Origin of the sequence: Kribbella sp. NPDC005582, from assembly GCF_040605415.1 — a bacterium.
GTDB lineage: Bacteria > Actinomycetota > Actinomycetes > Propionibacteriales > Kribbellaceae > Kribbella.
Map to the genome: position 1 here is coordinate 507,184 of NZ_JBEXCU010000002.1, position 110,584 is coordinate 617,767.

At 68.6% G+C, this 110,584-nt stretch carries 111 protein-coding genes and 1 pseudogene (1 of these 112 cut by a window edge); 64 read left to right on the forward strand and 48 right to left on the reverse strand.

The window, feature by feature from the left end; translation table 11 throughout:
- Positions 1-22: 22 nt before the first annotated feature.
- From ABZS29_RS13865 to ABZS29_RS13880, 4 genes are all read right to left on the reverse strand, one after another.
- Positions 23-727, reverse strand: a complete 705-nt coding sequence (locus ABZS29_RS13865; protein WP_355461708.1) for an MBL fold metallo-hydrolase — start codon at positions 725-727, stop codon at positions 23-25.
- Positions 724-1,371, reverse strand: coding sequence for a DsbA family protein (locus tag ABZS29_RS13870; protein WP_355461710.1), 648 nt, complete (start codon positions 1,369-1,371; stop codon positions 724-726). The genes ABZS29_RS13865 and ABZS29_RS13870 overlap by 4 nt, the downstream gene beginning before the upstream one ends.
- Positions 1,368-1,850 carry a pyridoxamine 5'-phosphate oxidase family protein gene (locus ABZS29_RS13875; protein WP_355461712.1) on the reverse strand — a complete coding sequence of 161 codons (483 nt, stop codon included), beginning with the start codon at positions 1,848-1,850 and terminating at the stop codon, positions 1,368-1,370. Before ABZS29_RS13875 ends, ABZS29_RS13870 begins: the two co-directional genes overlap by 4 nt.
- A gap of 151 nt (positions 1,851-2,001) precedes the next feature.
- On the reverse strand, positions 2,002-2,910 hold the full coding sequence (locus ABZS29_RS13880; protein WP_355461714.1) for a DMT family transporter: 909 nt from the start codon (positions 2,908-2,910) through the stop codon (positions 2,002-2,004).
- 78 nt (positions 2,911-2,988) lie between these two features.
- Between ABZS29_RS13880 and ABZS29_RS13885 the strand changes: the two genes are divergently transcribed.
- Positions 2,989-3,894 carry a LysR family transcriptional regulator gene (locus ABZS29_RS13885; RefSeq protein ID WP_355461716.1) on the forward strand — a complete coding sequence of 302 codons (906 nt, stop codon included), beginning with the start codon at positions 2,989-2,991 and terminating at the stop codon, positions 3,892-3,894.
- Here ABZS29_RS13885 and ABZS29_RS13890 read toward each other — a convergent pair whose 3' ends face one another.
- The 3 genes from ABZS29_RS13890 to ABZS29_RS13900 are packed head-to-tail and all read right to left on the reverse strand — an operon-like array spanning position 3,895 to position 6,160.
- Complete coding sequence (locus ABZS29_RS13890; RefSeq protein ID WP_355461718.1) at positions 3,895-4,287, reverse strand: MAPEG family protein; 393 nt, start codon at positions 4,285-4,287, stop codon at positions 3,895-3,897. It lies immediately after the preceding gene.
- Entirely contained in the window at positions 4,284-5,243 is a 960-nt protein-coding gene (locus tag ABZS29_RS13895) for a hypothetical protein (protein ID WP_355461719.1), read from the reverse strand. The genes ABZS29_RS13890 and ABZS29_RS13895 overlap by 4 nt, the downstream gene beginning before the upstream one ends.
- Positions 5,240-6,160 carry a glutamate-cysteine ligase family protein gene (locus ABZS29_RS13900; RefSeq protein ID WP_355463178.1) on the reverse strand — a complete coding sequence of 307 codons (921 nt, stop codon included), beginning with the start codon at positions 6,158-6,160 and terminating at the stop codon, positions 5,240-5,242. Before ABZS29_RS13900 ends, ABZS29_RS13895 begins: the two co-directional genes overlap by 4 nt.
- 56 nt (positions 6,161-6,216) lie before the next feature.
- On the opposite strand from ABZS29_RS13900, the gene ABZS29_RS13905 reads away from it, so the two are divergent.
- Together ABZS29_RS13905 and ABZS29_RS13910 are read left to right on the forward strand one after the other, a co-directional pair.
- Positions 6,217-6,678, forward strand: a complete 462-nt coding sequence (locus ABZS29_RS13905) for a MarR family winged helix-turn-helix transcriptional regulator (RefSeq protein WP_355461720.1) — start codon at positions 6,217-6,219, stop codon at positions 6,676-6,678.
- A gap of 39 nt (positions 6,679-6,717) precedes the next feature.
- A complete protein-coding gene (locus ABZS29_RS13910; protein WP_355461722.1) occupies positions 6,718-7,329 on the forward strand; it encodes a hypothetical protein in 612 nt (203 codons plus the stop codon).
- On the opposite strand, the gene ABZS29_RS13915 is transcribed toward ABZS29_RS13910, so the two are convergent.
- The 3 genes from ABZS29_RS13915 to ABZS29_RS13925 are packed head-to-tail and all read right to left on the reverse strand — an operon-like array spanning position 7,286 to position 9,314.
- Positions 7,286-7,765, reverse strand: coding sequence for a hypothetical protein (locus tag ABZS29_RS13915; protein WP_355461724.1), 480 nt, complete (start codon positions 7,763-7,765; stop codon positions 7,286-7,288). The two genes, ABZS29_RS13910 and ABZS29_RS13915, sit on opposite strands and share 44 nt — an antisense overlap.
- 33 nt (positions 7,766-7,798) lie before the next feature.
- A complete protein-coding gene (locus ABZS29_RS13920) occupies positions 7,799-8,725 on the reverse strand; it encodes an aldo/keto reductase (RefSeq protein WP_355461726.1) in 927 nt (308 codons plus the stop codon).
- Between the two features lie 10 nt (positions 8,726-8,735).
- Entirely contained in the window at positions 8,736-9,314 is a 579-nt protein-coding gene (locus tag ABZS29_RS13925) for a winged helix-turn-helix domain-containing protein (protein WP_355461728.1), read from the reverse strand.
- Between the two features lie 59 nt (positions 9,315-9,373).
- Between ABZS29_RS13925 and ABZS29_RS13930 the strand changes: the two genes are divergently transcribed.
- Positions 9,374-9,949, forward strand: a complete 576-nt coding sequence (locus tag ABZS29_RS13930; RefSeq protein WP_355461730.1) for a dienelactone hydrolase family protein — start codon at positions 9,374-9,376, stop codon at positions 9,947-9,949.
- Positions 9,950-10,149: 200 nt separating this feature from the next.
- Here the strand turns inward: ABZS29_RS13930 and ABZS29_RS13935 are convergent, their stop codons facing one another.
- Positions 10,150-11,595: an MFS transporter gene (locus ABZS29_RS13935; protein WP_355461731.1), complete on the reverse strand. Its 1,446-nt coding sequence runs from the start codon at positions 11,593-11,595 to the stop codon at positions 10,150-10,152.
- A gap of 123 nt (positions 11,596-11,718) precedes the next feature.
- Here ABZS29_RS13935 and ABZS29_RS13940 point away from each other — a divergent pair, with 123 nt between their 5' ends.
- From ABZS29_RS13940 to ABZS29_RS13965, 6 genes and pseudogenes are all read left to right on the forward strand, one after another.
- On the forward strand, positions 11,719-12,912 hold the full coding sequence (locus ABZS29_RS13940; protein WP_355461733.1) for a cytochrome P450: 1,194 nt from the start codon (positions 11,719-11,721) through the stop codon (positions 12,910-12,912).
- Between the two features lie 5 nt (positions 12,913-12,917).
- Positions 12,918-13,559 carry a helix-turn-helix domain-containing protein gene (locus tag ABZS29_RS13945; RefSeq protein WP_355461735.1) on the forward strand — a complete coding sequence of 214 codons (642 nt, stop codon included), beginning with the start codon at positions 12,918-12,920 and terminating at the stop codon, positions 13,557-13,559.
- Positions 13,556-14,704 (forward strand): FAD-dependent oxidoreductase, encoded by a 1,149-nt coding sequence (locus ABZS29_RS13950; protein ID WP_355461737.1) that lies wholly within the window; start codon positions 13,556-13,558, stop codon positions 14,702-14,704. Before ABZS29_RS13945 ends, ABZS29_RS13950 begins: the two co-directional genes overlap by 4 nt.
- 35 nt (positions 14,705-14,739) lie before the next feature.
- Positions 14,740-15,951 carry a cytochrome P450 gene (locus ABZS29_RS13955; RefSeq protein ID WP_355461738.1) on the forward strand — a complete coding sequence of 404 codons (1,212 nt, stop codon included), beginning with the start codon at positions 14,740-14,742 and terminating at the stop codon, positions 15,949-15,951.
- A 31-nt stretch (positions 15,952-15,982) separates the two neighbouring features.
- The gene (locus tag ABZS29_RS13960) at positions 15,983-16,177 is read left to right on the forward strand and encodes a ferredoxin (RefSeq protein WP_355461740.1); all 195 of its coding nucleotides are present in this window, start codon (positions 15,983-15,985) and stop codon (positions 16,175-16,177) included.
- A 47-nt stretch (positions 16,178-16,224) separates the two neighbouring features.
- Positions 16,225-16,779 (forward strand): annotated as a pseudogene (locus ABZS29_RS13965) (epoxide hydrolase); the annotation flags it as partial.
- A 495-nt stretch (positions 16,780-17,274) separates the two neighbouring features.
- Here the strand turns inward: ABZS29_RS13965 and ABZS29_RS13970 are convergent.
- On the reverse strand, positions 17,275-17,778 hold the full coding sequence (locus ABZS29_RS13970; protein WP_355463180.1) for a GNAT family N-acetyltransferase: 504 nt from the start codon (positions 17,776-17,778) through the stop codon (positions 17,275-17,277).
- Between the two features lie 112 nt (positions 17,779-17,890).
- Between ABZS29_RS13970 and ABZS29_RS13975 the strand changes: the two genes are divergently transcribed.
- Positions 17,891-18,379, forward strand: coding sequence for a helix-turn-helix domain-containing protein (locus tag ABZS29_RS13975; RefSeq protein ID WP_355461741.1), 489 nt, complete (start codon positions 17,891-17,893; stop codon positions 18,377-18,379).
- A 22-nt stretch (positions 18,380-18,401) separates the two neighbouring features.
- Here ABZS29_RS13975 and ABZS29_RS13980 read toward each other — a convergent pair whose 3' ends face one another.
- A complete protein-coding gene (locus ABZS29_RS13980) occupies positions 18,402-19,229 on the reverse strand; it encodes a helix-turn-helix transcriptional regulator (RefSeq protein ID WP_355463182.1) in 828 nt (275 codons plus the stop codon).
- Positions 19,230-19,422: 193 nt separating this feature from the next.
- Here ABZS29_RS13980 and ABZS29_RS13985 point away from each other — a divergent pair, with 193 nt between their 5' ends.
- Positions 19,423-20,253: an SAM-dependent methyltransferase gene (locus ABZS29_RS13985; protein ID WP_355461742.1), complete on the forward strand. Its 831-nt coding sequence runs from the start codon at positions 19,423-19,425 to the stop codon at positions 20,251-20,253.
- An 80-nt stretch (positions 20,254-20,333) separates the two neighbouring features.
- On the opposite strand, the gene ABZS29_RS13990 is transcribed toward ABZS29_RS13985, so the two are convergent.
- Positions 20,334-20,900 (reverse strand): XRE family transcriptional regulator, encoded by a 567-nt coding sequence (locus ABZS29_RS13990; protein WP_355461744.1) that lies wholly within the window; start codon positions 20,898-20,900, stop codon positions 20,334-20,336.
- Positions 20,901-20,969: 69 nt separating this feature from the next.
- Here ABZS29_RS13990 and ABZS29_RS13995 point away from each other — a divergent pair, with 69 nt between their 5' ends.
- From ABZS29_RS13995 to ABZS29_RS14010, 4 genes are read left to right on the forward strand one after another with little or no spacing between them, the layout of a single operon-like run.
- Positions 20,970-21,653: an AzlC family ABC transporter permease gene (locus tag ABZS29_RS13995; RefSeq protein ID WP_355461746.1), complete on the forward strand. Its 684-nt coding sequence runs from the start codon at positions 20,970-20,972 to the stop codon at positions 21,651-21,653.
- Positions 21,650-21,973 (forward strand): AzlD domain-containing protein, encoded by a 324-nt coding sequence (locus ABZS29_RS14000; RefSeq protein ID WP_355461747.1) that lies wholly within the window; start codon positions 21,650-21,652, stop codon positions 21,971-21,973. Before ABZS29_RS13995 ends, ABZS29_RS14000 begins: the two co-directional genes overlap by 4 nt.
- A gap of 19 nt (positions 21,974-21,992) precedes the next feature.
- Complete coding sequence (locus tag ABZS29_RS14005) at positions 21,993-22,637, forward strand: hypothetical protein (RefSeq protein WP_355461748.1); 645 nt, start codon at positions 21,993-21,995, stop codon at positions 22,635-22,637.
- A complete protein-coding gene (locus ABZS29_RS14010; RefSeq protein WP_355461750.1) occupies positions 22,638-23,339 on the forward strand; it encodes a tyrosine-protein phosphatase in 702 nt (233 codons plus the stop codon).
- Positions 23,340-23,377: 38 nt separating this feature from the next.
- On the opposite strand, the gene ABZS29_RS14015 is transcribed toward ABZS29_RS14010, so the two are convergent.
- Positions 23,378-24,376, reverse strand: coding sequence for a glycosyltransferase family 2 protein (locus ABZS29_RS14015; protein WP_355463184.1), 999 nt, complete (start codon positions 24,374-24,376; stop codon positions 23,378-23,380).
- A 12-nt stretch (positions 24,377-24,388) separates the two neighbouring features.
- A complete protein-coding gene (locus ABZS29_RS14020; protein WP_355461752.1) occupies positions 24,389-25,855 on the reverse strand; it encodes an LCP family protein in 1,467 nt (488 codons plus the stop codon).
- Positions 25,856-26,119: 264 nt separating this feature from the next.
- Here ABZS29_RS14020 and ABZS29_RS14025 point away from each other — a divergent pair, with 264 nt between their 5' ends.
- From ABZS29_RS14025 to ABZS29_RS14050, 6 genes are all read left to right on the forward strand, one after another.
- Entirely contained in the window at positions 26,120-26,977 is an 858-nt protein-coding gene (locus ABZS29_RS14025; protein WP_355461754.1) for a serine protease, read from the forward strand.
- An 83-nt stretch (positions 26,978-27,060) separates the two neighbouring features.
- On the forward strand, positions 27,061-29,145 hold the full coding sequence (locus tag ABZS29_RS14030) for a spermidine synthase (RefSeq protein ID WP_355461756.1): 2,085 nt from the start codon (positions 27,061-27,063) through the stop codon (positions 29,143-29,145).
- On the forward strand, positions 29,145-29,771 hold the full coding sequence (locus ABZS29_RS14035) for a class I SAM-dependent methyltransferase (protein ID WP_355461757.1): 627 nt from the start codon (positions 29,145-29,147) through the stop codon (positions 29,769-29,771). Before ABZS29_RS14030 ends, ABZS29_RS14035 begins: the two co-directional genes overlap by 1 nt.
- 30 nt (positions 29,772-29,801) lie before the next feature.
- A complete protein-coding gene (galE, locus tag ABZS29_RS14040; RefSeq protein ID WP_355461759.1) occupies positions 29,802-30,758 on the forward strand; it encodes a UDP-glucose 4-epimerase GalE in 957 nt (318 codons plus the stop codon).
- 110 nt (positions 30,759-30,868) lie between these two features.
- Positions 30,869-31,288, forward strand: a complete 420-nt coding sequence (locus ABZS29_RS14045; RefSeq protein WP_355461761.1) for a cyclic nucleotide-binding domain-containing protein — start codon at positions 30,869-30,871, stop codon at positions 31,286-31,288.
- Positions 31,289-31,304: 16 nt separating this feature from the next.
- Entirely contained in the window at positions 31,305-34,436 is a 3,132-nt protein-coding gene (locus ABZS29_RS14050) for an AAA family ATPase (RefSeq protein ID WP_355461763.1), read from the forward strand.
- On the opposite strand, the gene ABZS29_RS14055 is transcribed toward ABZS29_RS14050, so the two are convergent.
- Together ABZS29_RS14055 and ABZS29_RS14060 are read right to left on the reverse strand one after the other, a co-directional pair.
- Positions 34,420-35,199, reverse strand: coding sequence for an SDR family NAD(P)-dependent oxidoreductase (locus ABZS29_RS14055; protein WP_355461765.1), 780 nt, complete (start codon positions 35,197-35,199; stop codon positions 34,420-34,422). The two genes, ABZS29_RS14050 and ABZS29_RS14055, sit on opposite strands and share 17 nt — an antisense overlap.
- A gap of 3 nt (positions 35,200-35,202) precedes the next feature.
- The gene (locus tag ABZS29_RS14060) at positions 35,203-35,883 is read right to left on the reverse strand and encodes a TIGR03089 family protein (RefSeq protein WP_355461767.1); all 681 of its coding nucleotides are present in this window, start codon (positions 35,881-35,883) and stop codon (positions 35,203-35,205) included.
- A 66-nt stretch (positions 35,884-35,949) separates the two neighbouring features.
- Here ABZS29_RS14060 and ABZS29_RS14065 point away from each other — a divergent pair, with 66 nt between their 5' ends.
- The 5 genes from ABZS29_RS14065 to ABZS29_RS14085 all read left to right on the forward strand — a co-directional run bounded on the left by ABZS29_RS14065 (position 35,950) and on the right by ABZS29_RS14085 (position 41,200).
- Complete coding sequence (locus tag ABZS29_RS14065; RefSeq protein WP_355461769.1) at positions 35,950-36,141, forward strand: twin-arginine translocase TatA/TatE family subunit; 192 nt, start codon at positions 35,950-35,952, stop codon at positions 36,139-36,141.
- A gap of 48 nt (positions 36,142-36,189) precedes the next feature.
- Positions 36,190-37,527, forward strand: coding sequence for a hemolysin family protein (locus tag ABZS29_RS14070; protein WP_355461771.1), 1,338 nt, complete (start codon positions 36,190-36,192; stop codon positions 37,525-37,527).
- The gene (locus tag ABZS29_RS14075; RefSeq protein WP_355461773.1) at positions 37,524-38,627 is read left to right on the forward strand and encodes a hemolysin family protein; all 1,104 of its coding nucleotides are present in this window, start codon (positions 37,524-37,526) and stop codon (positions 38,625-38,627) included. The genes ABZS29_RS14070 and ABZS29_RS14075 overlap by 4 nt, the downstream gene beginning before the upstream one ends.
- A 396-nt stretch (positions 38,628-39,023) precedes the next feature.
- Complete coding sequence (locus ABZS29_RS14080) at positions 39,024-40,091, forward strand: NAD(+)/NADH kinase (RefSeq protein WP_355461775.1); 1,068 nt, start codon at positions 39,024-39,026, stop codon at positions 40,089-40,091.
- A gap of 11 nt (positions 40,092-40,102) precedes the next feature.
- Positions 40,103-41,200, forward strand: a complete 1,098-nt coding sequence (locus ABZS29_RS14085; protein WP_355461777.1) for a mannose-1-phosphate guanylyltransferase — start codon at positions 40,103-40,105, stop codon at positions 41,198-41,200.
- A 512-nt stretch (positions 41,201-41,712) separates the two neighbouring features.
- On the opposite strand, the gene ABZS29_RS14090 is transcribed toward ABZS29_RS14085, so the two are convergent.
- The 3 genes from ABZS29_RS14090 to cofD form a co-directional block, all read right to left on the reverse strand.
- A complete protein-coding gene (locus tag ABZS29_RS14090; RefSeq protein ID WP_355461779.1) occupies positions 41,713-42,393 on the reverse strand; it encodes a DUF3105 domain-containing protein in 681 nt (226 codons plus the stop codon).
- A 125-nt stretch (positions 42,394-42,518) separates the two neighbouring features.
- Positions 42,519-43,490, reverse strand: a complete 972-nt coding sequence (locus ABZS29_RS14095) for a coenzyme F420-0:L-glutamate ligase (protein ID WP_355461781.1) — start codon at positions 43,488-43,490, stop codon at positions 42,519-42,521.
- The gene (gene cofD, locus ABZS29_RS14100; protein ID WP_355461783.1) at positions 43,487-44,464 is read right to left on the reverse strand and encodes a 2-phospho-L-lactate transferase; all 978 of its coding nucleotides are present in this window, start codon (positions 44,462-44,464) and stop codon (positions 43,487-43,489) included. The genes ABZS29_RS14095 and cofD overlap by 4 nt, the downstream gene beginning before the upstream one ends.
- Positions 44,465-44,579: 115 nt before the next feature.
- Between cofD and ABZS29_RS14105 the strand changes: the two genes are divergently transcribed.
- From ABZS29_RS14105 to ABZS29_RS14120, 4 genes are all read left to right on the forward strand, one after another.
- Entirely contained in the window at positions 44,580-45,806 is a 1,227-nt protein-coding gene (locus tag ABZS29_RS14105; protein WP_355461785.1) for a hypothetical protein, read from the forward strand.
- A 321-nt stretch (positions 45,807-46,127) separates the two neighbouring features.
- Positions 46,128-46,391, forward strand: a complete 264-nt coding sequence (locus ABZS29_RS14110; RefSeq protein WP_132174198.1) for a WhiB family transcriptional regulator — start codon at positions 46,128-46,130, stop codon at positions 46,389-46,391.
- Between the two features lie 201 nt (positions 46,392-46,592).
- Positions 46,593-49,505 (forward strand): glycosyltransferase family 2 protein, encoded by a 2,913-nt coding sequence (locus ABZS29_RS14115; RefSeq protein ID WP_355461787.1) that lies wholly within the window; start codon positions 46,593-46,595, stop codon positions 49,503-49,505.
- On the forward strand, positions 49,502-50,977 hold the full coding sequence (locus ABZS29_RS14120) for a DUF5719 family protein (RefSeq protein WP_355461789.1): 1,476 nt from the start codon (positions 49,502-49,504) through the stop codon (positions 50,975-50,977). The genes ABZS29_RS14115 and ABZS29_RS14120 overlap by 4 nt, the downstream gene beginning before the upstream one ends.
- Before the next feature lie 4 nt (positions 50,978-50,981).
- Here ABZS29_RS14120 and ABZS29_RS14125 read toward each other — a convergent pair whose 3' ends face one another.
- Positions 50,982-51,353 (reverse strand): DUF3499 domain-containing protein, encoded by a 372-nt coding sequence (locus ABZS29_RS14125; protein ID WP_355461791.1) that lies wholly within the window; start codon positions 51,351-51,353, stop codon positions 50,982-50,984.
- A 31-nt stretch (positions 51,354-51,384) separates the two neighbouring features.
- Between ABZS29_RS14125 and ABZS29_RS14130 the strand changes: the two genes are divergently transcribed.
- The 8 genes from ABZS29_RS14130 to ABZS29_RS14165 all read left to right on the forward strand — a co-directional run bounded on the left by ABZS29_RS14130 (position 51,385) and on the right by ABZS29_RS14165 (position 58,699).
- A complete protein-coding gene (locus ABZS29_RS14130) occupies positions 51,385-51,831 on the forward strand; it encodes a metallopeptidase family protein (RefSeq protein ID WP_355461792.1) in 447 nt (148 codons plus the stop codon).
- A gap of 195 nt (positions 51,832-52,026) precedes the next feature.
- Positions 52,027-53,115 (forward strand): Gfo/Idh/MocA family oxidoreductase, encoded by a 1,089-nt coding sequence (locus ABZS29_RS14135; protein ID WP_355461794.1) that lies wholly within the window; start codon positions 52,027-52,029, stop codon positions 53,113-53,115.
- The gene (locus tag ABZS29_RS14140) at positions 53,108-53,851 is read left to right on the forward strand and encodes a ThuA domain-containing protein (RefSeq protein ID WP_355461796.1); all 744 of its coding nucleotides are present in this window, start codon (positions 53,108-53,110) and stop codon (positions 53,849-53,851) included. The genes ABZS29_RS14135 and ABZS29_RS14140 overlap by 8 nt, the downstream gene beginning before the upstream one ends.
- 37 nt (positions 53,852-53,888) lie before the next feature.
- Entirely contained in the window at positions 53,889-55,277 is a 1,389-nt protein-coding gene (locus ABZS29_RS14145) for a phosphomannomutase/phosphoglucomutase (RefSeq protein WP_355461798.1), read from the forward strand.
- Positions 55,277-55,483, forward strand: a complete 207-nt coding sequence (locus ABZS29_RS14150; protein WP_355461799.1) for a Trm112 family protein — start codon at positions 55,277-55,279, stop codon at positions 55,481-55,483. The genes ABZS29_RS14145 and ABZS29_RS14150 overlap by 1 nt, the downstream gene beginning before the upstream one ends.
- Positions 55,480-56,556, forward strand: coding sequence for an SIS domain-containing protein (locus ABZS29_RS14155; protein WP_355461801.1), 1,077 nt, complete (start codon positions 55,480-55,482; stop codon positions 56,554-56,556). Before ABZS29_RS14150 ends, ABZS29_RS14155 begins: the two co-directional genes overlap by 4 nt.
- Positions 56,550-57,707 (forward strand): mannose-6-phosphate isomerase, class I, encoded by a 1,158-nt coding sequence (manA, locus tag ABZS29_RS14160; protein ID WP_355461803.1) that lies wholly within the window; start codon positions 56,550-56,552, stop codon positions 57,705-57,707. The genes ABZS29_RS14155 and manA overlap by 7 nt, the downstream gene beginning before the upstream one ends.
- Positions 57,708-57,739: 32 nt before the next feature.
- Entirely contained in the window at positions 57,740-58,699 is a 960-nt protein-coding gene (locus ABZS29_RS14165; protein WP_355461805.1) for a cation diffusion facilitator family transporter, read from the forward strand.
- Here ABZS29_RS14165 and ABZS29_RS14170 read toward each other — a convergent pair.
- Entirely contained in the window at positions 58,696-59,055 is a 360-nt protein-coding gene (locus ABZS29_RS14170) for a MerR family transcriptional regulator (RefSeq protein WP_355461807.1), read from the reverse strand. The genes ABZS29_RS14165 and ABZS29_RS14170 overlap by 4 nt on opposite strands.
- A 116-nt stretch (positions 59,056-59,171) precedes the next feature.
- On the opposite strand from ABZS29_RS14170, the gene ahcY reads away from it, so the two are divergent.
- Positions 59,172-60,608 carry an adenosylhomocysteinase gene (gene ahcY / locus ABZS29_RS14175; RefSeq protein WP_355461809.1) on the forward strand — a complete coding sequence of 479 codons (1,437 nt, stop codon included), beginning with the start codon at positions 59,172-59,174 and terminating at the stop codon, positions 60,606-60,608.
- 49 nt (positions 60,609-60,657) lie between these two features.
- On the opposite strand, the gene ABZS29_RS14180 is transcribed toward ahcY, so the two are convergent.
- Positions 60,658-61,623, reverse strand: a complete 966-nt coding sequence (locus tag ABZS29_RS14180) for an RDD family protein (protein ID WP_355461811.1) — start codon at positions 61,621-61,623, stop codon at positions 60,658-60,660.
- A gap of 80 nt (positions 61,624-61,703) precedes the next feature.
- Here ABZS29_RS14180 and ABZS29_RS14185 point away from each other — a divergent pair, with 80 nt between their 5' ends.
- Entirely contained in the window at positions 61,704-62,693 is a 990-nt protein-coding gene (locus tag ABZS29_RS14185) for a stage II sporulation protein M (protein ID WP_355461813.1), read from the forward strand.
- A gap of 27 nt (positions 62,694-62,720) precedes the next feature.
- The gene (locus ABZS29_RS14190) at positions 62,721-63,488 is read left to right on the forward strand and encodes a DUF1206 domain-containing protein (RefSeq protein ID WP_355461814.1); all 768 of its coding nucleotides are present in this window, start codon (positions 62,721-62,723) and stop codon (positions 63,486-63,488) included.
- Between the two features lie 114 nt (positions 63,489-63,602).
- Here the strand turns inward: ABZS29_RS14190 and ABZS29_RS14195 are convergent, their stop codons facing one another.
- From ABZS29_RS14195 to ABZS29_RS14205, 3 genes are read right to left on the reverse strand one after another with little or no spacing between them, the layout of a single operon-like run.
- On the reverse strand, positions 63,603-65,183 hold the full coding sequence (locus tag ABZS29_RS14195) for an ABC transporter permease (protein WP_355461816.1): 1,581 nt from the start codon (positions 65,181-65,183) through the stop codon (positions 63,603-63,605).
- The gene (locus ABZS29_RS14200; protein ID WP_355461817.1) at positions 65,180-66,079 is read right to left on the reverse strand and encodes an ABC transporter ATP-binding protein; all 900 of its coding nucleotides are present in this window, start codon (positions 66,077-66,079) and stop codon (positions 65,180-65,182) included. The genes ABZS29_RS14195 and ABZS29_RS14200 overlap by 4 nt, the downstream gene beginning before the upstream one ends.
- Positions 66,076-66,669: a TetR family transcriptional regulator gene (locus ABZS29_RS14205; protein ID WP_355461819.1), complete on the reverse strand. Its 594-nt coding sequence runs from the start codon at positions 66,667-66,669 to the stop codon at positions 66,076-66,078. Before ABZS29_RS14205 ends, ABZS29_RS14200 begins: the two co-directional genes overlap by 4 nt.
- A gap of 132 nt (positions 66,670-66,801) precedes the next feature.
- Between ABZS29_RS14205 and ABZS29_RS14210 the strand changes: the two genes are divergently transcribed.
- From ABZS29_RS14210 to ABZS29_RS14230, 5 genes are read left to right on the forward strand one after another with little or no spacing between them, the layout of a single operon-like run.
- Complete coding sequence (locus ABZS29_RS14210) at positions 66,802-68,598, forward strand: ABC transporter substrate-binding protein (RefSeq protein WP_355461821.1); 1,797 nt, start codon at positions 66,802-66,804, stop codon at positions 68,596-68,598.
- The gene (locus ABZS29_RS14215) at positions 68,595-69,614 is read left to right on the forward strand and encodes an ABC transporter permease (protein WP_355461823.1); all 1,020 of its coding nucleotides are present in this window, start codon (positions 68,595-68,597) and stop codon (positions 69,612-69,614) included. Before ABZS29_RS14210 ends, ABZS29_RS14215 begins: the two co-directional genes overlap by 4 nt.
- Entirely contained in the window at positions 69,611-70,495 is an 885-nt protein-coding gene (locus ABZS29_RS14220) for an ABC transporter permease (RefSeq protein ID WP_355461825.1), read from the forward strand. The genes ABZS29_RS14215 and ABZS29_RS14220 overlap by 4 nt, the downstream gene beginning before the upstream one ends.
- Before the next feature lie 26 nt (positions 70,496-70,521).
- Positions 70,522-71,448: an ABC transporter ATP-binding protein gene (locus ABZS29_RS14225; RefSeq protein ID WP_355461827.1), complete on the forward strand. Its 927-nt coding sequence runs from the start codon at positions 70,522-70,524 to the stop codon at positions 71,446-71,448.
- Positions 71,442-72,377, forward strand: a complete 936-nt coding sequence (locus tag ABZS29_RS14230) for an ABC transporter ATP-binding protein (protein WP_355461829.1) — start codon at positions 71,442-71,444, stop codon at positions 72,375-72,377. The genes ABZS29_RS14225 and ABZS29_RS14230 overlap by 7 nt, the downstream gene beginning before the upstream one ends.
- Before the next feature lie 43 nt (positions 72,378-72,420).
- Here the strand turns inward: ABZS29_RS14230 and ABZS29_RS14235 are convergent, their stop codons facing one another.
- Positions 72,421-72,672 carry an amphi-Trp domain-containing protein gene (locus ABZS29_RS14235; protein WP_355461831.1) on the reverse strand — a complete coding sequence of 84 codons (252 nt, stop codon included), beginning with the start codon at positions 72,670-72,672 and terminating at the stop codon, positions 72,421-72,423.
- Between the two features lie 73 nt (positions 72,673-72,745).
- Here ABZS29_RS14235 and ABZS29_RS14240 point away from each other — a divergent pair, with 73 nt between their 5' ends.
- The 3 genes from ABZS29_RS14240 to ABZS29_RS14250 are packed head-to-tail and all read left to right on the forward strand — an operon-like array spanning position 72,746 to position 74,541.
- On the forward strand, positions 72,746-73,072 hold the full coding sequence (locus tag ABZS29_RS14240; protein ID WP_355461832.1) for a metalloregulator ArsR/SmtB family transcription factor: 327 nt from the start codon (positions 72,746-72,748) through the stop codon (positions 73,070-73,072).
- Positions 73,069-73,869: a VOC family protein gene (locus tag ABZS29_RS14245; protein ID WP_355461834.1), complete on the forward strand. Its 801-nt coding sequence runs from the start codon at positions 73,069-73,071 to the stop codon at positions 73,867-73,869. The genes ABZS29_RS14240 and ABZS29_RS14245 overlap by 4 nt, the downstream gene beginning before the upstream one ends.
- Positions 73,870-74,541 carry a phosphotransferase gene (locus ABZS29_RS14250; RefSeq protein WP_355461836.1) on the forward strand — a complete coding sequence of 224 codons (672 nt, stop codon included), beginning with the start codon at positions 73,870-73,872 and terminating at the stop codon, positions 74,539-74,541. It abuts the gene before it with no gap.
- 315 nt (positions 74,542-74,856) lie between these two features.
- Here the strand turns inward: ABZS29_RS14250 and ABZS29_RS14255 are convergent, their stop codons facing one another.
- Genes ABZS29_RS14255 through ABZS29_RS14275 form a run of 5 tightly spaced genes read right to left on the reverse strand, consistent with a single transcriptional unit; the run spans position 74,857 to position 79,909 of the window.
- On the reverse strand, positions 74,857-76,149 hold the full coding sequence (locus ABZS29_RS14255) for a DUF58 domain-containing protein (protein ID WP_355461838.1): 1,293 nt from the start codon (positions 76,147-76,149) through the stop codon (positions 74,857-74,859).
- Entirely contained in the window at positions 76,149-77,120 is a 972-nt protein-coding gene (locus ABZS29_RS14260; protein ID WP_355461840.1) for a MoxR family ATPase, read from the reverse strand. The genes ABZS29_RS14255 and ABZS29_RS14260 overlap by 1 nt, the downstream gene beginning before the upstream one ends.
- Positions 77,107-78,264, reverse strand: coding sequence for a DUF4350 domain-containing protein (locus ABZS29_RS14265; RefSeq protein WP_355461842.1), 1,158 nt, complete (start codon positions 78,262-78,264; stop codon positions 77,107-77,109). The genes ABZS29_RS14260 and ABZS29_RS14265 overlap by 14 nt, the downstream gene beginning before the upstream one ends.
- The gene (locus ABZS29_RS14270; protein ID WP_355461844.1) at positions 78,261-78,896 is read right to left on the reverse strand and encodes a DUF4129 domain-containing protein; all 636 of its coding nucleotides are present in this window, start codon (positions 78,894-78,896) and stop codon (positions 78,261-78,263) included. Before ABZS29_RS14270 ends, ABZS29_RS14265 begins: the two co-directional genes overlap by 4 nt.
- Complete coding sequence (locus ABZS29_RS14275) at positions 78,893-79,909, reverse strand: hypothetical protein (RefSeq protein WP_355461846.1); 1,017 nt, start codon at positions 79,907-79,909, stop codon at positions 78,893-78,895. Before ABZS29_RS14275 ends, ABZS29_RS14270 begins: the two co-directional genes overlap by 4 nt.
- A gap of 213 nt (positions 79,910-80,122) precedes the next feature.
- Between ABZS29_RS14275 and mtrA the strand changes: the two genes are divergently transcribed.
- The 5 genes from mtrA to raiA all read left to right on the forward strand — a co-directional run bounded on the left by mtrA (position 80,123) and on the right by raiA (position 85,991).
- The gene (gene mtrA, locus ABZS29_RS14280) at positions 80,123-80,800 is read left to right on the forward strand and encodes an MtrAB system response regulator MtrA (protein WP_141859693.1); all 678 of its coding nucleotides are present in this window, start codon (positions 80,123-80,125) and stop codon (positions 80,798-80,800) included.
- 89 nt (positions 80,801-80,889) lie between these two features.
- Complete coding sequence (gene mtrB, locus ABZS29_RS14285) at positions 80,890-82,572, forward strand: MtrAB system histidine kinase MtrB (RefSeq protein ID WP_355461848.1); 1,683 nt, start codon at positions 80,890-80,892, stop codon at positions 82,570-82,572.
- On the forward strand, positions 82,569-84,362 hold the full coding sequence (locus tag ABZS29_RS14290) for an LpqB family beta-propeller domain-containing protein (protein WP_355461850.1): 1,794 nt from the start codon (positions 82,569-82,571) through the stop codon (positions 84,360-84,362). Before mtrB ends, ABZS29_RS14290 begins: the two co-directional genes overlap by 4 nt.
- A 70-nt stretch (positions 84,363-84,432) precedes the next feature.
- Positions 84,433-85,116: a phosphoribosyltransferase family protein gene (locus ABZS29_RS14295; protein ID WP_355461852.1), complete on the forward strand. Its 684-nt coding sequence runs from the start codon at positions 84,433-84,435 to the stop codon at positions 85,114-85,116.
- Positions 85,117-85,367: 251 nt separating this feature from the next.
- Positions 85,368-85,991 (forward strand): ribosome-associated translation inhibitor RaiA, encoded by a 624-nt coding sequence (raiA, locus tag ABZS29_RS14300; protein ID WP_355463186.1) that lies wholly within the window; start codon positions 85,368-85,370, stop codon positions 85,989-85,991.
- Between the two features lie 62 nt (positions 85,992-86,053).
- Here the strand turns inward: raiA and ABZS29_RS14305 are convergent, their stop codons facing one another.
- Positions 86,054-86,860, reverse strand: coding sequence for a serine protease (locus ABZS29_RS14305; protein WP_355461853.1), 807 nt, complete (start codon positions 86,858-86,860; stop codon positions 86,054-86,056).
- 158 nt (positions 86,861-87,018) lie between these two features.
- Here ABZS29_RS14305 and ABZS29_RS14310 point away from each other — a divergent pair, with 158 nt between their 5' ends.
- The 6 genes from ABZS29_RS14310 to ABZS29_RS14335 all read left to right on the forward strand — a co-directional run bounded on the left by ABZS29_RS14310 (position 87,019) and on the right by ABZS29_RS14335 (position 96,035).
- Positions 87,019-88,329 (forward strand): winged helix-turn-helix domain-containing protein, encoded by a 1,311-nt coding sequence (locus tag ABZS29_RS14310; protein WP_355461854.1) that lies wholly within the window; start codon positions 87,019-87,021, stop codon positions 88,327-88,329.
- Positions 88,330-88,341: 12 nt separating this feature from the next.
- A complete protein-coding gene (locus ABZS29_RS14315) occupies positions 88,342-89,124 on the forward strand; it encodes an AfsR/SARP family transcriptional regulator (RefSeq protein ID WP_355461856.1) in 783 nt (260 codons plus the stop codon).
- A gap of 52 nt (positions 89,125-89,176) precedes the next feature.
- Positions 89,177-90,373, forward strand: a complete 1,197-nt coding sequence (locus ABZS29_RS14320; RefSeq protein WP_355463188.1) for a crosslink repair DNA glycosylase YcaQ family protein — start codon at positions 89,177-89,179, stop codon at positions 90,371-90,373.
- 184 nt (positions 90,374-90,557) lie between these two features.
- Complete coding sequence (secA, locus tag ABZS29_RS14325; protein ID WP_355461858.1) at positions 90,558-93,488, forward strand: preprotein translocase subunit SecA; 2,931 nt, start codon at positions 90,558-90,560, stop codon at positions 93,486-93,488.
- A 96-nt stretch (positions 93,489-93,584) separates the two neighbouring features.
- Positions 93,585-95,027 (forward strand): amidase, encoded by a 1,443-nt coding sequence (locus tag ABZS29_RS14330; protein ID WP_355461860.1) that lies wholly within the window; start codon positions 93,585-93,587, stop codon positions 95,025-95,027.
- Between the two features lie 51 nt (positions 95,028-95,078).
- Entirely contained in the window at positions 95,079-96,035 is a 957-nt protein-coding gene (locus tag ABZS29_RS14335; protein ID WP_355461862.1) for a nitronate monooxygenase, read from the forward strand.
- On the opposite strand, the gene ABZS29_RS14340 is transcribed toward ABZS29_RS14335, so the two are convergent.
- The 13 genes from ABZS29_RS14340 to ABZS29_RS14400 all read right to left on the reverse strand — a co-directional run bounded on the left by ABZS29_RS14340 (position 95,999) and on the right by ABZS29_RS14400 (position 107,652).
- The gene (locus ABZS29_RS14340) at positions 95,999-97,294 is read right to left on the reverse strand and encodes an alpha-glucosidase/alpha-galactosidase (protein WP_355461863.1); all 1,296 of its coding nucleotides are present in this window, start codon (positions 97,292-97,294) and stop codon (positions 95,999-96,001) included. The two genes, ABZS29_RS14335 and ABZS29_RS14340, sit on opposite strands and share 37 nt — an antisense overlap.
- Positions 97,291-98,217 (reverse strand): carbohydrate kinase family protein, encoded by a 927-nt coding sequence (locus tag ABZS29_RS14345; RefSeq protein ID WP_355461865.1) that lies wholly within the window; start codon positions 98,215-98,217, stop codon positions 97,291-97,293. Before ABZS29_RS14345 ends, ABZS29_RS14340 begins: the two co-directional genes overlap by 4 nt.
- A 3-nt stretch (positions 98,218-98,220) precedes the next feature.
- Complete coding sequence (locus ABZS29_RS14350) at positions 98,221-99,033, reverse strand: carbohydrate ABC transporter permease (protein WP_355461867.1); 813 nt, start codon at positions 99,031-99,033, stop codon at positions 98,221-98,223.
- Positions 99,030-99,947 (reverse strand): sugar ABC transporter permease, encoded by a 918-nt coding sequence (locus ABZS29_RS14355; protein WP_355461869.1) that lies wholly within the window; start codon positions 99,945-99,947, stop codon positions 99,030-99,032. The genes ABZS29_RS14350 and ABZS29_RS14355 overlap by 4 nt, the downstream gene beginning before the upstream one ends.
- Entirely contained in the window at positions 99,947-101,239 is a 1,293-nt protein-coding gene (locus tag ABZS29_RS14360) for an ABC transporter substrate-binding protein (RefSeq protein ID WP_355461871.1), read from the reverse strand. The genes ABZS29_RS14355 and ABZS29_RS14360 overlap by 1 nt, the downstream gene beginning before the upstream one ends.
- 36 nt (positions 101,240-101,275) lie before the next feature.
- Positions 101,276-102,097, reverse strand: a complete 822-nt coding sequence (locus tag ABZS29_RS14365; RefSeq protein WP_355461873.1) for an endo alpha-1,4 polygalactosaminidase — start codon at positions 102,095-102,097, stop codon at positions 101,276-101,278.
- Positions 102,098-102,291: 194 nt separating this feature from the next.
- Positions 102,292-103,374 (reverse strand): aminoglycoside phosphotransferase, encoded by a 1,083-nt coding sequence (locus tag ABZS29_RS14370; protein WP_355461875.1) that lies wholly within the window; start codon positions 103,372-103,374, stop codon positions 102,292-102,294.
- The gene (locus ABZS29_RS14375) at positions 103,371-104,033 is read right to left on the reverse strand and encodes a helix-turn-helix domain-containing protein (protein ID WP_355461877.1); all 663 of its coding nucleotides are present in this window, start codon (positions 104,031-104,033) and stop codon (positions 103,371-103,373) included. Before ABZS29_RS14375 ends, ABZS29_RS14370 begins: the two co-directional genes overlap by 4 nt.
- 70 nt (positions 104,034-104,103) lie before the next feature.
- A complete protein-coding gene (locus ABZS29_RS14380; RefSeq protein ID WP_355461879.1) occupies positions 104,104-104,529 on the reverse strand; it encodes a hypothetical protein in 426 nt (141 codons plus the stop codon).
- Positions 104,530-104,618: 89 nt separating this feature from the next.
- Positions 104,619-104,963 (reverse strand): ClpX C4-type zinc finger protein, encoded by a 345-nt coding sequence (locus ABZS29_RS14385; protein ID WP_355461881.1) that lies wholly within the window; start codon positions 104,961-104,963, stop codon positions 104,619-104,621.
- 108 nt (positions 104,964-105,071) lie between these two features.
- Positions 105,072-106,055, reverse strand: coding sequence for a VanW family protein (locus tag ABZS29_RS14390; RefSeq protein ID WP_355461883.1), 984 nt, complete (start codon positions 106,053-106,055; stop codon positions 105,072-105,074).
- A 138-nt stretch (positions 106,056-106,193) separates the two neighbouring features.
- Positions 106,194-106,622: an Rv3235 family protein gene (locus ABZS29_RS14395; protein ID WP_355461885.1), complete on the reverse strand. Its 429-nt coding sequence runs from the start codon at positions 106,620-106,622 to the stop codon at positions 106,194-106,196.
- Between the two features lies 1 nt (position 106,623).
- Positions 106,624-107,652 carry a hypothetical protein gene (locus ABZS29_RS14400; protein WP_355461887.1) on the reverse strand — a complete coding sequence of 343 codons (1,029 nt, stop codon included), beginning with the start codon at positions 107,650-107,652 and terminating at the stop codon, positions 106,624-106,626.
- Between the two features lie 140 nt (positions 107,653-107,792).
- On the opposite strand from ABZS29_RS14400, the gene ABZS29_RS14405 reads away from it, so the two are divergent.
- Positions 107,793-108,338 (forward strand): hypothetical protein, encoded by a 546-nt coding sequence (locus ABZS29_RS14405; RefSeq protein WP_355461889.1) that lies wholly within the window; start codon positions 107,793-107,795, stop codon positions 108,336-108,338.
- 1 nt (position 108,339) lies between these two features.
- Here ABZS29_RS14405 and ABZS29_RS14410 read toward each other — a convergent pair whose 3' ends face one another.
- Positions 108,340-108,588 carry a helix-turn-helix domain-containing protein gene (locus tag ABZS29_RS14410; protein WP_355461891.1) on the reverse strand — a complete coding sequence of 83 codons (249 nt, stop codon included), beginning with the start codon at positions 108,586-108,588 and terminating at the stop codon, positions 108,340-108,342.
- Between the two features lie 163 nt (positions 108,589-108,751).
- Here ABZS29_RS14410 and ABZS29_RS14415 point away from each other — a divergent pair, with 163 nt between their 5' ends.
- Both ABZS29_RS14415 and ABZS29_RS14420 read left to right on the forward strand, forming a co-directional pair.
- The gene (locus tag ABZS29_RS14415; protein ID WP_355461893.1) at positions 108,752-109,411 is read left to right on the forward strand and encodes an SAF domain-containing protein; all 660 of its coding nucleotides are present in this window, start codon (positions 108,752-108,754) and stop codon (positions 109,409-109,411) included.
- Positions 109,411-110,584, forward strand: partial view of a hypothetical protein gene (locus ABZS29_RS14420; RefSeq protein WP_355461895.1) — the 5' portion only. Its footprint extends 95 nt past the window's final position; the window shows 1,174 of its 1,269 coding nt (coding positions 1-1,174); it begins with the start codon at positions 109,411-109,413; its stop codon lies beyond the right edge, outside the window. Before ABZS29_RS14415 ends, ABZS29_RS14420 begins: the two co-directional genes overlap by 1 nt.

A 110,584-nucleotide genomic window follows, 5' to 3' on the forward strand; every position in this document is an offset into this window, starting at 1 on the left:
GAGTAGTTGCTTCACACAACGATCACCAGCCGCGCGCCTGCCAGGTTTCGACGAACGGGAGTTCGGCGGCGACGGTGGTGTCGAGGCCGTGGCCCGGGTGGATCACGGTGTCGGGCGGATAGGTGAGGAGTTGGCGGACCGAGGTCATGATCGCGGTGAAGTCGGTCAGCGGGTAGTCGGGGCTGGTGAGGCCGGGGCCGCCGGGGAAGAGAGTGTCGCCGGTGAAGAGGTGGCCGGGGATGTACAGGGAGAGGCTGCCGGGGGAGTGGCCTGGGGTGGGGATGACCGCTACCTGTAGTGGGCCGAGCGAGATCGTGGTGGGTGCGGTGATCTCCTGGTCGAGGTCGCCTTTCCAGAGCGGAACGCCTGGCGTGGGGCGAGGTGCTTTGCCGGCGGCAACGAGGTCTTTGGTCGCGGTGCCGGCGTCCAGGTAGCCGTGGCGGTCGAGGTGGTCGAGCTCGGCGGCCCAGACCTCGCGCTCGGCCGGGTGGCCGATGATCGGGGCGTCGAGCGAGTCGGCGAGGGCGCTCAGCGCCAGGACGTGGTCGGCGTGGGCGTGCGTGAGCACGAGCCCGACGACGTCGTACGACGCGGCTGCCGCGGCCAGATAGTCCGGGTCGTCGCCGGGGTCGACGATCAGCGCCGGCGGTCGGCCGGGGAGGTCGGGCGCGATGATCCAGCAGTTGGTGTCGAGGTAGCCGACGACCAACCGTTCCGGGCGGATCATGCGGCCTGCTGGAGAAGTCGCTCGGCCCAGCCCGGGTCGGTGTTCTCGGCGATCGGGTAGCCCTGAGCGAACGGCCCTTCCCAGCGGACATTGATCCCGGGATTGTGCACGCTGGAACCGTCCGGCAGCACGAACTGCGGGCTGCCCTTGATCGCATCGGTGACAGCGACCGCGTGGTCGGCCATCATCGTCGCCCGCGCCCTGCCGTCGTCGAGAGCCGCGGCCAGCGCGGTGGCGTCGAGATCGATTTCCTTGGCGACGTCGAGGATCACCTGTCGGTGCGCGATCGACCGCGAGTCCAGCCAGAACGCCTTGCGCAGCGCATGATCCAGCTCCTCGGACTCCCGCAGTCCCTGCTCCTTGGCCGCATGAACAGCCTCGGCCGCGAGCAAGACCGTCGACGGATAGGTCCAATCCGGCTTCGACCACAGCCGGAATCCTGCCGCCGGCTCCAACTGCCCGAGTCCCACCGCTTCACTGTCCGTCCCGGGCCGCGGGTGTGGCCCGTCGAACAACTCAAGGGCGAACGTGTGGTGATCCAGCAGTACGTCGACCCCGAGTCGCTCCCGCGCGACCCGCAGTCGATGAATCGCCACATGAGCAAACGGACACAACAGATCCGACCAAACCTGGATCGCGTTCACTCGCCCTCCTCCTTGTGATCGGTCCCCGGCGGGTTGCTGCTGAAGTGCTCAGGCCGAACCAGAACCGCCGTACGACGGTCCTCCGCCATCGCCCGGTCGTACTCGTCCAAGTCGGAGTGCTCGCCGCCGGCTGCGTGATAGATGTCGCGCAGCAGCTGCCGCAACGCCTCCGCGTCGACTCCGGCCAGTTCGTCGTCCGGGCCGACCAGCTCAACCGGCCCGGTCACCCCGACCCAGTCCCACCCGGCCCGAAACACCAGCGTGGCCTTGGGGTTCCGCCGCAAGTTCGTCAGCTTGGTCGTCCGGCCTCGCGCCACGAACGCCACCACCGGCTCACCCGTCACCGGATGATCCAGCACCCCGGCATTCACCAGCGAAGCCGCCGGTTCCCCCGACCCGCGCTGCGTCACCAGCACCGCAAGCCACGAGTCCTGCCCACCAAGCGCCCGAACCCGCTCAAGCCCTGTCTCGATATCCATGCGAGCGACTGTAACGGACCACAGTCCGTTTAGTCCAGAGGGGATGGCGGACCGCCCCCACTCACCAACCTCCGCGAGACCTCGGCCGCCACGCTCAACCAGCCGCGGATTTCAGCGCCCGAGGGCACTTGGTGAGTGGCTCAGGTCCGCCTCACAGCGACACCGCCACCGGGGCTTCCTTGGCGACCACTTGGGTTCTGTTGGTTGTCGGCCATTGGACGATGAGTACGGCGGAGAGGACGACCGCGCCGCCGAGGCATTGCAGGGGACTGAGGTGTTCGCCGAAGACGAGGGCGGCTGAGGTGACTGTGATGACGGGTTCGAGGATCGACAGGATGGATGCGACCGAGGGGCCGACGCGGGCCAGGCCGGCGAAGAACAGCAGGATGGCGGCCACTGTGCTGACCAGCGCCAGGGCGGCCAGCCAGAGCCAGCCGCGGCCGGTGATGGCGGCGAGTTGGCTTGCGGTGCCGCGGATCAGGGTGGCGGCGAGGAAGGTGCCGAAGGCGCCGGTGCAGACGAGGGCTGCGAGCGCGAGCGGCGGTACGTCGGTCGTGGTGCGATCGCCGACGAGGATGTACGCCGTGTAGACGACGGCTGCGCCGGCCGCGAGGAGGGCGCCGGTCACGGTGAAGCGGCCGGAGGTTGCGCCGCTGAGGACGAGGACGATACCGGCCAGCGCCAGGCCGAGGGCCCAGGTGCGGCGGCGGGAAGCGCGTTCGCGGCCGAGGAGGATCGCGCCGAGCATCACCAGCATCGGATAGAGGTAAAGCAGCAAGGTCACCAGCGACGCGTCGATCCGTGCCAGTGCGGAGAAGTACAGACCGGCCTGGGCGGCGTACCCGATGATGCCCATGCCGAGGCTGACCAGCACCGCGCGTCGCGGGACGCCACGGAGGACTCCGCGAGCCATCGCGATCGGCAGCAGGACCAGGGCGGCCAGCCCGAAGCGGACCAGCAGCAGCGACTCCACCGACACCCCTTCGTCGTACGAAAGTTTGCCGAAGATGGCGATCACGCCGAACGCGGCGGCGGAGAGAAGACAGTAGAGGGCGCCCATGGGAACGATGATCAGGGCGTGCGATCGTTCACGTCCATCGCATATACCTGGAATGGATTGTGTAGCTATCCTGAACATATGCTCGATCTGCACCGGCTCCGGCTGCTCCGCGAGGTCCACGATCGCGGCACCGTGCACGGCGCCGCTCGTGCGCTCGGCTACACGCCCAGCGCGGTCTCTCAGCAGCTGTCCGTCCTCGAGCGAGAAGCCGGTACGCCGCTCCTCGAGCGAGTCGGCCGCAATGTCCGACTGACCGCAGCCGGCCACGTGCTGGTGCGGCACGCAGCCACGCTGCTGGCGGGAGTCGAGGCGGCCGAGGCCGAGCTCGCATCCGTCGCGGCCGGTCGGGTGGCCGGCGTCGTACGGATCGCGTCCTTCCAGTCGGCGTTCCTGCGGATCGTCGCTCCCGCGGTCCGGGCGCTGGCGGTCAGCCATCCGGACATCCGCGTCGAGGTGACCGAAGGTGAGGTCGAGCAGGCCGTGCCCGCACTCCGGCTGCAGCAGCTGGATGTGGTCGTCGGCGACGAGTACGACGGTCTGCCGCGACCGGTCCATGCCGATCTGCAGCGCGAACCGTTACTCCGTGAGTGCGTCAGGGTCGTGCTGCCGGAAAACCATCCGGAGGCCAAAGCCGAGCGAGTGAAGGTCTCCCGGCTGGTCGAGATCCCCTGGGCCGCCTGCCAGCCGGGCACCGGTCACCGCGAGATGCATGTCCGCGTCTGCCGCGAGTACGGCGGTTTCGAGCCGGACCTGCGCTACAGCTCCGACGACTTCCTCATCCTGCTCGAACTCGTCCGCACCACGGGCGCCGCGGCGCTGCTGCCCGATCTGGTTCTCCGCCACGGAACCCCGGGCGTCGTCGTACGCCGACCTGCCGAAGCCGACGTCGGTCGTGCCGTCTACCTGCTCACCCGCCGAGCCCGCACCCCACCAGTTGCCGCGGTAGCAGCCGCTCTCCAAGCCAGCGCCGCAACGGACAAGTAGTCAGATGCTGGCGATGGCGGTGATGCCGATCGCGATGCCGACGAGGTAGGTGCCGAGGGCACCGATGTCGCGGAGCGGGCCGTGGGTGGCCAGCGTCTTGGAAGTGAGCATGCCGATCGCGTGGGTCGTCCGAACGACGACTGTGGCGATGGCGAGGGCGTCGACCACCCAGCTGTCGGAGAGGAACGAGCAGACCAGGAGCAGTACGAGCATCGTCGGGATGTACTCGGCGGCGTTCCCATGAGCCCGTACGGCGATCAGCAGCGGGTCCGTGGGGTCGTTCGGAGCCTGGTTGCCGTTGCCCCGCATCGCGCGATGGCGGGTGACGTTGGCGCCGAGCAGGAACAGCAGAATGCCGAGCAAAGCCATGCAGACAACGGTGATGGTGGTCATGTGAGTGCTCCTTCGTGAGCGCAAGTGAGGTGCTGGACGATCGACTGACTGAGGGTGGTGCCGAGCAGGGCGTCGGTCTTGTGCATGCCGCCGGGACAGGTGACGTTGACCTCGATCAAACGCCCGCCGATCACATCGGCGCCGGCGATCGTGAGGCCGTGCTGAACAAGGATTGGGCGGAGTGCGGCGGCGATCGCCTCGTCCGCAGCATCGATCGGAGCGATCGCGACCGGTGGACCGATCCGGAAATCACTGGCGTCCGGCCGACGCAGTACCGCGCCCACGATCTCGCCGTCCAGCAGGAACAGCCGTTTGTTGCCATGTGCAACAGCTGGTAGATACTCCTGGGCGATCACCTGCCGTCGACCGCCGCGGGTCGCCGACTCCAGCAGAGAGGTCGCCGCGTGGTCGTCGCGGACCATCCAGACGTCGAGTCCGGCGAATCCGTCGACAGGCTTGACGATCGCGGTTCCGGTGCGGGCCACGAACTCGCGGAGGGCGGCGACCGACGTACCGACGTACGTCGCGGGACACAGTGAGGGGAAGCGCAGAGCGATCAGCTTCTCGTGCACGGCGCGGATGCCGTCCGGGCGGTTGACGACCCGAGTGCCGGCCAGGTCGAGCAGGTACGTCGTGTGCAGGTAGCGCTCGTCGACCGGGGGATCGATCCGGAGGTGCGCCACGGCGAAGCCGGCGACGTCGAGCAGCGCTGTGTCGAGTTCGTCGTACCAGGTGCGATCGACGATCCAGCGATGGTCGGGGCCGGGGCGGCGCGGGCGGAGGCGGATCTGGTGGGCGCGAACCTGCAGCCGACCGTCGATGACGGCGAGCTCCTCCGGCTGGCAGCACCAGACGTCGTGCCCGAAGTCCTGGCTGGCAGCCATCAGTCCGATGGTCGCGTCCACGTCGGCCAGCAGGCCGGTCAGCGGGTCGGTGACGAACAGGATGGCGTTCATGCGACTAGCTCCAGATCGAGTTGCCCGGCGGCCGCGGCTCGCCAGTGCTCGGCCAGGTGCGCCCGGCCCGCTTCGAGTCGCCGCAGCACCTTGTGGCGCTGGACGTCGTCGTACATCAGAGTGGTGAGCGCCTTCACGACGGCGTCCACGCCGGCCGGTTCCTGCGCGTCGAGGAACCGCACCTCCAGGTACGTCGAGCGCGGGCGCACCGGCGGGAACATCGTCGTCAGGTGTTCCGCCGGACCGCCGCTGGTGAAGACCGTCGCCGCGGTCGCGAATGCCGTGTACGCCGCAACCGGGTCGTCAGCCAAGAGTCGATCGTCGAAGCCCGTGCGAGCGGGGTCGGTCTCGAGCCAGGTGGTCAGCCGACCATGCGGTCCGGAGCTTCGCGCGAAGCTCGCCGCGAGGTAAGGCCCGGCGAGATTCAGGACTCGCCATTGCTCGACGCCGGCCTGTCCGGGCCACCAGTCGAGGCAGATCTGCGTGGACGCCGTACGGCGCATCATCCGCCGACCAGCAGGCCCGATCGCATCGAAGTGCCGGTGCATCGCGACGTAGCGCGGGCTGGTGAGTTGCAGCGGGACGTCGTGCTCGGGCCGCGGATCGACCGGCAGCGCGTAGGTGGTGATGTGTGCGGCGGTGAGGCGCTGGTTCGGGTCGTCGACCATCGTTCGGAGCTGGCCGACCGGATCCAGCGTGCATGGCAGGCTCAGTTCGAGCTGACCGCCCGGCTCGAATCCGACGTACGGCGCCGCGATCGCGCCGGCGGCGGCTCGCCGTACCCGCTCGATCGGTACGGCGGCGCCCGTGGTGGTGTCGGCGACCAGGAACTCCTGCTCGACAGCGACCCGGACACTCCGGCGCCGCCCCCGCGCGAACAGCTCTGCCACCAGCGGCTGCAGCTCCTTCGGTTCCATGGTCACTCCTGATACTGTAAGGATTCCTGTCGAAATAATGGAAGGAATCCTTACGAGTGTCAAGTGTTGAAATTCCTCGCCTCGGCACCAAGCCATTCATCGCCCTGGTCGACCGGGCCAACCGGGCACTCCAGGTGCACATGGTTCGCGAGATGCACAAGCGCGGCTATCCGAAGGTGAAACAGGCCCACAACGCTGTCTTCGCCACGCTGCAGTCGGAGGGTTCGCGCTCGGCCGACATGGCCCAGCGGGCCGGCATGACCCGGCAGTCGATGGGTGAGCTGGTGCGCGAAATGGTTGCCCTCGGCATCCTTGAGATGCGTCCGGATCCTCAGGATGGCCGAGCCAAGCTGGTCACCTACAGCGAGCTCGGCCGCCAGGCCGCGGCCGGGGGCTACCAGCACCTCCGTGACCTCGAACAAGCCTTCGCCGAAGAGTTCGGCCCCGAGGAGTACGCCGCCGCCCGCGACGTCCTCGACCGGGTGGTCGACGTACTGGAGCGCTGGGACGCGGAGTGACCGTCATACTTGGGTATCGACTGGAGCTGGGGGTGCTCGATGCGAGCTTATCGCGTCATAGCCGGTGTCACTGGGGTGGTTGGGGTTCTCGGGGCGGTGCTGAGTCAGCTCGGGACCGCGGAGGCGGAGCGCACGTTCGCGTCGACGTCCGGGGTTGCCCAGAGTTTGATCTCGATCGGGGTGCCGTTCATCGGTGCTGTGGCGGCGGCTCGACGAGAGCGGTCGTTCTACAAGCTCGCGCTCGGGTATGCCGTGCAATTGGCGACGGTCGGACTGGTCGCGTCGATTCTCGTTGCTCTGTTGGTGCCATCGACCGCAGACGACATGTGGCGGCATGCATCGGTGCTGATCCTCGGGGCGTTCGCGACGCAGGTCGTGGCGCAACTGGTGGGGACGGGGCTCGGGTTGCTGATCGGGCGCGGGTGGATCGCAGCGGTTCTCACGATCGTGATGCCACTCGGCCTGTACGCCGTACTCTCCGCCGCGGCGCCAGACGCTCGGCCGTGGCTGACGCCGTACGGGTCAGCTCAGTTGTGGTGGAAGGGCGAGTTCGGTGGATCGGATGTCCTGCCGTTTCTGGTGATGGTCGCGCTGTGGGGTCTCGCGCTCAACGTCGCGGGACTGTACGTCGCGCGCTCGCGACGAGCCTGACCGCGATTCCGGTCAGGAACGCCGCGGCGCCGAGGACGCCGACGATCCCGAACGCCCAGGTGCTGGCCCTGGTCGTGGCATCGCCGTGGCGGCCACCGATCTGGGCGGCGAGCTCGTTCAGCTCGAACTCGTCGATCGCGTCGAACCTGCCGGCGGCGGCCATCGCGGTGGAGGTCTTGACGATCTCGCGCCGCTCGGTCGTGGTGAAGCCGCCTTCCGGCGTACCGGCGCAGGGCAGTTCGTTACCGGTCGTGCGGTCGACGATGACCATCGTCGGCTTGCAGTCCGGCAGCTGTCCGGACGCGGCCGGCTCGGCGACCATGACCTGGTAGCTGAGCTTGGCGGCCGAGTCGGTCACCATCGCGCCCATCAGACCGATCACGGCGGCCACGGCTCCGCCGACCAGCAGTCGCTTGGCGGTACGTCGTACGGTCATCCGCCGAGGGTCTCACCCCGGACGGGATCCCTGCTAGGGCAAGGTGTTCCCGGCGGCGGTGTAGAGGCGGTACCACTCCTCGCGGCTGAGGCGGATCGCGGCGCCGGCGGCCGCGTCCTGGACCCGGCTCGGCGTCGTGGTGCCGATGACGATCTGCATGTTCGCGGGATGCCGCGCCAGCCAGGCGATCGCGATCGCGTCGGGGGAGGTGTCGTGGGCGTTCGCCAGCTCGTCGAGCGCGTCGTTCAGGTCGGGGTAGTTCTCGCGGTCCCCGATGAAGACACCGCGATTGCCGGGCGACTGCACGGAACCCCAGGTCTGGATCGTCATGTCGTGCAGGCGGCTGTAGTCGAGGATGCCGAGATCACGGTCGGCCGACTGCTCGAGACCCATGATGTTCGCGGCCAGGCCCTGCGCGACCAGCGCGGCGTTCGCGATACTGAACTGCAGCTGGTTGGCGACGAGCGGCTGGCGCACGGACTTCTTGAGTAGCTCGATCTGGCCGGGCGTGTGGTTCGAGACACCGAACGCGCGAACCTTGCCGCTGCTGTGCAGCTCGTCGAACGCGGCCGCGACCTCGTCCGGCTCGACCAGCGTGTCCGGGCGGTGGATCAGCAGTACGTCGAGGTAGTCGGTCCGCAGGGCGGTGAGTGACTGCTCGACGCTGGACAGGATGTGCTCACGTGACGAGTCGAAGAAGCCGGAGCGGATCCCGACCTTCGACTGCAACAGCACCTGGTCCCGCTCGGACTCTGGCACCGGCTGAGCGTCGCCGTACCGCTGCTCGCAGCCGTGCGGTCCGCCGTAGATGTCCGCGTGGTCGAACATCGTCACCCCGGCATCGCGCGCCGTACCGATGAGGGTGCGGATCTCCTCGTCGGACTTCTCCTTGATCCGCATCAGTCCGAGCACAACCTGCGAAGCCGGGGTCCCGCTGCCGCCCAAGTCAATTGTCGTCACAAACTCGACCTTATTCCTCGTCCTCGGTCGGCGGCAGCGTCGGGTAGTCGGTGATCGGGTAGAGCCCGACGGTGAACCCGTACGTCGTGTCGCCGGCGCGCGGGAGCTTGTCGAACTCCTGGATCAGCTCATGCACTCCGCGCCAGAACTCGGCCGCACGCTCCTCGGGGATGCGGGCGTGCCGGATGAACGAGCGCATCCGGCCCTCGTCGTACGCGGGTCGGGACTCCTCGGCGGCGACCTCGAAGTCGTTGAAATCCTCCGGGAGCTTGCCGCCCTGGCGGCCGAGGCCGACGTAGAACGAGCGCGCGGCGCGGCCGTAGAACCGCTCCTCGATCGCGCGCACCTTCCGGGTCCGGACGACGCGCAGGATGCCGGCGTCCGCGAGCACTTTGACGTGGTGGGCGACCGTGCTCTTCGGTCGTTTGACCGCGGTGGCCAGCTCGGTGACGGTCGCCGCGCGCTCGTGCAGCAGGCCGAGGATCGTCGTACGGAGTGGGTCGGCGATCGCGCGCACCTGCTCGGCGGTGGTCAGCTCGAGGGTCTCGGCCAACTCGTAGTCGGGGACCGCGGGACTGTTGCCTGTCACGGTCGAACAGACTAGCATTCCCGATTGTTCGAGATATTTGGATCATTGGAGACTGAAACATGGCCGAGGTTGTGCTGTACCACCACGCTCAGGGACTGACCGATGGCGTGCGGGCGTTCGCCGACGAGCTGCGGCGGGCCGGGCACACCGTCCACCTGCCCGACCTGTACGACGGGAACACCTTCGAGACGCTCGACGACGGCATCGCCTACGCCAAGAAGACCGGCTTCGGCGCCCTCCTCGACGCCGGCGTCGCCTATGCCCAGGACCTGCCGGAAAACCTTGTGTATGCAGGCTTCTCGATGGGCGTCATGCCGGCCCAGAAGCTCACCCAGACCCGCCCCGGCGCGCGCGGTGCCCTGTTCTTCGACTCGTGCCTCCCGGTCGAAGAGTTCGGCGACGCCTGGCCCACCGGCGTACCGGTCCAGATCCACGGGATGATCGACGACCCCTGGTTCGCCGAGGACCTCCCCGCCGCCCAAGCCCTGGCAGCCGCCGCACCCGCCGAGGCCGAGCTCTTCCTCTACCCCGGCAAAGCCCACCTCTTCGCCGACTCATCCCTCCCCGCCCACGACCCCGAAGCCGCCACCCTCCTCCTCCAACGCACCCTCCCCTTCCTCGCCAACCTCCCCTGACCCAAGCCGCCGGTTGCCCCCTCACCCAGGGGGTTGCCCCCTGAGATTCTCGATGGGCAACCCCCCAACTGAGGGGCTACCGCAGGAGGTGGGGGGTTGGGGCGCGGAGCTCGGGGGTTGCCCCTTGGGGTGGGGGGATGCACGGCGAGCTTCTGAGTGGGCAACCCCCTTGGCTCGGGGATAACCACTCGGATGGGGGGTTAGGCGGTGGCTGGGGTTTGGGCTTCGGCGGTGGCTGGGGTCTCGGTGGGGGTGGAGCGGGTGGGGATGCAGGCGGCTATGGCTAGGGCGACCAGGGCTGCGGCGGCGCCGGTGATGAGGACTACGCGGAAGCCGTTCTCCGACGGGAGGGTGTAGGCGCCGAGGTTGATGGTGAGTTGGGCGAGGATGACGCCGGCGACCGCGCTGGAGACCGAGGTGCCGATGGAGCGCATCAGGGTGTTGAAGCTGTTGGCGGCGGCCGTTTCGGAGACCGGGACCGCTGACATGATCAGGGCGGGCATGGCGCCGTACGCGAGGCCGATGCCGGCGCCGATCAGGAGCGAGACGAGCAGGATCTGCCAGACCGAGCTCATCAGGATGCTGCCGAGGCCGTAGCCGGCGGCGACCACGACGGCGCCGAGCATCAGCGTGATCTTCGGGCCGCGGGCGGCCGAGATCTTGGCGGACAGCGGTGCGGTGAGCAGCATGACCAGGCCGGACGGGCCCATCACGAGGCCGGAGGCGAGCATCGACTGGCCGAGTCCGAAACCGGTTGCCTTCGGCATCTGCAGCAGCTGCGGTACGACGAGCGACATCGCGAACATGGCGAACCCGAAGACCATCGACGCGAGGTTCGTCAGCAGCACCTGCGGTCGCGCGGTCGTGCGCAGGTCGACCAACGGCTCGCTGGTACGGCGTTCCCACCAGCCCCACGCGAGGATCGCGACCACCGCGAGCGCGAACAGGCCCAATACCCGAGCGCTCGTCCAACCCCAGTCGCCGCCCTGAGAGATTGCCAGCAGCAACGAAACTAGACCGACCGAAAGCCCCACCCCACCCAACACGTCGAAGCGGCCGCCCGAGCGGACCGCGGACTCGGGCACGAAGCGCAGTACCAGTCCGAACATGATGATGCCGAGTCCGGCCGACACCCAGAACAGCGCGTGCCAGCTGACGTTCTCGGCCAGCAAGGCCGCGGCGGGCAGCCCGAGTGCGCCGCCGACTCCGAGAGACGCGCTCATCTGGGCGGTCGCCGTACCGAGGCGTTCGGACGGGAGTTCGTCGCGCATGATGCTGATCCCCAACGGGATCACGCCGGCCGCGAAGCCCTGCAGGGCGCGGCCGACGACCAGTGGCAGCAGTGAGCTGCTCAGCGCGGCGACGATCGAACCGGTGATCAGCAAACCGATGCTGATCAGCAGCATCCGGCGCTTGCCGTACATGTCGCCGAGCCGGCCCATGATCGGCGTCGCCACCGCGGCCGCGAGCAGGGTGGCGGTGATCGCCCACGCGGTCGAGCCGGCCGACGCGTTCAGCAGCCGCGGCAGCTCGGGGATGACCGGGATGATCAGCGTCTGCATCAACGCGACCGTGATACCGGCCGACGCGAGCACCGGTACGACGGCACCGGTGCGAACCGGCGGACCGGTGAGGGCAGCGGACATGGGGAGCCTCCGGGGACCAGGAGAAAAATAGTTGGTTTCTGCAACCATAGGTTAAGTCAGGCAGTTGACTTAAACAAGCGAGCGAGGCAAGGTGGGAGGACGACAACGCGGAGGTGATGTCTCGTGACCGAACGTGACGCAATCGACTATCCCTTGCCGCCAGTGGCCGCTATCGAGCCGCCAGTGGAGTGGGCGGAGCTCCGGCAGCAGTGCCCCGTGGCCCACGTCCGCCTGCCGAGCGGCGATCAGGCGGCCCTGCTCACCCGGTACGACGACGTCCGTCAACTGATCGCCGATCCGCGGTTCGCGCGGAACTCGGCCGACAAGGACGCGGCCCGGATCTCGCAACTGGACCAGCAGGAGTCGCCGATCCCGCGCCTCGGCGAAGGGCATCAACGCTGGCGGCGGATGCTGACCAAGTGGTTCACCGCCAAGCGGATGGCTGTGCTGCGACCGCGGATCGAGACGATGGCCGAGCAACTCGTGGACGAGATGATCGCGCAGGGACAGCCGGCCGATCTGCGCGCGAGTCTCGGATTCCCGTTGCCGGTCTGGGTGATCTGCGACCTGCTCGGCGTCCCCAACGAGGACCGCGACCGGTTCTCGCACTGGTCCGACACGTTCCTCAGCGTCAGCCGGTACAGCCAGGAGGAGATCGACGCTGCGCAGGCCGAGTTCACGGCGTACATGGCTGGTCATGTCGACGCCAAGCGGGATGCTCCTGGTGAGGATCTGCTGAGCGATCTGATCACCCGCGCCGACGCCGCCGGGGAGTACCTCGGCAACGACGCACTCGTTGCCACTGGCAAGGGTCTGCTGATCGCCGGGCACGAGACCACCACGAACATGATCGGCAAGATGATGGCGATGCTGCTCGCCGGCGATCGGGTGCACTGGAAGCAGTTGCTGGCCGATCCGACGCTGGTCCGCACCGGCGTCGAGGAGACCCTGCGGTACGACGCCAATGCCGGCTTCGGCCTGACCCGGTACGTCGACGAGGACGTCGAACTGTCCGGCGGAACGCTGCCCGCGGGGACGACGGCGATCTGCAGCCTGGGTTCGGCGAACCGGGACGAGTCGGTGTTCCCGGATGCGGCTGAGCTGGATCTGACCCGCAGCCCGAACACGCACATCTCGTTCGGCGTCGGGCCGCACTCGTGTGTCGGGCAGCCGCTGGCGCGTGCGGAGCTGCAGGTCGTGCTGGAGGTGCTGCTGCGGCGGCTGCCGACGCTGGCGCTCGCCGTACCGGTGGCGGAGTTGCCGCCGGTCGAGGGGCTGCTGGTCGGCGGTCTGCGCAAGGTGCCGGTGGTTTGGTGATGATGATGGCGAAGGTCGTCCGCACGGAGCGGGTGAGCGCGACCCGCGAGCTGATCCTGGCGACGGCCGAGCGGATGTTCGCCGAGCGTGGTCTGCACGAGGTTTCCAACCGGCAGATCAGCGAGGCGGCCGGACAGGGCAACAACACCGCGGTCGGCTACCACTTCGGGACCAAGACCGACCTGATCAGGGCGATCCTGCAGAAGCACTCGGTCCGGGTCGAGGATCGGCGGCGCGAGCTGATCGCCGAGGCCGAGGGAAGCACCGATCTGCGAGTCTGGGTGAGCTGCCTGGTGCGGCCGACCACCGACTACCTGGCGACGCTCGGCATCCCGACCTACCTGGCGCGGTTCAACGCTCAGCTGATGAACGACCCGATCCTGCGGGCACCGTTGGTCGACGAGATGCTGACCTCGCAACCCATGCAGGCGATCATCGACGCGCTCGACAAGATCTTGGCGCATCTGCCGTTGGAGGTCAGGGGCGAGCGCGGGAGCATGACGCGGTTGCTGCTGCTCCAGATGTGCGCCGAGTACGAGCGCGCGCTGGCGGCCGGTGAGCCGACCAACCGCGCGACCTGGCACGAGATGGCGACCGGGCTGATCGACGGCATCGTCGGCGTCTGGACCGCGCCGGTGAGCCAATGAGCGTCCTGATCGTCGGCGCTTCCGCGGCCGGGTTGTCCACGCTGGAAGCCCTTCGCCGGCAGGGATATCAGGAGCCGATCACGGTCCTCGGCGCCGAGACGCACCTGCCGTACGATCGGCCGCCGCTGTCGAAGCAGTACCTCTGCGGTGACTGGGACGAAGTGCGGACCCGGCTGCGTCCGGAGGAGATGCTCGCCAAGCTCGGCGCCGAGTTCGTCCTCGGCGACCCGGCCGCGGCCCTGGACGTCGACCGACGCCTGGTCAGCACCGAGTCGGGTCGCGAGCTGTCAGCCGACTCGATCGTCATAGCCACCGGCCTCCGCCCCCGCATGCTGCCCGGCCAAGCAGGTCTAGCCGGCGTCCACGTCCTCCGCACGCTGGCCGATGCCGATGCTCTCCGCCGCGACCTGGCAGGCGCAACACCACGAGTGGTGGTTGTTGGCGACGGGGTGCTTGGGGCTGAGGTTGCTGCTACTGCTCGGAAGCTGGGGTGCTCCGTGACGATGGTGGGGCCGCAGGCGGCTCCTCTGGAGAGCCAGTTCGGGCGGTTGGTGGCTGGGTTGCTGGCCGAGCTGCATGTGGCTGAAGGCGTCGACCTGAGACTCGGTACGGCGGTCAGTGGCCTCACATCGGCGAATGGCCGGGCGACCGGCGTACAGCTGGCGAACGGCGAAGTGTTGCCCGCTGACGTGGTTGTCGTGGCGCTCGGGGCGACGCCGGTGACGGAGTGGCTCGCGGGCAGCGGACTGACGTTGGACAACGGCGTGGTCTGCGATGCGCAGTGCCGGGCGGCTGAGGGAATCTACGCCGCAGGCGACGTCGCGCGCTGGCGGCATGACGGGCTGGATGCCCTTCTGCGACTGGAGAATCGGACCAACGCCACCGAGCAGGCCGCTTGTGTCGCGGCGAACATTCTCGGCGAGAACCGTTGCTACACGCCGATTCCGTACTTCTGGACCGATCAGTTCGCGACCAAGATCCAGGTGCACGGCATTCCGAGCGCCGACGCCGACGTCACGGTCGCCGAAGGCGCGATCGACGAGCGCCGGTTCGTCACGCACTACCGCCGCGACGGCCGGACCGTCGCCGTACTGGGCTGGAACATGCCTAAACAGACCCGCCTGCACCGGGCACACCTGGTGTAGACGCACCTCAAACCCTCACTGGGGAAGGGAATGCGATGACAGCAACACAGCAAGCTCCGGAGTATCCGATGCCGCGCGCGGCCGGTTGCCCGTTCGATCCGCCGCCGAAACTTCGCGAGCTGCAGGAGGAGTCGCCGCTGGTGAAGGTGCACGTCTTCGGGCGGTCCGTCTGGCTGGTCACCCGGTACGCCGACCAGCGCACGCTGATGACGGATCCGCGACTCAGCTCGGACGTCACCCAACCGGGCTATCCGAGCCCGCAGCCGCAGTTGCCGAGGGATGAGGACGGTCCCGGGATCGGGTTCATCCTGATGGACGACCCCGAGCATGCGCGGCTGCGCCGGATGGTGACCGCGCCGTTCATGATCAAGCGGGTCGAGGCGATGCGCCCGCAGGTGCAGAAGATCGTCGACGACCTGATCGACGACCTGCTGGCCGGGCCGAAGCCGGTCGACCTGGTGCAGGCGTTCGCGTTGCCGATCCCGTCGCTGGTGATCTGCCGGCTGCTCGGCGTTCCGTACGAGGACCACGACTTCTTCCAGCTCAACAGCAGCATCCTGCTCCGCACGACCGAGTCGATCGAGGCGCGGAACAAGGCCCGCGGCAACATCGGCGGCTATCTGTACGAGCTGATGGGCGACAAGCTGGAGAACCCGACGGACGACCTCCTGTCGGGGCTCGCCGAGCGGGTCCGGGCCGGTGAGCTCAGCCGCAAGGATGCGGCCGGGATCGGCGTCCTGTTGCTGATCGCCGGCCACGAGACGACGGCGAACATGATTGCCCTCGGCACCCTTGCGCTGCTCGAACACCCCGACCAGCTCGCGAAGCTGCGCGACACCGATGATCCGAAGCTGATCGCGAGTGCGGTCGAGGAACTGCTGCGCTACCTCAACATCACCCACAACGGCCGTCGCCGGGCGATCCTCGAGGACATCGAGTTCGAGGGCCAGATTCTCAAGGCCGGCGAAGGGGTGATCTTCCCCAACGACATCGCCAACCGGGACCCGGAGATGTTCCCGGAGCCGGACACGCTGGACGTGACCCGGGACGCCCGTCGGCATGTCGCGTTCGGGTTCGGCGTCCATCAGTGCCTTGGGCAACCACTCGCGCGGATGGAGCTGCAGGTCGTCTACGGCACCCTCTACCGCCGGATCCCTACGCTGCGCCGGGCGGTCGAGCTCGACGACGTCCCGTTCAAGCACGACGGCGCCGTGTACGGCGTCTACTCCCTCCCCGTCACCTGGTGACCCGCGACCCACGAGAGAAAGAAGCAAGCTGATGAAGGTCATCGTCGATCAGGACAAGTGCGTCGCCTCGGGGCAGTGCGTGACCGCGGCCATGGACGTCTTCGACCAGCGGGACGAGGACGGCATCGTCGTCCTGCTCACCGAGAACCCGCCGGCGAGCCTCGCCGACGACGTGCACCAGGCCGCCGCGGTCTGTCCCGCGCTGGCCATCGTCGTGGAGGACTGAGTCGTGGCGGACTGAACCGCGCACCCCGCTCGGCGTAGGTTCGGTGCATGGAGGCGTTCAGGATCGAGATCCCGGACCAGGCCGTGCAGGACCTCGCCGAGCGGTTGCGCGGGGTGCGCTGGCCACGGCAACTGCCCGGCGCCGGCTGGGCCAAAGGTGTCCCGGTCGAGTATCTGCACGGGATCGTCGAGCGGTGGCAGTCCTACGACTGGCGAGTCTGGGAGGCGCGGCTCAACGCGTATCCGCAGTACACAACGCGGATCGACGACCAGACGATCCATTTCCTGCACGTCCGCTCGCCCGAGCTGGACGCCGTACCGCTGATCCTGACGCACGGCTGGCCGGGATCCGTCGCCGAGTTCCTGCCGGTCATCGGCCCGCTGACGAACCCGGCGGCGTACGGCGGGGATCCGCGCGACGCGTTCCATGTCGTCGTACCGTCCGTGCCGGGCCATGGCTTCTCGGTGCCGCTCGAGTCCGGTTGGAACCACCAGCGGATCGCCCGCGCGTGGGCCGAGCTGATGCGCCGCCTCGGCTACAGCCGGTACGGCGCTCAGGGCGGTGACACCGGCTCGGTCGTGTCACCGTGGCTCGGCGCGGTCGATCCCGACCACGTGATCGGCGTTCATCTCAACGGGGGACTGGCGTTCCCCGACGTACTGCCGGAGGATCTCGAGCACCTCACCGAGGTCGAGCACGAGCGCCTGGCCGCGGCCGAGCGGCTACGTGCCGTCGGGACCGGGTACGCCGACCTTCAGGGCACGCGACCGCAGACGGTGTCGTTCGCGCTCAGCGACTCACCGGTCGGGCAGCTGGCCTGGATCCTGGAGAAGTTCTGGGAGTGGACCGATCCAGCTCGCGAGCTCCCCGAGGATGCGGTCGAGCTCGACCACCTGCTGACCGATGCCTCGATCTACTGGTTCACCAACACCAGCGCGAGCTCCGCGAACCTGTACTACGAAGGGCGTGGCGAGCCCGCGCCGCCGCGGACCCGGCGTACCGACTGGGGTGGCGGTGTTCCCGACCGATCCGGCGATCCGGCGGGTACTGGATCGCCGGCACCGGATCGTGCACTGGTCGGAGTTCAGTCGCGGCGGTCACTTCGCGGCGCTGGAGGCGCCGGATCTGCTCGTCGACGACATGAGGAAGTTCTTCAGTGGCTTGTCCTGAGCCGGGACGCGAGCAGGGGCCCGGAAGACGAGCAGCCCGCCGTCGCGTTCGGCAGTGGCGTCGGGCCAGCGGCGGCGAACCATCCGCAGGCTGGCGTCGTTCGCGGCGCTGACCACGAACAGGAAGTGCGTGGCACCGGCCGCGATCGCGTCGGCGGCGGCGATCGCCAGCATCCGTACGCCGAGGCCGCGGCGTTGCTCGGGGTCGCTGATCACGGCGGCCAGCTCGGCCGTGCCGGGGGAGCCGACCGCCCAGGCCCACATCGCGTGGCCGACGACCGTGTCGTCGCGGGTGGCGATCCAGGAGGCGCCGGACGGGCAGAGCATTCGCAGCAGCAGTGCCGGGCGGGGTGGCCGCCCAACGCCGGCTTGGAAGCGGAAGTAGAGGCTGAGATCGGACAGCCCGGTCAGCATCAGCGCCAGCGCGTCCATGTCGGCCTCACCGGACCGGCGGACGACCGGCGACCTCACCGCCTGAGTCTGATTCACGGATTCAGGGTGCCGGGAGTTGGCTAAGTCTGTCAAGCAGACTTATCCTCGAATCATGACCACCCGGGTACCGGAGGCGATGGCCTTCTCGACGGAGAACTGCACGATCTCCCGGACGATGGAGATCCTCGGCGACAAGTGGACGTTCCACGTGCTGCGCGAGCTGTTCGTCGGCGTCCGCCGGTTCGAGGACATCCGGACCCGGGCGGGCATCCCGCGCCAGGTCCTCACCGACCGCCTCGCCGCGCTGATCGAGCGCGGCGTCCTGCGCCGGCACCCGTACCGCGAGCCCGGTCAGCGCGAGCGGTACGAGTACCGCCTGACCCAGGCCGGTCTCGACCTCTACCCGGTGCTGGTCGCGATCATCCAGTGGGGCGACCAGTACCTCGCCTCCGAGAGCGGTCCGCCGATCGAGCCGCGGCACCGCGACTGCGGTGAGCACGTGAGCGTCGTACTGCGGTGCGAAGCCGGCCACGAGCCGGAGCCGCGCCAGGTCGCGCTCCGGCCGGGGCCGGGCGCCATCCGGCGCGAGCCCGCCGCCTGAGGCGGGTCTGCCGAGGCGCGCCTCAGAGCTCGTCGATCACCGCGCGGATCAGCCGCTCGGTGTCGCGCGGCTGCGAGGCCGAGATCGACAGCGCGTCCATGGTGACGACGTAGGCGTCGAGGTCCTCGCGCTTGTCCAGGTAGACCGCGCTGGTCAGGTGCTCGATGTAGACGATGTCGTTCAGGTCGGCGTCGTTGAATCGCAGCAGTGTGAACGCGCCGCCGGTCGCGGTGTACCCGCCCTTGCCGAACGGGATGATCTGCAGCGTCACGTTGTGCCGCCGGGACTGCTCGATCAGGTATTCGAGCTGGTTCCGCAGGACGGTCTTGCCGCCGATCGGCCGACGCAGCACCGCCTCGTCGATGACGGCCCACAGCCTGGCCGGTCGTTGCCGCGTCAGCACCTCCTGGCGGCGCATCCGCAGGCTGACCAGGCGGTCCTGCTCCTCGCGCGGCATCGGCTCGTCGAGCCGGCCGAGCGCGACCACCGCGCGGGCGTACTCCGGGGTCTGCAGCAGTCCTGGGATGAACTGCAACTCGAAGGTACGGATCAGGTCGGCGGCCATCTCCAGGCCGAGATAGGAATGGAACCAGTTCGGCGTCAGGTCGTCGTACCGCTGCCACCAGCCGGGGTTGTTCGCCTCCCGGGCCAGCTGCAGCAGCCGGTCCCGCTCGACCTCGTCCTCGAGCTTGTACAGCGCGAGCAGGTCCTCGACGTCGCGCACCTTGAAGCCGACCCGGCCGAGCTCGAGGCGGCTGATCTTCGACTCCGAGCCGCGGATCGCCCAGCCGGCGTCGGTGCGGCTGATCCCCGCGTCCTCGCGCAGCCGGCGCAGGTGAGTGCCGAGCATGATGCGCAGGGCGGTGGGACCGCCGTACGCCGGTTCCGTCACGCCTCGCCTCCGAGTTTCTCCTGGTCGTTAGCGATCATTTCACAACAGACTGCGACGACGTCCAGGAAGACCCGCGTGCACGACGTGTTCACTGGGCCCTACTGTCAGTAGAGTCTCTCCATAGCTCCCGACAGACAGTAATGAGGTTCGTATGCCCGACTCCAGCAAGGCTCCCAGTTCGGTTCCGGTCGGGGTGGACACCACCAGGGCCAGTATCGCCCGGGTGTATGACGCCTTCTTGGGCGGCAAGGACAACTTCGAGGTCGACCGCGAGGTACTGCGTGGGGTCCAGGCCGCCGCGCCGCAGGCCCAGGACCTGGCCTGGTCGAACCGGAACTTCCTGATCCGCTCGTGCCGGTTCCTGGCCGGCCAGGCAGGGATCACGCAGTACCTCGACTGCGGATCCGGCCTGCCGACCGCCGAGAACACCCACCAGGTCGTGCAGCGGATCCAGCCCGACGCCAAGGTGCTCTACATCGACAACGACCCGGTGGTGCTCGCGCACGGCCGCGCCCTGCTCGAGGAGAACGAGAACACGCTGTTCGTCAGCGCCGACATCTTCGAGCCGGACGAGGTGCTGAGCCACCCCGAGGTGCGTGACTTCCTCGACTTCAGCCAGCCGATCGCCGTGATGCAGGCCGGCACGCTGCATCACTACATCGGCTCCGAAGGTGCGCAGATCATGCAGACGTACGTCGACGCGGTGGTGCCCGGGTCGTACACGGTGATCTCGCACTTCTTCGACCCCGAGACTCCGGAGCACACCGAGGTCGCCCAGAAGATGGAGGACAAGTTCATCCACAGCCCGATGGGCAGCGGCCGGTTCCGCACCCGCAAGGAGCTGATGGAGTTCTTCCCCGGCCAGGAGCTGGTCGCTCCGGGCCTGGTGCTCTGCGACGACTGGTGGCCGGACGGCCCCCGGCTCAAGCCGCTGAACCAGGTCGAGGAGTGCATCGTCGGCGCGGTCGGCCGCAAGCTCTAGCCAGTACGTCGAAGTGCCCCGGGACGCACCTTGTCCCGGGGCGCCTCGCGTTCGGGCCGGGAGCGGGTGAGCAGCTGGCGTTACACGTGCTCGGAGACGAGCGTGGCGATCGTGTGCTCCTCCAGCGCCTGGAAGACGTGCGGGAGGTCGCCCGGGTAGGCGATGTAGTCGCCGGGGTGTAGCTCCACCGGCTCGTCGGCCGGCCCCACGAGCGCCCGGCCCGAGCCGAGGACGACGTGCTCGACGACGCCGGGCATGTGCGGATCTGAGTGGCGACCGGGACCGGGCGCCACCTCGAGCCGGTAGATGTCCCGGCGCGCGTACGGCGGGCTCGAGGCGACCAGGGTCGCGCTGTACTCGGTGTTCTCGGAGTAGAGCACCGGGCCCTCGCCCGCCCGGATGACCTGGATCTTCGGCCGCGGGGGATCGAGCAGCGCGGCGAACGGCGTATCGAGGGCGACCGCCAGCGCCCACAGGGTTTCGACGCTCGGATTGCCGGTCGCGGACTCGAGCTGCGAGAGCGTCGACTTCGCGACCCCGGCTCGCTTGGCCACCTCGCTGAGCGAGAGGCCGGCCCGGGCGCGATGCCGGCGCAGGGAAGCCGCGATGACATCCAGCGGCGCTGTGCTGTTTCTTGGGCTGTCCATCGACGTTCGCTCCATCGGTACGATCGTTCGGGTTGACGAACGGGCGGGCTCGTGTTCATCATAATGTCCATGCGTTCGATCTGGCGAACACTCGACCGGCGGCTGGCCCGCGACATCGCACTGGTCTGTCTGGCTGACGGCGTCGTCGGTCTCTCGTACGGCGCGATCAGCGTCGGCGGCGGGCTGCCGTGGTGGGTGCCGGTGCTGCTGTCGGTCGTCGTCTTCGCGGGCGCCTCGCAGTTCCTCTTCGTCGGAATCGTGGTGGCGGGTGGGAGCCCGATCGCCGCGATGATCGCGGGCCTGCTGGTGAACACCCGGCACGTGGCCTTCGGGTTGGCCGTCAGCGACGTCATCGGTTCCGGCTGGCGACGCTGGCCCGGCAGTCACCTGATGACCGACGAGAACGTTGCCTTTGCCATCGGTCAGGACGATCCGCGGCAGCGGCGCGCGGCGTACTGGGCGGCTGGCCTCGGCATCTTCATCTGCTGGAACCTCGGCGTACTGGTGGGGTCCGGAGTTGGCTCCGTCATCACCGACACCGACGTCTTCGGTCTGGATGCAGCCTTTCCGGCAGTCCTCTTGGCGCTGGTGCTTCCGGCGCTGAAGGACCGCTCGACCCGTACGGCGGCCCTGGTCGGCGTGGTCGTCGCCTTGGCCACGACGCCGTTCCTGCCCGCGGGCTTGCCGGTCCTGTTCGCCTTGACCGGCTTGCTGTTCTACCGCACTCCGGCCGCTGTGGAGGTCGCCCGATGAACAACACCCCGTTGCTACTGGCAGCCATCGGAATACTTGCTGTCGGCACCTTTTCGCTGCGGTTCGCGGGACCGGCACTGCGCAGTCGCTTCGAGATCTCCGAGCGGTTCCAAGGACTGCTCGCAGCGGCCGCGATCGTGCTGCTGACCGCGCTGGTCGCCACCGCGGCTCTCACCGACGGGACCGGTCCGGCCGGCATCGCGCGACCGGCCGGCGTACTGGTCGGTGGTGTCCTCGCCTGGCGTAAGGCGCCGTTCGTCCTGATCGTGGTAGCCGCGGCCGCAACCGCCGCTGGACTGAGACTCCTCGGCGTGCCGTAAAGCGGCTAACGTGCTGCCCATGAGCAGCTCATCCGCCCAATCGGCTGCGCCGCGACGAACGCTGATCTGGATCGGGATCGGGTGTTTCGTGGTCGGCGTGGCACTCACGGCGTTCTTCGTCGTGCGCATCGTCACGACGGCGCCCGTCTCGCCGCAGCCGATCGGCGAGACGCAGACGCCGGTGACGCTCGACGCGAAAGGGCTGACCATCTACTCGTCGATCCCGGTGCTCGAGGTGCCGTGCCGGGTCAAGGACGCGCAGGCCGGCGACGTACCGATCGTGCAGCCGCGGAGCACCGAGCAGATCACCGTCAACGGCGACAGCTGGTACGTCGTCGCCCGGTCGCAGGACCCGGTTCCGGCGGGGGATTACGTGGTCACGTGCACCGACAAGCAGACCAGCGCGACCTATGCGGTCGGCCCGCGCAGTGAAGTGCTGGCGTTCGTGTTGTCGATCTTCGGCGCGATCGGTTCCTTCCTGGTGTTCGGAGCCCTCGGTGCCGTCCTGCTGACGATCGGTCTGCTGCGGCGGCGGAAGAAGCCGGTCGGCCGGGTCCCCGGCTACGCGCCGCCGCCTGGGACGCCGGCACCGCCGAACTACGCGCACCCGGCGCCGCCGCCGTACGTGCCGGGACCGAATCCCGACCAGCCGCAGGACCGCTGAGTGGATCTCGACTGGCCCGGTTGCCGCAACGTCCGCGATGTCGGCGGACTGCCCACAGCTGACGGTCGCACGATCAGGTCCGGCGTACTGATTCGGTCGGACAGCCTGCAGTACCTGACTCCTGAAGGCGTCGAGGCAGTACGGCGTTCCGAGGTCAGTCGCATCCTCGATCTGCGCAGCGACCGCGAGGTCGGCGAGGCGCCGACCCCGTTCACCGGTACGCCGATCGCCGTACGGCAACTGCTGGTCGACCCGGCCGATCCGGAGCACGGGCAGCCGACGATCGTCGCGGCCTGCACGTGGATGCTGGATCGTCGACCGGCGTTGTTCGCCGCGGCCGTGAAGGCGATCGCGGACGAATCGGAGGGTGCCGTCGTCGTGCACTGCCACGGCGGCAAGGACCGCACCGGCATGGTGATCGCACTCGCGCTGAGCGTTGCCGGCGTACCGCGCGAGGAGATCATCGCCGACTACTTCCTGACCCAGTCGCGCATGGCCGCGTGGCTGGAAGAACAGCTCGCCGACGAGCCGGATGCCGCCAAGCACCCCGAGATGATCGAGTTCCGCGACACCCGCGCTGAGTCGCTGGTGGCGATCCTCCAGCACGTCGACGACGTCTACGGCGGCCCCGAGGCCTACCTACGCCACGGCGGCCTCACCACCGCCGACCTAGACCGCCTCCGCCACCGCCTGGTCCAGTAGCCCGCCCCAGACAACAAGAACGGATACACCAGGGGGGCCTAGACGGTTCGGGGCTTTTCGCGGAGGCCGATGAGGAAGCCGAGGCCCCAGGACATGTGCATGGTGGCGCAGACCAGGGGCATCCAGGCCAGTGCCTTCCAGGGGAGGTAGCGGCCTTCGACGGCGGAGCCGGCCAGGAGCAGCAGGCCGTAGCCGAGCGGGGCCAGGAAGCCCAGGTCGAGCCAGGCGTTGCCGGTGATCAGGCCGATGATGCCGAGGACGGTGCCGAGCGCGATGCCGATCACGGCGACTGGCGGGGCAAGGTAGCGCTTGCTCGCCGTCTCGGGGTGCCGGCGGATGACCTCGCGACGCCACTGACCGGTGTGGAAGAACTGCTTGGCCACGGCGGACAGCGAGGACCGCGGGCGGTAGGTGACCGACAGGTCCGGGCTGAACCAGATCAGGCCGCCGGTCTTGCGGATCCGGTAGTTCAGCTCCCAGTCCTGGGCGCGGTGCATGGTCTCGTCGAAGCCGCCGACCCGCTCCAGCGCCGCGCGCCGGAAGACGCCGAGGTAGACCGTGTCCGCCGGACCGGCCTTGCCGCCCTGGTGGAACGTCGACGCGCCCAGCCCCAACCGGGAGCGGTACGCACAGGCGACCGCCATCTCGGTCGGCGTCCGGCCCTCGGCCGCCATCACGCCGCCGACGTTGTCGGCGCCGCTCTCGTCCAGAACCTCGACCGCACGGGTGATGTACCCGTCGGTGAGGGCGCCGTGGCCGTCGACCCGGACCAGGATGTCGTGCCGCGCGTGGGCGATCCCGACGTTCAGGGCCGCCGGAGTCTTGCCGGTCGGGTTCTCGACGATGGTGATCCGCCCGTCGGTGTCGGCCAGCTTGTCGGCGATCTCCTGGGTCCGGTCCTTGCTCGGCCCGATCGCGAGCACGACCTCGAGCTCACCGGGGTAGTTCTGGTCGAGCACGCGCCCGACAGCCTCTTCGAGGTGGCGTTCCTCGTTCAGCACGGGCATCACGACGGAAACGGGCGGCCAGGAGGACAACGGCATATCAGGTCAGGCCTTACAGATCGAGGCGACGTCGTCGACGTCGTTGGCGGGTTTGGTCGGTGAGCTGGTCGGCTTCTTCGTCGACGTGCTCGGCTTCTTGGTGGACGTGCTCTTCGGCGGTTCGGTGGTCTTACCGTCTCCTTCGGAGGCGGCCTTGTCCAGCGCTTCCGACTTCTCGATCGCCTGGGCCACCTTGGTACGGATCAGGTCGAAGTCCGGGTTGCCGGTGTGGATCAACGGGGGAACCGCGGAGAAGCTTGACACCGGCAGCTTCTTCGCGTCCAGCGCGAGGTCGGTGAACGTCCCCAGCTCGCCGGCCGGGATGTTCGTCTTGACCACTTGCTTGCTCGCCGACGCGATGCCCTGGAACTTGGTCAGCACGGTCTGCGGGGACAACTGGTTCAGCATCGCAGACATCACGCACTTCTGCCGCGTCATCCGCTCGTAGTCCGACGACTCGGCCCGGGACCGGGCGAACCAGAGCGCGTGGTAGCCGTCCAGGTGCTGGTTCTTGCCGGCCTCGATGTAGCCCTTGATCGGCGAACTGCCGCCGCCGATCGGGACCCGCTTGCCGATGTCCAGGGTGATCCCGCCGACCGCGTTCAGCAGATCGCGGAAGCCGGCCAGGTCGATCAGCACGAAGTAGTTGATCTTCAGGCCGGTGACCGCAGAGACGGCCTGCGTGGTCGCGGTCTCGCCGGGGTTCGGGTCACCCGGGAACAGGTTCTTGTGGCCGGCCGCGTAGGTGTAGACCGCGTTCAGCAGGCACTCGGCGGCACACTTGTTCCACTGGAAACCGTCCGGGAACTGCTTGGCCATCGGCGTACCGGCGGGGAAGGGGACCTTGGCCAGGTTGCGCGGCAGGCCGATCAGTACGGTCCGGCCGGTGTCGGCGTCGATACTGGCCACCGTCATGCTGTCCGGCCGGGTGCCGATCCGGTCCGCGCCGGAGTCGCCGCCCATCAGCAGCACGTTGTAGCGGCCGTGCTCGGCCTTCGACTTCTGCCCGTTGCCGAAGACGCTGGCGACGAAGTCGCGCTGCGTGTTCACGAACGAGCTGGCCCAGATCAGCGCACCGGCGACCACGAACACCAGCAGGGCGTCCAGGATGCTGGTCGCGAGCCGGTGGTTGCGCTCCAGCATCATCGGCTGAGCGAGCCGGTAGGCGTCGACGAACAGCGCGACCCAGCCGACCGCGAGCACGATCAGCAGGATCTGCACGAGTCGCAGCGTGCCCGGCCGGGCCAGCAGGTTGATCGTGCCGGACCGCCAGATCAGGCCCAGGACGACCAGGAAGACGATGATCGCGAGCAGGCCCGCGACGATCCGCCAGGCCCAGCGCCCGGTCCGCTTGCTACCTGCCACGATCTGCGCCGACCCCGGCAGCACGAGGGTCATCAACAGCAGTGCCAGGGCCCGCTTGAACCGCACCGGCTCGCTGAGGTTGCGCAGGTCTGCTTTCTCCTGCGGCATGAGGTCCTTCCGTTCTCGGCTCGGGCGGGCTGTAGCCGACCGTACCGTGTCGTCCTCGCGGTCAGTTGGTACGACGTGCCGGAGGACGGGATGGTTCGAGCCGGAGCGGGTCCGGAGACGAAGGGTAGCAGGACGGCCACGGAGCGCAGGAAAACCCCTGCATACACCCTGTGATCGACCAGATTCACACGGTTGTGATGGTGTTCGAGAGTTGAGATGGGTTATCTGGTGGATGCCCAAATCGACAGTGAGGAACCGCCCCCCATGAAACTGTTCCGTCCACTTTTTGCCGTCGCCGCGGCCACGGCCATCACCCTGACCGGCCTCGGTACTGCGCAGGCGGCGCCCGCCCCCGCTCCTGCTCAGACCGCGGTCCGCGCGCCGGGTGCTGACTTCACCGGCATCGCCGCGCTCAGCAACTGCTCGGGTTCGCTGGTCCGGTTCGCGTCGTCGGTCTCCACCGATCCGGCGCTGATTCTCACCAACGGTCACTGCTACGAAGGCGGCATGCCCGGTCCGGGCGTCGTGATCACGGACAAGTCGTCCGGCCGCTCGTTCTCGCTGCTGCGGCCGAGCGGGAACAAGGCCGGTACGGTCTACGCCAACCGCGTCCTGTACTCGACGATGACCAAGACCGACGTGACGCTGTACCGGCTCACCGAGACCTACGGCGCGATCCAGTCCCGGCTGGGTGTTCCGGCCCTGACGCTGTCCCAGTCCGCGCCGGCCGCGGGCGCCGGGATGGCCGTCGTCTCCGGCTACTGGAAGCGCATCTACACCTGCTCGGTGCAGTCGACGATCTACAAGCTGCGCGAGGCCAGCTGGACGATGGAGAGCTCGATCAAGTACCGCCAGCCGGGCTGCGAGACCATCGGCGGTACGTCGGGTTCGCCGATCGTCAGCACCTCGACCGGCCAGGTCATCGGCGTCAACAACACCGGTAACGAAGACGGTGAGCGCTGCACGATGAACAACCCGTGCGAGGTCGACGCCGCGGGCAACGTCACGGTCGACCAGGGTGCGGCGTACGGCCAGCAGACCTGGTGGTTCTACACCTGTCTGTCCGCCACTCGCACGATCGACCTGAACAAGTCCGGCTGCCTTCTCCCCAAGCAGGCGTGATCCTGACCCGCCTCTGGTGAGCGTTTCACCAGAGGCGGGCAGGGGTGACATAAGACACTGTGATTCGGGTAACGTCCCGCGACATGGCAGTCGACTCCTCCGCGGAACAGATCACGACGACGAACTGGCCGAGCCCTTTCGGGGTCCGGACCCGGCTGGTGGCGGCCAGCGCGCTGATGCTGTTCACCGAGCTGGCGCTGATCCGCTGGACCGGCTCGAACGTCGTACACCTCAGCTACTTCTCGAACTTCGTGCTGCTCGGTTCCTTCCTCGGAATCGGGATCGGCATCCTGCGCTCCGGCCGCGCGAAACGACTGCCGTACTACTCGCCGTTGATGCTCGGACTGCTGGTCCTGGTGATCGCGTGGAAGCCGGTCACCGTCGACCGCGGTTCGTCGTCGAGCGTCATCTACTTCACCAGCCTCAGTACGACGGGACCGCCCGTCTGGGTGATCCTGCCGATCGTGTTCATCGCGGCGGCCGTGGTGCTCGCCGGTCCCGCGGAACTCGTCGGCCGCTGCTTCACCGAGCTGCCGCGGCTGACGGCGTACCGGTTCGATCTGGTGGGGTCGTTGATCGGGATCGTCAGTTTCACGGTGCTGTCGTTCCTGGGCGCGCCACCGATCTGGTGGGGGCTGATCGTCACGGTCGTCTTCGCCGGGCTGATGATTCCGCGGTCGCGCGGTGTCGCCGCTCAGCCGCTGGTGGCCGCAGTACTGAGTGCTGCGTTGGTGCTGGTGCCGCTGCTGGTGATGGTCGGGGTGCTGTTCAACGAGTCGACGAAGTCGGAGAACAGTTGGTCGCCGTACTACAAGGTGCAGACCAACAAGGACACGTACCAGAACGTGCCGCTGCTGACGATCACGGTGAACGGCGTACCGCATCAGCAGGCGATTCCGGCGGACGCGCGGTTGCAGTGGGAGCCGCAGTACGGGCTGCCGTATGCGCGGGCGAACGCCGGTAAGGCGCCGAAGAACGTCCTGATCATCGGGGCGGGATCGGGGTCGGACGTTGCGATCGCGCTGAAGAAGGGCGCGGAGCATGTCGATGCGGTCGAGATCGACCCGCGAATCCGCGACATCGGCAAGGCGCTGCACCCGGACCGGCCGTACCAGGATGCGCGGGTGTCGTCGCACATCGACGACGGGCGGGCGTTCCTGTCGCGGACCGACAAGAAGTACGACCTGATTCTGCTTGCCCTGCCGGACTCGCTGACGCTGGTCAACGGGGCGAGTTCGCTGCGGCTGGAGAGCTATCTGTTCACGCAGCAGGCGTTCGAGTCGGCGCGCGACCACCTGAACCCGGGCGGCGCGTTCGCGATGTACAACTACTACCGCGAGACCTGGCTGATCGATCGCCTCGCTCTGACTGCCGAGAAGGCGTTCGGCCACAAGCCGTGTGTGGACAAGGTCGGCGACTCCCTGCAGCAGGCCGTCGTCACCGTCGGGCTGACTGCCGCCGACCAGACCTGCCAAGGGGAGTGGGCCGGCGCGACGTCGATCACTCCGCCGCCGGCGACTGACAACCGTCCGTTCCTGTACTTGTTCACGGACCGGATTCCGTCGCTGTACTTGATCACCCTCGGGTTGATCCTGGTCGCGGGTCTGGTCGGCGTCGGCATCGCGGGCGGCGGATCGTCGTACAAGCGGATGCGTCCCTACACCGACCTGTTCCTGCTCGGCGCCGGCTTCATGCTCCTGGAGACCAAGAGCATCACCGGCTTCGCCCTGCTCTTCGGTACGACGTGGGTCGTGAACGCGATCGTCTTCGCCGGCGTACTGGTCGCGGTGCTCGCCGCCGTCGAAGTCACCAGACGCTTCCGAACGCCACCCACCAAGGTGATGTTCGCGATCCTCTTCGGCGGCCTGGTCCTGTCGTGGATCTTCCCCGACCAGTGGCTGCTCTCGATGCCCGTCGGCCTCCGCGCCCTGGTCGCCGTCGTGATCGCCTTCACCCCGATCTTCGCCGCCAACGTCATCTTCGCGAAACGCTTCACCGACACCGAAGACGGCACCGCCTCCTTCGGCGCCAACTTGCTGGGTGCCATGCTCGGCGGCTGCCTCGAGTACGCCGCGCTGATCATCGGCTTCCACGGATTGCTGATCATCGCCGCGGTCCTCTACCTGGGCGCCTTCCTGCTCCGCCCCAAAGCCTCCATCAGTACCTGATGGAGGAGTACTACCGCGAGCGCGCGGCCGAGTACGACCGGATCTACGACAAGCCCGAACGGCAGGCGGACCTCGCCACCCTGCGAGGCCTCCTGCCACCACTCGTCGCCAGCCGCTCGGTGCTGGAGATCGCCTGCGGCACCGGCTACTGGACGACGGCATTGGCTTCGTCGGCACGCTCGGTGCTGGCGACCGACGTGAACGAGTCGACGCTCGCGGTCGCCCGCACGCGCTCGTACGACGGCGAGGTCACGTTCGCCACGGCCGACGCCTTCGACCTCGCGGCCATCCCAGGAACCTTCGACGCGATCTTCGCCGGGTTCTTCTGGTCGCATGTCCCGCGAGCCGACGTACGGCGGTTCATAGATGGTCTGCTGGAACGCGCACCCCTGGTGATCCTCACCGACAACCGGTACGTCGAAGGCAGCAGTTCACCGATCACCCGAACCGCCCCGACCGGTGACACCTATCAAACCCGCCGACTGTCCGACGGCCGCGAGTACGAGGTGCTGAAGAACTTCCCGACGGGTGCCGCGGACGTAGCGCCGGGGGTGGTCGAGTGGACCGAGCTCACGTACTTCTGGCTGGCGGTGGTAGGTGGTACGGGATCGGCCCGTTTGGGGTGAGGGCTGGCTAGTGGGTGGGAAGATCGTTGTATGACATGGCTTGTGACTGGTGGGGCTGGGTATATCGGGGCGCATGTGGTGCGGGCGTTCCTTGCTGATGGCATCGATGTGGTCGTCGTCGACGACCTGTCGAGTGGGAAGGCGGAGTTCGTGCCGGACGGGGTGCCGTTCGTGCGGGCGAATCTGCTGGAGACCGAGGCGGTGCGCGGGGCGCTCGACGGGGTGAGCGGGGTGGTGCATCTGGCGGGGTTCAAGTACGCCGGGGTGTCGGTGGACCGGCCGTTGCACACATACACGCAGAACGTGACGGCGATGGTGTCGTTGCTGGAGGCGATGGACGCGACGGGCGTGCGGAACATCGTGTTCTCGTCCAGCGCGGGTGTTTACGGTACGCCGAAGGTCGAGACGGTGACCGAGTCGACCGAGCCGGCGCCGGAATCGCCGTACGGGGAGACGAAGCTGATCGGGGAGTGGTTGCTGCGCGACCAGGCCAAGGCGAGCGAGCTGCGGCACACGTCGCTGCGGTACTTCAACGTCGTCGGGTCCGGCGACCCGACCGTGTACGACGCGAGTCCGTACAACCTGTTCCCGATCGTCTGCAACCTGTTGTCGCAGGGGAAGGTGCCGCAGATCTACGGCACCGACCACCCGACTCCGGACGGCACCTCGGTCAAGGACTACGTCGACGTCGCCGATCTCGCCCGCGCACACGTGGCCGCGGCGCGCGCCCTCGACGCCGGTACGGCGCTGGAGCCCGTCTACAACCTGGGCAGCGGAACCGGTACGTCGGTCCGCCAGATCATGGACGCCGCCCGCCGGGTCACGGGGATCGACTTCACGCCGACCGAGGGTCCGCGCCGCCCCGGCGACCCGTCCCGCGTCGTCGCCCAAGGCGAGCTCGCGGCCCGCGACCTCGGCTGGAAAAACACGCACACGGTCGACGAGATGTTCGCCTCGGCGTGGAAGGCCTGGCCCGCCAACCGCTGATTTGGTTCCGCTCCAGACCAAAACGTTCCCCGCGCTCCCTCCCGGTTGTACTCTGTGCCGCAGTTCACAGTCTTGCCCGCTCGGCGGGCAACGATCGAGGGGTGCGATCCATGAGTTACGAGAGCCTGCCGCAGTTCCTGGCGAAGATCGACCTCTTCGAAGGGCTGTCCAAGGAGACGCTGTCCGACCTGATCGAGCGGGGGACGACGCTGCAGGTGCCGGCCGGGCAGAGCGTGGTCGAGCAGGGTGCGAACGACGCCGGTCTGCAGGTCGTGCTGGAGGGGTCGGCCGAGGTGTCGGTCAACGGTACGGCGCGGGAGCCGCTCACCTCCGGTGACTACTTCGGTGAGATCTCGCTGATCGACGGTCAGCCGCGGTCCGCGACGGTGGTCGCCGGTCCGGAGGGACTGACCACGTTCGCGCTCTCCGCGCTGGCGTTCGCGCCGGTGGTGAAGGGCAACGGCGAGGTCGCGCAGGCGCTGCTGAAGGCGCTGACCGCGCGGATCCGCGGTCTCGAAGCCCAGGGCTGAGCGGGCCGGGACCGCCATGCCTCCAGCGGAGGAGCGCAAGGTCGTCTCGGTGCTGTTCTGCGACCTCGTCGGCTTCACCACTGCCTCGGAGTCCGCCGATCCGGAGGACGTCCGCGGCTGGCTCGCGCCGTACCACGCGGCCCTGCGGGACACCGTCGAGCGGTACGGCGGAACCGTCGAGAAGTTCGCCGGTGACGCCATCCTGGCGGTCTTCGGCGCCCCGCGGTCCCGGGAGGACGACACCGAGCGTGCCGTCCGCGCGGGCCTCGCCGTCCTCGACGCGGTCGCGGTACTGCCGGGCGGACCGCTCGAGGTACGGATCGGCATCGAGACCGGCGAGGCGCTGGTGCAGTTGTCGGCTCGCCCGGAGCTCGGCGAGCCGTTCGTCACCGGCATGGTGGTGAATGTGGCCGCCCGCCTGCAGAGCTCGGCCCCGATCGGCGCCGTCGTGGTCGGCCCTGGCGCCTATGCCGCGACCAGTCGAGTGTTCGGCTACCAGCCGCTCGACCCGATCGTTGCCAAAGGCATCAGTCGTCCGGTCGAGCGCTGGCGGGCCGGACCGCCGCGAGCGCGCCTCGGCGCCGACGTCATCCGCGACCTCAGTACGCCGATGATCGGCCGCGACCGCGATCTCACGCTGATCCGCACCACGTTCGACAAGACCGTGGCCGAGCGGCAACCGCAGTTCGTCACACTGCTCGGCGAACCCGGGATCGGCAAGTCCCGCGTGGTCGTCGAGTTCGCCGGCCTCGTGGACCATCAGCTGGTCACCTGGCGGGAAGGCCGCTGCCTCCCGTACGGCGAGACGCCGTTCTGGCCGGTGGCCGAGATCATCAAGGCCCAGGCCGGCATCCTCGACACCGATCCGCTCGCCGAGGCCACCGCGAAACTGGACACGATCCTGCCCGGCGACGTCGACCGGGCCTGGCTGCGGTCCCGGGTCGGACCGTTGATCGGTGCCGAGAGCAACGAAACCGTCAGTCCGGAGGAATCCTTCGCCGCGTGGCGGCAGGTGCTGGAATCGTTCGCCGACCACGGCCCCGCCGTACTGGTGTTCGAGGATCTGCACTGGGCGTCCGATGCGCTGCTCGCGTTCCTGGACCATTTGGCCGAGTGGCTCAGTGACCTGCCCCTGCTGATCGTCGGCACTGCCCGCCCGGAGCTCCTCGACCGCGGTGCGGGCTGGACGCGGAACGCGCTGACGATCAGCGTCTCGCCGCTGTCAGCCGCCGAGACCGCGCAGGTGCTCGATTGCAGGCTTGCCGCTCAGTCGCTCACGCCGGAGGCCCGTGAGCTCCTGGTCCGCCGCGCCGACGGCAACCCGCTCTACGCCGAAGAACTCGCCCGGATGGTCAACGACTGCGGTCCCGAGGCGGCCTGCGTGGACAGTCTGCCGATCGGGATCACCGCGATCATCGCTGCCCGGCTGGACACTCTGGAGCCGGATCGCAAAGCCCTGCTGGCGGATGCTGCAGTCATCGGCCGGGGGTTCTGGGCCGAGGCGGTCGCTGTGCTGTCAGGTCAACCGGTCGAGCAGGTGGTTCGATCGCTGCAGGAGCTGGTGCGCAGAGAGCTGGTCCGTCCCGTCCGGCAGTCCTCGATGTCCGGGCAGCGTGAGTACACCTTCTGGCACGCACTGACCCGGGACGTCGCCTACAGCCAGCTGCCGCGCGCCCAGCGGTCTGCCCGCCACCTCGCGGCGGCGGACTGGCTGGAACAGCAGCATGCCGACACGAGCACCTCGGTCGCGCATCACCTGACCACTGCGCTCGACCTGGCCGTGGCGCGCGGCAACCAGGCGCAGATCGCCGAGATCACACCCCGGGCGCGCACGTATCAGCGCAGGGCGGCCGAGCTCGCGATGAACTTCGACACCGGCCAGGCACTGGCCCTGCTCGATCGAGCCCTCGCGCTGACGCCGGTCAATGATCCGGAGCGACCCGAGGTGCTGACCCGCTGGGGCTGGGCGGCCTTCCTGGCCGGCCGGCTGGACGACGCGCGGGCGGCGTACGACGAAGCGGTCGCCTGCTTCGAGGCGACCGGTGACATCGCCGGTACGGCGCGGGCGTTGCGGGCGTCGACGTACGTGATGAGCAACATGGCGGAGAGCATGGCGACGATCGACCGGGTAGTCGCGATGCTGACCGAGCTCGGGCCGAGCGAGGACCTGGTCGGTGCGCTGGCCGGGCAGGCCAGTATCAAGATGGTGGCCAGCCGCCGGGGTGAGTCGATCGACACGGCGAACCAGGCGTTGCAGATGGCCCGCGAGCACGGGTACGCCGTACCGATGCGGGCGCTGGAGTCCCGCGGGCTGGCCCGCGTCGGTGAGGGTGACACGGGTGGTCTGGTCGACATGAAGGATGCGCTGGCCGCGCTGCTGGACGGCGGACAGGGCCGGGACACGGCGGTGACGTGGCTCAACTATGGGTTCGTGCTCTGGCAGATCGAAGGACCGGTGGTCGCGCTCGCCACGCTGGCGGAGGCGCAGGAGTTCGCCCGGCGGCGCGGGCTGGCCGAGCCGGAGCAACTGATGGCCTGCACGGTTCTGCAGCTGCTCCAGGAGACCGGCGAGACGGCTGATGTACTGCGTCGGTGCCGGGATCAGCTCGAGAATCCGGGGCCGGCGTTCATCACGCTGCGGCGGATCGAGGTACTGGCCGCGTTGGCACAGGCCGAATTCGAGACGGGCATCGCGACGGCACGCTCGGCGGCGGAGGAGGCTTACGAGCTGGCCGTCGACGCAGGCTGGCCGGACATCATCGCGGTCACCGCTGCCCCGGCGGCCGCTACCCGAGCCCGGGACGGAGACCAGGCCGGCGTCCTCGAGATCTTGACCCGGTTGGTCGCACTGACCGAGCTGCCGGGCAGTCACGAGCTCCCTGCTCGGGTGCCTACGCTGGTTCGCGCTGCCCTGGCCGTGGACCTGCCGAATGCGGCCGCGGCGCTGGCCGACATCCTGGTGCCGCTGCTCCCGCTGCGTGAGTACGCCGCCCTGACCGCGCAGGCGCTGCTCGCCGAGTACGCCGGTGATCGCGCGGCCGCGGCGGACGGGTTCGAGCGGGCTGCCGCGAGCTGGGGGACCTTTGGCAACCGGCTCGAGCAGGAGTACGCGCTACGCGGTCTGCGGAGGGTCAGTACTCCTTCGTGAACGGGCCCGACGTGCTCAGGTCGACCATCGCCGGGCCTGTCATCACACCGCCCTCGACCGGCAGTGTGTGGCCGGTGATCCACGACGCGTCGTCCGAGGCCAGGAAGGCGACCGCGGCCGCGATGTCCTCGGGTTCGCCGACGCGGCCCAACGGGTAGAGCTGCTTGAACTTCTCCAGCGTCTCCAGCTGGTTGTCCCAGTTCGGCGTCCGAATGGTGCCGGGGGCAACGACATTGAAGCGGACGCCGAGATCGCCGTACCGGGCGGCGTAGTTCATGGTCATCGCGATCTGGCCGGCCTTGGCGGCGGAGTACTCGAGGTTGCCGAAGGCGGCGAGGCCGTTGACGGAGCTGATCGTGACGACGTTGCCGCGGGATTCGACCAGGTGCGGCAGCGCCGCCTGGATGCAGCGGGAGGCGCCGACCAGCGTCAGGTCGAGTTGCCGGTGCCAGTCGTCGTCGGTCGTGTCCTCAGGCACCGAGGTGACGATGCAGCCGCCGGCGTTGTTGACCAGTACGTCCAGCCGGCCGAACCGCTCGACCGCCGCGGCCACCGCGGCGTCGACATCGGCGCGATTCGTCACGTCCATGCGCAGCCCGAGCGCCCGGTCGCCGATCTCGGTCGCAAGCTCGGCGACCTTGTCCTCCTGCAGGTCGGTGATCACCACCGATCCGCCTTCGGCCGCGATCCGCCGTACCACTCCGGCGCCGATTCCCTGCGCTCCTGCCGTGACGAGCGCGACCCGCCCCTCGAACCGCTGCACCAGTCAGTCCTCCATCACTCGATCGACCTTCTCGTCCGCCACGCGGCGGTCGAGCTTCGTGGGGTCAAGGTTGCGGCACAACACGATCGAGCCGCCACCCTGAATCACCCCGATCAGCACCTGAAGTCCGTCCCGGGTGGTCAGGTCCCGGGTGGTCAGGATCCGGTCCGCGATCGGCTCCGCCGTACCGATTAGGTCGGCGTGCGTGAGTTCGTCGTACGCCGGGGAGTCGGCGGCCGGAGCGTCGAACGGGACGAAGACGTCGGGGTGGTTGTAGACCTCGGCGCCGTAGTCGTGGACGCCGTCCGGGAGCGGTTCGCGGAACCGTCCGCCGAGCGGCAGCAGCGCGGACGCGATCGTCTCCCGCTCGCCGCGGGTGCCGAAGTCGGGGCCGGTGATCGCCAGCGCGCCCGTCTGCGAGGTAAGCGAGCCGCCGGCCGACCAGGTCGCCAGCGCCCACACCACCCCGAGCCAGTGCGGCGGCAGGCCGATTGCGACCGTCTCACCCGGCTCCAGGTCGTACTCGTCGACCAGCAGATTGGCGGTCTTGGCCACCCAGTTCGCGGTCGTCAGCGCACTGAGCTCGATTCGCTCACCGGTCGAGTCGTCGTAGTAGGTGAGCAAGGGGCCGGCGCCGTCCCGGCGTACCGCGGCAGCAAAAAGCTCGGGCAGAACCTGTGACATATGGCCCACCCTACGGTCCGATGAGCGACGTACCTTGGATGGGGACTCCCGGAAAGAAGGCTGGTCATGGTTCCACTGCTGGCGCTGCCCGAAGGCGGCGAATGGGTCGTCATCCTGATCATCGTGGTGCTGCTGTTCGGCGCGAAGAAGCTCCCCGAGCTCACCCGCAGCGCGGCCCAGGCGATGAAGGAGTTCAAGAAGATCCAGAACGAGGACGACACCCCGGCGGCCGTCGAGCCGCAGCAAAAGCCGAGCTAGCCGCGGGCGGTCCCCGGCCCGGGCGTGGTGATCGCCTAGGGTCGGTGCATGCTGATTGTGGGCGGCCTGGGGCTGATCCTGGTGCTGACCGTTGCTACGGGCTACTTCGTGTCGCAGGAGTTCGCGTACGTCGCGGTGGACCGGAGCCGGTTGCGGACGCTGGCGGAGAGCGGTGACGCGGCGGCGGAGCGCGCGCTGCAGGTGACCTCGCGGTTGTCGTTCGTGCTGTCGGGGTCGCAGGTCGGGATCACGGTGACGGCGCTGCTGGCCGGGTACTTCGCGGAGCCGTACCTGGGCGCGGGGCTCGAGGGTGTGCTCGGGGCGACCGGGTTGCCAGAGGCCGTGAGCGTGTCGCTGTCCGTGGTGGTCGCGTTGCTGTTGGCAACGGTGATCCAGATGGTGCTGGGTGAGCTGGCGCCGAAGAACCTCGCGATCGCGAAGGCCGAGGCGATCGCGCTGCGGTTGTCCCGGTCGACGCTGATCTACCTGACGGTCGCCGGGCCGATCATCCGCGTCTTCGACGCCGCCTCGAACCGGATCCTGCGCCGGGTCGGGATCGAGCCGGTCGAGGAGCTGCCGCAGGGCGCGACCGCGCAGGAGCTCGACCGGATCATCGTCTCGTCGTACGAGCAGGGCCTGCTGGACGAGGACACGATGCGGCTGCTGGACCGCGGTCTGGACTTCCGCGGGCGGATCGCCGATGAGGCGATGGTGCCGCGGGTGGACGTCGTCACCATGCACCAGGACGACCCGCTGACGAGGGTGGTCGAGTTGCAGGACACCGGCCACAGCCGGTTCCCGGTGATCGCGGGGTCGGTGGACGAGGTGGTCGGTGTGATCGCGATCGGCGATGTGGTCGAGGTCGAACCGGCCGACCGCGGCCACGTGACCGTCGGGTCGCTCGCTTCGGCGCCGGTCGTCGTACCGTCGACGCTGCCGCTGCCCGTCGTACTGGAAAGGCTGCGTACGGCGCACCGCCAGCTTGCGATCGTGGTCGACGAGTACGGCGGTTTCGCGGGGATCGTGACGCTGGAGGACATCGCCGAGGAGCTGGTCGGCGCTATCCGGGACGAGGACGACCTGCCTGAGACCTCGCCTGTCCAGGGCGGTGATGGGTCGTGGGTCCTGCCCGCGCGCTGGCGGCTCGACGAGGTCGAGGAGGCGACCGGGATCGCGTTGCCGGCGGCCGACAACTACGAGACCGTCTCCGGGCTGGTGATGGCGCGGCTCGGCCGGATTCCGGTGGTGGGTGACGAGCTCATCGTGGAGTTGCCGCATCGGCTCGACCACGAGGGGCGGCCGATTCCGGCGGAGTTCGTGAAACTCGCCGTACAGACTTTGGAGCGCCGGGTGCCCGGTCTTGTCCTGATGGAGCGGACAGTATGAGTACGTCGCTCGCTCTCGTCATCTCGGTCGGTTTGCTGGCGCTGAACGGGTTCTTCGTGGCGGCCGAGTTCGCGCTGGTCGCGTCCAAGCGGCACCGCCTCGAGGAGGCGGCGGCGGCGGGCAGCCGGTCGGCGCGAGCCGCGATCGGCGGGATCAGCGAACTGTCGCTGATGCTGGCCGGCGCGCAGCTCGGGATCACGTTGTGCACGCTGGGACTCGGTTCGCTGAGTGAGCCCGCGGTCGCGCACCTGCTGCATCCGCTGTTCGAGCTCGTGCACATCCCGGAGGCCGTCGGGCATGTGATCGCGCTGATCATCGCGGTCGGCGGGATCGGCCTGCTGCATGTGTTGCTCGGCGAGATGGCGCCGAAGTCGTGGGCGATCAGCAACCCGGAACGCGCTGCCCAGGCTTTGGCGCTCCCGTTCCGCGGTTTCACGTACGCCGTACGTCCGCTCCTGCTCGCCCTGAACTGGATCGCCAACCTGTGCGTCCGCCTCGTCGGCGTGACCCCACAGAACGAACTGGCCAGCGCGCACGGCCCCGACGAGCTCCGGCTGCTGATCGAGTCGTCCCGCGAACACGGCACCCTCGAAGCACCGGAACACGACCTGCTGACCGCGATGCTCGCCCTGCAGAACATCACGATCTCGCAGGTGATGGTCCCGATGGACCGCCTCGCCACCGTCCCGTCCACGGCATCAGCCCGCGACGTCGAGCTGACCAGCCGCCGCGAAGGCCGCTCCCGCCTCGCCGTCGTCACCGGTACGACGATCTGCGGCATCGTGCACGTCCGTGACGCCGCCCGCGCCACCACCAGCGGCGGCACCACCCTCCACGCCGCCGACCTGATGACCGCACCGTTGAACCTAGGCCCCGCCACCCCGGTAGCCACCGCCATCCGCACCATGCGCGACCAACGCTCCCAGCTCGCCGTCGTCTGCACCGGCACCGAGCCGCTCGGGGTTGTCGCCTTGGAAGATTTGCTGGAGCAGGTCATCGGCGAGTTCGACGACGAAACCGACCCCATAGTCAGCGCCGCCGCGGCCGTCCCCACCCCCGACGCTCCCACCCCGCCCCCAACCCCCGACACCTCCCAGTAGCACCCAGTCCTCCGCCACGCTCCCGCCCGCTCGTCCCGCGCGCCACCCGCTCGCCCACCCACCACTCGCCCCACCCACTCGTCTACCCGCCGCCGCGCGCACCCATCTGTCCACCCACCCCCATCTGTCCCCCCGTCCGCCCCACCACTCATCCCCGCCCACCCGGCCGCGCGCCGTCCACCTGCCGCCGCGCGCCCCCATCCATCCACCCACCCACCCACCCACCCACCCGCCTGCTCGCCTCACCCGCACGCGCCGGCGCGCGACGAGCTGCCCGCGGCGCCAGCGTCGTCGTACGGCTGGTAAGTGGTGGGTGCACCCAGCAGCCGGTGGTTCGGGCGGGGCTGCCCGTGGGGCGGTTACGGTGGGGACATCTGTGGCTGAGGAGGGCTTGGCGTGGTTGAGCGGATCGGGCTTGTGGTTCACCAGGGGCGGGAGATGGCCGTCCGGACGGCGGGGACGGTGCGGGCCTGGGCGGACAAGCACGGGATCGGGTGCACCGACATCGACGTGTGGAAGGAACACGAGGACCGGCGCGGCGGGATGGCGGAGCTGCATCATGCGGGGGACCCGGACCTGGTCGTGACGCTCGGTGGGGACGGGACGTTCCTGCGGGGTGCTCGGATCGCGGCGAAGAACAACGCCGCCGTACTGGGGGTTGATCTGGGCAAGGTCGGGTTCCTGACCGAGGTCGCGTGCAAGGACGTGGAGGCGGCGCTCGAGGCGGTGCACCACGGCGGGGCGACGATCGAGGAGCGGATGACGCTCACGATGCGCGCGTCGCGGGCGTTGGAGATTCCGGACGGGATCGAGTCGCTGCTGCGGTACGGGCACGGTCCGGCGTTGCCGCCACCCGCGGTACGGCCGGAGAGCACCGAGGGGAACGGCTGGGGGCTCGCGCTCGACGTCACGGCGCTGAACGACGTCGTACTGGAGAAGCTGGCGCGGGATCATCAGGTCGCGCTCGGCGTGTACCTCGCCGGGCGGCTGCTGGCGTCGTACTCGGCGGATGCGGTGATCGTGGCGACGCCGACCGGCTCCACGGCGTACAGCTTCGCGGCCGGTGGACCGATCTTGTCGCCGAACACCAACGCGATCGTGTTCACGCCGGTCGCGCCGCACATGACGTTCAACCGCAGTGTGATCGCTGCCCCGGACGAGCCGATCGCGTTGCGTGTGCTGCCGCATTCGGGGCAGGCCGCGGTGAGCATCGACGGGCAACTGCGCGGCGTACTGGATCCGGGGGACTGGATCGGGGTGTATGGATCCGCGCGCCCGCTGCGGCTGGTGCGGTTGCGGCCGACCGACTTCTACGGGCGGCTGCGGGATCGGTTCCGGCTGACCGACGCGCCTGCAACCGGAGTCGACGGCGAATCCGACGCTTTCTTCCTGCCCTCGGATTCGCCGGTACCGCCCGACCTCGCGCACCTGCGCTTGCCGCCACCTGCATCGCAAGCCCGGTAGGGTCTCTCCTCATGCGAAACGTGGTGATCCTGGCCGGGGGCTCGGGGACGCGGCTGTGGCCGATGTCCAGGGACGACAGGCCGAAGCAGGTGCTGCCGTTGGCGGCCGGTGAGTCGCTGCTGCGCGTGGCGTACAACCGGCTGCAAGGACTCGTCGAGCCGGAGAACATCTACGTGTGCACAGTCGGTGCGTACGCCGACGTGGTGCGCAAGGAGCTTCCGGAGCTGGGCCCGCATGCGATCATCGGCGAACCGGCCCGCCGGGACACCGCGAACGCGGTCGGTCTCGCGTCGGCCGTGGTCGCGCGCAACGACCCGGACGCGGTGGTCGCGTTCGTCGGGTCGGACCACCTGATCAGCCCGGAGGACGAGTTCCGGGCCGCGATCGAGGCCGGGTTCGCGGTCGTCGAGCAGCGGCCGCGGGCGCTGGTGACGTTCGGGATCGAGCCGACCCATCCGCACACCGGGCTGGGCTACATCGAGCGTGGTCCGGCGATCGACGGTACGGCGGCGTTCGTCGTGGACCGGTTCCGCGAGAAGCCGGATCTGGCGACGGCGGAGGAGTACCTGGCCACCGGGCGGTTCTGGTGGAACTCGGGGATGTTCGTCTGGCGCGCCGAGACCGTGCTGAGCGTGCTCGACGAACTGCTGCCGGAGTCAGCCGCCAACCTGCGCCAGGTCGCGTCCGTGTGGGACACGCCTGAGCGCGAGGCGACACTGGCCGGCATCTACCCGAACCTGCGCAAGATCAGCGTCGACTACGCCGTGATGGAACCTGCTTCCCAGGGCAAGGTCGACGCCGAGGTGGTCGTCGTACCGATGCCGGTGCACTGGCTCGACGTCGGCTCCTGGGCCGCCCTCGCCGGCACCTACACCGAAGACCCCAACGGCAACCGCACCGACGGCACCACCCTGAGCTGCCTGCTCGACTCCCACGACAACATCATCGTCACCGACGACCCCAACCACCTGATCGCCACCGTAGGCCTCCGCGGCCACATCATCGTCCACACCCAGGACGTCACCATGGTCTGCCCGCTGTCCGACGGCGAACGAGTCAAAGACCTGGTAGCCCAAGTCCAGTCCGACCACGCCACCAAGTACCTGTAAAGGACACCGCCTCCGGCGGCGGCAGTTCCTTTGGCGCCTCCGGCGCGGCTGCTTACGTAGTCGCGCCGGAAGGTGATCGCGCGAGCGTGAGCGCTTGGGGGACGAACTGAACACCCGGCCCGTGGTCGTCGACTCGCAGGTGTGCGGACCGCCAGTGCATCACAAATGGTTGGGGCGGTGGCGGTCAGGCGTAAGCGTCGGAGCGGACTGCAGTTGTGATGGCGTGGCGGTCCGCCGGATGGGAGCTGATCAACGCTTACGTGCACGCGGAGTACGCGGCACAACATCCGACGGCCGTCGGCCTGACGATGGCGACGCGCTGCTCCCGGACGGTTCTCGCTGATGGGGGTCCACCCATCAGATTGTGGGTCCCCCCACCGCATGCGGGTGTGGAACCCACAACCTCGTGGGTCCACCCACCAAATGCTGTTGGACACGACTGCGCGGGGAGCAGACAGCAGAACACCCCGTGGCCGACTGGGGCCGCGGGGTGTTCAACAAAACGCTGGGGGTCAGCCGCCGTTGGGCTCTTGGGCGTCGGTGGCGGGGTACTTGTCCATGAAGGACTTCAGGGCTTCGCCGCTGACGGAGCCGCAGAACTGGCGGTGGCCGAAGGCGTCGGTGGAGTTGGCCTTGTTGCCGGACCAGTGGGCGAAGGCGAGGTTCTTGCCGTCGGGCCAGGGCTTGCCTTCGTCGGCCTTGAAGGGGGCGGCGATGAACTTGCCGAGCGAGGACTCGGGCAGCTTGGCCTTGGAGATCTGCTCGATCTGGTCGATCTGCTCCTTGGGGAGCGTGTCGCGGTACCAGAGGATCGTGTAGCCGTGCTCCAGGTTGTGGACCAGGTTGGAGACAGCCGGGCGATCGGAGAGCGTGTAGAACTTCTTCCCGAACGGGGCCCAGGTCTGGTAGTGCGGGCCGGACGACGGCGGCGACTCGTTGTACAGGATCTTGGTGCCGTCGGGCTTGTGGTCCTGGGTGCCGCCGGCCTTGTCGTCGGTCGGGGTGTCACACGAGGCGGCGCTCGCCTTGACGCCGAACTCGGCGATCGCCTGGCCCTTGGTCCGGGAGTCCTGGATCAGCTTGATCGCCGGGTAGGCGATGATGGCCAGACCGACGACGATCGACGCGACCACGATCAGGACGGTCCGGTTCCGGTCGGACTTGGCCTGGTCGCGCTGCATCTTTTCGATCATCTCGCGACGTGCCTGCTTCTGCGATGACGCTTTACCCACAGTGTTGGTCTTCCCGGATCGGGGCGGCCATCGCGCCGCCGTGCGGATGCAGTGTACGAGGAGATCCTTAGAAGTTGCCTAGAAAGCTACCGGGACCGTGAGCCGAACGTGACCGTCGCCTCACTCCCCGGCCCCGTCCGCACGCTCACGCCGTAGCCCTCCGCGTGCAGCAGGACGGCCAGCCGCTCCGCGATCACACCCACCGTCACCGGTTCCTCACCGAAGACCGTCACGGCGTTGTCGAGCACCTCGAGATGCACGTCCTCGACCTCGGCCAGCAGCCCGTCCCACAGCGCCGGGTCGACCGCACGCGGCCCAGCAGGCGCCTGACGCTCCAGTACGGCGGCCCGCGCCGCCTCCCGCGTGCCGAGACTGAACATGTCGTGCTCGGCGTCCCGCACCAGCGCCCGCGCGCCCGGACCGTGCTCACCGACCGGCAGTACGACGTCCTCCAGCCCACGCACGATCGCGACCGGTACGCCGTCCGCCTTGCCCTTCACGAGCTCACTGGCGCTCGCGATCTCGTCAGCCAGCGCCGGCTCCGTCACTGCGAGCACGTTGCCGTGGCTGTCCGTCGTACCGCGGAGGTCTTCCACTACACGGACCCCGGCGGCGCCGATGGCCAGATCGGTCTGGCCGTTGCGCCATGGTCGGCCGAGCGTGTCCGTGACGACCACGCCGACGTTCACGTCGTACTGCGCCTTCAGGGCCTCGCGCAGCGCCCGCGCAGACGCGTCCGGGTCCACCGGGAGCAGCAGGACAGTGCCAGGAGCCGTGTTGGACGTGTCCGTGCCCGCAGCGGCCATCACCAGGCCGTGCCGGGTCTGCACGATCCGGGTGGCACCCCGTTGCGCCACGACCCGCACCAGTTCGGCGTCGATCGCCTCGTCGCGGGTTCCGGAGGTCACCCGGCCCTCTGCCTTGCTCATGATCTTCGAGGTGACCGAAACGACGTCCCCATCGCGCAGGTCCGCTGAGCCGACGAGAACCGCCAGGTCGTCACCGGCCTGTACTTCGGGTAGTCCGGTCACCGGGAAGACTTCCAGGTGTTTCCTCATCGCCGCACTGCCTCCGCGAGGTTCAGAGCCGCGTCGGCCATCGCGGCGGTGGTGGTCTCGTCCGTCATCCACAACGGCACCGCCTGCACGTGAATTCCGGCGCCGGCGATCGAGTCGGCCTGGATCGAGTCCGAGGTGTCGATCAGCCACCCGTCCAGTACGCCGCCCGACGTCCGCGAGCCGTAGAACCGGGCGACGGCCGAGGCGGTCGACGCGACACCGACCGCGGCCAGCACCTTGTCCGCCATCCCACGGACCGGACCGGTGCCGATGATCGGCGACAGCCCGATCACCGGGGCAGCGGTCTCCCGGACCGCGTCCCGGATCCCCGGTACGCCGAGAATCGTGCCGACCGAGACGACCGGGTTGGACGGCGGGATGATCACGACGTCGGCGTCCGCGATCGCCTCCAGTACGCCGGGCGCGGGCTTGGCCTTGTCCTGGCCGACCGCGACGATCTGGTGGGCGGTGACCTCGGCGTGCCAGCGCACCCAGTACTCCTGGAAGTGGATCGCCTTGCGCTGCCCGGGCTGCTCCGGGTCGTCGACCACGACATGGGTCTCGACCCGGTCGTCACTCATCGGCAGCAATCGCACCGGCAGCTTCCACCGCTGGCACAGCGCGTCGGTGACCGCGGACAGGCCGTAGCCGGCGTCCAGCATCTGGGTCCGGACCAGGTGAGTGGCCACGTCCCGGTCGCCGAGACCGAACCAGGTCGGCTCCACGCCGTACGCGGCGAGCTCCTCCTTGATCACCCAGGTCTCGTCCTCACGGCCCCAGCCGCGCTCGGTGGAGATGCCACCACCCAGGGTGTACATCACCGTGTCCAGGTCGGGGCAGACGCGCAGCCCGAACAGGGTGATGTCGTCGGCGGTGTTCCCCACCACGGTGATCTCGGCGTCGGGGCGGGCCTTCAGTAGCCCGCGGAGAAAGGTGGATCCACCGACGCCGCCGGCCAGCACTGTCAATCGCATGGGAAGAGTCTGCCCGAGTCGTCAATGCGCCGAGCCACCGCACGGCTATGCTGCGGTGGGTCCGAACATCCGCACAGCTCAGTTGTACGGCCCCCCAACATCCCGAGGAGCCCTCGTGGTCACCGACGCAACCAAGAAGCTCAGAGAGCCGGTCGCGTACATTCTGCTCGCCTTCGCTGCCCTGTCCGTGCTGGCGGTCCTGATCCTGCTGTTCTTCGGTGACAGCACGTTCGCGACCAACGCCCTCCGCGCGCAGAGCCGGCTCGCGCCGGGTGACGTCAGCGGCATCGTGCTGCTGCTCGTCCTGGCCGGATCGGTGTGGCTGGTCAACGAAGCCGGCGAGCGCACTCCGAACGCCCGGCTCGTCACCATCGCCGCCCTCGCGATCACCGGGCTGGCGCTGCTGGTCGGACTCATCGCGACGTTCTCCGTCTTCGGGGCCAACGGCTCCGGTGGACTGCTGACCGCCACCTTCATCTCGTCGCTGGCCGGCCTCGCGCTGTACGGCGCCGTCGGCTACTACATCTTCACGACGTTCCAGAGCCTGCCGGCCGCGGTGCGCGCTCCGAAGGCCGGCCAGTTCGGTCCGCAGGGCCAGCAGTACGGCGGCCAGTACGGACAGCAGCAGCCGCCGCAGTTCGGACAGCAGGGCGGCCAGTACGGTCAGCCGGGCCAGCAGGGTCAGTACCCGCAGCAGGGCCAGTTCGACCAGGGCCAGCAGAACCAGTACGGCGGTTATGCCGCAGCAGCCGGCGCAGGTGCGGCCGCAGGTGCCGCGGGCGGTTACGCAGCTGCCCAGGGCGGCGAGCAGCAGTGGCCGCAGGAGCAGAGCTGGAACCAGGGCGAGCAGCAGCCCGCCTGGTCAGCCGGTGAAGCGGATGCTCAGCAGCACGACCCGGCCTGGTCCGCGAGTGCGCAGCCGGCCGCCGAGCCGACGCAGCAGTGGAGCTCGGAAGGCCAGCAGCAGTGGAGCGGCCAGGAGACTCCGGCCCAGGAGAACCAGTGGCCGCAGGAGCAGGCCCAGTCGTCGCAGTGGGCCGACGGCGGCCAGCAGCAGTGGTCGGGTCAGGACTACCCGCAGCAGGAGTGGCCGTCGCAGTCGGGCCAGGGACAGGCCGAGCCGGCGCAGCCGGAGGGTCAGCAGACCTGGCAGTCCGGTGAGCAGCAGGCCTGGCCGGCCGAGGACGCCCCGGCCGCCGAGCCGGCGGTTGCCGACCCGGCGCCCGCGGCCGAGCCGGCCGCCGACGAAACCCGTGTCGACCCGCGCGTTTCCGACACCGACAAGGACGACCAGGGCCAGCAGGGTCAGGGGCAGCAGGGTTGGTGGTCGCAGCCGTCCTGACCCAGGACGCCTGCCAGGCAAGGGGGCAAGCCCTTGCCGAAGCTGTTGACACAACAACTTCAAAGATCTTCCAGCTGTAGCACACGAACACGAGAGGCCTGTGTACACAGGCCTCTCGTTGTTTTGCAGCCGTGTTGCGGATGATGCCAATAGCAGACCACGGCTTGACTTTCATGGATTGCAGGAATGTAATTTCAACCGTGTCGTTCGTTGACACTCGGTATCGGGGACCGTTTTCAGCACACAGAACGGTCGAGGTCAGGCATGTGGACCGCAAACCCACATGTACAGGGGAACGAACAGGGTCGAGGAGGTCGTACCGTGACAGAGCTCTTGGCGATTGTCGACGGTGAGGCGATCGAGGAGGAGCCGAACTGGCAGGAACGGGCGCTGTGCGCCCAGACCGATCCAGAGGCTTTCTTCCCGGAGAAGGGCGGTTCCACCCGCGAGGCGAAGAAGGTCTGCCTCGGGTGTGACGTCCGCGGTGAATGCTTGGAGTACGCACTCCACAACGACGAGCGCTTCGGTATCTGGGGCGGGCTGTCGGAGCGCGAGCGCCGCAAGCTGAAGAAGAAGGCCGTCTGACGGTCACCAGGCCGGCGCTCGCCACGCGCCGGTAGACAACTTCACACGAGCTTTCCGCGAGGCCCCGGGGACCACTTGTCCCGGGGCCCGCGGCGTTCCGGACCCGGTGCGCTCACTTTTTTCGCACCTTTTCGGACCGTCACCCCGGCGGCTGTATGGTGACCCAGACCGTCCGTACCCATTGAGGTGTCACAGCTCCGCATGGAACAAGAAGCTCCGGCCGGCTGGGAGTTCTTCGACTCTGTCGATTTCCCGACCGATCACATCGACGACCCGATGGGTCGCCCGCGGGTCCGGCACGTCGTGACCGCGGTGGTGGTCGGTCACGAAGGCGCGGCCTGGCTGCCGCGCTTGTCCGAGGCGCTGTGGGCGCTGAACCCGCGCCCGGACCGGCTGATCGCGGTCGACACCGGATCCACCGACGAGACCGCCGAGCTGCTCGCGTCGATGCCCGGCGTCGAGCCCGTGGTCAGCGTCTCCGCCCGGACCGGCTTCGGTACGGCGGTCGCCCGCGGTGTCGAGTCGGTCGGCTTCGCGCCGATCCCCTCGCCGTACGGGCCGTACGGCGACGACGGGCAGATTCCGGTGGTCGAGTGGCTCTGGCTGCTCCACGACGACTGCGCGCCCGCACCCAAGGCCCTCGAAAAATTGTTGCTTCAGGCCACTATCGCGCCCGAGGTCGGGATCTGGGGACCGAAGCTGCGGCTCTGGCCGCGAGATCGCGACCTGCTCGAGGTCGGCGTCACCACGTCGCTCGGCGGCCGCCGCGACACCGGCATCGAGAACGGCGAGCTCGACCAGGGCCAGCACGACCAGCCGCGCAACGTGCTGGCGGTCAGCTCGGCCGGCATGCTGGTCCGGCGCGATGTCTGGGAGTCGCTGAAGGGTTTCGACCCGCGGCTGCCGATGTTCCGCGACGACATCGACTTCGGCTGGCGTGCCAGCCGGGCAGGCTTCCAGGTCGGCGTTGCGCCGGATGCGGTCGTCTACCACGCACAGGCCGCGGCAACTGGTGAACGTGCGCTGGCGGGAACCCGTCGGCACGCGTACCAGCTCGACCGCGCCCATGCGTACTACACCGTTCTCGCGAACGCTCCTGCCAAACTGCTGCCGATCCTGATCGTCAGGTTCCTGCTGGGTACGATTCTGCGGTCGGTCTGGTTCCTGATCGGCAAGACGCCGTCCGGTGCGGTCGACGAGTGGACAGCTCTGCTCGGCACACTGCTGGCGGGTGGCTGGACGCAGGCCCGCAAGGACCGCCGCAATCTCGACAACGTCCCGTACGACGACATCAAGGGACTGTTCTCCCGGTCGGTGCACGCTTTGCGGCACAACCTGGAGGAGACCACCAGCACCATCTCCGAGCGGATCCGTGAAGCCTGGGCGGACGAGCCGGAAGAGCAGGTGGTCACCACTGCTCGTCGTGCGAAGACCACAGCTCGCGTCGCTGTCGACCAGCCGCGCTGGCGCCGGCAGTTGATGCGGCGGCCGTTCCTGGTCGCGTGGGTCGTGCTGGCGCTCGGCACCTTCATCGCTGCGCGCAGTCTGATCGGTAGCGGCGTACTGCGCTCCAACCTGCTGCTGCCGGCACATGAGAACGTTGCGGCGCTCTGGCATGCCGCAGCGTCCGCACCGCCCGGTGTGACGCCACCTGCTTGGTTGGCACAGTTCTGGGCTTTTTCCACGGTCATGTTCGGACCGTCGGGCGCAACCAACGTTCTGCTGCTCGGTGCGATTCCCTTGGCTGCACTAGCCGCGTGGGCGTTGCTGCGGGCCTTCATCGTCGACCGTGGCGCTCGTGCGTGGGGCGCCTCGGCGTACGGGTTTGCAGTCTTCACAAATGGCGCGATCACGCAGGGCCGGATCGGGACCGTGGTGGCGGCGATTGTGCTGCCCCTGCTCGGTGCTGCTGTCCACACCGTTGCGCGTCGTCGTCGTGTTGTCATCCAGGGCAGTTGGCGCGCCGCCTGGTTCGCCGGCATCTGTCAGGCGGTCCTCTTCGCGTTCACGCCGGCCGTCGGTCTGATCGTCGCGGTCACGTTGGCCGTCGGTGGAGTGCTGGGGCTGGGCTGGCGCAGGCAGGGCCGGCAGCTCGCCTTCTCCGTGGTGCTTGGTCTTGTCCTCGTGTTGCCGTGGACGATTCAGCTGGTGCTGCACCCGTCCTTGCTGGGACAGGAGGCGGGTGGTCGGCCGACCACTGCGATCGGTCCGGGCGACAGCCTGCCGCACCTCCTGACCGGTACGCCGGTTGGCGGTCCGACGCCGTGGTGGTTCGCCGTACCGCTCATCGTGGTGGCTCTGGTCAGCTTGCTGCGCGAGTCGCGGCAGAAGTACGAGCTGCTCGGCTGGTTCGTTGCACTGGTCGGTCTGGTCGGCACACTCATCGCCAGCCGGTTGGGCGGCGGCAGTGGACCGCTGATGTTCCTCATGAGCGCAGGCTGGGTTGTCGCGGTCACGGTGGCGTGGGACTCGGTCGGCAAGTCCACTGAGCTTCTGGTCCAAGGTGTGCTCGGTGTTGTGCTCGTGACGACGATCGTGACGGCCGGCTTCTGGCTGGTGCGCGGAGTCGACGGGCCGCTGTGGCGTGGACCGGTGCAAGACCTCCCGGCGTACCTGGTGTCTGCGCAGGGCCCACCGACCAACGACTCGATCCTGGTCGTCCGCAAGTCTCCCGGCAGCCCGATGCGGTTCTCGTTGGTCAAGGACGGCGGTCCGCGGATGGGCGCCGTCGAGGCCGCACCGAAGCCGGAGCAGGTCAAGCCGATCACCGATGTGCTGTCGACGTTGGGGGGCGGTGGCTCCGGTGAGGAAAGCCGTCAGTTGGCCGCTCTGGCAGTGGACTACGTCTACCTGCCCGCGCCCGTGGATGCGACCCTGCAGTCGACGCTCGACTCGCTGCCTGGCCTGAGTCGAGCCAGTGCCAACGAGGGCGATGCCTCCTGGCTCGTGGACCGGGTGGAGGGTGGCGGTAAGTCCCCGCTGGACGACGTGACGCACACCCTGTGGCGGATCCTCGGCGTGATCGCCTGGATCATCGCGCTGATCTTCTGTCTGCCGACGGTCCGCCGGACGGTCGCCTTGCCGCACGGCACCCACGCGAGGAGGGACCGATGAGCAACCTGCTGTCGGATCCGCGGATCCGGCTCGGTGCCTGCGTGCTGGCGATGGCCGTGGTCGGTGGACTGGGCGTCGTCACTCACCCCAAGCAGCCCAACGTCGAACCGGAGGCGGCGACGGAGCCGGCCCGGTCGATCGTGAACCGCGCCGCCCTGGCCTGTCCGGCGCTGGCGCCGGGCGCCAAACAGACCAGCGTGGTGAACGGCGTGGCGCCGCTCCTGCCGGATGGCACACCGGTCGCAGCAGGTAACGCGACCCCGCTGTCGATTCTGCCGCTGGTGAGCACAGCCGACCCGGTCGGATCACTGCTCGTTCGTGGCAAGGTTGGATCGAGTCCGGCGGCCACCAAGCCGGAGACCCTGGCGATCCGCGGCGCCGGTCCGCTCGCCGCAGGCACGGTCGGCACCAGTACGGCGACTGCCACCAGCGGTGTGAACAGCGGTATGGCCAGTGTGCCGTGTCAGTCGCCCGGCTCCGACTTCTGGTTCGTCGGCGCCTCGACGGCCGCCGATCGCCGCGACGTGCTCACGCTCGCGAACCTCGACAACACCAGTGCCGCGGTCAACGTGACGATCTACTCGAACAAGGGCCAGCTGGACGTCCCGGCCACTCGTGGGCTGGCGATCCCGGCCAGGTCGACGTACGAGCTGTTCCTCGGCCAGGTGGCTCGCAGTCAGAAGGACCTCGCACTGCACATCGTGTCGACCGGCGGCCGGGTCGCTCCGGCCTTGCGGGACTACGCGACCAAGGCCGACAAGACGCCGGCCGGTGTCGACTGGATCGGCCCCGCGGCCGCGCCGTCGACCAAGGTGTTCGTGCCGGCGACCGCGCCGGGTGATGGCGAGCGCACGCTGGTGATGGCGAACCCGACCGACCTGCAGGCGACGATCAGCGTGACGGTGCACGGTCCGAACGGACCGTTCAAGCCGGCTGGGCTGGAGACGGTCCGGCTCCCCGCGGGCGCGGTCAGCTCCATCAAACTCTCGAAGGTGCTGAATGGCGACGCCAGTGGCATCAGCCTGGTGTCGGACCAGCCCGTGACCGCATCACTGCGGATCACGGACAAGAGCGGTTCGGACTTCGCAGCCGTCTCCGCTGCGGAGGCGCTGACCGGACCGGCGTACCTGGTGCTGCCGGCTCATCAGCAGCCTGCCGTCCTGCAGGTGATGGCTCCGGGCAAGGCCTCTAGCCTCAAGCTCGACGTGCACGATGCGGCGGGCAAGTCGCTGCAGAGCCGTGCGGTCGACGTGATTGCCGGTTCGACGACGCAAATCGCGCTCAAGCCGCAGACCGGGCCGACGTACCTGACGGTCGAGCAGACCCGCGGGACGGTGATTGCCGGCGTCACGTTGATGCCGGTGCCGAAGAGCGACGACACGCCGCAGGTCGCTGCGTGGCCGCTGAACACGTCACTGGTGTTCCGGGCCCAGCTGGGCGCGCAGCCCGACGTACGGTCGGCGCTGCGCTAGCAGGTCAGTTGCCGTCGGGGTCGCGCAGCATCCGCAGGTGACCGCGCCGCGTCACCTCGACCGGCGCGCCCGGTACGTCGGCGCCCGGCTCCCGGCGGGGCAGCGGGCGTGCGGCCTCGCGCACAGCGTTCGCCAGCGCCTCCAGGTCGTCGGTCGACGGTCCGGCCGCGGCCGGGTCCGGAGCGAGCCGGATGACTTCCCAGCCGTTCGGAGCGGTCAGCCGGTCCGCGTGGTCGGCGCAGAGGTCGTAGCAGTGCGGCTCGGCGTACGTCGCGAGTGGACCGATGACGCAGGTCGAGTCGGCATAGACGTAGGTGAGCGTCGAAACGGCCGGCGAATGACAGGCGGCGCGCGAACAGATCCTGGCGATGCTCACGACAAGACGTTACCCCCACTAGGCTGAGCGCGTGACCGAGGCTCGCCGTCATCGCAGGCACATCGACCGCCACGGCCGTGGCATGCTCGGCCCGATCAGCCGGCCGAGCTCGTTCGCGCCGCGCGGTCTGCCGCTGCAGCGCTCGGCCGCCGCCCAGTTCGACGAGGTGGTCGCGATCGAGGTGACGCGCCTGGAGAAACGGCTGCCGCAGGTGATCGCCCGGGTCGAGTTCGCGATCGAGGACGTGCCGACGCTCGAGCTCGACGCGACCGAGATCCCGCTCACCCACGCCACCGGCGGTACGTCGCACGAGCCGTACCGGATCGTGGTTTTCCGGCGCCCGATCGAGCTGCGGGCCGAGCGCTCCGGCGCGGCGCTCGCCTGGCTGGTCCGCTCCGCGCTGGTGCTCGAGCTGGCCGATGTCCTGGCGCTGTCGCCGGAGCAGATCGACCCCGAGTTCGACACCGACGACGACTGACCCCGCACCCTCCACCCCCGCACACGAACGGATATCCGCTCGTGTTGCCCCTTCTCCGGTCTCCCACAGGGGGTAGAACGGCTCCCGCCGGGGGATATCCGTTCTTGTTGTCGCGGTGGAGGGGCGCGAACCTGGGGTTCCGTACTGTGGAACCCTCCTTGTGACCTTCGTTGTCAACGGGAGAGGATCGCAGCTGTGAACGATCAAAAACTGCGCGTCGGAGTCGTCGGGCTGGGGTTCGCCGGACGCACCGCACTGGAAGCGTTCTCCGAGCTGCCGGACGTCGAGGTGATCGCGCTGGCCGGGCTGGAGAAGGAGCTCCTGACCAGCCTGGGCGAGAAGCACGGCGTACCGCACCTCTACGAGAAGTGGGAAGACCTGCTGCAGACTCCCGGTCTGGACGCGGTCAGCATCGGTACGCCGACGCAGCTGCACGCCCCGATCGCCTTGGCGGCGCTGGAGCGGGGCCTGCACGTGCTGTCGGAGAAGCCGCTGGCCAGGACTGTGGCCGAGGGCACCGCGATGGTCGAGGCCTCGAAGAAGGCCGGCCGGGTGCTCAAGGTGGTCTTCAACCACCGCGAGCGCGGTGACGTGATCGCCCTCAAGCATCAGATCGAGGAGGGCCAGCTCGGCCGGATCTACTACGCCAAGGCGCACTGGATGCGCCGCAACGGCATCCCGGGCATGGGTGGCTGGTTCACCAACCGGGAGCTGTCCGGCGGCGGCCCGCTGATCGACCTCGGCGTCCACATCCTCGATATGGCGCTGCACCTGCTCGGCGAGCCGCAGGTCACCACGGTGTCGGCGAATACGTTCGCCGAGCTCGGCCCGCGCGGCCGGGGCAGCGTGCACAGTACGGAACGGCCGGTCGTCGACACGCTCGGTTCGAAGTTCGAGGTCGAGGACCTGGCGACGGCGTACCTGCGACTCGAGGGCGGCGGCGCGCTGCAGCTGGAGACCAGCTGGGCGACCTACCGGGCGCCGGGCGACAACTTCGGTATCGAGCTGTTCGGCACCGAGGGCGGCGCGAAGATCGACGTCCAGAACTACACGAACGACGACACGCTGCGGATCTACACCGACGTCGCCGGGATCCCGGCCGAGGTGCGGCCCGCGACCGGTCCGGGACTCGGCCACCGCGCGGTCGTGCGGGACTTCGTCCGGATCGTCCAGAGCGGCGACTGGGAAGGGCAGAACGGGTCGGAGGCACTCCTCCGGACCGAGGTCATCGACGCTTGCTACGCCTCGGCGAAGGCAGGACGAGAGGTAGTGCTGCATGACTGATCCGATCCGCGTCACCGTCTGGGGCGAGAACGTCCACGAGGACCGCGACGAGACCGTCCGCAAGCTCTACCCGGACACCATGCACGAGACGATCGCGTCGGCGCTGCGGGACAAGCTCGGCCAGGACGTCGTCGTCCGGACCGCGTGGCTGCAGCAGGACGAGCACGGCCTCACCGAGGAGGTGCTGGCCGAGACCGACGTACTCACCTGGTGGGGGCACGCGGCGCACGACCAGGTCGACGACGCGGTCGTCGAGCGGGTGCAGCGGCACGTGCTGTCCGGGATGGGCCTGATCGCGCTGCACTCCGCGCACTTCAGCAAGATCTTCATCAAGCTGATGGGTACGACGTGCTCGCTGGACTGGCGGGCCGAGAACGACCGCGAGCTGATCTGGACCGTCGCGGCCGGGCACCCGATCGCGCGCGGCATCCCGCATCCGCTGGTGATCGAGCGCGAGGAGATGTACGGCGAGCTGTTCGACATCCCGCAGCCGGACGAGCTCGTGTTCGTCAGCTCGTTCTCCGGTGGCGAGGTATTCCGGTCGGGGTGCTGCTACCGCCGTGGCCAGGGCCGGGTGTTCTACTTCCGGCCGGGTGACCAGGAGTTCCCGACGTACCACCACTCCGACGTGCAGCAGGTGATCGCGAACGCGGTCGGGTGGGCGGCTCCCGTCGTACCGCGGCAGCTGCCGGAGGTGCACCATCGCGGCGAGACCGGCTGGTTCGAGCGAGGCTGAAATACAGCTTTCACACTGGGCCGGATAAGGTCCACGCATGGTTGACGTTGCGGCGATCTTCAAGGCGTACGACGTCCGCGGAGTCGTCCCGGACCAGTTCGACGAGTCGGTGGCCCGGGCGACCGGGGCAGCGTTCGTCGAGGTCCTGGACGTGCTCGCGGGCCCCGGGGCGGTCGTGGTCGGGTACGACATGCGGCCGTCCAGCCCGGCGCTGGCGGCCGCCTTCGCCGAGGGCGTGGCGAGCACCGGCGCGGACGTGATCATGATCGGGCTGGCCTCGACCGACCAGCTGTACTTCGCCTCCGGCCGGCTGAACCTGCCGGGCGCGATGTTCACCGCGAGCCACAACCCGGCGCAGTACAACGGCATGAAGCTGTGCCGCGCCGGCGCCGCGCCGGTCGGTGCGGACTCCGGGCTGCGGGACATCGCCGACCTGGTCGAGAAGGCGCTCGTGGACGGTCCGGCGGCGACCGCCGTACCGGGCAAGATCCGCGAGAAGGACCTGCTCACCGCGTACGCCGACCACCTGCACGATCTCGTCGACCTGACCAGGATCCGGCCGCTCAAGGTGGTCGTCGACGCCGGCAACGGGATGGGCGGGCACACCGTGCCGGCCGTCTTCGCGACCGGTCAGGTCGAGATCGTGCCGATGTACTTCGAGCTCGACGGCAGCTTCCCGAACCACGAGGCGAACCCGCTCGACCCGAAGAACCTGGTCGACCTGCAGGCCAAGGTCGTCGAGGTCGGCGCCGACCTCGGGCTCGCGTTCGACGGCGACGCCGACCGCTGCTTCGTGATCGACGAGAAGGGCGACCCGGTCTCGCCGAGCGCGATCACCGGTGCGGTCGCGGTCCGGGAGCTCGCCAAGCACCCTGGCGCGACGATCCTGTACAACCTGATCACCTCTCACGCGGTGCCGGAGATCGTCGCCGAGCACGGCGGCGTACCGGTGCGGACGCGGGTCGGGCACTCCAACATCAAGCAGAAGATGGCCGAGACCGACGCGGTGTTCGGCGGCGAGCACTCGGCGCACTACTACTTCCGGGACTTCTGGCGGGCCGACACCGGCATGCTGGCCGCACTGCACGTGCTGGCCGCGCTGGGTGAGCAGGACAAGCCGGCCAGCGAGTTGTTCGCCGTCTACGAGCGCTACGTCGCGTCCGGCGAGCTGAACAACAAGGTCGACGACGCGGCCGCCACGGTCGCGGCGATCGAGGACACCTACGGCACCCAGGACGGCATCACCGTCGACCACCTGGACGGCCTCACCGTGTCCGCGTCACAGTGGTGGTTCAACGTGCGTGTGTCGAACACCGAGCCGTTGCTACGGCTGAACGTCGAAGCGGCGGACCGCGCCACCATGGAGCGGGTCCGCGACGAAGTGCTGGCGCTGATCACCGGCACGCCTGCGAAGGGGAACAACTGATGGCAGTCAATCTGGACCCGGACCTGCTGAGCATCCTGGTCTGCCCGAAGTGCCGCTCGGAGTTCCGGGTGGACAACGAGGCGAACGAGCTGGTCTGCACGAACACCGGCTGCGCGCTGGCCTACCCGGTCCGCGACGACATCCCGGTGCTGCTGATCGACGAGGCCCGGGACACCCGTACCGAGGAGACCGCGAACAACGCATGACAGCTTTTGACGACTCGCGGCTTGACGATCCGACTGCGCTGCAGGCTGCTGATCACCTGTTGCGCCGACTGGCCATGGCGGGTGCCCGAGTGCGAGCCGAGCTGGAGGCCGCCGACGACATCCTGTCCGGGCTGACCTCCGACGGCTTCCGGCCGCGCGCCATCGTGGCCGCCGGCCGCGACGCCCGGCTGGTGCGCGCGGTGCTGGAGCCAGTGTGCCCGGTGCCGTTCGTGGCGTGGCCCGGTCCGGGTCTGCCGGGGTGGGCCGGTCCGCTGGACCTGGTGATCGTGCTGGGTGGACAGTCCGAGGACCACGACGCACTGTCGGCCACTGCCGAGGCGACGCGCCGCGGCTGCGGTCTGATGGTCGCCGCGCCGGAGGACTCGCCGGTCGCGATCGCATCGGCCGGTCTGCGGCATGCGATCCGGCTGCCGTCGCAGTCCGACGACCAGCTCGCCGCTGCGGTCGCCGTACTGCAGGCGCTGCATCAGATGGAGCTCGGACCGGTCGTGGACGCCAAGTCGGTGGCGGCGATGCTCGACGACGTGGCGATCGCCTGCTCGCCCAACAACGACATGGTCTCCAACCCGGCCAAGGAGTTCGCGCTTGTGCTGGCGGACGCGCTGCCTCTGGTGTGGGGTGGCTCGGTGCTGGCTGCTCGGGCCGCGCGTCGAGTTGTCGAGGCGCTGCGACTGGCCAGTGGCCGGCCGGCGCTGGCTGCTGACGCCGGTCACCTGTTGCCGGTGCTCAACCAGCCGCCGCGGGACCTGTTCGCCGACCCGTTCGATCAGGGCGACGAGCTGCGGCCGGCGCTGATCATCCTGGACGACGGTCTGGCCGACGACTCGGTCGTCGAGACCCGCAACAAGCTTGCGCTGAAGGCCGAGCGGCACGAGGTGCGAGTGCATGTGGTCAAGCAGGCCGAGGGCACCGACATCGCCCGGTACGCCGCTCTCACCCAGCATGGCCGCTATGCCGCGGCGTACCTGGGGATTGGGCTCGGCCGCTACGGCACTGCGGTCAACGACGACTTCGACGAGCCGGGCATCCCCTCGGAGGACCCGGCGTGGTAGTCCGGCTGCAGAACACCATCCGCGACTACGCCTGGGGCTCACCGACCGCCTTGCCGCAACTGCTCGGCGTCGAGCCGGACGGCAAGCCACAGGCGGAGATGTGGATGGGCGCGCACGAGTCGGCGCCCTCCGTGCTGCCCTCCGGCGACTCCCTGTACGACGCTGTGTCCGGCGCGCCGGAGCAGGTCCTGGGATCGGAGGTCGCGCAAGCGTTCGACGGCCGGTTCCCGTTCCTGGCCAAGCTTCTGGCCGCGGCGCAGCCGTTGTCGATCCAGGCGCATCCCTCGCGGGAGCAGGCGATCGACGGCTACGCACGCGACGAGGCCGACGGCATTCCGCGCGATGCGTTGGACCGGAACTACAAGGATGCTTGGCCGAAGCCGGAGATCCTGATCGCGCTGGAGCCGTTCGACGCGCTGGTCGGATTCCGGCCGCTGGAGTCGACGGTCGCGTTGCTCGACGCGCTGGCCCCGGTCGGCTTCGAGGAGCTGACGTCGCAACTGCGCGACGGCAAGCTGCGGGAGGCCTTCACCGACTTCATGAGCAACGACCGGGATTCGATCCGGCCGCTCGTGGCCGCGCTGGGCGAGGCCTGTGCGCAGTACGCGGGGTCGGCGTACCGGCTCGAGATCGACACGATCGCCCGGTTGTGCGCGGACTTCCCGGACGATCCCGGCGTACTGGCGGCGCTGCTGCTGAACCGGGTGCGGCTGGAGCGGTTCGAGGCTGTGTACCTGCCGGCCGGGAATGTGCACGCGTACCTGCACGGGCTCGGCTTCGAGGTGATGGCGAACTCGGACAACGTGCTGCGTGGCGGTCTCACCAGCAAGTACGTCGATGTGCCGGAGCTGGTGTCGGTCGTCGACTTCGAGCCGCTGACCGACCCGGTGCTGACCGCGACCGACGGGGTCTACGAGACCGGCTGCGAATACTTCGCCGTACGGCGGGTGGAGCTCGACGGCGGTGAACAAACGGTCACCGGCGCCGGGCCGCGGATCGTCTGCTGTGTGGACGGATCCGTCGAGGTCGGTGCCGGAGGCACCTATGACGGTGTGACGTTGTCCGCCGGGCAGTCCGCGTTCGCGGGTGGACCCGAGGGACCCTGTAACCTGCGTGGTTCCGGCACGGCGTTCGTCGTGTCTGCCCCCTGATCGCTTCATTTTCACGGAGGACCTGAACAACCATGGCTGGTGGCGGAAACAAGGCCGTGGTCGCGGCCCTGCTGGCGAACACCGGGATCGCGGTCACCAAGTTCGCGGCCTGGGGGCTGACCCAGTCGGCCTCGATGCTCGCCGAGGCGATCCACTCGCTCGCCGACGCCGGCAACCAGGTGCTGCTGCTGGTCGGCAGCAAGCGCGCCAAGCGGGCGGCCGACGAGCTGCACCAGTTCGGTTTCGGCCGCGAGCGGTACGTCTACTCGTTCATCGTGGCGATCGTGCTGTTCAGCGTCGGTGGGCTGTTCGCGCTCTACGAGGGCTGGCACAAGGTCCACGACCCGCACGGCATCGACAACTGGAAGTGGGTCCCGGTCGCGGTGCTGGTGGCCGCGATCGTGATGGAGTCGCTGTCGTTCCGGACCGCGATCATCGAGGCGAACAAGATCCGCGGGCAGGTCAGCTGGCCGAGGTTCGTCCGCAACGCCCGCTCGCCCGAGCTCCCGGTGATCCTGCTCGAGGACTTCGCCGCGCTGACCGGTCTGGTGCTCGCGCTGATCGGTGTCGTACTGACCCTGGTCACCGGCAACGGCGTCTTCGACGGTCTCGGCTCGATGGCGATCGGCGCGCTGCTCGTCGTCGTCGCGATCTTCCTGGCGATCGAGATGAAGTCGCTGCTGCTCGGTGAGTCCGCGACCCGCGAGGCGCAGCAGAAGATCGTCGCCGCGATCGAGACCACGCCCGGCGTCCAGCGCCTGATCCACATCAAGACCCTGCACCTCGGTCCCGAGGAGCTTCTGGTCGCCGCGAAGCTCGGAGTCGAGGCGACCGCCGACAGCGCCGTCGTCGCCGAGACCATCGACGCCGCCGAACGCGCCATCCGCGCCGCCGAGCCGATGTCGGTCCACATCTACCTCGAGCCCGACATCTTCCACGAGAACCACATTCCCGACCCTCGCCCCGCCGTACCCGAAGCCCCCTCGCACTAACGCGGTCTGGGTGGGAGGACGCCGGAGCGGCCTAGCCATTGCAGGGCGCGTTCGCGGTCGATCTGGGACTGGGTGGGTGGCGTCGTGAGGCGGCCGGTGCGGTAGCCGAGGTTGCGGAGGTCGGCGGCGACCGACGGCTCGGCGAGGGCCCGGAGGGCGAAGGCGAGTGCGGCCGGGGTGACGTCGTACCGGCGTTCGAGGTCGAGAGCCAGCTGTACGGCGGCCAGGTCGCGGTCGTCGTACTGGCGCTGGGCGGTCTGGCCGGAGCGGGAGTGCGGGAGCAGGCCGAGCGCCTCCCGGTAGCGCAGCATCCGGGGAGTTGTGCCCAGGCGTTTGGCGGCTTCGGTGATGCGCATGACACCAATCCTGACATTTCGGTGTCAAAAACGCCCGTGAAGCGATCAAACCCGGGTGCTGAGCCCTCTAGGCTCAGGCAAGCAGGAAACACACCCAATCTCTGCAGGGGAGCGGTATGACGTTCGACTACAAGGTGGCGGACCTCGGGCTGGCCGAGTTCGGCCGCAAGGAGATCCGGCTGGCCGAGCACGAGATGCCCGGTCTGATGGCGATGCGTGCCCAGTACGGCGAGAGCAAGCCGCTCGCCGGTGCACGGATCATGGGCTCGCTGCACATGACGATCCAGACCGCCGTACTGATCGAGACGCTGACCGCGCTGGGCGCCGACGTCCGCTGGGTCTCCTGCAACATCTTCTCCACCCAGGACCACGCTGCCGCGGCGATCGTCGTCGGTCCCGACGGCACGGTCGACAACCCCACCGGTGTCCCGGTCTTCGCCTGGAAGGGCGAGACGCTGGAGGAGTACTGGTGGTGCACCGAGCAGGCGCTGAAGTGGCCGGGCGAAGAGGGCCCGAACATGATCCTGGACGACGGCGGCGACGCCACCATGCTCGTCCACAAGGGCACCGAGTTCGAGAAGGCCGGCGCCGTCCCGGACCCGTCGACCGCGGACTCCGAGGAGTACGCCGTCGTCCTGAAGCTGCTGACCCGCACGCTGACCGAGGACCCGCAGCTGTGGACCCGGATCGGCCAGGGCATCAAGGGCGTCACCGAGGAGACCACCACCGGTGTGCACCGGCTCTACGAGATGCACAAGGCCGGCGCGCTGCTGTTCCCGGCGATCAACGTCAACGACTCGGTCACCAAGTCGAAGTTCGACAACAAGTACGGCTGCCGGCACTCGCTGATCGACGGCATCAACCGCGCCACCGACGTCCTGATCGGCGGCAAGGTCGCGGTCGTCTGCGGGTACGGCGACGTCGGCAAGGGCTGCGCGGAGTCGCTGCGTGGCCAGGGCGCCCGCGTCATCGTCACCGAGATCGACCCGATCTGCGCGCTGCAGGCGGCGATGGACGGCTACCAGGTCACCACGATCGAGGACGTCGTCGGGATCGCCGACATCTTCGTCACCACGACCGGCAACAAGGACGTCATCACCGCCGATCACATGGCGCTGATGAAGCACCAGGCGATCGTCGGCAACATCGGTCACTTCGACAACGAGATCGACATGGCCGGCCTGTACAAGCTCGACGGCGTCGTGCGGACCAACATCAAGCCGCAGGTCGACGAGTTCCGTTTCCCGGACGGCCACACGATCATCGTGCTGTCCGAGGGCCGCCTGCTGAACCTGGGCAACGCGACCGGTCACCCGTCGTTCGTGATGTCGAACTCGTTCACCAACCAGGTGCTCGCCCAGATCGAGCTCTTCGTGCGCACCGCCGACTACCCGACCGACGTCTACGTGCTCCCCAAGCACCTCGACGAGATGGTCGCCCGCCTGCACCTCGACGCGCTCGGCGTGAAGCTGACCGAGCTCACCAAGGAGCAGTCGGCGTACCTCGGCGTACCGGTCGAAGGCCCGTACAAGTCCGAGCACTACCGCTACTGACAGACCGCCAAAGCGCCTCACCGGCTGGTGGGGCGCTTTTGCGTTGTACCTACCAGCCGGACTGGTTGCTGCCCGGGGTGGCCCAGCCTTGGGCGTTGTGGGTCGCCGGCGTCGGTTGCGGGGCCGGCGGGGGTGGGGCGAAGGTCGGCACCGGCTCGGGCGGCAGGGCGCCGTACGGGCTTGGGGGCGCGAACGGCCCAGCCGGTACGGCGTACTGGTCGCTCGGCGCCGGAGCGAACGGACCCGTGCTCACCGGGCGAACGACCGCCAACCGGATGAGCTCACGCCGGCGGCGCTCAGCCAGAACCGCGGAGAGGAACGCCGGGGCGATCATCGGGGTCGGCGGTGCGGGCGCGGTGACCTGGGCAACGCGGTGGCCGAGGGTTTCGCCGAGGGCGGCGCGTGCTGCGGGCTGCAGTTCGGTGTAGCGGGCCAGGTAGTCGCGGGCGGTGTTCGCGAGCTCGTCGGGGAGCTGGGAGAGCTCGAGCGACTGGGCCCACGCCACCAGGTGCCCGGGGACGAACAGCGGCGGGGAGGACATTGCCTGCTGGCGTTCACGGATCACGACCGTGCCGGCGACCATGTCACCGATTCGCTTGCCCTGCTTGTTCATCAGGCTCGCCACGATGCCCGGGCTGGCCGCGAACCACGGCGCGAAGTCGACGAAGAACCACATCAGCGTCCGAACCAGCGCGTGCCGGAAGCGGATCGACGAGCCGTCGTCGCGCACCACCTTCAGGCCGAGCACCATCTTGCCGACCGTCCGCCCACGAGTGAGCGTCTCCATCACCAGCCGGTAGCCGATCACTACGAGCAGGACCACGATCATCACCAGCGCGACCGCCAGCGCCTCGCTGGACTGCTCGCTGAACAGGAACCCGAACATCAGCCCGAGCACACCGCTCAGCACCATCACCTGGATGAACACGTCGATCGCACACGCCAGCGCGCGCGTCGGCATCCGTGCGATCCGCACCTGGAGGACGACCGCCTCGCCGGTAACAAGCTGAGACACTCTGCCGCCCCCCTCCTCTGTAGACACCCGCTCGGGCTAGTCTGCCAGCGCAAGGAGCCAGCTCGGGGAGGAGGTGTGTTGTGGACGTCGAGGCGTTCGTTTCGGTGCACCAGTCGCAGTGGGACCGGTTGGCCTACCTCACCCGTCGTCAGCGGCGTTTGACCGGTGCTGAGGCAGAGGAGCTCGTCACGCTCTACCAGCGGGTCGGCACGCACCTCTCCGCGCTCAGAGCGGCCGGTGCGGACCCAGTGTCGATCGGACGGCTCTCCGGTCTGATCGCTGACGCCAGAGGCGCAGTGACCGGTGCACAGGCACCTGTCTGGCGAGACATCTCCCGGTACTTCCTGGTGACGTTCCCAGCCGCGCTCTACGTCTCCAGGCGCTGGTGGCTGACCATCGGCCTGCTGTTCTACCTGGTAGCGGCCTGGTCGGCCTGGCGGATTCTGGCGCACCCCGAAGTGATCGACTCGATCGCTGCCCCCGCGCAGATCCAGCAGCTGGTCGACCACGACTTCGAGGCGTACTACTCGGAGAACCCGGCCCAGGACTTCGCGCTGCGGGTCTGGATCAACAACGCCACGCTGAGTGCCGCCGTACTGGCGCTGGGTATCTTGCTGATCCCGTCGATCTTCATCCTCTGGGACAACGCGCTCAACCTCGGCGTCAGCGCCGGGCTGATGATCAGCCACGACAAGGGCGGTCTGTTCTTCAGCCTGATCACCCCGCACGGTCTGCTCGAACTCACTGCGGTCTTCATCGCGTCCGCGGCCGGCCTGCGGCTGGGCTGGTCGTGGATCGTCCCCGGCGCGCGGACCCGCATGCAAGCTCTCGCTCAAACCGGCCGCGCCACCATCGGGATGGCGATCGGGCTGGCCGCGATCCTGTTGCTCACCGGCGTGATCGAAGCGTTCGTGACGCCGTTCCTGCCCGGGCCGGTGCGGATCAGCATCGGCATCCTGGTCGAGATCGGCTTCTTCCTGTACGTCTTCATCCTCGGCCGGCGCGCCGCCCGGCTCGGCGAGTCCGGCGATGTCGAGGAGACCGACGCGGCGGCCCCGATCGCCGTGTAATCGTTTGTCCCTGGGCACTGGAAGTAAATGAGATCCGCCCAGCAAGTCAGACACAGCAAGGGGTACGGCGTCGCCGTCACGGTCGGCCTGATCGCGTACGGCGTCGTCCACCTCCTGGTCGCGTGGATCGCCCTGCAACTGGCCTGGGGACAGTCGTCGCAGGAGGCATCCCAGCAAGGCGCGCTCCAGGAGCTCGCCGGTAAGCCGCTCGGTGGCGTCCTGCTCTGGATCGTCGCGATCGGCCTGTTCGCGCTGGTCGGCTGGCGCGTCCTCGACCTCGTCTACGCCGACCTGGACACCCAGAAGCGGGTGTCGATGGCCGGCCGTGCCGTCGTCTACCTGGTCCTCGGCATCAACGCGATCAAGGTCGCGGTCGGGACGAGTAGTTCGAGCAGCAACCAGCAACGCACGATGTCCGCGCGGTTGATGGAACACGGCATCGGTCGCGCACTCGTGGTCGCCGTCGGTGTCGCCGTGGTTGCGGTCGGCGTTCGCCAGCTGTACAAGGCGTACACGAAGAAGTTCACCGAGGACCTGGTCGGCGGTGTCTCCGACACGACCATCCTGCTCGGCCGCATCGGGTACGCCGCCAAGGGCGTCGCGTTCATCGTCGTCGGCGTGCTGTTCGGCTGGGCCGCGATCAGCTACGACCCCGAGAAGGCGGGCGGCCTGGACACCGCCCTGCACACGATCAAGCAGCAGCCCTTCGGCTCGGTGCTGCTCACCGTCCTCGCCCTCGGAATCGCCGCCTTCGGCGTCTACTGCTTCGTCTGGTCCCGCAACGCAAAGGTCTAGAGCGGACGCCCACGCCATCACAACTGTCCCACCCCGCCCACCCCCACGCGCGCGGGTAGCCAACGCTCGCACTTGTGATGGCCCAGCGGTCCGCTCCTCGACGGCGGCGCGACATCAGGTGGTGGGGAGGTCTCGGTGGTGGAGGGTGGTCAGGCCGGTGGTGGTGAGGGCGGCGGTGATGAGGAGGAGGGTGAGGATCGGTAGGACGTGAGTCGGGCCGCCGGGGAGCGCGGGGAGGTGGGTGAACGGGGAGATGTCTTTGAGCCAGGGGGCTAGTTGGGTGCCGGCGCTGGCGAGGCTGATGAGGAGACAGACGGCGGGGCCGGCCCAGGCGGCGGGGGTGAGGCGGGGGAGGAGACCGAACAGGGCGAGGGTGAGAGCCGCCAGGAGCCAGACTGCGGGGAGTTGGACGAGGGCGGCGGCGATCAGGCGGGGGAGCTGTGTCCCGAGGTCGTCGACGGCCAGGCCGTAGGCGAGACCGGCCGCTGCGCCGGCGGCGAGGAGGGCTACGGCGGGGCCGAGCAGGCTGAAGGCCAGGTGGCTCAGCGCCCAGTGCAGCCGACTGGTCGCCGTGGCGAGGACGGGTTCGGCCCGACCGCTCGTCTCCTCAGCGCGTAGCCGCAGCGTCGTTTGGACCGCGTACGCCGACGCAATCAGCCCGGTGATCGACATGACGCCGACCAGGAACGAGTCGATCAGCCCGGCCTCGCCGCCCATCCGCTGGAACAGCTCCTGCAGCTTCGGGTCGTCACGCAACATGTCGCCGACGCCTTCGGCGACCCCGCCGAACAGCAAGCCCAGCAAGGCAAGCGCCGAGGTCCACGCGACCAACAGTCCGCGGTGCAGTCGCCACGCCAACCCCAGCGGCGTACCCAACCGTCCCTCGGCCGGCCCGAGCCGAGCCGGCAACAGCCCCGACCCGACATCACGCCGTACGGCGAGCTGAACCGCAACCGCCACCAGTACGACGGTTGTCGCGAGCAACAATCCGCCCAGCCACCACTGGTTGGCGCCGTACGGGTGGATGCGTTGCGCCCAGCCGACCGGCGACAGCCACGACAACCAGGCGAGCGGCCCGTCGGTGTGCGCACTCGTGTCACCGGTTGCGCGCAGCACGAACGACGCCCCCAGTACGCCGATCGCCAGGCCGCGAGCAGTCCCCGCGTTGGCCGTCATCTGCGCCGCGACCGCACCGACCGCGGCGAAGACCCAACCAGCACTGGCGAATTCGAGGCCCAAGGCAACCGATCCCGCCCGCGGCAGATCCTGACTGTGCATGCCGACAGCAAGCAATCCGCCAAGCACCACATTGGCGCCGAAGGCAACCAGCAGTGCAGCGGCAAGCCCCGCGTGCCGCCCCACCACGCTCGACCCGAGGAGCTCGGACCGCCCGGTCTCTTCCTCGACCCGGGTATGCCGGATCACCGTGAGCAACGCGATCAACCCGACCATCAGTGGCACGAACCCGAGTCGCCAGGTGACGAATTCTCCGAGCGACGTTCCGGCCAGTTCGCCGTACAGGGTGATGAAGCCGGCGTTGTTCGCGTAGCTCAGCCGCGACTCCGCGGTCGGGAAGAGTTCGCCGTACGACGCGGCGTAGCTGACCGGGATCGCGACCAGCAACACGATCCACAGCGGCAGCACGAAGCGGTCCCGGCGCAAGATCAACCGCATCAACCCGAGAGTGCCTGTCATCGGGCCACCTCCGGTTCGTACAGCCGCAGGAACAGTTCCTCCAGCGTCGGCGGCTGGCTGACCAGACTCCGTACGCCGACGTCGACCAGTTGCCGCAGTACGGCGTTGATCTCCTCGGTGTCGACGTCGAATCGCACCACCCCGTCCTCAATCCGCAGGTCATGGACGCCGGTCATCGAACCCAAACCGTTCGACGGGCCGGCCAGCTCCGCCGTGATCGACGTACGGGTCAGGTGCCGCAGCCCGGACAGCGTCCCGCTCTCCACCGCACGGCCGGCCCGGATGATCGTGACCCGCTCGCAGAGCGCCTCGACCTCGGACAGGATGTGGCTCGACAGCAACACGGTCTTGCCTTCGCCGGCGCTGATTTCCTGCACGACCTCGCGGAAGACCTCCTCCATCAACGGGTCCAACCCCGAGGTGGGCTCGTCGAGGAGCAGCAGTTCGACATTCGACGCGAAGGCCGCCACCAGCGCGACCTTCTGCCGGTTGCCCTTCGAGTACGTCCGGGCCTTCTTCCGCGGGTCGAGGTCGAACCGCTCCAGCAGTTCGGTCTTGCGCTTCTTGTCCAGGCCGCCGCGCATCCGGCCGAGCAGGTCGATCGCCTCGCCACCGGACAGGTTCGGCCACAAGGTCACATCGCCGGGGACGTAGGCGAGCCTGCGGTGCAGAGCGGTGGCATCCGACCACGGGTCGCCACCCAGCAAGCGCGCCGTCCCATCGGAGCGACGGGTCATCCCGAGCAGGATCCGGATCGTCGTGGTCTTCCCGGCGCCGTTCGGTCCGAGGAAGCCGTGCACTTCGCCGGTGCGCACAGTCAGGTCGAGACCGTCCAGAGCGCGGGTACGACCGAAGGTCTTGACCAGGCCCTCGGTGTGAATCGCCGCAGCGGTCATGAGGGGTCCTTTCGCAGGTTCGCCGCTTGCTCGGGCGTGAGCAGTGGCTGGGAGAAGATGTCGACGAAGGCCCGGGTCAGCCGGGCGTAGCCGTCGGCGGTCGAGATGTCGATGTCGAGGGATTGTTCGAGCTGGTCGCGGAGCACGAAGACGCCGAGCTTCATCACGGTGATCACCGCGGACCAGGCCCGGAAGTCGTCAGTGACGACACCGTGCGTCTTGGCCCACTCCTCGCCGTACTCGACGGTCTGCTGGAAGAGCGCGGCGGCGGTCTCCGAGCCGTCCATCATCGAGCGGACCAGGTAGGTCTGGAGCGGGAACGAGACCGGCTGCACCGTGGCGATGCTGACGTTCTCGAGCCCTTGCTCGTCGATCAGCTCGCGGCTCAGCTGGAACATCCGGTCCCGGGCGTAGTTGTCACACGCCTCGCGCAACGCCTCCTTCGACCCGAAGTGGTGCCGGATCAGCCCGGACGAGACGCCGGCCTCGGTCGCGATGTCGCGGATCGAGGCGCCCTCGATGCCGCGCTCGGTGAAGAGCTTGATCGCCGCGTCCCGGATCCGGGCGCGTGCGGTCAGGTCGTCGTTCATGGTTCCTCCTTGACTACACGATCGAGTAGACAGCTACACGACCGTGTAGTCAAGTCGAAAGTTGATGACGTATATGTGACGAAGATTGGTATCTCGTTGACAGGGCGGCGGTCGCTGGTGTGGTTTCTTCCCATGATCAAACGGTGGCTGGCAGTCCTCGGAGCACTGTGTCTGGTGACCGCGGTACCGGGAACGGCGTTCGCCGCCGATCCGGGCCGCAAAGTGGTCAAGATCGGAGTGACCCAGGCGGTCGACTCGATGAACCCGTTCCTGGCCGTCCGGCTGGTCTCGGGATCGTTGCAGCGCCTGATGTACAGCTTCCTGACGGTGCCGGATTCCAAGACCCTGCAGCCCAGCCCGGATCTCGCCGAGTCCTGGACGACGTCACCCGACGGTCTGACCTGGACCTTCAAGATCCGGACCGCGAAGTGGTCCGACGGGCAGCCGATCACCGCGGACGACGCCGCCTGGACGTTCAACAAGATGATGACCGACGACGCCGCCAAGACCGGCAACGGACCGGCGGTCGAGAACTTCGCCAGTGTCACCGCGAGCGGTCAGGACCTGACCATCAAGCTGAAGTCGCCGCAGGCGTCGATGCTCGACAACCCGGTCCCGATCATGCCCAAGCACGTCTGGGAAAAGGTCACCGACATCGCGAAGTACGAGGCCGACCAGTACCCGACCGTGGGCAGCGGGCCGTACGTCGCCGTCGAGTACAAGAAGGACCAGTTCGTGCGGCTCGAGGCGAACAAGGACTACTGGCGGGGCGCGCCGAAGGTCGACGAGCTGCAGATGATCTTCTACGACAACCCGGCGGCCTCGATCGTCGGGCTGAAGAAGGGTGACATCGACCTGATCGGTCGCCTCTCGCCGCCGGACTTCGAGGCACTGAAGGGCGACGACAACATCGTCCAGTGGAACGCCGAGGGCCGGCGGGCGACGTACCTGCAGATCAACCACGGCGCCACCACCAGCGACAACAAGCCGATCGGCGACGGTCATCCGGCGCTGAAGGATCCGAAGGTGCGGCAGGCGCTGCACTACGCGATCGACAAGCAGAAGCTGGTCGACGAGACGCAGAACGGGCTGGCCCGGCCGGCCGACGGCTCGATCGTGCCGCCGCTGTACAAGAGCTTCTTCTGGGAGGCGTCCGGGCCTGAGAAGATCACGTACGACGTGGCCAAGGCGAACAAGATCCTCGACGACGCCGGCTACAAGAAGGGTGCCGACGGCATTCGCACGATGCCGGACGGATCGCGCAAACTCCAGTTCCGGTTCAGCATCCACACTGACGCACCGAGCGAGGAGAAGCTGTCGGAGTACCTGACCGGCTGGTTCAAGGAGGTCGGCATCGGCCTGACCGCGCGCCGGCTCGACTCCAGCAAGTTCACCGAGGAGACCGGTACGACGGCCCTGTTCGACATCGCGATCAGCGGCTGGTCGGTGAACCCCGATCCCGAGGAGGTGCTCGGCACCCACCTCTGCAGCCGGCGGCCGACCGCGTCCGGCCAGGGCGGCGGCACCGAGTCGTTCTACTGCGACCCGCAGTACGAGGACCTCTACAAGCAGCAGCAGAAGGAACTCGACCGCCCGAAGCGCGCCGACATCATCAAGAAGATGCAGGAACGCCTGTACGTCGACGCGCCGGTGATCGCCCTCTACTACCCGAACGACCTCGAGGGCTACCGCAAGGACCGGATCGCGAGCATCACGCCGATCCCCGAGGACAAGGGCATCCTGTACGGCGGCAGCAGCTACTGGCCGTTCTACACGGTCGAGGCGGTGACCAAGGACGGTACGGCGGCCGCGGACGAGGGCGCTAGCACCGGCCTGATCGTCGGAGTCGTTGCCGGCGGCATCATTCTGATCGCAGCTGCGGTCTTCCTGCTCCGGCGCCAGCGCGGTGCGGCCGACGAGCGCGAATGACCGTCGTCACCGAGGTCGCAGCGGCCCCGGCCCGTCATGGCTTGCTGCGCTACGCGGCGACCAAGGCGGGCGGGGCGCTGCTGAGCATCGCGATGGTGGTCATCGCCACCTTCTTCCTGTTCCGGATGCTGCCCGGCGACCCGGTCCGCGCGCTGGCGCAGGGCCGCAACATGACGCCGGAGCAGCTGGATCTGGAGCGTGCTCGGCTTGGGCTCGACAAGTCGCTGCCAGAGCAGTTCCTGCATTTCGTCGGGCAGACCCTGCGCTTCGACCTCGGTACGTCGTACGAGTACAAGCGGCCGGTGCTGGACCTGATCGGTGAGCGGATCGGGCCGACGCTGTTGCTCACCGGGACCGCGCTGGTGATGGCGGTCAGCTTGGGGATCTGGCAGGGCGCGCGGGCCGGGTGGAAGCCGGGGTCGAGGTTCGACCGGTTCTCGACGGCGATCTCGCTGGTGCTGTGGTCGGTACCGACGTTCTGGCTCGGGTTGTTGCTGCTGATGGTTTTTGCGGCTGGGATCGGGCCGATTCCTGGTCTCTTCCCGACCCGGGGCATCGCTTCCGTGGATGCGCCGTCCGGGTTCGGCTATGTGCTCGATGTGGCTCAGCACATGGTGTTGCCGTGCCTGACTCTGGTGGCTGTGGTTTATGCGCAGTACCTGCTGGTGATGCGGTCGTCGGTGCTGGACGAGGTCGAGCAGGACTACATCACGACCGCACGGGCCAAGGGGTTGAAGGACGACGACATCAGGCGGCGGCACGCCGTACCGAATGCGTTGCTGCCGACGGTGACGCTGGTGTTCATGCGGATCGGGTTCGTCGTCGGCGGTGCGGTGACGGTCGAGGCGATCTTCAGCTGGCCGGGGCTCGGGCAGTTGTTCTACGAGGCGATCCGGGTGCCGGACTTCACGCTGATGCAGGGCACGTTCCTGCTGATCACGGTCTCGGTGATCCTGATGAACACCTTGGCCGACGTGATCTACCACGTCCTTGATCCGCGGGTGAGGTCGGTATGAGCAGCTTGACGTGGGTACGACGGCAGCGTGCTGTGCAACGCTTTTGGCGCGACTTCCGCACGCACAAGGCTGGTATGGCGGGCCTCGTCGTACTGATTGTCGCCGTGGTGCTCGCCTTGGTCGCGCCGCTCTTCATCGACTCCGGCGTCACGAACGTGGTCTCCGGCACGGGCGCCAAACTCGCGCCGCCGAGCCTGGACTACCCGCTGGGGACGGACGAGTCCGGGCGATCCGTGTTGCTGATGATCTGGTGGGGCTCGCGGACGTCGCTGCTGATCGGGTTCCTCGCGGCCCTGCTCAGCATGGTGATCGGGACCGTGCTGGGGATCGCTGCCGGTCACTTCCGGGGCTGGGCGGGCGCGATCGTCTTGCGGGTGACCGACTGGTTCCTGGTGCTGCCGTCGTTGGTGACCGCGCTGGTGCTGGCGGCGATTCTCGGTGGCAGTACGGCGACGATCGTGATCGCGATCGGCGTCACGTCCTGGCCGTCGACGGCTCGGCTGATCCGCGCCCAGACGCTCGCCGTCGAGGCTCGGCCGTACATCGAACGCTCGCTCGCACTCGGTGCCGGGCACTGGCACATCACCACCCGGCACGTGTTGCCGAACGTCGCACCGTTGCTGCTGGCAAGTACGACGCTCGAGGTCGCCAGCGCGATCGTCACCGAGTCGACGCTGGCCTTCCTCGGCGTGAGCGCGAACAAGACCTCGTGGGGGACGATGCTGCGCGGATCGTACGACTGGGGTGCGGCGACCGCCGGCGCCTGGTGGTACATCCTCGTGCCAGGTCTCTGCATCGTGGCCGTGGTGATGGCTTTCACCTTGTGTGGAAGGGCTTTGGAGACTGTGCTGAATCCGCGACTACGCGCCCGGGCGGCCTGATGATGCTCGAGCTGGACGATCTCTCGGTGACCTACCGTACGGCGGGCGGCGACATCCCCGCCGTACGGGGAGTGTCGTTGGCGCTCGCCGCCGGTGAGGCGGTCGGGCTGGCGGGGGAGTCGGGATCGGGGAAGTCGACGATCGCGCTGTCGCTGCTGCGATTGCTGCCGCGGTCCGCGCGGATCGACGGCCGGATCCTGCTCGGCGGCGAGGACATCGTGACGATGAAGTGGGGCCGCCTGCGGGCGGTCCGGTGGTCGTCGGCGTCGATCGTCTTTCAGGGCGCCCAGCACGGCCTGAACCCGGTACGGCGGATCGGCGAACAGATCGCGGAGCCGCTGCTGGTGCATCGGCTGGCGTCGGCCACCGAAGCTCGGTCGCGGGTGGCGGAGCTGCTGGAGCAGGTCGGGTTGCCGGCGTGGCGAGCGCGGAGTTATCCGCACGAGCTGAGTGGTGGCCAACGGCAACGAGTGATGATCGCGATGGCGCTGGCCTGCTCGCCGCAGCTGATCATCGCGGATGAACCGACGACCGCGCTCGACCTGATGGTGCAAGCGCAGGTGTTGTCGCTGATTCGGGAACTGATCGCCTCGCATGGGATTTCACTGCTGATGATCTCGCACGATTTGTCGGTGCTCGCGGACGTCTGCGATCGGCTGGCGATCATGTATGCGGGGCGGTTGGTGGAGACCGGTCCTGCTGGCTCCTCGTTCAAGCACCCGTACAGCCAGGCGCTGTCCGCAGCCTTCCCGACGGTCGGTGATCCGGCCTCGCGTCTCGCGCCGCGAGGGCTCGCCGGCGACCCGCCGGACCCGCAGTCCCTGCCGGGCGGCTGCTCGTTCCATCCGCGGTGCCCGGTCGCTCTCGAGAGCTGTGCCGTTGGTCCTATTGAGCTCCGCCCGGCCGGACCAGACCGCCACGCTGCTTGTGTCCTGGTGGAGGAAACATGCTAGAGGCAACCAATGTGGTGGTGGAGTTCGGTCGCGCCCGGGCCGTCGACGGAGTCAACCTGTCCATCGCGCCGGGCGAGATCGTTGCCCTCGTCGGGGAGTCCGGCTGCGGCAAGACCACGCTCGCGCGCACGCTCCTGGGTCTGGAGAAGCCCCACTCGGGCACGGTGTCCTACGAAGGCCGCCCGTTGTCCTACTCCGGCCGGGCGCTCCGCTCCTTCCGTCGTCAGGTGCAGCTCGTCCTGCAGGATCCCACCGGCTCGCTCAATCCTCGCCATACCGTCTACGAAGCCGTTGCCGAAGGCCCGCGAATCCACAAGCTGCCCGACGAAGAGGCGATCGTCGCCTCGGCGCTCGCCCGGGCCGGGCTGCGGCCGCCGGAGCGGTTCTTCCTGCGCTATCCGCACGAACTGTCAGGTGGTCAGCGTCAGCGGGTGGTGATCGCCGGCGCCCTCGCGCTGGACCCGAAGATCCTGATCGCGGACGAACCGGTCGCCTCCCTGGACGCTTCCATCCGCGGCGAGATCCTGGCGCTGCTGCTCCGCCTGCGCGACGACCTCGGTCTCGGCGCCCTCGTCGTCACGCACGACCTCGGACTGGCTTGGAACATCGCCGACCGGGTCGCGGTGATGTACCTCGGCCGCATCGTCGAGTCCGGCCGCACCGAGGACGTGCTGACAAGCCCGCAACACCCCTACACCCAGGCGCTGCTGTCGGTACTGCCCGAATCTCCCGAGCGCATCATCTTGACCGGCGAGCCACCGGACCCGACGCAGATCCCGTCCGGATGCCGCTTCCATCCCCGCTGCCAACTAGTGGCCGCCGGCAACGGTGTACCGGCCTGTACGTCGACCCCGCTGCCCGTCCTCTCGGCGACGACCGACGCGCAGGTCGCGTGCCACGTCGTACCGGCGCTGCGGACAACCAGCTGACCTGGCGGGGCCCCCAGTGTCGTGGGCCCCGGCCGGTCGCCGGTCAGACCTCGTCGTCGTCCTCGGGGTCCTCGTCGGCGTCGGCGAGTGCCCACTTCAGCTGGAACTCGACCTCTTCCTCGTCCTCGGAACGCTCGTGCTCGACGCTGATCCGAGCGTTCTTCGGCACGGTGAAGCGCTCGCCGGCGACCTGGATCCGGAACGGCTTGCCCGCCTCGAGGGCGTCGGCCAGCCGGCGGAGCTTGGCGGCGAACTCGGCGACCGTGTAGTCCTTCTCGACATCTCTCTCACTCATGGCGCCTATCCAACCAAACGCGAGGTTCTTCGAGGGGTTGACAATAGTTAACAGCGGATAGAACTATTGCAGGATGGTGGAAGATCAGGTCGACCGGTTCTTCGAAGTGCTCGCCGATCCGACCCGGCGGCAGGTCGTGCAGCTGCTCGGTGAGGGACCGCAGCGGGCCGGCCAGCTGGCCACGGCCACGGGGTCTTCGTCACCCGCGATGAGTCGGCACCTGCGGATCCTGCTCGAAGCCGGTCTGGTCGCCGACGAACGCGTCCCCGACGACGCCCGCGTCCGCCTGTTCCGCCTGAACCCCGAACCCGTGGTCGCCGTCCAGGCCTGGCTCGACCAGGTCCAAGCGCACTGGCGCGAGCAACTGGGTGCCTTCAAACGACACGTGGAGAACTCATGACCGAACTGTCAGCGACAGCAACTGTCGAGGTGCCGGTCGACCCGGCGACCGCGTTCCGGATCTTCACGGAGGAGATCGACCTGTGGTGGGTCCGCGGTCCGATCAACTTCTTCGACGCGGCACGAGCCACGGCCATGCAGATCGAACCTGGTGTCGGTGGTCGGCTGCTCGAGGTGTACTCGTTGCCCGACGACGTGCTCGTGCTCGGGACCATCACCGACTGGGAGCCCGGTGTTCGGTTCGGCTATCGCAGTTCCGTGGACGACACCGAGACGCGGATCACCTTCGATGCCGCGGGCAACGGTACGCGGGTGACCGTCGTACAGGCTCTGGTTGCGGGTGGCGAGAAGGCCTTCTACTTCTGGACAAACGTCATCAAGTGGGTGCCGCAGTGGATCGCCCGCCGCGACACCGCTCCCACGACGCCGCGTGAGCTCGACCGGCTGGCCGTCGCTCTGTACTACCAAGACCCGGCCGCCGCAGCCCGCTGGCTGCACAACGTCTTCGGCCTCGACTCCTGGACCAGCATCCCGGCGGAGGGCACCACGCCGTCCTGGATCGAGCTCAACGTGGGCGACCGCAGTCTCATCCTGTTCCGGCGTACCGACGACCGTGCACCGCAGCACGACCACAGCACCTGGATCTACGTCGACGACCTCGACGCCCACTTCGCGCGCACCCAGCAGTCCGGCGCCAAGATCCTCTCCGAGATTCACCAGCACGGCTACCGCCGCTACGAGACTGAAGACCTCGAAGGCCACCACTGGACCTTCGCCCAAGCCCGCCCCACCCAGTAGATGCAAGGCGGCCGCATCACGCCAGGCGTCGTACGGATCTCCAACACCGTACGGCGCCCCGCGTCGCCCGGCACTCCCGGGCTACTTCGGCAGTTGGAGGCCCGTGGTTTCGCCGGAGCACCGCGCTACCTGGGCCAAGACGACCAGGGCCGCGAAATCCTCAGCTACCTCGACGGATGGGTCCCAGATCGCTTCCAGCGCTGGCAAAACGCGCAGGTCGCAGCCTTCGGCGTACTGCTCCGTGCCTTCCACGAAGCCACCCGCACCGCCCCGAACCGGGTGATCTGCCACCACGACCCCGGCCCCAACAACACCGTCTTTCGCGACGACCTCCCCGTAGCCCTCATCGACTTCGACACCGCCGAACCCGGCAGCCCCCTCGAAGACCTCGGCTACGCCGCCTGGACCTGGTGCATAGCCGCCAAGTACGACGACCCCGACCGCCAGGCCGCCCAAGTCCGGGTCCTCGCCGACGCCTACGCCCTCACCCCGCCCCAACGCGAAGCCCTCACCGACGCCATCCTCGAACGCCAGTCCCGCAACGTCCGCTTCTGGACCGAAACCCCAGCCCAGGTAACCCCCGCCCAACGCGCCGACCGCATCACCTGGTCCCGCGCCGCACACGACTTCACCACCACCCACCGACACACCTTCGCCACCCACCTCCACTAACCCGCCCCTCACCACCGCTCTCCTCCCGCGCGCATTTGAACGGATATCCGTTCAAATGCACCCTTCTCTCCTCGTATATGAGGGGGAGAAGGGGCAACTTCGGGGGTTATCCGTTCATGTGACGTCGAACGCGAGGGGATGGGGGTATGGGTGGCCGACCGCCCTGCCCGCGCCGCCAGCCACCGTCCGCGGCCCTTCGCCCTGCGTGCATTTCAACGGATATCCGCTGAAGTGCACGCTTCTCCGCTCGTATATGAGGGGGAGAACGGGCAACTTCGGGGGTTATCCGTTCAAATTGTGCGGGCGGGGAGGGGGTTAGAGGCGGCCGGCTTTTTTGAGGGCTAGGTAGGTGTCGGCTAGGGCGGGGGCGATGTGGTCGGGGTTTTCGTCGACTACGGTGACGCCGGCTCGGGTGAGGACTGCGGTGACGCGGTCTCGGTCGAGGCGGGTTCGGGCGGCGGAGGCGGCGTTGTAGACGTCGATGAGGTCGGTGCGGGTGGACTCGAGTTCGGTCAGGCGGGGGTCGGCTACCGAGGCGAGGACGATGACGTGGCGGCGCAGGAGCGGCCCGATGACGGGGAGCAGGGACTCCTCGATGACGGCGGGGTCGAGACCGGTGAGCAGTACGACGAGGGAGCGCTGGCCGAGGCGTTCCAGGACTTGGGAGACGACGACCCGGAAGTCGGTCTGCACGAGCTCGGCCTCGACGTTCGCCAGGGCGTTCACGAAGGAGGGCAGGACGTCCTCCGGCGCAGGACGTCGTACATCAGCCCGTACGGCGGAATCGCAGGCCAGCAAGGAGACGCGGTCGCCAGCGCGAGTGGCGAGGGCAGCGAGCAACAGAGCCGCGTCCATCGCGTGGTCGAGGCGGGGCGCGTCGCCGACACGGCCGGCGGACATGCGACCCGAGTCGATCACGATGGCGACCTGACGGTCGCGTTCCGGACGCCACGTGCGCAGTACGACGTTCCCCCGGCGAGCGGTCGCACGCCAGTCGATACTGCGGACGTCGTCGCCCGGCACGTAGTCCCGCAGCGAGTCGAACTCGGTCCCCTGCCCGCGCACGAGCAGCGCCGTACGACCGTCCAGCTCGCGCAGTCGCGCCAAGCGCGACGGCAGGTGCTTGCGACTGTTGAACGGAGGCAACGCCCGCAGAGTCCACGGAACCTGATGTCCACCCTGACGGCCGGCAAAACCGAGCGGACCGATCGATCGGATCGTCACGCGATCCGCGTGGCGGTCACCGCGGCGCGTCGGCACGAGGTGCGTCGTCAAACGCCGGCGTTCGCCGTGAGGCAGGTCCAGCTTGTGCGGAGGATCCAGTACGCCGGCCGACGGCGGCCACGCGTCCCGCAGCAGCCCGCGGACCCGCCGCCCCGGATTCGCGACCAGAAGGTGAACCACAGCCTCCTGACCAAGCCGTACGGCGGTGTCTCCCTCACGCGTGAGTTGGAGCCGCCGCGGCGACCCCGCCAGCAGCAGATCAACCAGGCACACCAACAAGACCGCGCCGACGACCACACCGACACCGGACCAGCTCGGCATCACCAGGGCGACGAACACCACCCCGAGACCAGCCAGCAGGCCGGCCCTGCCTGTGAGAACCATCAGCGTGGCACTGGCACGGTCGCGAGGACACTCTCCAGCACCGCGTCCGCGCTGACACCTTCCAGCTCGGCCTCCGGCCGCACCTGCACTCGATGCCGCAGGCAAGGACGCGCCATGGCCTTCACGTCGTCCGGAATGACGTAGTCCCGACCCGACAACCACGCCCACGCCCGCGACACGTGCAGGAGCGCAGTAGCACCACGCGGTGACACACCGAGCTGCAGGGACGGTGACTGCCGCGTCGCCCGGCACAGGTCGACCACGTAGGCCAGGACGTCCTCCCGCACCGCAACCCGCCGTACGGCGTTCTGTCCGGCCAGCAGGTCCTCCGGACCAGCCACCGGCCGCAGACCGGCCGCCTCCAGGTCACGCGGGTCGAAGCCGTGCGCATGCCGAGCCAGTACGGCGATCTCGGCGTCCCGCGGCGGGATGTCCAGCGTCACCTTGAGCAGGAACCGGTCCAGCTGCGCCTCCGGCAGCGGGTAGGTCCCTTCGTACTCGATCGGGTTCTGTGTCGCGGCCACGACGAACGGCACCGGCAGCTTGCGCGAGACGCCGTCGACGGTGACCTGCCGCTCCTCCATCGCCTCGAGCAACGCGGCCTGCGTCTTCGGTGGCGTGCGGTTGATCTCGTCCGCCAGCATGATGTTGGTGAACACGGGCCCCGGCCGGAACTCGAACTCACTCGTCTTCGCGTCGTACACGAGCGATCCGGTCACGTCACCCGGCATCAGGTCCGGCGTGAACTGCACCCGCTTGGTGTCCAGCCGCATCGCCATCGACAGCGCCCGCACCATCAGCGTCTTCGCGGTCCCCGGTACGCCCTCGAGTAGCACGTGGCCACGACACAGCAGCGCCAGCACCAGCGCGGTGACCGCGGTCTCCTGACCGACAACAGCCTTGCCGATCTCGGTCCGCAGTGCGACCAGCGCCTGCCTGGCCTGGTCGGCGCTGACCTCAGTAGTGCTCACGGGTGTCGGACCTCCTGCAGTAGTACTCGAGTACGTCGGACAAGTTCAGCAGTGCTGCGTCGTCGACCGGTGGCATGCCGTAGAGCGCTTCGTACAAGGTCTGAGGGTCCCACCCGGTGCGAGCGGCCAGTGTGGCAACCACTGCGGTCGGTTCGGCTCGTCGGGGGATGCCGTGCGCCTTGTGCAGTTTGCCGAGTGCGGACTCGCGCAGCGCCGCCGCAGCACGGTCGCGAGCGCGTGACCGCCGGTAGAGCCGCGCGCGACCCTCAGTCGTCTCAGCCGCATGCACGATCACCGGCAACCGCTCCACGACCACAGGTCCCAGCCGCCGACCCCGCCACACCGCAACCACCAGTACGGCGAACGCGAGCGCCCAACCGACGTAGCGGACGTCCGGCGGGACCAGCGGCGGTCCGTCGCTACCAGCGTCGTCCGCTCCATCGCTCTCCCACTGCGGCAGGTACCAGGTGAGCTCCCGGTGCGTGCCGATCAGGTTGAGCGCCAGTGCGGCGTTGCCGTCGTCCGCAAGCTCGCTGTTGGTGAAAGAGCGTGAGGTCCCGACCACGTCGACGATGCGGCCACTGGTCTCGACGCGAACCACAGTGTGGTTGATGCCGTCGCCATAACAGCCCACGGCACCCGGCGGTGCGGAGTACGTCGATCCGCCGACTGTCGCCGTACCGGCCTTGACCGCGGCCGGCAGATCGCACTCCGGCTCCCGGCTGAACGAGCTGAGCGACTGACTGCTGCCTTTGACGCCAGGCGCGAGCACGCTGAGCTCGGTCTGCCCGGGCCTGATCAGAATGAGATGCGTCCACCCAGCATCCGCGATCCGCTCCCAGTCGGCGCGATCCAGCCGGCCGTTCGGCCCGATGAGCAGTGTCTTGCCCGCACCGGACTCCACAGCGTCGGAGAGGAACTCCGTCCCCTCCACCTCCACACCATGGTTCTTCAGCAGGTTCGACAGCGCTCGCGCACCGTCCCGCTCGGTGGAGTCCGGGCTGAACGGCCCGGAAGTGCTTGCAGCGCTGGCGATCAGTACGACGATCGCCGCCAGCACGATGATGCCGGTAATCAGCATCGGCCGCCGCAGCGCACGCCAGCTCTCCGCGGCGCCCCGGCCGACCGGCACACTCGTGCTCATCCGGTCACCTTGACCCGCGCGACCCGTGCCGCCTCGTCAGCGGTCACAACCACGGCGTACCGCTGCGGTGTGCCCGGACGGTTGCCGTAGACAACCTCGGTGAAGGCCAGTGCGGCCGGCTGCAGCGAGTCGCGCAGTGTCGGCGCGATCCGTCCGGCGTCCGCCACCACCTCGTACGCCGTCCGCCCGGCGCGGTCGTCGAGCACAGTCCGCTCGACCAGCTCGGCGACACAGGCCCGGAACCGGCTGCGGATCGCGGAGGTGTAGTCGCCGGACGCGGCTTCCCGCTCCGCCAGTGCCCGGTACTCCGCAGCACTCCGCGGTCGAGACGTGTCGAACACAGACTGCCGCTGGCCGCTTTGCTTGCTGGTCCGCAGCACTCCGGCTCGCCAGAGCACCACAACGACGATCAGCGCAATCAGGGCGACCAGCAGGATCAGTCCGAGGTGGCCGTCGGGGGAGGTGCCGGTCACGCTGTTCAGCAGGTCGGCGAACCACTGGAACAGCTTGGCCAAGCCACGCTCGAGCAGTGAGCCGCCGGACTGCCGGTAGGCGGATTTCGAGAGCTCCTCCGCGGCTTCGGCGGCGGCCTGGTCGCGGGTGATGTCGACCGGCGGTTCGGCGAAGATCACGCCGTACCTCCTGCTCGTAGTGCCGGACGCATCCACAGGTCGAGGCCCTCACGCCGCACCCGCAGGTCGAGGTACACCAAGGCCTGTACGGCGGACATGAAAGCCAGGCTCGCGATCAGCGTCGTCACCGTCGCGGCACCGGCCGCTACGCCGACGATGACCGCGATCAGCGTGCCGCCGGAGGTGTCGCTGGAGTCGGCCCAGGAGCCGACCGTGATCACCAGCGTCGTCACACCGAACTGCAGCGCGTAGCTGACGATGTTCACGACCACACCCGCGAAGAGCAGGATGCCGAACACCCGCCAGAACTTACCCTTCACCAGCTGCCACGAACGCCGCAGCGCACCGATGATCCCGACCCGCGCCGGGATGTACAGCCCGATGTCCGGCGCGTGCTTGCCCTCCATCAGCACGACTGTCCCGGCCAGCACCAGCCGGACTCCGAAGATCAGCACGAGCAGTCCCCCGAGCAGCATCAGCGTCACGGCGACTGCACCGGCCACTGCGCCGGAGATCGCGGACTCTGCGCCGGCACCGATCCCGAAGACGGCCAGCAGCCAACCACCGATCAGTACGACGAACGACAGCGACTGCAGCAGGCCCACGGCCGCCAGTGCGGGCAGTGCGGGCCGGACCAGCCGCAGCAGCTCACGTGCACTGACCCGACGACCCAGCTGGCTGCGCACTGCCGCCAGAGCGATGATCCCGGCCAGCGTGCTCGACACGACCGCGAACAGCACCAGCTGAACGCCGTACGTCAGCAGCAACGCCCCACCGGCCTGCTCGAACGGGTCCTCCGCACCGAAGAACCCACTGATCCCACCCGGTACGGCGACCTCCGTCAGCGCGGCCTGAGCGGCCAGCAGCGCGATCGCGGCCAGCACCGGCAGACCCAGCATGATCGTCTTGTTGTCGGAGATGGTCCGGGCCGCATTGTCGAGCAGATCGGCCGGCAGCCAGGGCCGCAGCGGCTCGGCCGCCGGGTCCTCGTGCAGCCTGATGTCCTCGCTCACGTCCGCCTCCCCTGCGCCCTGTTGGTGCACCCCGAGTTGTCGCACGGCCGGGCCGTGCACCATGATCACAGCCCAAACCGGGGTCAATCGGCGATCCGGCGTGTGCACTACCCCGGGAATGGGACACTATCCGTAGTGCGCACGGACGGCATGCACCGGGCGCACGACGAGTCGGACGGCAAGGAGCAGCGCGTGGCAGATGGTAACCGGACGATGCGGGGCCGCATTCTCATCGTCGACGACGACACCGCGTTGTCGGAGATGCTCAGCATCGTGCTGCGCAACGAGGGCTACGACACCTATCTGTGCGCGACCGGTGACAAGGCGGTACCGGCGTTCCGGGAGTTCAAGCCGGACCTGTTGCTGCTGGACCTGATGCTGCCCGGGATGGACGGCATCGACGTCTGCCGGGCGATCCGCGCCGAGTCCGGCGTGCCGATCGTGATGCTGACCGCCAAGAGCGACACCGTCGACGTGGTGCTCGGCCTGGAGTCCGGGGCCGACGACTACGTGGTCAAGCCGTTCAAGCCCAAGGAGCTGGTGGCCCGGATCCGGGCCCGCCTGCGCCGGATGGACGAGCCGGGGCCGGAGTCGCTGACCATCGGCGACCTCACGATCGACGTGGCCGGCCACTCGGTGAAGCGGGCCGGGGAGACCATCCAGCTGACGCCGCTGGAGTTCGACCTGCTGGTCTGCCTGGCCTCGAAGCCGTGGCAGGTGTTCACCCGCGAGGTGCTGCTGGAGCAGGTCTGGGGTTACCGGCACGCCGCCGACACCCGCCTGGTCAACGTGCACGTCCAGCGGCTGCGCTCCAAGATCGAGAAGGACCCTGAGCACCCGGAGATCGTCGTGACGGTCCGCGGTGTCGGTTACAAGGCTGGTGCGGACTGATCGAGTACGGACGCGACCAAGAGTCGCAGGCTGTCTCCGACCCCGCCGCGCCGGCGGGGCCGGACCAGTCGGCCCCGCCCGAGCAGGTGGTGGCCGAGCCGCGCGGTGCGGAGCTGGAGCTGACGGCCGCCGCGGCTGAGTGGCATGCCTACCCGCAACCGATCTGGCGGACCCACCCGAAGTACTGGCCGGACCTGTGGCGTCGCTCCATCCAGGCCCGGATCGTCACCGGCACGTTGCTGATGTCAACGGTCGTGCTGCTGCTCGTCGGCTGGGTGATGATGAGCCAGGTGACCGACGGCGTGCTGGAGTCCCGTCGGCAGAGCGCCCAGGCCGAGGCGGTCGCGCAGCTCGCCTCACTGACCCGCAGCATCAACGCGGCCGACTCGACCATCGTCAACCAGGAGCTGTCCCAGCTGGTCCTCGGCTCGAACCGCCCGGGCCTGTACGACGTCGTCCTGACCCCGATCGGCAACAGCGGCTCGAACGCGATCCGCTACACCGGACTGGTCGACAGCGACTCGGTGCCGCAGGTCCTGGAGTCCTCGGTCAACAACAACGACACCAGGCTCTGGGACACCTACACAGTCATCAAGTACAACGACGGCCGCAGCGCGCCGGGGCTGGTGATCGGTTCGCAGCTGCGGGTCGACAGCACCCGCGACAAGTACGCCGTCTACTTCCTCTTCCCGCTCACCGCGCAGCAGGAGACGCTCGACGTTGTTCAGCGCGCGCTGGTCACCGCCGGCCTGCTGCTGGTCGTGCTGCTCGGCGCAGTGGCGTGGCTGGTCACTCGCCAGGTGGTCACCCCGGTTCGGATGGCACGGCGGATCGCCGAGCGACTCGCGGCCGGCAAACTCGAGGAGCGGATGCAGGTCCGCGGTACCGACGACCTGGCCCGGCTCGCGGTCTCGTTCAACAAGATGGCGAGCAACCTGCAGCGGCAGATCCGCCGGCTGGAGGACCTGTCCCGGCTGCAGCGCCGGTTCGTCTCCGACGTGTCGCACGAGCTGCGCACCCCGTTGACCACGGTCCGGATGGCCGCCGACCTGCTGCACGAGAACCGCGACGAGTTCGACCCGATGGCCCGCCGTTCGGTCGAGCTCCTGCAGAACGAGCTCAACCGCTTCGAGGAGCTGCTCGCCGACCTGCTGGAGATCAGCAGGTTCGACGCCGGCGCGGCCGCGCTCGACCTGGAGGACGTGGACCTGCGCGACATCGTCAACCGCGTGCTCGAGAACCACGAGACCCTGCTGGAGCGGAAGGGCTGTGAGGTCCAGCTCGCGATGCCGGCGCCGTGCCGCGCGCAGGTCGACGCCCGCCGGATCGAGCGCATCTTGCGGAACCTCATCGGCAACGCGATCGAGCACAGCGAAGGCCTCCCGATCCTGATCAGTACGGCGTACGACGACGACGCGGCCGCGGTCGCGGTCCGGGACCACGGCGTCGGTTTCCGGCCCGAAGAGGCCGAGATGGTGTTCAGCCGGTTCTGGCGGGCCGACCCGGCCCGCGCCCGGACCACCGGTGGTACCGGGCTGGGCCTGTCGATCGCCCTGGAGGACGCCCGGCTGCACGGAGGCCGGCTGGATGCCTGGGGCTCACCCGGCGAGGGTGCGTACTTCCGGCTGACGCTGCCGCGCCGTCCGGACGTAGCGCTGGCCGGCTCACCGCTCCCGGCCCGGCCGGCCGACGCCGTACGTGTGGTGACGGAGAAGTCGCTGGTCGACGTCGGAGCGCCGTACCAGAAGCTGACGGGTGGTGAGGAGCTGTGAGGCGGCGTCCGCTCGCGGTCCTGCTCGCAGGCCTGCTGCTGGTGACCGGTTGTGCGACCGTGCCGACGAAGGGCGCCATCCGCAACAGCAACCGCGAGGGGCTGGCCGCGGACTCCGCAGGTGTCGGTGTCGAGGCCAAGCCGCCGCGTGAGGGCGCGAGTCCGCAGGCCATCGTGAACGGCTTCCTGGAGGCGATGTCGGACTCCCGGCAGGCCTCTGACCAGGCGCGGCTGTACATGACGCCGCAGGCCGCGGCGAAGTGGAAGCCCGAGTCGCAGACCATCGTCTACGACCAGGCCACCGACGGGCTGCCGCTGCGCGGCGAGCACGACTACGAGCTGACGGCGACCAAGATCGCCACCATCGACGACCGGGGCGAGTGGCTGCCGGCCGGGCCGAAGGAGTCGGCCAACTTCCTGTTCAAGGTCGTCAAGCTGAACGGGCAGTGGCGGGTCGACTCGGTGCCGCCGGGCGTGCTGCTGGGCAGCAACCAGGTCGAGATCAAGCTGGCGCCGCGCGACCTGTACTTCTTCTCGCGCGACCGCAAGACGCTGGTCCCGGACCCCGTCTACCTGCCGCAGAACAACCTCTCGGCCGGCCAGGCGGCGACCCAGCTGATCCAGGAGCTGCTGAAGGGCCCGACCAAGCGGCTGGGCAACGGCGTCGTGTCCATCGCACCGCCGGGGACCGCGATCCAGGTGTCGGTCCCGGTCGAGCTCGGCGAGGCGACCGTGACGCTCAACGACGTGGCCGGGCAGCTCGTGGACGACGACCGGCAGCGCTTGGCCGCGCAGATCGTCTGGACGCTGAACCAGATCAGCCTCAAGGCCAAGATCACCGTCGACGGTGCGCCGCTGCTGCCGGACAACCCCGGCGTCATTCAGTTCTCGTCGGTCAGTGGCAACGATCCGGCCGCGCCGACGACCGCGTCGACCGCCCTGTACGGCCTGCTCCGCGGCAAGGTGCAGCGCGTCGAAGGCCTGGACGGCGCCTCGGAGCAGACGGCCCGCGACCTCAACGCCAGCAAGCTCTACGAGTACGACGCCGAGTCGTTCGCGGTGAACCTGCGCGGCGACACGGGCGCGATCGTCACCGAGTCCGAAGGCAGGCCGGTCGTCGCGGTCGCGAAGCTCGAGCCCGGCGACGGGAACAACGACGGCGACAAGGGCAAGAAGATCGAGATCGGGGTCCAGGGCCGGGTGCTGCGGCCCAGCTACGACGCCCTCGACAACCTGTGGATCCTGGACAAGGCCGACAGTTCGACACCGCGGCTGCGGGTCCGCACCCGCGACGGCGCGGTCGAGAATGTGCCGGTCAACTTCCGCGGCGACGTGCCGAAGGTGCTCCGGATGGCGCCGGACGGCGTCCGGGCCCTGCTGGTGCTGGAGTCCGCGAAGACCCACAAGAACACCGTGCAGACCGGCAGCATCCAGCCCGCCGAGAGCGGCAAGGGACTGGTGCTGGCAGCCCTGCGCGACCTCCAGGTGCCGCTCAACGACATCACCGACGCGGCCTGGTCCAAGCGCGGCATCCTGGTCGCGGGCAAACCCAAGGACAGCACCACCGCCCAGCCCTGGTTCGTCAACCCGGACGGTTCCAATCCGCAGCTGATCCCCGGCGGCACGCCCGGGTTCGGGATCAAGAGCATCGCCTCCAACCCCAACCCCGACACGCTGCCGGTCTTCGAGGACCCCGACGGCCACATCCACTGGCAGCGGCGTGACCTCGAATGGGTGACGCCGAACGACGACAAGCTCGCCGGCGGCCTGATCCCGACGTACCCCGGCTGAATTCCGGCGGTTATCCACAGGTCGCCGCAGGTGGCTTGTGGCCGGCCGGGGGAGTGGTCAAGGTGGTCTGGTGTGGGGCGCCGCGGTGGATCTGCTGCTCGGAGGCGGCTGCGCCGGGTGCGGGCTCCCCGGTGTCACCCTGTGTGATGGTTGCCGAGGGCTACTGAGTCGGCTGACTCCGTTCCGTGCTTGGCCGGATCCGCGGCCGGCCGGCCTGGCGCCGCCGACCGCGGCCGCGCCGTACGGCGATCAGGTGCGGCGGCTCGTGATCGCGCACAAGGAGCACGCGCGGTACCCGCTGGCGCGTCCGCTCGGTGCCGCGCTGGCCACGGCCGTCGGAGCCGCCCTCGGCGAGCACCGGAGCGCGTGGCTGGTGCCGGTGCCGTCCGCACGAGGGACCGTCCGCAAGCGCGGACACGATCCGCTCGGCCGGATCACGCGGGCCGCTGCCCGGACGCTGCAACGACAGGGAATCGACGTCCGCGTCGCACCCGCCCTCCGGCTGGTACGGCGTCCCGACGACCAGGCCGGCTTGTCCGCGGAACGCCGTACGGCCAACCTGGCCGGGGCTTTCGGGCTCCGTTCGCGCTGGGCTGAACACCTGACGGATCAACCGATCCTGGTCGTCGACGACGTGATCACGACCGGTTCCACGCTCGCGGAAGCCTGCCGCGCCGTGGAATCACGGGGAATTCCGGTGCTCGGCTGTGCCGTGCTGGCCGCGACCCCGAGACGATCGCCGTCTGGTTCATGAGAACTTCCCTACCGGTTTTCGCCGAAGCCGACTAGCGTTGGCCTATGACACCCGTTCGGGCTTGTCGGGCAGGGATGTGGCGCAGGACCGGATCAGCCGGGTTCCTGGCCACGGACTCCGACCGGCTCGGTGACGGGTGTCTTTCGTTTCGGGCGCCCCAGCATCTGTAGCCCATTCACCAAGGAGTTCGAGTTCCGTGCCGTCGGGGGTCCGGAGACGTAACAAGAAGTCGCCGATCGATGGAGGTTTCCGTGGACGTCGTTGTCAAGGGTCATCACTGCGAGGTCAGTGACCGCTTCCGGCAGTACGTCGAGGAAAAACTCGAGCGAATCGAGAAGGTCGATCATCGGGTACTGCGGTGTGAAGTGGAAGTCAGTCAGGAGAAGAACCCGCGACAGCACGATCGTGCGATGCGTGTCGAGCTCACCATGTACACCAAGGGTCCGGTGGTCCGGGCCGAAGCGTGCGGTGAAACGAAGCAGGCAGCCTTCGACGTCTGCCTGGACCGGCTCCGCGCCCAGGTCCGCAAGGCGGCCGACCGCCGCCGCGTGCACGGCGGGCGCACCCCGGAGGGCCTGCGGCACCTGAACGCCAAGCAGCCGGTCAACGCCGGTGCTCCGGTCGTGGAGGACACCGTCGCCGAGGACGAGGTGGCGACGTACAAGGTCGGCTCGCTGACCGTCACGGGGGACGGTCCCCTGGTGATGCGCGAGAAGACCCACACGGCCAAGCCGATGTCACTCGACCAGGCTCTCTACGAGCTGGAGCTGGTCGGGCACGACTTCTACCTGTTCGTCGACGCCGACGACAACCAGCCGAGTGTCGTCTACCGGCGGCGCGGCTACGACTACGGCGTGATCCGCCTGGCGGTCTAGCGAGCACAGAAAGGGCCGGGCTCCTCGCGGAACCCGGCCCTTTCGCCTTCCCCTGTGAAGGTCTATCCGATCTGCGCCTGCAGTTCGGTCGCGTAGGTCGCCACCTCGGCGTAGACACCCGGTTTGCCGGCGTCCGCACACCCGACGCCCCACGACACGACGCCGAACAGTCGGCCGTTCAGGACGAGTGGTCCGCCGGAGTCGCCCTGGCAGGAGTCCTTGCCGCCCTGCTCGAAGCCGCCGCAGATCTCACCGGCGGCGGTGTAGCCCTCGCTCGCATAGGCCTTCTCGCAGTAGGCGTCGCCCAGGACGGGCGCATCCACCTTCTGGAAGGTGTCCTCCGGGCCGGTGCCCTCGGTGGCGCCCCAGCCGTACACCACCGACGCCGCGCCTGCGGTGTCAGCTGCCTTGTCGGTCTCCAGAGCCAGCGTCGGTACGCCGCTGAACGGCGTGGCGAGCGTCATCACGGCGACATCGTGCCCGGGCTGCTTGCCGTACTCCGGGTCGACCCAGATGGCACTGATCTTGGATTCCTTGCCGGTGGACTTGTCGGTGAGGACATCGCGGCCCTGGATCGCGGTGTACGTCGCCGCGTCCTCCTGGGCGCAGTGCGCGGCGGTGACGATCTTGTTCGCCGCAACCAGTGTGGAGCCGCACCACTCTTCGGACGCGGCCGGAGAGCCACTGTTGGAGAGCTGGATCGCCCAGGGCGTGTCCGCGGTGTGCGCGATCGTGCCGCCGACGATCCGGGTCTTCGGCCCGTCCGGCGTCGGCGCGGCGGCCGCAGCGCTCGCGACAGCGCCGAGCGACGCCGCGGTCAACGCTCCAGCGGCCACAACGGCGCGCACCACCTGCAGTCTTCTTGTCATGCCTCACACTCCAGGGCTCAGGGGCCGTGCGGGCGGCACGACCTCCTCGACGACCCTCTCCCGGCTACCACCCGTAGCACACCTCTCACTTGCGGTAATACCGGAGTTATGACCAAGCGCGGATAGACTGCGCGCCGACCCACCTCGAAGGAGCCCCGGTGAGCGCTGTACCTCGGTTCGAAGTGCTCGGACCTCTGCGAGTCACCCGTGGGCAGGAGGAGCTCCAGCTGGGACCGGCCAAACAGCAGGCCGTCCTGGCGATACTGCTGGCGACGCCGAACCAGGTGGTGCCGACCGCACGGATCATCGACGCGGTCTGGGGTGACGAACCGCCGGTCAACGGGACGAACGTCGTACAGAAGTATGTGGCTGGTCTGCGCCGAGTGCTGGAGCCGGACCGGGCGCCCAGAAGCGCCGGTGAGCTGTTGGTGCTGGAGTCCGGCGGCTATCGCCTGGCGGTGGCACCTGGCGGCTCGGATGCCGACGACTTCGAGACACAGGTCCGCTCGGCCCGCTCGCTCCGGCAGTCCGGTCAGTCGGAGGAGGCTTCACAGCAGCTCCAGCAGGCACTGAGCCTCTGGCGCGGGGAGCCCTTCGAAGGCTTCACCGGTACGGCGTTCGACGACGCTCGCCAGCGTCTGACCGAGCTACGGGCCGAGGTGGACGCGGAGCTCGACGGACCGGGGACCGTGCGCACCGCTCCGGAGCAGACCGGAGCTGAACAGACCGCGACCAGCCAGGTCGGAGTGCTGCGCCGTGGTGGCCGAGACTGGTCGCTGGGCCGCGGCTGGCCGGTTGCCATGACGGATCTGATCCCGCCGCAGCGTCCGAGGTCAGGACGTGTGCTGATGAAGATCGTCGCCGTACTGATCAGCCTTGTGACGCTGGGCCTCGGTGCCGGTGTGCTGATGGCCGTTGTCGCGTACCTGCGCCGCAGCCGGGCACTCACGCAGTTCGCTGCGCTCTACCTGGTCATGTGGCTGGCCGGTGCGGTCTTCTTCCTCATCGGAGCCGAGGACGGCGCCGGTGCGGTCAACAACCTCGGGTATGTGCTGATCCTGCTCGTCACAGTGATCGGCACGATTCACCTCGCCTTCAGCGTCGCCCCGGTCTCCGTCCGTCGCATCCGCGCCCTCGCTGCGCTGAACCAGCGACTCCGTGCCCGGCAGGTGATCGAGAGCGACGCCGACTACGCCCGCAGCCTCGGTATCGGTCTCCCACACCTGCACCGCGAGTACGACGACGGCGGCCTGATCGATCCCAACGAAGTACCGCCTGGCGTCCTGACCCGGATCCCGGGCGTCACCGCGCAGCACGCTGCGCTGATCGTCGCCAGCCGGGAAGAGCAAGGCCGCTTCACCAGCATCGCGGACCTGGGCGACCGCGGACTCTTCCCGTCGCCGTTGCCCGAGGCCGTGGCGACGTTCTTGGTTGTTCTGCCGCCCGCTCGGGACCCTGGGACGACCTAAACTCTGCATCTGATGAGTGACGTTCGGTACGACGTTCTGGGGCCGCTCAGGGTCCGTCGCGGTGACGTTGCGCTGAATCTCGGGTCTCCGCTGCAGCAGCGACTGCTGGCCGGGCTGCTACTGCACCCGAACGAGCCGGTGCCGATGACGGATCTGCTGCTCGCCGGCTGGCAGTACGCGACTCCGGACGACGGGCCGGAGCTGACCCGGGAGATCATCATCGCGCTGCGCGATCTGCTCGATCCGCAGCGCCCGCCGGGTAGTGAAGGCGTCCTCATCCAGCTCTCCGACGGCCGCTACATGCTGTGCGCCGCCCGGGACCGGATCGACCTGCTCGTCTTCGAGGACCTGGTCCGCAGCGTTCCGGAGATTCGCGCGCGAGACCATCTGCTGGAGGCCTCCAACCGGATCCGCGCTGCGCTCGGCCTGTGGCGCGGCCCCCTGCTCGAGGGGCACAACGGTCCGCTCTTCGATCCGGTCCGCGCGCGGCTGGAGGAGGCGCGGCTGGACGTCATGGACCTGCGCTACGAGATCGAGCTGAACCGCGGCCTTCATCACGAGATCCTGCCGGACCTGGCGGCGCACGTCGCCCGGCATCCGCTCCGGGAGAACCTGCGAGCGACCTTCCTGCTGACGCTGTACCGGACCGGCCGCCAGTACGACGCGATGCGCCAGTACGCCGAGATCTCGGAGCGACTGCATCGGTTGAACGGCCGGCCGCCGTCGTACGAGCTGCAGGAGTTGAACCGCCGGATCGCCGCTGGGGACCTGAGTCTGCTGCGCGGACCCGCTTGAACGGATTTTGTCGGCGGCGCCTGGCACCATCGTGCACGTGAGCACGCAGGTGATGTCGACGGCCCAAGCCAGGCGGGTGGCGCTGGCCGCCCAGGGGTTCATGGACCCGCGACCCAAGGGCGTGCCCGACGCGCGGGCGCTCGGCCGGGTGCTGGGGCGGATCGGCTTGCTGCAGATCGACTCGGTCAATGTGCTGAGCCGCGCGCAGTACCTGCCGTTGTACTCACGACTCGGTCCCTATCCGCGAGCCCTGCTCGACAAGGCGTCCGGCAAGGCGCCGCGGCGGCTGGTGGAGTACTGGGCGCACGAGGCGTCACTGATCCCGGTTGAGACGCATCCGCTGATGCGGTGGCGGATGGCGCGGGCGACCACGGAGGCGTGGGGCGGGCCGCGGTCGATCGCGGCCGAGCGTCCGGATCTGGTCAAGCAGGTGCTGGCCGACGTCCGCGAGCACGGTCCGCTGACGGCGCGGCAGATCGACGACGACGTGGAGCGGTCCCGGGAGAACTGGGGCTGGAACTGGTCGGACGTGAAGCGGGCGCTGGAGTTCCTCTTCTTCGCCGGGGAGGTCACGGTGGCTCGGCGGAACCAGCAGTTCGAGCGGGAGTACGACGTACCGGAGCGCGTGCTGCCGGCCGCCGTACTGGACACGCCGACGCCGACCCTGGACGAAGCGCACCGCGGGCTGGTGTCGATCGCGGCCCGCGCTCATGGGGTGGCGACCGCACAATGCCTCAAGGACTACTTCCGTACGGCGCCTGCTCCGACCGCGCAGGCGATTCAGGAGCTGGTGGAAGAGGGGGAGCTGCTGCCGGTCGAGATCGACGGGTGGAAGCGCCAGGCGTACCTGCACCGGGACGCGCGGCTGCCCCGGCGGGTGAACACGCGGGCCCTGGTCAGCCCGTTCGACTCGCTGGTGTTCGAGCGGACCCGGACCGAGGTCCTGTTCGACTTCCGCTACCGGATCGAGATCTACGTGCCGGCCGACAAGCGCATCTACGGCTACTACGTGCTCCCGTTCCTGCTCGGCGATCGGCTGGTGGCCCGGGTCGACCTGAAGGCGGACCGGGCGGCCGGCGTGCTGCTGGTCCAGTCGGCGCACGCCGAGCCGAAGGCGCCGGCCGAGACGGCCGAGGAGCTGGCGGCCGAGCTGGTGCAGATGGCGGGCTGGATGGGTCTGGAGCAGGTCCGGGTGGCCGGTGGCGGTGACCTCGCGCCAGCGCTCAGTGACGCCCTGCGAGGTTCCTGAGGCGGCAACGGGAACTTTTCCGCCCGCCTGAGCGTGGGTGTGTTACGGGCGAGGGCACGCTGCGGGCGTGGCTTGGCACACCTGGCCCCGTACGATGGGGGTCGCACGCCGTGGCAGCGGGCCGTGCCCGACTGTATCGATCGGCCGCAACCAGGCGACAGCAGCAAGGAGAGAACTCCCCACCATGAAGGTGATCGACAAGGTCCTGCGGATCGGCGAAGGCAAGATCCTGCGTCAGCTCCAGGGCATCGCGAAAGTGGTCAACTCCATCGAGGACGACTTCGTCGGGATGACCGACGAGGAGTTGCGGAGTCAGACCGCGGAGTTCAAGGAGCGGCACAGCAACGGCGAGTCGCTGGACGCGCTGCTGCCGGAGGCCTTCGCCGTGGTCCGGGAGGCGGCCAAGCGGACGCTGCACCAGCGCCACTACGACGTCCAGATCATGGGCGGCGCGGCGCTGCACCTGGGCAACATCGCCGAGATGAAGACCGGTGAGGGCAAGACCCTGGTCGGAACGCTGCCGACGTACCTGAACGCGCTGTCCGGCAAGGGCGTGCACGTGGTCACGGTGAACGACTACCTGGCCAAGTACCAGGCGGAGTGGATGGGCCGGGTGTACCACTTCCTCGGCCTCGACTACGGCGTGATCCTGCCGGAGATGTCGCCGGCCGAGCGGCGGGTGGCCTACGCCAAGGACATCACCTACGGCACGAACAACGAGTTCGGCTTCGACTACCTGCGCGACAACATGGCCTCCAGCATCGAGGACTGCGTCCAGCGCGAGCACAACTACGCGATCGTGGACGAGGTGGACTCGATCCTGGTCGACGAGGCCCGGACGCCGCTGATCATCTCCGGCCCGGCCGAGGACTCCCAGCGCTGGTACGTCGAGATGGCGAAGATCGCCACCGTGCTGAAGCCGCGGATCGCCGACGACAAGGTCCCCGAGGAGCAGCGCCCGGTCGCCGACTACGAGGTCGACGAGAAGAAGCGCACCGTGGCCATCCTCGAGCGCGGTATCGAGAAGGTCGAGGACCGGCTCGGGATCGACAACCTGTACGAGTCGGCCAACACCCCGCTGATCAGCTACCTGAACAACGCGCTGAAGGCCAAGGACCTGTTCCGCAAGGACAAGGACTACGTGGTCGTCGACAACGAGGTGCTGATCGTCGACGAGCACACCGGCCGGACGCTGCACGGCCGCCGCTACAACGAGGGGCTCCACCAGGCGATCGAGGCCAAGGAAGGCGTCGAGATCAAGGAGGAGTACCAGACCCTCGCGACGATCACGCTGCAGAACTACTTCCGGCTTTACAACAAGCTGGCCGGCATGACCGGTACGGCGATGACCGAGGCGGCCGAGTTCTCCAAGGTCTACGGCCTCGGCGTGGTGCCGATCCCGACCAACAAGCCGATGATCCGGGTCGAGGAGCGGGACCTGATCTACCGCACCGAGGACGCCAAGTTCGACGCGGTGGTCAAGGACATCGTCGAGGTGCACAAGACCGGCCAGCCGATCCTGGTCGGTACGACCAGCGTCGAGAAGTCCGAGCGGCTGTCGAACCAGCTCCGCAAGGAGGGCATCGCGCACGAGGTGCTGAACGCGAAGCAGCACGCGCGCGAGGCCGCGATCGTCGCCGAGGCGGGACGCAAGGGCGCGGTCACGGTGGCCACCAACATGGCCGGCCGTGGTACCGACATCATCCTCGGCGGCAACCCCGAGCACCTGGCCGACAAGGAACTGCGCTCGCGCGGTATCGACCCGGCCGAGTTCCCCGACGAGTACGAGGCGGAGTACCCGTCGGTGCTCGAGAAGTGGGAGAAGCAGGTCAAGGACGAGCAGGTCGAGGTCCGCGAGGCCGGCGGTCTGTACGTGCTGGGCACCGAGCGGCACGAGTCCCGCCGGATCGACAACCAGCTGCGCGGTCGCGCCGGCCGCCAGGGTGACCCGGGCAAGTCCCGGTTCTACCTGTCGCTCGAGGACGACCTGATGCGCCTGTTCAAGCGCGAGATGGTCGACTGGGCGATGTCGCGCAACGACGACGACAGCCAGCCGCTGGAGAACAAGATCGTCACCAAGGCGATCGCGTCGGCGCAGTCCCAGGTCGAGTCGCAGAACTTCGAGACCCGGAAGAACATCCTCAAGTACGACGACGTGATGAACCGCCAGCGGCACGTCGTGTACAACGAGCGCCGCCGCGTGCTCGAGGGCGCCGACCTGCGCGAGCAGGTGTCGGACATGCTCGAGGAGACCGTCACCGGCTACGTCCAGGGCGCGACCGCCGACGGGTTCGCCGAGGACTGGGACCTGGACGCGCTGTTCACCGCGATGAAGACGCTGTACGGGACCGAGCTGACCGAAGAGCAGCTGATCGAGGAGGCCGGCGGTGAGCGGGCCGGTCTGACCCAGGACTTCCTGATCGAGCGCTTCCTCGGCGATGCCCAGGAGGCCTACGAGCGGCGCGAGCAGTTGCTCGGCGAGGACGCGATGCGCGAGCTCGAGCGCCGGGTCGTGCTGAGCGTGCTGGACCGCAAGTGGCGCGAGCACCTCTACGAGATGGACTACCTGCGCGAGGGCATCGGCCTGCGCGCGATGGCGCAGCGCGACCCGCTGGTCGAGTACCAGCGTGAGGGCTACGACATGTTCGCCGCGATGATGGAGTCGATCAAGGAAGAGTCGGTCGCCTTCATCTTCAACGTCGAGGTCGACGTCGAGGCCATGTGGGCCGAGATGGAGTCCGCGGCGCAGGCCGAGGCCGCCGGGGTCAGTCTGGACCTGGATGGCGCCGGTCTCGAGGGCCGCCGGGTCGAGGACATCCTCACCCCCGGCGCTCCGGTGGCGGAGTTCCCGGGCCGCGTTCAGGACGAGGAGCGTCCGCGGGACACCCCGCGGCTGCGCGCCAAGGGCCTGACCGGTGACAAGAAGCCCCAGCGCCTGACCTACTCGGCCCCGACCATCGACGGGGACGACGAGGTCTCGGTGATGGGCGACGCCGTCGACGAGGGCTCCCTGATGTACGCCGGCACCCCGCGGAACGTCGCGTGCCCGTGTGGCTCCGGCAAGAAGTACAAGCGCTGCCACGGCGACCCCGCGTCGGACGCCTACAAGTTCTGACGCACAGCTGGAGAAAAGGGCCGGGCGACCGGCCCTTTTCGCGTTGTGCGGAAGAAGATTTTATGGCTTCTCCGACCTGCCTTTACGGTCCTCCGCATGGACTGGAACTTGCGAACGGCCGAAGAGCTCACCGCCGCCTTGAGCGCCGGCGAGGTGAGCTCGGTGGAACTGACCGACGAGGCGATCGCCGCCATCGAGCGTGACGACAAAGCCATCAATGCGATCTGCGTGCGGGACTTCGACCGCGCCCGCACTGCCGCGCGAGCTGCTGACGATGCGCGTGCTCGTGGCGAGGACCGGCCGCTGCTCGGCGTACCGGTGACGGTCAAGGAGTGTTACGACGTCGTCGGGCTGCCGACGACCTGGGGGTTGCCGGAGCACCGCGACTACGTGCCGGCGGAGGACGCCGTACAGGTGTCGCGGTTGAAGGATGCCGGTGCAGTGCTGCTGGGTAAGACCAATGTGCCGAAGGGGCTGACGGGTCTGCAGAGCTCCAACGAGCTCTACGGCACGACGAACAACCCGTGGGATCACGCTCGTACGTCGGGTGGGTCGTCTGGCGGATCAGCTGCGGCGCTGGCGTCCGGATTCGGCGCCTTGTCGATCGGAACCGACATCGGGGGCTCCCTGCGCACCCCGGCTCATTTCTGCGGTGTCTACGGACACAAGCCGACCCTCGGGCTGGTGGCGAACCGCGGCATGGTGCTGCCGAGCGAGCCGGCCCTGCCTGTCGACCTCGACATGGCCGTAGTCGGTCCGATGGCACGCTCCGCCCGCGACCTCGAGCTGCTGCTCGACGTCATGGCCGGGCCGGATCCACTCACGCGCGGGATCGCCTACGAGCTGCGGCTGCCGCCCGCACGGCACGAGCAGCTGAGCGACTTCCGCGTCCTGGTTCTCGACGAGCATCCGTTCATCCCAACCGGAAACGCGGTGCGGGCGGGCGTCGACCGGGTGGCCGGCGCCCTTGCCGATGGCGGTGCTCGCGTCGAGCGACGCACGACGCTCCTGCCCGACCTGGCCGAAGCCGCCTCGCTCTACACGCAGTTGCTGTTCTCAGGCTCGATCGCGCGGTTCCCGATCGAGGAGCTGCAGAACCGCGCCGCTGAGCTGGACCCGGACGACCAGAGCCTCGACGCGGCACGGCTGCGCGGCCTGGTGCTCAGCCACCGCGACTGGATGGAGGTGAACCACCGCCGGGAACTGCACCGGCACGGCTGGCGGCAGCTGTTCGCCGAGTTCGATGCCGTGGTCTGCCCGGTCACGCCGACTCCGGCGTTCCCGCACGACCACAACCCCGATCTGCTGGCCTGCCGGCTCGATATCGACGGCGTCGAGTACCCGTTCTTCGACCAGCTCGTCTGGGCCGGTCTGGCCACGATGCCCGGTCTGCCCGCGACCGCCGTACCGACTGGGCTGTTTGCTGAAGGACTGCCGGTCGGGGTGCAGCTGATCGGTCCGATGTTCGAGGACCGTACGCCGCTGCGACTGGCCGAGCTGCTCGAGCAGCAGATCGGCGGTTTCCAGGCACCGAGGTAGTTGTGGTGTGGGACATGGCGTCGAGGGGCGCTGATGTGGTGCGCTGGGAACATGTGGCTCGAGGAGAAGTTCGGACTCGCTGTCCCGGTGATCGGCGCACCGATGGCGAATGTGAGCGGCGGCAGGCTGACTGCCGCCATCTCGGCCGCCGGTGGACTCGGGATGCTCGGCGCCGGGTCCGCCGTGACGGCCGACTGGATTCGCACCGAAGGCGCGATCGCCGCGGCGGGTGGCAAGCCGTGGGGCATCGGCCTGATGGCGTGGTCGGTCGACGCGCGGCCGGAGCACCTCGAAGCCGTGCTGGAGCTCAAGCCCGACCTCGTCTCCCTGAGCTTCGGCAACTACGCCCCGTACGTCGGTCCGCTCCAGCAAGCCGGCATCGTTGTGGCGACGCAGGCCGGGACCGTGGCGGACGCACGCGAGGCGATCGACGTCGGGGTGGACGTGATCGTCGCGCGCGGTGCGGAGGCCGGCGGGCATGGGCGTAATGCGGTCGGCACACTGCCGCTGCTCCAAGCGATCCTCGACCTGACCGACCGCCCGGTGCTCGCCGGTGGCGGGATCTCCGGCGCTCGCGGGCTGGCCGCCGTACTGGCTGCTGGCGCCGTCGGCGGCTGGATCGGTACGGCGTTCCTCACCTGCGTCGAGGGGTTGACCTCCGAACCGGTCGCGCAGCGCGTGATCGAGGCCGACGAGACGGACACCGTCTACGGCACGGTCTTCGACGCCGCGTCGCGGGCCGGCTGGCCGGACGAGTTCGGCGGCCGGGCACTGCGCAACGCCTACTTCGATCAGTGGGAAGGCCGCGAGCAGGAGCTCAAGACCGACGACACCGGTCACACCGACTACGTCGAAGGTAGCAAGGCCGCGGACACCACGCGCGCCTCGATCTACGCCGGGCAAGGCGTCGGTGCGATCACCGGAAGGCCCACGGCCGCCGAGGTCCTCGACGGCTTCGCGGGCTACCGGGACTACCTCAGGGCGGCCCTCAACGACGGCGCCAAGTAGTTGCTATGGGCATCGACCAGCTCGTTGCAGAGCGCCCAGATCTGCTCCACCGGTAGGGCGGCCGCGGTCGCCGGATCGGCCATCACGGCCTGCCGGATCGACCGCGGATCCTCCTCGATCGCCGCCCGCACGACGAGCTCGGCGACGTTCAGATAGCCCTTGTTCAAGGCCGCCAACTGGGCCGGCAACGCGCCGACCGTCGTCGGCTGGACGCCCAGACTGTCAACCAGGCAAGGAACCTCGACCACCGCTCCGGCCGGAAGGTTGCTGATCAACCCGGTGTTGGGGACGTTGCCGTAGATCGTCCGCGGGGTGCCGGTGACGATGCTGTGGATGACCTGTGGCGCGTACTCCATCGTCCCCTCGACCGGCAGCGGCTCGCCGGCCTTGAGCGCATCGCGCGTCCGCTCGTACGACGCCAGGTTCTCCGCGACGATCCCCAGATACTCGCCGACCGGCAACCGCAGCCGCTCGATCTCGGAGTCGTGCTGCAGATACCACGGCACGTACTCCGACGAGTGCTCACTCGTCTCGGTCGGATAGAACCCGAGCCGCTTGTACATGTCCACTCGTACCCGCCGCTGCAGCTCCGGATCCGCGTCGATGACCTCGTCGAGCCGGTCGTACAGGTTGACCCCGTCACGCTCGAACCGCAGCACCCACGCCTGGTGGTTCACGCCGGCCGCGAGGTAGTTGACCTCGTCGAACGGTACGCCGACCAGCGCCGCCAGATCGTGCATCGTCCAATAGACCGAGTGGCACAGGCCGACTACCTTGCGCAGGCCGAGCGCCTGCAGGTACCAGACGTTCATCGCCATCGGGTTGGTGTAGTTGAGCAGCCAGGCGTCCGGACAGACCGCGGCGATGTCGGCGGCCAGCCCGCGCAGCACCGGGAACGTGCGCAGCGCCCGGAACACCCCACCGACTCCGAGCGTGTCGCCGATCGTCTGCCGAACGCCGTACCGGGCGGGGATCTCGAAGTCGACCTTGGTCGCGGCGTTCATGCCGACCTGGACGATGTTGATCACGAAGTCGGCGCCTTCCAGCGCCGCCCGCCGGTCGAGGTGCGTCGTGATCCGCGGCGTCACGCCACGCTCCGACGCGATGTACGCCGCCGCTCCGGCCGCTGTGTCGAGGCGCTCCGGATCGATGTCGTGCAAGGCGATGTGCACCGGCCCGAGGTCGAATCCGAACAGGTCCGCCAGCAACCCCTGCGTGAACACGACACTGCCGGCGCCGACGAAGACGATCTTGGTCATGCGGTCACGCTCCCCAGCGCTAGTTCCCAATCGGCCTGAGCGGCGGTGCCGCCGGCAGCCCGTGTCGACAGCGAGCCGCACGCGGCCGCGATCGCCAGTGCGCGCGCCCGGCTGAAGCCGTTCAGCCGAGCCGCGACGAAGCCGGCGTCGAAGCTGTCCCCGGCACCCACGGCGTCGACGAACTCCACCTCGAGCGCCGGAGCCTTCGTCACCTTCGTCCCGTCGTGGGCCAGCGCGCCGTTGGCGCCGTCCTTCACGACGACGAGCGGACCGCGCCGGGCCAGGATCCCGGCCGCGTCGGTGGTCGCCGGGTGCCCGGTGAGCAAGTTCGCCTCGGCGGCGTTCGGCAGGAAGTAGTCGGTGACCCGCAGTACCGGGTCGAGAACCATCCGGTCCCACCGCCCGGACGGATCGTCGTTCGGATCCAGCGACGTGGTCGCCTTCGCCGCCTTCGCTTCCTTGAAGAGACCGGCGAGCCCAGCCGCCAACTCCGGCATCAGATAGAACGACGCCGCGTGCACGTGCCGCACCGAACGCAACAGCGCAGTCGGTACGTCGTTCGCCGTGGTGGCCGGCAGACAGCCGGGGGAGGTGAGCATCGCGCGATCCTCGCCCGACGTGAGCACGGTGGTGAGTGGGGTCGGGAGTGCCGGGTCCACGATCATTGCCGACACATCGACGCCGCGCTCGGCGAGCGCCGTACGGACGAAGTCGCCGGCCGGATCGGCGCCGACCCGGCCGACGAACGCCACGCTCAGGCCGAGCCGGGCCGCGCCACAAGCCATGATCGCGGCCGAGCCGCCGAGCAGGAGAGCGCCGGACGGGACGAGGCGCTCCCGTTGGCCGAAGAGGATCGGCTGGTCGACGGGCCCGACGACCACGTCGGGATTCGCGTCGCCGATCACTAACAAGTCATATGTCATTTCTTAGCCTTTGAGTCCAGTTGAGGCCAGCGAGCGGATGAACGCCTTCTGAGCCAGCAGGAACCCGAGCAGGACCGGCAGCACGGTGATGACGTTGCCCGCCATCACTGCCGCCCACTGGGTGTGGTGCTGGCCTTGGAAGGTGGTCAGTCCGAGCTGGAGCGTGTAGTTGGTGTCACTGTTGATGGCGATCAGCGGCCAGGTCAGGTCGTTCCAGGTCGCCAGGAAGGTCAGTACGGCGACCGTGCTCAGCGCCGGCCGCGCCAGCGGCAGCACGATCGAGACGAGGATCCGGAGTCGTCCGCACCCGTCGATCACGGCCGCCTCTTCGAGCTCCCGCGGCAGGCTGACGAAAAACTGCCGGAACAGGAACACCGCCAGCGGCGTCACCAGCGACGGCACGATCAGCGCGCCGAGCGTGTCGATCAGGCCGAGGCTCTTCATCACCAGGAAGGTCGGGATCATCGTCAGCTGGAACGGGATCACCATCGTGGCCAGCATCATCCCGAGCACGAGCTTCGACCCGGTGAACCGGATCCGCGCGAACGCGTAGCCGCCGAGCGAACCCAGCACGAGGTTCGCGGTCACCGCGACCGCCGAGACGATCATCGAGTTCACGAACCAGCGCGGGAAGAGCGCGTTGCCGAGCACGTACCGGTAGCCGCCCAGATCGATTTTCGAAGGGATCAGTGCGGGTGGGAAGCGGTTGATCTCCGCGTTGCTCATCACCGAGCTGACGAGCAGCCACAGCAGCGGCAGCGCGAACAACAATGCCAGCGGAGCCAGCAACAGATGCCAAGCACTCGGCCGCTTCATCGGGCGGCCCGGCGCCGTGAGATCTGCAGGGCGATCCCGACCACCAGCAGGGCAACGGCCAGCGCGTACGCCGCCGCTGCGCTATAGCCCGCGGTGAAGCTCTTGAATGCCTTCTCCCAGATGAAGTACACGATCACCGTCGTCGACCCGAGCGGTCCGCCTTTGGTGGTGACGAAGACCAGGTCGAAGAGCTGCAATGCATTGATGGTCTGGAAGAGCAGCAGGAACACGGTGACCGGCGACAACGTCGGGATGACGACATGCCGCAGTACGGCGAATCGTCCCGCGCCGTCGATCCGTGCTGCCTCGACCAGCTCGCCCGAAACCCCTTGCAGGCCGGCAAGATAGACGATCACGCAGAACCCCGTACCGCTCCACAACGAGATCACGACCAGCAGTGGAAGCGCCTGACCGGGATCGCCGAAGAAGCCCTGCGCGGGCAGTCCGGCCTTGTGCAGCAACGAGTTCGCGACGCCGAACTCAGGATCGAGAACGAACGAGAACAACACGCCCTGCGCGGCCGCGGAGACCACGAACGGCACGAAGACGAGTGTCCGGTAGAGCCCGATGAACTTGATCTTGCGGTCGAGGGCGATCGCGATCGCGAGACCGCCGACGACGCTCAGCGGCACGTAGAGCACGGTGTAAAGCAGCGTATGTTTGACCGCCGCACCGAAGCTCGGGTCCTGCACCAGCGCCTTGTAGTTGGCCAGTCCGACCCACTCGCTCGGCGACACCAGGTCGTTGATCTGGAACGACAGCAGCAACGACCACACCACCGGTACGACGCTCAGTCCGAGGATGAGCAGCACCGACGGGCTGACGAACGCCCACCCGGTCGCGTTCTCACTGTTGAGCCGGCGCTTCGGTTTGGTGCGCGGATCGAGAGTGAACGTGCCGACGACACTGGCCATCAGTTCGGCACCGCGAGGATGGCGTTCGACTGGTCGACGGCCTGTTTGATCGCATCCTCCGGGCTCTTCTTGCCCAGCAGCACGGAGACGATCGCCTCGCCGAGGAACTGCGAGATCTTCGGGTAGCCGGTGATGGTCGGGCGGACCCGGGCCGAGTCGAGCGCGTCCACGAACACCTTGAGCCCGTTGGTCTCGCCCGCGTGCTTGGTCCATTCCGGAGTGGCCGCGGTCGCCTTGCTGAGCGGCAGGCTGCCGCCTTTGACATCCCACTTGATGTCCTGCTGCGGCTGGATCAGCCAGTTCACGAACTCGGTCGCTGCCTTCACCTTGGCCTTGCCGTTGTCGAAGACCGTCCAGGTGTCCGGCCCCGAGATCGTCACCGGCTTCCCGGAGTACGTCGGGAGCGGGACGACGCCGTACTCGAGTCCCTTGTCGGCGAGGTCGGGCAGCTGCCAGGGGCCGGTGGCCACCATGCCCATCCGGCCGCCGAGGAACACCTGGTAGAGCTGCTCGCTGCCCGGCTTCGGGTCGACGTACAGGGACTTGTCGGTGCGCAGGCGGTCGAGCGTGCCGAGGGCCTGGGCGCCGACCTGGTCGAAGGCGACCTTCTTGCCGTCCTCGGTGGCGACGTCGCCGCCGAGGTCCCAGATCATCGGCCACAGCCGCCAGACCGTGTCCTCGTCCCCGACGCCCGGCCAGCCGGTACCGAACACGCCCTTGGCCGGGTTCGTGAGGGCTTTCGCCGTACCGATGAAGTCGTCCCAGGTCCAGCCGGGCTTGGGCGCGGGCAGTCCGGCCGCGGCGAAGAGTTTCTTGTTGTAGACCAGGCAGAGCGAGTCGAGCAGCGCGGGCGCGGCCCGAACCTTGCCCTTCACGGTGACCGAGTCGCGCGCCGCCGGCCAGTAGTCGTCGAGGTGCAGTGCACCGGACAGGTCGGCGATCTTCGGGCTGCGGGTCAGGCTGGCGAGGTCCGATCCGAAAATGTAGGCGATATCCGGAAAGGACCCCGCCGCCAGCCCCGCGGTGACCTTCTGCAGCATGCTGTCCGCCGTGACCCCGCCGCCACCGCCGTTCACCCGGATCCCCGGATGGGTCCGGTTGAACTCGTTGATCAAGGCATCGATCGCGGCCTTGCCGGTGTCGACCTGGCCGTGCCAGAGCTCGACGTCGACGACGCCGCCGGTGGCTTGGTCGTCGTTCTTCCCGCACGCGGCGAGCGCACCGGTGGCGGTGACGGCCGCGGCGGCGCGCAGGATGCCGCGGCGGGTCAGGACAGGAGCATGCTGAGACATGACGGTCTCCAGGTACAGGGGGATTGGTGAGAAAAGTCAGCAGGTCTTGCGGACGTAGCTGCCCGAGCCGGGCGTCGAGACGTCGACGTCGCGCTGGACGATCGTCAGCCTGCTGCCGTACGCCGAACAGGCCTTGGTCCGGCCGGAGTTCGTGTACTCGATCACGATCACGTTGTTGCCAAAGGCAGCGACATAGTCACCGCACTCGTCGTACTGACCGCACTCCTCGGCCACCGCGAAGTCGAGGCCGACCGTCTGCCGGTCACCGGCCAGTTCGACCGTGTTCTTCTGCGCGATGGCGAGGTTCTTGCTGTGCGCATGTGAGGCCAGCAAGGTCAGGAACGCCTTGGCCTGCGACTTCGTCAGCAGGCCCTTCGAGCGCTCGTAGCTGTCGTAGTTGTCCGGCTCGATCGCCTTGTAGCCCTTCGAGGCACACTGGTCGATCCAGCCGTTCACCTTCGCGGCGACGCGGGTGCGCTTGTCGGCCGTCCGCAGGTCGAGCAGCGGCTCGCCCCAGTCCTCGTCGATGACCAGGTTGCCCTGGGCATCGCGCAACAACAGGTCCGAGGCCCACGAGCCTTGCTCACCCGGCTGCACCTGGAACGCGTTCACGTAACAGATGTTGTAGAGCCCGGCGGCCGGGGCAGCGGTCCGGTCGCGCGTAACGACCTGAACGCCGGACGGCGGCGTGTAGGCGCCGCCGATCTGATAATCGAACTTCGCGTGAGTCGGCGGCAGCGTGGCCGCCGCGTCGGCTTCCGAGCCGAGGTTGAGGGCGGAGTAGACGGCAGTGACCGCGAGGGCGGAGGCCAGAGTGGCCAGGAGCACGCGGCGAGTGACTGAACGAGGCTTGGACACGATTGCTCCATCGGTCCCGAGGACGCTACCCCGCCTCGGGCCGGCCACAGTCCGGGCCGCCCTGGCGCCTGAAAACCGGACTCCGGATCAACGATCCGCTACCGGCTGGGTGCATCACTGCCGCCAAGGTTAAGCGCCACCCCCGCCCTCCCGTCAAGGGATCAACCTGCAAACGACTGCGCAGAACTCCCGCTTTACATCGCTTCCGCGCACCACTTGGCGACTGTTTCGAGCGCCCGCCCGCGCTGCTGATAGAGGTGCCGGCTGTCCGCGTCCTGGTGATAAGCCTGATGGCCGGCGAGCCCGGCCCGCCCGAGCAGGTGGGGGAGCAGCCACGCATACTTCACCCCCGAAGCCAGCACAGCCCGCCGTACGACGTCGCTGTCGCCGCGCCAGCCCGCTTCGCCGAGACCGGCCAGGTAATTGGTGACGCAGACGTCCGCGAGCTCCGCCTGGCGCTCGGCCGGCCAGAACAGGTCGAAGACGGCATCCGGGATGTGGTTCCCGATGTCTTCCCCCAATGCGCCGTCGCCGGTGAAGGCCCAGTCGAGCAGCGCAAACTCGCCGTCCGGACGCTGGATCACGTTGGACACCCAGATGTCGAGGTGACAGCGCGTCCGCGGTGAGCTCTCGACCAGCTTCAGCAGCCTCTCGCGGTTCGCGAGGAGCTCTCGCCAAGCTCTTCGAAGGCCCGGCGGCCAGGTCTCGGCGATCAGCGGCTGCCGCCAGGCGTCATCGTCATCCACGAGCTCCCACGGCACTACGCGGGTTGTCGAGTACGTCCGCAGAAACCCCCGCGACGTCCACTCCCGCTCGCCGCTTGCCCGCGCCTGCCACCGCCCACACGCGCGCGCCAGCGCCCCATGCTCGGCGAAGCCGAACTCCGTCCCCGGTAGCCCGGCCACGTCCTCCAGCATCAGCACAGCCCCGCCACCGTCCACCACCTCGGCCTCCGGTGACCCCGAGCCAGCCACGCCCTCAGGCTTCGGCACTGCCCCGCCGCCGTCCTCCACCACCTCGGCCTCCGGTAGCACCAGTCCGGCGGCCTTCAGCTGCGCCCGCAGCTCCTCATCGCGGTAGACCTCGATCTCCCGGCGCCAGTAGTTCCAGTGCCGCGGATCCGTTGAGGCTGCCCACGGTCCTTCGCTTGCCCCGACCGGCCGCCGCAAGCGTTTCCGGATCGCCGTCCGGCCATCGGCGTACGTGAGTCGCTCGACTGTCTCCGTCACCGCGTTCAACGGATTGTGCCGGAGCGTCGTCACCTCGGGTTCGCTCATCGCAACAGTGTGCTCGGCGGCAGGCCCGTCAACGCCTTCACATCCCGCGTCAGATGCGCCTGATCCGCATAGCCACTCACCGCCGCGACCTCCGCCAGCCGCTGGCCGGTCCGCGCCCGATCCAGCGCCGCGTTCATCCGCAACACCCGGTCCAGCATCTTCGGCCCATAGCCGAACGCCGCCAAACACCGCCGATGCAACTGCCGCTCCGAGATCCCCAACGACCGCGCCAACCCCGCCACGGCGCCGCCCCCGCGAACAGCCCGAACCACCTGCTGCGCCAACCGATCTGCCGGCGCCTCCATCGTCTCAGCCACCGCCCGGTCGAGCCCACCAGCCCGGACCCGATCCGCCAGCCGCTGGCAACGCCCCCGCGACCACAAGTCGCTCAACCCCACCCGCTCGTTCAGCAACTCATGCGCCGGCACCCCCAGAAACCCCGGCGCATCCCCCGGCGCAAACCGCACCCCGACGTACCGAGTCCCGGCCACGGCCGACCCCGTCCAAGCCCGCGAATCCGGGCCCGCCACGACCAGCTCGTCATCCATCAACATCAGATCCATGGACCCGTCCGGCAGCACCAAGAACTCCCCACCCGCCGACGTCCGCTCCCACACGGTTGCCCCCGCCACCGCCGCCGCCCGCTCCCGGTAATCCACCACCCCAGTCTGCAACCCCCCACCGACATTCCTCCGAGCCCCGATGCGATGAGCGCGTAGGTCGGAGGTCTCACTCGGAGGCCGACAAGACCTGCCGGTACTTCCTCCTCCGCAACCACCGCGGATCGATACCGGATACCACCAGTGCCGTGTCCCGCCGCACGCCGGAGTACTGCTCTTCCTCCGCGCTGCCTTCGAAGTCACGTCGGCTGCCGAACACGACCACGGCGCGGTAGTCGACCGGGTTGATGACGTTCCTGGTGCCCAGGACCGAGAACGTCCTCTCCATGCCGTGCTCTACCTGGACCGCGCCGGCGCACAACTCGGCCAGGAAAACGGCGTCGTCCACGGAGGAGATGTAGACGTGAAGTCGCCGCCCGCAGACCACGACAGCCGTGACCAGGGTGGCAAGGTCTTCGTAGGTAACGTCGCCGCTGAGCACGAACCTCGCCAGATTCTGCAGAAACCTCTTGTCCGATCTGCGCTTCCAGAGCATGCCCTACCTCCGCATCCGAGGTTCGCACGACTTACAGCGACGCCGGTGCGTCTGGCATGGACCTGCCGTGAGGGTGCGACCTCGCAGGCCTACTCCTCGCCGGAGAACCGTTCCCAGGCCGACTGCCGGCTCATACCGAGCGCTTCGCCGATCCGCGCCCAGGTAACAGAGCGGGACCGCAGATGCTGCACGCGTTCCTGCAAAGCCGTCTCAACCTGGCCGCGGGATCGGTAAAGCCGCGCCACATCAGCCAGCAACTCCTCGTCGCTCTTGCCATCCAACGTGGGGAAGTTCGACGCGGACTGCTCGCTCAGCACCTGCTCACACAGCCCAACGCACTCGTTGCAGATAAAGACCGCAGGACCCGCGATGAGTCGGTCCACCTCGCTCTTGTCCTTGCTGCAGAACGAGCAACGCATGATGGTCTCGACCATGACCGACCTCCGGACTCTGTCAGGTGATCCCTGACGATCCTGTCAGGCTATTCCTGACAAGCGAGACCGTCAAGATCCTCCAGGGATGCGGGCCCGCGGTCGGCCGCCTCAGTCGACGACGTCGTACACGGTCACGCCGGTCGGCACATACTTGACCAAGGCAACGTTCTCGCGCACCAGCTCCTCGGCCGTCGTGCGGCCGGTACGCCGGTCGATCACCGTCCGCCAGATCTCGTTCCGGCGGAAGTACTCGGTCCCCGCGCGCAAGAACCGCTCACCTTGCGCGAACACCCGGTACGACGTCGCAGCCGGTACGTCGGCGAAGATCTCACCCTCGAGATACCGATCGCTCACGCCGACGCGGAGCTGGAAAGTCTGGTCGGTGTCGTTGCGGAACTGCAGATCCACGTAGTTGTAGACGATGCTGCACCCGACACCCCACGGCAGCACGCGACCGTTGTCGGGGAACGGGTCGAAGCTGTGCGTGGATCGCTGCGTCACCGTCATCGGCGAGTGCAGCACCATCCAGTGCAGCAGGTTCGCGAGCTGGCAGATGCCGCCGCCGATGCCGGGTCGCGCCTGACCGTTCGACAGTCGCATCCCTTTGAGATAGCCCTTGCGACGCGTGGCATTGCCGACGATCTTGTTGAACGAGAACGTCTCGCCCGGCCGAATCACCAGACCGTCGACCTGCTCGCATGCGAGCCGCAGGTTGGTCACCTTGTTGTGCTGCATCCACATCTCGGTCTCGCCGAGCTGGCGCAACAGCAACGACTTGTGCCGCTTCACCCGCACCGGCAGCTCGTCAGTACGTCGCTCATGCGCGAACGCCGTACTGGATCGCATCCACTCGATGCGTTTGCGGGCGCGGTGATAGCGGATCGCCAGCGGATACAGCGCGGGCACTCGCTCGGACCAGCGTCGCCGACGCACCGCCGGAGCGACGCGTGCGCGTTCTGCCGGGCTCAGTTCGTCGAGCCCCAGTCGCCAGGCGAAGGCCACCTCACCGGGGTCGGCGGGTTCGCCGACCGGCGTCACCCCAGTGGATGCCGGCTCAGCAACCCGCCCCACCTTGACATTGCTCTCTTGCATTTCGTTCCCCCGAACGGCTCCGGCCTGGCGACCGCCTCGGCAACCGTACGCCGGGGGACCACCAGTCACATGACGACAACCACACGATCACATTGCGCTCTAAGGACTCCCGGACTCCGCGTTTTGTTCGAAGAGATTTCAGCCGACCTCGAGCGCCGTGCAGACCCAGCGGTTGCGACGGATCTCCATCCGCAGCGCGATCGCCCGCGAGCGCCCGCCGTGCCGCACATGCGCCGCCACCTCGGCCACCTGCGCGTTCGGCCGGCAAACCCGCACCGATCGCAGCGCACACCGCTCCTTGGTGCCACGAGCGTTGGCCGTCGTGGTCAGCCCCAGCATCCGCACCCGCCGGTTGAGCTCCACGAACACGTCCTCGTCCGTGAACCGCACCAACTGCGCCACCGGCCGATCGCCCGCCAGCACCTCCGACACCGCCTGCGCCAACCGCCCACCCCAAGCCCGCGCCTCCGGGAGCACCGGCCGCGTCCCCTTCGAGTCCGGTACGACGCTCAGCCGAACCGGCTGTCCCTGCGTTGACTCGCTGACTTCCTGGTACGCACTGGTCATGTCACTGCTCCTTGCTAGTGGGCGGCACGCGCAGTACTTGGCCGGGAAGAATGAGATTCGGGTCAGTGCCGATCACCTGCCGATTGGCCGCATACCACTCCGGCCACCGCGCAGCGATCTGTTCGTCAGTCGCCTCCGCTCCAAGCTCGCGCTTCGCCAGCTCCCAAAGGCTGTCCCCGGGGGCGACAGTCACGCGCGAAGCCACCCCCGACCGCAGGTGGGTGTACCGCGTAGCAGCCCCCACCTCCGGCCGATCCGGCACCTTCACGCCGCCACCAGCCGGCGCCCCCGTGACACCTGGTTGCTGCGGCCGAGCCGCCCGTCCGTCCGAGGCGGTTGGGTTCTGCGGTCGAGCCTGCGGCCGCACCGTCGGCACACCAGTCCCCGTCCGTACGCCGTTCCGCGGTCCAGCCGTCCGACCGGCGTCCCCAGTACCGCCCAACTGCACACCCGACCGAGGCTCAGCCGGACGAAAGTTGGTGCCGTCGGCATCGATCTCCACCGAGGAACGCGGCTCGGTTGCGCGGAAGTTGGAAGCAGCCTGTGCCGATGAGCCTGCGCCCCGGGAGTGCGCGCGGTTGGCGTCGATCTCCACCGACGACTGCGGCTCGGTGGCGCGGAAGTTCGTGCGGCTGGCAGCGGTCAGGGGGTTGGCGCCAAGGTGCTCGGTCGGCTGCCACGCGGCGGAGTGTGCCGCAGGCGAGGGCGCCGCCTGAGCCATGCCGACCGTCAACGGCGTGACAGCGGCCACCCCCAGCGCCGAGCGGAGGAGAGTCCGGGAGGTCGTCGAGGTGATCCCGCGGGCGACCAGACCAGCCGCTGTACCGACTGCGCCCGGCAGTTGCTCCAGCGCGGTCGCGAGCACCGCGAGGACGAGCCAGCAGTAGGCGATCCAGGCGACTGCTCCGACTGCGAGAACGGTCAGGGAGTCCAGGTCGTGGCTGTTGGCGGCGGTGATCGTGCCGGCCGTGACCCACCGCAGGGCCAGTCCAACCACGACCAGCGCACCAACGGCCAGCAGGCTCTTCATCCCTCGAAGCATCCCGTTCACCTCACTTCGCCTCCGACCTATGAGTTTGCGTTAGTTTGCTTTGGCTTGACCACTATAGACCGGAACTAAGGTGAGTTTGCAAGTGAATACCTGACAGAACGTGAGATATGTTGACCCGTATGCAGTGGGATGCGCTGTTCGAGGACCTGGAATCGCAGTTCGACGCGCTCCAGGAGGGCGATCTGTACGGCGAGGTCGCGGACCGGATCCGCACCGAGGTCGGCAAGATCACCGTGCTCGACCGCCTGCGCGGTGCCGTCGACACCGTCGTACGGATCGAGCTGGCCGCCGCCGAACCGCTCCAGGGACTGCTCACCCGGGTCGGCAAGGACTGCCTACTGATCGAGGCCGACCGCGGCGAGGAGTGGCTCGTACCGGTCGGCGCGCTGGTAGCGGTTCACCGCCTAGGCCCATGGGCCGAGCCCGCGGTCGGCGCCGTCGCAGGCAAGCTCGGCCTCGCCCATCTACTCCGCGGAATCGCCCGAGACCGCTCCCCGGTCACCCTGTTCTGCGGCGGAATCCCGATCACCGGCACGATCGACCGCGTCGGCGCCGACTTCCTCGAGGTCGCCGAACACCCGCTGGACGCGCCGCGCCGCCGTACCGAGGTCTACAACGTCCGCCTGATCCCCACCCAGGCGCTGCAAGCCGTCCGGAGACGCTGACTCAGAGCTGCGCGTCCTCGGTCTGCTCGGCCTCTTCGCCGAACGGATGCGTGTCGATGAACTGCTTGGTCTCCGTGTACAGCCGCTCGATGTACTTCTCGAGCTCGACGGACTCGACCCGCCACTGACCGCGGCCGCCGATCTTCACCGCGGGGATGTCACCGCGGCGGACGAGCGCGTAGACCTGGTTGGCGGAGATGTTCAGGACCTCGGCGACGTCGGCGAGCTGAAGGAATCGCGGTGCCGGCATCGTGGAACTCCCTCGGGTAGTAGCTGGTTCCTTCAGTTTGCCATGGTTCGCCAGTGGATGATCTCGTTTGTCCCCAGGCTGTGACAGCCTGTGGATGACCGCGTACGCGCGGTCCGCGGGCACGGCAGAATGCAGACAGCAACGAGCGACCTGGGGAGCCGACGTGGTGGACACAGCAGTGCGGAGTGGGTTCGGGGCGCCGTCGATTCCGGCGCAACGCACTCAGCGGGCGCGCTGGAAGGACGGTCGCCTGGTGCTCGGCGTGCTGCTCGTCGCGATCACCGCGCTGATCGGGGCGAAGCTGCTGTCGTCCGCCGATGACACCACGACGATCTGGGCGGCCAAGCGTGACCTGGCGGCCGGGACCAAGCTGACCGGCGACGACCTCACCACGGTCCGCGTCCGCTTCACCAGCGGTCAGGACGCGGAGAAGTACGTCGCCGCTGACGCCGAGCTGAAGGGCCTGGTCGTTGCCCGCGCGATCGAGGCCGGTGAGTTCGTGCCGCGCGATGCCGCCGTACCGCAGGCTGACAGCGACCGCACCGAGCTGCCGCTGTCGGTGGCGTCCGGCAGACTTCCTTCGGACACCGCGGACGGCGACCGGGTCGACATCTGGGTGGTTCCGAAGGACGAGGGCCAAGCGGCCAAGCTGCTCTGGAGCAATGTCCGAGTGCTGCAGATCGACTCGGTGAAGGGCGTCGCCGGCGGCTCCGCCCGCCGACAGGTCCTGGTGGCACTGACTCCGAAGGACCTGCAGAAGCTCCCGGCCGCACTGACCGCCATGAGTCAGGGTGAGCCGACGCTCGTCCGGCGGGCGGCCTGATGGCGATTCCGGTCCTCCTCGCGGTGACCGGCGCGCCGTGGGAGGCAGACGTCGTACGCCGAACCGAGCGCGCACCGGGCATCCGGATCGTCCGGCGCTGTGTGGACATCGCGGATGTGATGGCGGCCGCGGCCAGCGGTCAGGCACGGGCGGTCCTGCTTGCCGACGACCTCGCCCGGCTGACCTCTGATGCCGTGTCCGCGCTGCATGCGCGCGGCATCGCCGTACTGGCACTGGTTGATCCGAGCGAGACGGGAGAGGCTTTCGGCCCCGAGGACCGGCTCAGCCGGATGGGGATCGAGCGGATCCTCCCCGCCGACGTCAGCCCGGAGGACCTCGGCCGCGCGATCAGCGACGCGGTCGACGCCGGTCCGCCGGTCGCGCTCTCGCACTTCGCCGGCGGCTTCGTGCCAGGCCCCAGCGGGATCGATCACCGGTCAGAACCAGTGGAGTACGCCGCGGGCACCGGCCGGATTTTCGCAGTCTGGGGACCGACTGGCGCCCCCGGCCGCACGACAGTCGCCGTCGGACTGGCCTCCGAGCTCGCCGCCCGAGGCTTGCCCACACTGCTCGCCGACTGCGATGTGTACGGCGGGACGGTCGCCCAGCAGCTCGGGATGCTCGACGAGACCTCCGGCCTGGCCGCTGCGGCCCGCTCCGCGTCGAGCGGCACGCTGGACATGATGACCCTGGCCAAGCACGCGCGACAGGTCGAGCGGCACCTGATGGTGCTGACTGGGCTCAGCCGGGCCGACCGCTGGACCGAGCTGCGGCCGGCCGCGGTCGAGTCGATCTGGTCGTCGGCGCGGCTCCTGTCGCCGTGCACGATCGTCGATCTCGGGTTCTGTATCGAGACCGATGAGGAGATCTCGTTCGACTCCCTCGCGCCGCGCCGCAACGGCGCCACGGTCGCGACGCTGGAGGAAGCGGACGAGGTGATCGTCGTCGGGTCCGCGGACCCGGTCGGCCTGACCCGGCTCATCCGCGCGATCCACGAGGTGCGCGGGCTCGTCCCCTCGGTCACCCTCCGCGTGGTGGTCAATCGGGTCCGCTCGGGTTCCCTCGGCAGCTCCCCGTCCGAGGCCGTCGCCGAGGCCCTCGGCCAGTACGCCGGTGTCCAGGCGGCCGCACTCCTTCCGTACGACCTCAGTGCCGTGGACGCGGCGATGGCCC

What these genes read in the sequence shown, in the direction of transcription:
- ABZS29_RS14205 (WP_355461819.1), bottom strand. Translation starts at nt 66,669, where the DNA reads ATGAACGACGACCTGACCGCACGCGCCCGGATCCGGGACGCGGCGATC.
- secA (WP_355461858.1), top strand. Translation starts at nt 90,558, where the DNA reads ATGAAGGTGATCGACAAGGTCCTGCGGATCGGCGAAGGCAAGATCCTG.
- ABZS29_RS14030 (WP_355461756.1), top strand. Translation starts at nt 27,061, where the DNA reads ATGGCAGTCGACTCCTCCGCGGAACAGATCACGACGACGAACTGGCCG.
- ABZS29_RS13955 (WP_355461738.1), top strand. Translation starts at nt 14,740, where the DNA reads ATGACAGCAACACAGCAAGCTCCGGAGTATCCGATGCCGCGCGCGGCC.
- ABZS29_RS14245 (WP_355461834.1), top strand. Translation starts at nt 73,069, where the DNA reads ATGACCGAACTGTCAGCGACAGCAACTGTCGAGGTGCCGGTCGACCCG.
- ABZS29_RS13970 (WP_355463180.1), bottom strand. Translation starts at nt 17,778, where the DNA reads ATGGACGCGCTGGCGCTGATGCTGACCGGGCTGTCCGATCTCAGCCTC.
- ABZS29_RS14155 (WP_355461801.1), top strand. Translation starts at nt 55,480, where the DNA reads ATGACAGCTTTTGACGACTCGCGGCTTGACGATCCGACTGCGCTGCAG.
- ABZS29_RS14320 (WP_355463188.1), top strand. Translation starts at nt 89,177, where the DNA reads ATGTCGACGGCCCAAGCCAGGCGGGTGGCGCTGGCCGCCCAGGGGTTC.
- ABZS29_RS14070 (WP_355461771.1), top strand. Translation starts at nt 36,190, where the DNA reads ATGCTGATTGTGGGCGGCCTGGGGCTGATCCTGGTGCTGACCGTTGCT.
- ABZS29_RS14340 (WP_355461863.1), bottom strand. Translation starts at nt 97,294, where the DNA reads ATGACCAAGATCGTCTTCGTCGGCGCCGGCAGTGTCGTGTTCACGCAG.
- ABZS29_RS14345 (WP_355461865.1), bottom strand. Translation starts at nt 98,217, where the DNA reads ATGACATATGACTTGTTAGTGATCGGCGACGCGAATCCCGACGTGGTC.
- ABZS29_RS14315 (WP_355461856.1), top strand. Translation starts at nt 88,342, where the DNA reads ATGAGTGACGTTCGGTACGACGTTCTGGGGCCGCTCAGGGTCCGTCGC.
- ABZS29_RS14335 (WP_355461862.1), top strand. Translation starts at nt 95,079, where the DNA reads ATGTGGCTCGAGGAGAAGTTCGGACTCGCTGTCCCGGTGATCGGCGCA.
- ABZS29_RS14060 (WP_355461767.1), bottom strand. Translation starts at nt 35,883, where the DNA reads ATGTCACAGGTTCTGCCCGAGCTTTTTGCTGCCGCGGTACGCCGGGAC.
- ABZS29_RS14240 (WP_355461832.1), top strand. Translation starts at nt 72,746, where the DNA reads ATGGTGGAAGATCAGGTCGACCGGTTCTTCGAAGTGCTCGCCGATCCG.
- ABZS29_RS14410 (WP_355461891.1), bottom strand. Translation starts at nt 108,588, where the DNA reads ATGCCGGCACCGCGATTCCTTCAGCTCGCCGACGTCGCCGAGGTCCTG.
- ABZS29_RS14020 (WP_355461752.1), bottom strand. Translation starts at nt 25,855, where the DNA reads ATGCCGCAGGAGAAAGCAGACCTGCGCAACCTCAGCGAGCCGGTGCGG.
- ABZS29_RS14220 (WP_355461825.1), top strand. Translation starts at nt 69,611, where the DNA reads ATGAGCAGCTTGACGTGGGTACGACGGCAGCGTGCTGTGCAACGCTTT.
- ABZS29_RS14085 (WP_355461777.1), top strand. Translation starts at nt 40,103, where the DNA reads ATGCGAAACGTGGTGATCCTGGCCGGGGGCTCGGGGACGCGGCTGTGG.
- ABZS29_RS14370 (WP_355461875.1), bottom strand. Translation starts at nt 103,374, where the DNA reads ATGAGCGAACCCGAGGTGACGACGCTCCGGCACAATCCGTTGAACGCG.
- ABZS29_RS14090 (WP_355461779.1), bottom strand. Translation starts at nt 42,393, where the DNA reads ATGATCGAAAAGATGCAGCGCGACCAGGCCAAGTCCGACCGGAACCGG.
- ABZS29_RS14115 (WP_355461787.1), top strand. Translation starts at nt 46,593, where the DNA reads ATGGAACAAGAAGCTCCGGCCGGCTGGGAGTTCTTCGACTCTGTCGAT.
- ABZS29_RS14235 (WP_355461831.1), bottom strand. Translation starts at nt 72,672, where the DNA reads ATGAGTGAGAGAGATGTCGAGAAGGACTACACGGTCGCCGAGTTCGCC.
- ABZS29_RS14250 (WP_355461836.1), top strand. Translation starts at nt 73,870, where the DNA reads ATGCAAGGCGGCCGCATCACGCCAGGCGTCGTACGGATCTCCAACACC.
- ABZS29_RS14400 (WP_355461887.1), bottom strand. Translation starts at nt 107,652, where the DNA reads ATGAAGAGCCTGCTGGCCGTTGGTGCGCTGGTCGTGGTTGGACTGGCC.
- ABZS29_RS13950 (WP_355461737.1), top strand. Translation starts at nt 13,556, where the DNA reads ATGAGCGTCCTGATCGTCGGCGCTTCCGCGGCCGGGTTGTCCACGCTG.
- ABZS29_RS14170 (WP_355461807.1), bottom strand. Translation starts at nt 59,055, where the DNA reads ATGCGCATCACCGAAGCCGCCAAACGCCTGGGCACAACTCCCCGGATG.
- ABZS29_RS13930 (WP_355461730.1), top strand. Translation starts at nt 9,374, where the DNA reads ATGGCCGAGGTTGTGCTGTACCACCACGCTCAGGGACTGACCGATGGC.
- ABZS29_RS13865 (WP_355461708.1), bottom strand. Translation starts at nt 727, where the DNA reads ATGATCCGCCCGGAACGGTTGGTCGTCGGCTACCTCGACACCAACTGC.
- ABZS29_RS14145 (WP_355461798.1), top strand. Translation starts at nt 53,889, where the DNA reads ATGGTTGACGTTGCGGCGATCTTCAAGGCGTACGACGTCCGCGGAGTC.
- ABZS29_RS13880 (WP_355461714.1), bottom strand. Translation starts at nt 2,910, where the DNA reads ATGGGCGCCCTCTACTGTCTTCTCTCCGCCGCCGCGTTCGGCGTGATC.
- ABZS29_RS13910 (WP_355461722.1), top strand. Translation starts at nt 6,718, where the DNA reads ATGCGAGCTTATCGCGTCATAGCCGGTGTCACTGGGGTGGTTGGGGTT.
- ABZS29_RS14390 (WP_355461883.1), bottom strand. Translation starts at nt 106,055, where the DNA reads ATGCAAGAGAGCAATGTCAAGGTGGGGCGGGTTGCTGAGCCGGCATCC.
- ABZS29_RS14195 (WP_355461816.1), bottom strand. Translation starts at nt 65,183, where the DNA reads ATGACAGGCACTCTCGGGTTGATGCGGTTGATCTTGCGCCGGGACCGC.
- ABZS29_RS13990 (WP_355461744.1), bottom strand. Translation starts at nt 20,900, where the DNA reads ATGGACAGCCCAAGAAACAGCACAGCGCCGCTGGATGTCATCGCGGCT.
- ahcY (WP_355461809.1), top strand. Translation starts at nt 59,172, where the DNA reads ATGACGTTCGACTACAAGGTGGCGGACCTCGGGCTGGCCGAGTTCGGC.
- ABZS29_RS14000 (WP_355461747.1), top strand. Translation starts at nt 21,650, where the DNA reads ATGAACAACACCCCGTTGCTACTGGCAGCCATCGGAATACTTGCTGTC.
- ABZS29_RS13985 (WP_355461742.1), top strand. Translation starts at nt 19,423, where the DNA reads ATGCCCGACTCCAGCAAGGCTCCCAGTTCGGTTCCGGTCGGGGTGGAC.
- ABZS29_RS14005 (WP_355461748.1), top strand. Translation starts at nt 21,993, where the DNA reads ATGAGCAGCTCATCCGCCCAATCGGCTGCGCCGCGACGAACGCTGATC.
- ABZS29_RS13960 (WP_355461740.1), top strand. Translation starts at nt 15,983, where the DNA reads ATGAAGGTCATCGTCGATCAGGACAAGTGCGTCGCCTCGGGGCAGTGC.
- ABZS29_RS14385 (WP_355461881.1), bottom strand. Translation starts at nt 104,963, where the DNA reads ATGGTCGAGACCATCATGCGTTGCTCGTTCTGCAGCAAGGACAAGAGC.
- ABZS29_RS14075 (WP_355461773.1), top strand. Translation starts at nt 37,524, where the DNA reads ATGAGTACGTCGCTCGCTCTCGTCATCTCGGTCGGTTTGCTGGCGCTG.
- ABZS29_RS13895 (WP_355461719.1), bottom strand. Translation starts at nt 5,243, where the DNA reads ATGAACGCCATCCTGTTCGTCACCGACCCGCTGACCGGCCTGCTGGCC.
- ABZS29_RS14230 (WP_355461829.1), top strand. Translation starts at nt 71,442, where the DNA reads ATGCTAGAGGCAACCAATGTGGTGGTGGAGTTCGGTCGCGCCCGGGCC.
- ABZS29_RS13945 (WP_355461735.1), top strand. Translation starts at nt 12,918, where the DNA reads ATGGCGAAGGTCGTCCGCACGGAGCGGGTGAGCGCGACCCGCGAGCTG.
- cofD (WP_355461783.1), bottom strand. Translation starts at nt 44,464, where the DNA reads ATGCGATTGACAGTGCTGGCCGGCGGCGTCGGTGGATCCACCTTTCTC.
- ABZS29_RS14065 (WP_355461769.1), top strand. Translation starts at nt 35,950, where the DNA reads ATGGTTCCACTGCTGGCGCTGCCCGAAGGCGGCGAATGGGTCGTCATC.
- ABZS29_RS14200 (WP_355461817.1), bottom strand. Translation starts at nt 66,079, where the DNA reads ATGACCGCTGCGGCGATTCACACCGAGGGCCTGGTCAAGACCTTCGGT.
- ABZS29_RS14330 (WP_355461860.1), top strand. Translation starts at nt 93,585, where the DNA reads ATGGACTGGAACTTGCGAACGGCCGAAGAGCTCACCGCCGCCTTGAGC.
- ABZS29_RS13980 (WP_355463182.1), bottom strand. Translation starts at nt 19,229, where the DNA reads ATGCTCGGCACTCACCTGCGCCGGCTGCGCGAGGACGCGGGGATCAGC.
- ABZS29_RS14045 (WP_355461761.1), top strand. Translation starts at nt 30,869, where the DNA reads ATGAGTTACGAGAGCCTGCCGCAGTTCCTGGCGAAGATCGACCTCTTC.
- ABZS29_RS14360 (WP_355461871.1), bottom strand. Translation starts at nt 101,239, where the DNA reads ATGTCTCAGCATGCTCCTGTCCTGACCCGCCGCGGCATCCTGCGCGCC.
- ABZS29_RS13890 (WP_355461718.1), bottom strand. Translation starts at nt 4,287, where the DNA reads ATGACCACCATCACCGTTGTCTGCATGGCTTTGCTCGGCATTCTGCTG.
- ABZS29_RS14120 (WP_355461789.1), top strand. Translation starts at nt 49,502, where the DNA reads ATGAGCAACCTGCTGTCGGATCCGCGGATCCGGCTCGGTGCCTGCGTG.
- ABZS29_RS14355 (WP_355461869.1), bottom strand. Translation starts at nt 99,947, where the DNA reads ATGGCCAGTGTCGTCGGCACGTTCACTCTCGATCCGCGCACCAAACCG.
- ABZS29_RS13900 (WP_355463178.1), bottom strand. Translation starts at nt 6,160, where the DNA reads ATGGAACCGAAGGAGCTGCAGCCGCTGGTGGCAGAGCTGTTCGCGCGG.
- ABZS29_RS14405 (WP_355461889.1), top strand. Translation starts at nt 107,793, where the DNA reads ATGCAGTGGGATGCGCTGTTCGAGGACCTGGAATCGCAGTTCGACGCG.
- ABZS29_RS14165 (WP_355461805.1), top strand. Translation starts at nt 57,740, where the DNA reads ATGGCTGGTGGCGGAAACAAGGCCGTGGTCGCGGCCCTGCTGGCGAAC.
- mtrA (WP_141859693.1), top strand. Translation starts at nt 80,123, where the DNA reads ATGCGGGGCCGCATTCTCATCGTCGACGACGACACCGCGTTGTCGGAG.
- ABZS29_RS14215 (WP_355461823.1), top strand. Translation starts at nt 68,595, where the DNA reads ATGACCGTCGTCACCGAGGTCGCAGCGGCCCCGGCCCGTCATGGCTTG.
- ABZS29_RS13975 (WP_355461741.1), top strand. Translation starts at nt 17,891, where the DNA reads ATGACCACCCGGGTACCGGAGGCGATGGCCTTCTCGACGGAGAACTGC.
- ABZS29_RS13875 (WP_355461712.1), bottom strand. Translation starts at nt 1,850, where the DNA reads ATGGATATCGAGACAGGGCTTGAGCGGGTTCGGGCGCTTGGTGGGCAG.
- ABZS29_RS14025 (WP_355461754.1), top strand. Translation starts at nt 26,120, where the DNA reads ATGAAACTGTTCCGTCCACTTTTTGCCGTCGCCGCGGCCACGGCCATC.
- ABZS29_RS14255 (WP_355461838.1), bottom strand. Translation starts at nt 76,149, where the DNA reads ATGGTTCTCACAGGCAGGGCCGGCCTGCTGGCTGGTCTCGGGGTGGTG.
- ABZS29_RS13885 (WP_355461716.1), top strand. Translation starts at nt 2,989, where the DNA reads ATGCTCGATCTGCACCGGCTCCGGCTGCTCCGCGAGGTCCACGATCGC.
- ABZS29_RS13915 (WP_355461724.1), bottom strand. Translation starts at nt 7,765, where the DNA reads ATGACCGTACGACGTACCGCCAAGCGACTGCTGGTCGGCGGAGCCGTG.
- ABZS29_RS14265 (WP_355461842.1), bottom strand. Translation starts at nt 78,264, where the DNA reads ATGAGCACGAGTGTGCCGGTCGGCCGGGGCGCCGCGGAGAGCTGGCGT.
- ABZS29_RS14150 (WP_355461799.1), top strand. Translation starts at nt 55,277, where the DNA reads ATGGCAGTCAATCTGGACCCGGACCTGCTGAGCATCCTGGTCTGCCCG.
- ABZS29_RS14095 (WP_355461781.1), bottom strand. Translation starts at nt 43,490, where the DNA reads ATGAGGAAACACCTGGAAGTCTTCCCGGTGACCGGACTACCCGAAGTA.
- ABZS29_RS14395 (WP_355461885.1), bottom strand. Translation starts at nt 106,622, where the DNA reads ATGACCAGTGCGTACCAGGAAGTCAGCGAGTCAACGCAGGGACAGCCG.
- ABZS29_RS14140 (WP_355461796.1), top strand. Translation starts at nt 53,108, where the DNA reads ATGACTGATCCGATCCGCGTCACCGTCTGGGGCGAGAACGTCCACGAG.
- ABZS29_RS14035 (WP_355461757.1), top strand. Translation starts at nt 29,145, where the DNA reads ATGGAGGAGTACTACCGCGAGCGCGCGGCCGAGTACGACCGGATCTAC.
- ABZS29_RS14050 (WP_355461763.1), top strand. Translation starts at nt 31,305, where the DNA reads ATGCCTCCAGCGGAGGAGCGCAAGGTCGTCTCGGTGCTGTTCTGCGAC.
- galE (WP_355461759.1), top strand. Translation starts at nt 29,802, where the DNA reads ATGACATGGCTTGTGACTGGTGGGGCTGGGTATATCGGGGCGCATGTG.
- ABZS29_RS14305 (WP_355461853.1), bottom strand. Translation starts at nt 86,860, where the DNA reads ATGACAAGAAGACTGCAGGTGGTGCGCGCCGTTGTGGCCGCTGGAGCG.
- ABZS29_RS14190 (WP_355461814.1), top strand. Translation starts at nt 62,721, where the DNA reads ATGAGATCCGCCCAGCAAGTCAGACACAGCAAGGGGTACGGCGTCGCC.
- ABZS29_RS13935 (WP_355461731.1), bottom strand. Translation starts at nt 11,595, where the DNA reads ATGTCCGCTGCCCTCACCGGTCCGCCGGTTCGCACCGGTGCCGTCGTA.
- ABZS29_RS14350 (WP_355461867.1), bottom strand. Translation starts at nt 99,033, where the DNA reads ATGAAGCGGCCGAGTGCTTGGCATCTGTTGCTGGCTCCGCTGGCATTG.
- ABZS29_RS14210 (WP_355461821.1), top strand. Translation starts at nt 66,802, where the DNA reads ATGATCAAACGGTGGCTGGCAGTCCTCGGAGCACTGTGTCTGGTGACC.
- ABZS29_RS13995 (WP_355461746.1), top strand. Translation starts at nt 20,970, where the DNA reads ATGCGTTCGATCTGGCGAACACTCGACCGGCGGCTGGCCCGCGACATC.
- ABZS29_RS14380 (WP_355461879.1), bottom strand. Translation starts at nt 104,529, where the DNA reads ATGCTCTGGAAGCGCAGATCGGACAAGAGGTTTCTGCAGAATCTGGCG.